We start from the raw sequence: 115,343 nt of genomic DNA, 5'->3' as shown, positions 1-115,343 counted from the left end.
ACCACGTGGTAGATGCCGTGATCGACTCCGGAGACTGCGGCGCCGAGCCGACGACGGTCATCGACTACTCGAGCGGCGTCGCGGAGATCGTACGGCGCGGTATGGGCGATCCGTCCCGGTTCGAATAGGACGCCCCCCATACGGGCGCCGGGGCCTAGGCCGGGGCGTCGTCCGGGGTCCGGTTGCGCAGCCAGCGGCGGATGAGATCGGTCGCTGCGAGCAGCCCCGCGATCGGTGACAGCACCGTGGCGGCATACACGAACAACAGCCAGCTGATCGTCGTCAGCAGCGTCTGGCCCGCGCTCAGCAGCGAGAGGCCACCCAAAAGCCCCAGGGTCCAGAAGAGGACCACGCCGAAAAGCACCGCGCCGGCCGGGAAGTACTCATTGCTGACGACTCGTTTTGCCGCAACGAAGTACTGGTGCGCTGCGACGTCTTTCAAGGTTTTCATGGACCCTCCTCAGGCCTGGCGGTGGGGTAAATGTGCCGGGGCTATTCCAAGTATGCGGCCGCCTGCGCCGGGACTTTCGCCGAAAACCGGACACGTGACCAAACTAACCTCCGGGCGCCTCGGTGCCGCTGGCTGGCGGAGCATCTACTCAGCGAATAGCTCTCCGAAATCGACGACAACTTCTGGACGCGCAGCCGGTTCCGAACCGCCCGGTGGTGGCATGATGGGCGCATGAGCCGCGTCACGTGCGACCTGACCATCTCCCTCGACGGCTTCGCTGCCGGCCCGAACCAGAGCCTGGCGGAGCCCCTGGGCGACGGCGGAGAACTCCTGCACAGGTGGCAGTTCGAAGAACCCGAATCCAACGCGGCCGCGCTCGAAGGCATCCTCGCGGCCGGCGCCTACATCATGGGACGGAACATGTTCGCGGGGACCGGGACGTGGGATGAGGCATGGCGGGGATGGTGGGGTGAGGAACCGCCCTATCACGCACCAGTGCTCGTGCTCACCCAGAATCCACGCGAGCCCCTGGAGATGCAGGGCGGCACCACTTTCAACTTCGTGGCCGACGGGATTGAATCGGCGCTGGCCCAGGCGCGGAAGGCTGCTGGCAGCAAGGACGTGGCCATAGCCGGAGGAGCGCAGACCGTCCGCCAATACCTTTCGGCGGGGCTGATCGACGAGTTGCGGCTCCACATCGCGCCCGTCGTCCTGGGAGCAGGCGAGCGGCTGCTCGACGGCGTCGCGAAACTCAAGCTTGAGCCGACGGAAGTGAGCGGCACCCGCCTCGTCACCCACGTGCGCTACCGGGTAATCCACTGAAACGCTGAGCCTCAATCGTCGGACGCCGCTCAGCGGACGTTGCCCGCGGCGCTGTCGACGGTTGTCCGCTGCCCGGTGCTGATCAGCGGCGTCGCATCAGGAACGCCGACGACGGCGGGGATGAAGGCACTCCCGTGTTGCTTCGCGGGTACGCCCGCACGGCGGAAGCTTGATCCAACGGGTATAGGCTCCGCAAACGTTGGAACCCTAATGGACGCCACCGGTTGGAGAAGGACATGCATGCGGCAGTAGCTGTTTGGGCCACTCTGGTCACTGCGCCGGGTCGACTTCATCATTATTGCCGCTGACGGAGTTTCAAAGATCCTTGGGATACTGCTTGATCCAGTTGGAGTCATCGGGTTCATCCAGGCCAAATGACGCCAGAATAGATAGGCTCACGTGCCGATGCCAGCACGCACGGCGCCCGCTATCGCCGATCACGACACCTCGCCTGGGCGACGGAGGCATGTTTCGTCAACGATCTGCAGCAGTCCCGACCCGATCGTGCCTCATGCCGCCGGCTGGTCCAATCCCGGACCCCCTGCCCGACCTTGGTGGCCGCGTCACGCCTGGATGCCGGTGTCGCTTTCGCCCACGCGGAGGACTACGCGGAGACCATCCCCGGGGCCGTGCTCGTCGAACTGTCAGCGCCCAGCCATCTGTTTTGGCTCGGACCGGCACGCGAAGAAGCCCAAGCAGCCGTCAGTGCCTTCATGGCATCCCGTGCCTGAATATCTCCTTTGACTTCGGAGCAGCAGGTGCTTTGATCCGGCGGTGGGAAATTTCGCACACGTTGAATTTCACCCGGTCAGGTCCCGCCGTTGGATGGAGTAGGCGGCCAGGCCGGCCAGGGCGGCCGCGGTAACGGCCAGGCCCAGCGCCCCGGCCGGGTCGAAGGGCTCAACGGGCATGGCTGAGGAGTGCCGGAACGGGCTCAGATCCTGGAGCCACTCCGGCAGGCCGAGCAGCTCGCCGAATTCGCCCAGGACAAGTCCGGCCGCCAGCATCCCCCACCCCAGCGGGATGCTGAGCCGCGGTGTGGCGGCGAAGACCACGGAGGCCGCGGCGAGGAAGACCAGGGCGGCGGGAACGTGCGCCATCGCTGCCGGCACCAAGGACCCTGCAGGTCCGTTAGAGGTGCCCGTGAGTCCCAGGCCGATGGCGGCAGCAGTGCCGGCCGTTCCGGAGACAACGACCGCGGAGACGGCGGCGATAACCAGGTTCGCGCCAAGCCACCGGGCCCGGGACACCGGCGCGGCCAGAAGGAGTTCGGCCCTGCCCTCGGCCTCTTCTGCGCGCATCCGCAGCACCGCCTGAATGCCTGCAGCCGCTGCGAACACCCCGGCCACGCCCAGCAGCGCCGTGATGAATACGTCGATCAGCCCGGCCTGGCCCCCCGGCACGAGCCGGGCAATGAGTTCCTTCAACGGCGCGACACTGGACACGGTCTGGCTAACCAGGGGGCCGAGAGCGCCGGCCACGGCGCCCAGGGCCGCGGCGCCGACGCACCATCCGGCCAGGGTGGAGCGTTGCAGGCGCCAGGCCAGGCCCACGAACGATGTGCCCCCGACTCCTGCGCGCTCCCTGCCCTCGCGCTGGGGCCAAAGGCTGGCGCCCACATCCCGCCGTTGCCGGATCAGCCGTGCAGCTGCTGCCAGGCCCAGCGCGGCAGCGAGAAGGACCACCAGCGCGAACAGGTCCGGGCTGGTGAACGGCCGTGCCCGCTGGCCCCAGCCGATGGGCGACAGCAGCGACGGCCACGCACTGGCCACGTGCAGGAGGTCCGTCGCCGGGGTGCCCAGGGCGTCCCCGACCCCCCGGAGCAGATACGCAACGCCGACCAGGCCTGCAGCGGCACCATTCGTGCTCCTGCCCGAGGGCAGAACCTGGGCAACGACCGCGCCGACACCCACAAAGAACGCACCGGCAGCACCAACGGCGGCCCCGGCCACCGCGGAGCCGGGAACCGGCAGCCCGGCCGCGACGAAACCGGCAGCAACGCACACGGCCAGGAGCAGGTTCGCGACAGCGCCCAGCAGGAGCGTCGCCGCCAGCGACGCTGCCCGCGGGAGCGGAACCGAGCCAAGGAGTTCAGCCCGTCCGAGCTCTTCATCGGTGCGGGTGTGTCGCACCACCAGGAAGGTGCTCATCAGTCCTGCCAGGACCGCCGTAAACGCGTAGCCCTGGAAGAACACGACCGCCCCGGCGCCGGTGCCGTCGGGCAGACCGCGAACGAAGAGGAAAGCCGGGTTCGATGCTGCCAGGGTCAGGATCGCGGTCTGCGCGGCCTCGTCACCGAACTGGGTGGCGACCGCGCTGGAGGTCGCGAAGCCGAGCAGAGCGATGCCCAAGATCCAGGCCGGCAGCGTCACCCGGTCCCTGCGGGCCTGGAACAGCGCCAGTTCCACCACGCCGGGCATCACTTCACCTCACTGCCGTTACGAGAACTGTAGTGGCGCAGGAACAAGGACTCCAGGGACGGCGGTGCGACCGTGAGTCCGCTGATCCCTGGCTCGGCGATGCCGGCCAGGACAGCACCGAGGTCGGCGGCATCGGCGTCGAACTCGGCGGCGGCGCCGTCGACGCTGATCCCGTGCGTGCCGGGCAACGCCGCCAGCCGTGCCGGCTCGGCCAGCCCGGTGACCCGAAAATGCGTGCGTTTCAGGTGCCGGAGTTCACCGAGGGTCCCGGTCTCGACGACGATTCCGGAACGGATGATGGTGATCCGGTCACAGAGCTGTTCGACCTCGCTGAGAATGTGGCTGGAGAGCAGGACGGTCGCCCCGTCCTTGCTGGCACGTTCGATTTGGCGGCGGAACACGGCATCCATCACCGGATCCAGGCCGGCGCTGGGTTCATCCAGCAGATACAGCCGGGCAGGGCGGGCGAACGCCGCGATCAGGGCGACTTTCTGCCGGTTGCCTTTCGAGTAGGTGCGGGCCTTCTTCCGCGGGTCGAACTCGAACTCTTCGATGAGCTCCCGGCGCAGATTCCCATCGGCGCCGCCGCGCAGGCCGGTGAGCAGATCGATGACTTCCCCGCCTGTAAGGTTCGGCCACAGGCTCACATCCCCCGGGACGTAAGCGATGTCCCGATGGGTGGCCACAGGATCGGCCCAAGGATCCAGGCCGAAGACCCGGGCCGTACCGGTGGTGGGGCGGATCAGCCCCAGAAGCACCCTCAGGGTGGTGGATTTGCCCGCACCGTTGGGGCCCAGAAAGCCGTGGATTTCACCGGCGGCGACGCTCAGGTTCAGACCGTCCAGTGCCCGTGTCCTGCCGAAATCCTTTACAAGACCTAGGGTCTCGATGACAGGTTGTAATGCTGCATTCATGAGCCGTCTGCTCCTCAGGTCATCACCCGAACGCCCGAGGCGGTCGCCGGGGCGTTCCGCGGGCATCGCCCACGGGCCGACCAGGCTTCCCGGCTCTCCGATCCACAGCATACAAGCACCCGAACGGGCCAGGAAGACCAGCACATTCTTCCCGTCCCGGAGGTATGCGCAACGCGTGAGGCAGAGCGGGCAAGGTGTGCAGCCCTCCGGGAAGCGGAGGCGTTAAGGATTCGTAAATACTGCCCCGCGGGACGCCGTGCGCCGGATTTCCGGTGTTACGCTCCGTGATGTTCTCGGCAGTCCCGCCGGGTCACGGACCGGTACAGACGGGGCGGGCCGACGAAGGGAAAGGACCATCCGATGCCGGCACCTCAGAGGGTTTACCCAGGGGGCGGACTCGCCGGAGCGCCCCGTTCCAGTGCCCTTTTCTCTCACCGGGACGACCGCCGCTGCTACCTCATGATGAATGTCGCGGGCGCTGCCGTAGTGGCGTTCACCCTGATCGCCAGGCTCTCCCGAGGCTGAAGATCCGCAATGCCGCCCCTCGAATGGCGGCCGGCGAATGCAGCCGCGGATCAAAGCCCAAGGCGACAGAATCGGGCGAGGGCTGCTGCACCCCGTCCGTTCGGTGCCCCTGGCGTTCCTCGCCGTGATCCTCCTGGGCTCCGGACTCCTGATGCTGCCCGCCGCGCGGACTACAGCGGAGGCAGACCCCGTACTCCCGGCACTGTTCACAGCCGTCTCGGCTGTCTGCGTCGCAGGCCTGATCACCGTCGACACCCCAACGTTCTGGACTCCTTTCGGACATGCCGTGATCCTCGGGCTGATTCAAGTCGGCGGATTCGGCATCATGTCATTGGCGACCTTGCTGGCGCTGCTCGTGCGCAAAAACATCGGGCTCCGGGGCCAGCTCGTCGCACAATCCGAAACACACACCCTGAACTTCGGCGACGTCCTAACGGTCCGCTTCTGGTTTGCCTACGACGACAATCCAGGTACAGCGCTCTGGCACGGGACGTTTCACGCTGTTTCAGCGTTCAACAACGCCGGCTTCGCCCTCTACACCGACAATCTGATCAGTTTCGCCGACGACCCTTGGATCATCGTCCTGGTCTGCCTGGCAGTGGTCGCCGGAGGCCTCGGTTTCCCCGTGCTCATCGCCCTGCTCAATGGCGGTGTCAGGATGAAAGACTGGACCGTCCACCTTCGCCTGACCATCTTCGGCACCATGCTGCTCCTCGCCGTCGGGTTCGCGCTCTTTGGCGCCTTTGAATGGAACCGGGATGAGACCCTGGGTCCCATGTCGTTGGGCGGGAAACTCCTCCCGACCTTGGCCGGGAGTGTCTTCCCGCGCACAGCTGGCTTCAACAGCATCGATTACGCCACTGCATCCCCTGAGACGCTCATGATCACCAATATTCTGATGTTCATCGGCGGTGGCAGCGCAGGCACCGCAGGCGGCATCAAGATCACCACGTTCCTGGTCCTTGGGTTTGCGATCTGGAACGAGATCCGTGGCCGCGACCACGTCACCATCGCCCACCGCTCCATCAGCTCCTCCGTGCAACGCCAAGCCCTTTCGGTGTCAGGAGCCGGCGGGTCCCCTCGATCCGGCCCACCGGATTGTCTTCGGTGTCACCAGGGCGCCCCTGGACCTGCGGCATCACGGCTACCCCTGTTTCGAAGCCGGACAGTCCCAGAGCCAGCTTGGGGAAGACCAGCAGGGCGATCCTGACCACCATGAACGGGTTCCCGTGCGAGGTGGTCAGTTCAAGCCACCAGTCCCTCGCGGCAACCGGGTGGGCGAACACCTCAAAGATGGTCGTGATCACTACTATGACATTCAGACTCAGGTAGATTCCGACAAGAACGACCGCAACACCGATGGCCTCCTTGAAGCCGCGCAGGAACACGGCGCCAAGCAGGCAAGCAGGAACAAGGTCACCAGGACGTTCTGGCCCTGCATCCAGCTCGGGGCAAAGGGGTTCTGGATGGCGTGGGCCGTGGCGGCTTTCCCCGGCTACACGGCGGTAGACCGGCAGGGCGCCCAGCAGGGTAACTGCCACCAGCACCAGCGTAGCCAACGGGGAGATCACGCCGGCGGCCAGGGCCGCGATAGCGGGCTGGTAGCCGATGGTGGAGAAGTAATCGACACCGGTCAGGCACATCACCTGCCACCATGGATGCTTCTTCAAGTGGGAGTCGCTCACCGCGCCGGGGCCCTGGTGGACCCCCTTGGCGTCCTGCAGGCCGAACAGCCCCTGATCCCGGCGCACGAATTCGAACCCGGCGGCCTGGCGAATGGCCGCGCCCTGGCGTTCCTGGCCCACGAATACCTGGGGGACGGCTTCGCCACCGTCTATGACCTAAGCACCATCGCGATCCTCTGGTTCGCCGGCGCCTCCGCGTTGGCCGCGCCCATCAGCCCGGCGGGAACGGATCCCTGACGAACCGACCGCCGGCATGTTGCGAAAGACGGCGGGACGGCAGCGAAAATCCACCCGGCTTCCGCGCACGTTAAGACGGCGTCAAGATCGGCCCTCCGGGCGTTAAGAAACCGTCAGGAACCGGCCTTTTCCCTCTGGAGGGGAGTTGACTTTCAGTAGCCCCGCAGACGGGGCGCGGATGAAAGGAACCTGCAATGGCCGACCTGGCTGTGCTCGGAATTCTCTTAGTGTCGATGGGGTTCGTGGTGTGGATCGGCCACGTCCTGGCCGGGATGGCCGCCGGTCCCGACGACCGGGCGGAGGGCGGACTATGAGCGCCGATGCTATCATGTGGCTCGTGTTGCTGATTGCCGGTTTGTGCCTCTTCGGCTACCTGCTGGCCGTCCTGATCCACCCGGAAAAGTGGTGAGCGGATCATGACCTTCAACTCCGCATCCTTTGTTGTCCAGGTGGCGGCACTTCTCATTATCCTGGCAGCCTTGCACAAGCCCTTCGGCGCCTACTTGGCCCGGGTCTTCGAGGGCACGACCTCCAGCCGGCCCGAGCGGCTGTTCTACCGGCTCGCCGGTATCGACGCCGGTACCGACCAGAGCTGGTCCGTGTACCTGCGCAGCGTCCTGGCGTTTGCCGTCGTCTCCATCCTGGCCGTGTTCGGCCTGCAGCGGGTCCAGGATCTCCTGCCCGGCGCCGGCTTGCTGACCGGAGTTGACCCGTGGGTGGCCATGAACACGGCTATTTCCTTTGTCACCAACACCAACTGGCAGACCTACGTACCGGAGACCACGGTCGGCATCTTCGTGCAGATGACGCTGCTGGCGGTTCAGAACTTCCTCTCCGCCGCCGTCGGCATCGTCGTCGCGATCGCCCTCATCCGTGGAATTGCGCGAACCAAGACGGAACGGCTCGGCAACTTCTGGGTCGACGTGACCCGCACGTCCTTCCGGGTGTTGTTGCCACTCGCTTTTGTCGGCGCCATCGTGATGGTCCTCGGCGGGGTGGTCCAGAACTTCTGGTCCGCTGACGTCGCGAACCACGCCTCGGGGGTCTCGCAGGTCATTCCCGGCGGCCCGGTCGCCTCCCAGGAGGCGATCAAGGTACTCGGCACCAACGGAGGCGGCTACTTCAATGCCAACTCCGCCCATCCATTTGAGAACCCGAACGCTTTCATCAGCCTCTTCCAGGTCTTCCTGATCCTGCTCATCCCCTCGGCCCTGCCCTACGCCTTCGGCCGGATGGTCGGCGACCAGAAGCAGGGCTACACAGTCGCCGCTGTCATGGGCACCCTGTGGCTGGCATCGGTTTCGCTGATGGGCTGGGCCGTGGCTTCTGGCCAGGGAACCGCGACGACCGCGGCCGGCGGCTTGGGCGAAGGCTTTGAGCAGCGCTTCGGACCCGCGTCAAGTGCGATCTTCGCCACGTCCACCACCCTGACCTCCACCGGCGCCGTCAACGTCGCCCACGATTCCCTGCCGCCGCTGGCGGGCGGGGTGGCCATGGTCAACATGATGCTCGGCGAAGTCGCACCCGGCGGAACCGGCTCAGGTCTCTACGGCATGCTCATCCTGTCCATCATTTCCGTCTTCATCGCCGGGCTCATGGTCGGGCGCACCCCCGAGTACCTGGGCAAGAAGATCGGCCCCACGGAAATGAAGCTCGCCGCCCTGTACATCCTGGTCACCCCGACCCTGGTCCTGGCCCTGGCCGGCATCACCGTCCTGCTCCCGGACGTCATGACCAACGCCCCGTCAACAGGGCCGCACCAATTCAGCGAAGTGCTGTACGCCTTCACTTCCGGGGCCAACAACAACGGCTCCGCGTTCGGCGGCATCACCACCTCGGGCCCATACCTCTCGGTCATGATGGGCCTGGCCATGCTGCTGGGCCGCTTCCTCCCCATTGCCCTGGTTCTAGCCCTCGCCGGCTCCCTCGCCCGGCAGGGCAAGATTCCCGCCTCCGCCGGCACCGTCCCCACCCACGGCCCGCTCTTCGGCGGGCTGCTGCTGGGCGTGACAGTAATCCTTACCGCCCTGAGCTACTTCCCGGCCCTTGCACTCGGCCCCCTCGCAGAAGGACTCCTCAAATGACCCCGTCCAGCACGGCATCAGCCTCGGACACCGCGGCCCAGACCTACGCCGACGGCAACCCCCTCGACACCCCCGGCGAGCACAAACACCACACCAAGGCCCCGGCAAAACTCACGCTCGCGTCCGTCATCGCCGCACTGCCCCTCGCGGTCCGGAAACTCTCCCCGCGGCAGATGATCCATTCCCCGGTCATGTTCACGGTGCTCGTCGGAGCAGCCCTGTGCACGGTGATCTCCGCCTACAAGCCGTCGGTGTTCGGCATCGCCGTCACCGCATGGCTCTGGCTCACCGTGCTGTTCGGTACCCTCTCCGAATCCATCGCCGAGGGCCGGGGCAAAGCCCAGGCCGACAGCCTCCGCGCCAGCCGCCAAGGGGTTCAGGCCCGGCTCCGGCAGCCCGACGGCACCACGAAAGACATGCCCGGAACGGAGCTGCGGCGGGGCGACGTCGTGATCTGCGAAGCCGGGGACGTCATTCCCTCGGACGGCGAAATCATCGAAGGCCTGGCCAGCGTCGACGAATCGACCATCACGGGCGAATCGGCCCCCGTCATCCGGGAATCCGGCGGCGACCGGTCCTCGGTCACCGGCGGCACCCGGGTCCTTTCGGACCGGATCGTCATCCGTATCACCGCCGAACCGGGACAGACGTTCATCGACCGGATGATCAAACTGGTCGAAGGCGCCGTGCGGCAGAAGACCCCCAACGAAATCGCGCTCCACGTATTGCTGGTGTCCCTGACCATCGTGTTCCTGGCCGTCACCATGTCCCTGGCCCCGTTCGCCGCCCTCGCCGGCGCCACACCGTCGCCGATCGTCCTGGTCGCCCTGCTGGTCTGCCTGATCCCCACCACCATCGGGGCACTGGTCCCCGCGATCGGCATCGCCGGCATGGACCGCCTGGTCCAGCACAACGTGCTCGCAACATCCGGCCGCGCCGTGGAAACCGCCGGGGACATCACCACCCTCCTGCTCGACAAGACCGGCACCATCACCTACGGCAACCGCCGCGCCGTCAACTTCTACCCCGCCAACCATGTGGAACGGACCGAACTCATCGAAGCGGCCCGGGTCTGCAGCCTGGCCGACGAAACGCCTGAGGGACGCTCCATCGTGGACCTCGCCGCGGACAGGGGCGTGACCGGATCCGATCTGACCACCCTCGAAGGCAACTCCGGTGACTTTGCCGTAATCCCCTTCAGCGCCAGCACGCGCATGAGCGGTCTGGACCTTGACGGGTGCATGATCCGCAAAGGCGCCGCCTCCACGGTCGCGGCCTTCGTCGCCGGCTACGGCGGCCACACCCCGGCGGAAGTCGACCACCGGGTCAAGGAAATCTCGGCCCAGGGCGGCACACCCCTGCTCGTAGCGCAGATTGACAGCGACGGCCGGGCGGACGTCCTGGGGACCATCCACCTCGCCGACGTCGTCAAACCCGGCATGCACGCCCGCTTCGCCGAACTGCGCAAGATGGGCATCCGAACCGTCATGATCACCGGCGACAACCCCATCACCGCCAAGGCCATCGCCGCCGAGGCCGGGGTCGACGACTTCCTGGCCGAGGCAACCCCGGAGGACAAACTCGCGGTCATCAAAAAGGAGCAGGCCGCAGGGCGGCTGGTGGCCATGACCGGGGACGGCACCAACGACGCCCCGGCGTTGGCCGCGGCAGACGTCGGCGTCGCGATGAACTCCGGCACCCCGGCGGCCAAGGACGCCGCGAACATGGTGGACCTTGACTCCGACCCCACCAAGCTCATCAACATCGTCGGCATCGGCAAGCAGCTGCTCATCACCCGAGGCGCACTGACCACCTTCTCGGTAGCCAACGACGTCGCCAAGTACTTCGCGATCGTCCCGGCCCTCTTCACCGCCGCCTTCCCGGGGCTGGGGCTGCTGAACATCATGGGGCTCGCCACCCCGTCCTCGGCCATCCTGTCCGCGGTGATCTTCAACGCCCTGATCATCATTGCCCTGGTGCCGCTCGCGCTCCGCGGCGTTAGATACCGTGCCGTCTCCGCCAACCAGGCCCTGGCGCGGAACCTGCTGATCTACGGTCTCGGCGGGCTCATCGCCCCCTTCATCGGCATCAAAATCATCGACCTCTTGATTTCCCTCATCCCCGGAATCGGCTAGGAACATCTCCATGAACACTCTCACCGGCTACTTCCGGCAGGCAGGCACCGCCGTCCGGTTCCTGCTCTTCGCCACCCTGGTCCTCGGCGTCGCCTATCCCCTGGCCGTCTTCGGCGTCGGGCAGCTCATCGCCCCCTACCAGGCCAACGGCTCCATCATCAAGGACGGTGCCGGCGCCCCGGCGGCCTCGGCCCTGATCGCCCAGGCCTCCGCCGACGAGGCCGGAGCCCAGGACCCGCTGTGGTTCCATGCCCGGCCCTCGGCAGTGAACTGGGACCCTGCGTCGTCCTCGGCCAGCAACCTAGGACCCAACGACCCGAAACTCCTCGACGCCGTCACCGCCAACCGGGCCGCCATCGCCGCCGCTGAAGGCATCGACGAGGCCAAGGTGCCAGCCGATGCTGTGACCGCCTCCGGATCCGGGCTGGACCCGGACATCTCGCCCGCCTATGCGCGGCTGCAGGTTCCCCGCATCGCCGAGGCACAGCAGCTCAGCGCCGACACCCTGATGTCCCTCGTCACCCGGCACACCAGCGGAGGCCTCGAGGCCTTCCTGGGCCAGCCGTCCGTCAACATCACGGCTCTGAACCTGGACGTGGCGGCCGCCGCCGAATCGTCGCGGTCCAAGTGAGAGGATGAGGCCATGGCACGTGGAACGCTACGGATCTTCCTGGGGGCCGCCCCCGGGGTCGGCAAGACCTACGAGATGCTCGAAGAGGCGCACCGGCTGGGCGAACGCGGCGAGGACGTCGTCGTCGCCTGGGCGCTGGACCACGGGCGCAACGATACCCGCGCCCTGCTGGAAGGGCTCGAAATCATCCCGCCCCGGCGTCTGCCCTACCGCGGGACCGAGTTCGAGGAAATGGACCTCGACGCTGTCCTGAACCGCGCCCCGGGCACCGCGATCGTGGACGAATACGCTCACTCCAACATCCCGGGCAGCCGGCACGCCAAACGCTGGGAGGACATCGACGAACTCCTCACCGCCGGCATCAGCGTCCTCTCCACCGTCAACATCCAGCATCTGGCGTCCCTGGGCGACGTCGTCAACGCCATCACCGACGTCCGCCAGATGGAGACCGTGCCTGACGAGATCGTGCGCCGGGCAGACCAGATCCATCTGGTCGACATTTCCCCCGAACTGCTCCGCCAGCGCCTGGGCGACGCTAAGATTTACGCGGCCGACAAGATCGACGCCGCCCTCACGAACTACTTCCGCTTCGGCAACCTCACCGCGCTGCGGGAACTGGCACTGCTCTGGCTCGCCGACAGGGTGGATGAAGGCCTGGCCCGGTACCGGGAAGAACAAGGAATCGAGCGAAGCTGGCCAGCCCGCGAACGCATCGTTGTCGGGCTGACCGGCGGCCCCGAAGGCCAGGTCCTCATCCGCCGCGGCGCCCGCATCCTCAACCGCGTCAACGGCGGTGACCTGCTGGCTGTCCACGTCCGGGCCGCTGACGGCGTGGCCGGCGAGTCACCACAGGCGCTCGAGGCCCAGCGCCGCCTGATCCTGGACCTTGGCGGCAGCTACCATGTGGTGACAGGCGAAGATCCGGCAGGCGCGCTCCTGGACTTCGCCCGCAGCGTCAATGCCACCCAGATCGTCGTCGGCATCTCCCGCCACCGAAAACTTGCCGGGCTCCTCGGCACGCTGCTCGGCGGCGGTATCGGCACCAGAGTGGTCCGCGACTCCGGAGACATCGACGTCCATATGGTCTCCCACCCGCTCGGCGGCCGCGGCACAGGCCCGCGGCGGCAACGGGACCTCGGACGAGTCCGGATCGGCGCCGGCTTCGTCATGGCCGTAGTGCTCCCGGTGTTGCTGCAGATGCTGATCTCCCTGAACCCGGACCAGAACATCGCCACCGCAGCGCTGGTCCAGCTCGCCGGGTCAGTCGCAGTCGCGCTTGTCGGAGGACTCTGGCCGGCCATGCTCGCAGCGCTCTGGAGCAGCCTCCTGGTCAACTACTTTTCCACGCCCCCGGTGGGCAGCCTGACCATCAACGACCCCCAGAATCTCCTCGCCCTGCTGGTCTTCGTCGGCGTCTCCGCGGCCGTCGCAGTCGTCGTCGACCTCTCCGCCCGCCGGTCCAAGGAAGCCGCCCGCGCCCGTGCCGAAGCCACCACTCTGGGGGACCTCACCCGCGGCGCCGCCGCGGCCGAGGACACCCTGAAAGGGCTCCTTGAACAAGCCCTCGACGTGTTCCAGGTCAGCGGTGCCGCGCTCTACGCCTCCTCAGGGTCCACCGGAGCGGGAACGGTCGGGAATACCGGCTGGCGACTCGTGGCCCAGTCCGGCGACATCCCAGCCGGCGCACCTGACGAAGCGGAGAACATCGAACAGATCGACCCCGCGACCCGGCTCATCCTCTCCGGCCGGACCCTGCCGGCCAGCGACAGGCGGCTTCTGGGCGCGTTCGGCGTCCACCTCGCAGCCCAACAGGAACGCCAGCAGCTGGCGGTCAGCCGGCGGGAACTCCTGCGGCTTGCCGAAAGCAACACCATGCGCACCTCCATCCTCCGCGCAGTGTCCCACGACCTGCGCACCCCGCTAGCAGGCATCAAACTGGCTGTCGGAGGCCTGAGGCAGACCGACGTCCACTACACCGACGAGGAACAACAGGAACTTCTCGCCACCATAGACGAATGCTCCGACCGGCTGGACGCGCTGGTCGGCAACCTACTGGATATGTCCCGGATCACCGCCGATTCGGTCAACCCGATAATCATGCCGGTGCGCTGGTACGAAGTGATCCCGGGAGCCCTGCACGGAACCCCTGCCGGCAGGGTCCGGGTCGAGCTGCCCGGGAATATGCCCGAAGTCGACGCCGACGCAGGAATGCTCGAACGGGTCATCGCGAACATCGTCGAAAACGCCGTAAAATATGCCCCGGACTCAGACGTCGTTCTCGTCGGAGCAGCAGGAGGGCTCAGCCACACAGCCCTGGCCGGCCGTCCCGCGGGAGAACTGCGCATCATCGATCACGGCCAGGGTGTCCCGGCCGAAAACGTCGTCCGGATGTTCCAACCTTTCCAGCGCCTCGATGACGTCCCGCAGACCACCGGCGTCGGGCTCGGCCTGGCAGTCGCCAAGGGCTTTACCGAGGCGATGGGTGGAAGCCTCACTGCCGAACAGACGCCAGCGGGAGGCCTGACCATGGTGATCCGTCTTCCGCTCTCCGCCGGCACCACATTCGCTCGGGCCCCCGCCCAAGCCCCGCTGGAGGCGCAGTCGGCCATCCTGCGGCAACACCACACGCAACCCGCATCCACGACAGAGGACATACTGTGAACGACGTGCTGGTGGTCGACGACGACCCGCATATCCTCAAAGCCCTCAAAATCACTCTTCACGCCCACGGATACACCGTCGCGACGGCCCCCGACGGCGAATCGGCCCTTAGAGCAGCAGCACGGCACCCGTTCGGCGTCATCGTCCTGGACCTGGGTCTGCCCGACATTGACGGAAGCACCGTCATCACCCGGCTCCGCCAGTGGAGCCACGTCCCCATCCTGGTCCTCTCCGCCCGGCACGGCTCCGACGACAAGGTCCGGGCCCTGGACGCCGGAGCCGACGACTACGTCACCAAACCCTTCGGGCTGGACGAACTGCTGGCCCGGCTCCGGGCAGTCCTTCGCCGGAGCATCCAAGCCGACGACTTACCCCTGGTGACGACTGCCTCGTTCACCATCGACCTGGCCCTGAGACGCGTGACCCGGAACGGGCAGGACGTGCGGCTGACCCCGACGGAATGGGGCATCCTAGAGCTCCTGGCCCGGAACCCCGAAAAGCTGATCACCCAGCAGCAACTCCTCACCGAAGTTTGGGGTGCAGCGTATGCCAAGGAAGCCAACTACCTCCGCGTCTACATGGCCCAACTCCGCCGCAAACTCGAACAAGAACCCGGCAACCCCCGCCATTTCCTGACCGAGGCCGGCATCGGGTACAGGTTTATACCCTGACCCGCCACCACGCCGGCGACGGATCAGGAACGCGGAAACTGATCCTTCGGAAAGTCGGCCCCTCAACGCCGCGACTCGTAGTTCCCGAGCATCATCCCGGCTAGTCGGTAGGGTTCAAAAGGCTGTCTAGCCGACCGAGAACTATGGGATGACAAGTCCATCGACAAAGTCCGGAACCAGTGCACGAGCATCCTGGGCGGATCGCCCGACCACAAGCTCATCTCCTCGGCCAAGGCGCGGTTCACCGGGGACCCGGTGAAGGCAGTTTCTGACGCCGAGGCGCAGAAGATTGTCGACGTCATCAAGGCCAACCGGTAGTGCAAGACCTGACCCGGCCGCGGCCTTATCCTTGGGCGGCGTCGTAGGCCTGTTTGATGACCTGGCGGATGCGTCCACGGGGTGGGGTTGTACCCGTACTCCCTGGCCCCAGTGTGTGGGCGCTCACCCGAGTATCTCGGCGCGTTCCTTGACAGCGCTGACGTGTCCAGCCATCGTTTCTGCCTCTGCCACACCGAGGGTGGCCCTGCCGGCCAGTGACCGGAGCGGACCTCTGGATTCCTCTGTGACGCGCAGGCGGGTCATCGCACCCACAGGCCTCAGGGTGAAAGTGAGGATGCCTTTGAACAGCCCGAGCGGCAGACCGGCTCAGGAGCTCCAGCGGCCCCGTCCAGGATCCGCCGCCGAACACCCCTGGCCTCCAAACCCTGGCCACGCGCGACAACCCTATGTGGAGAGCACTGGTAATCTGCCGCGACTGTTCATCAGGCGTTTACTGAGCAAATGGGATTCCTACCCGGAAGCCAAGGAGACCATGTTCCATGCCACGGACACCGGCTGGGCACCCTGGACCGTGGTCAAAAGCAACGACAAGAAGCGCGCCCGGCTTGAGGCCATGCGCCACGTCCTGCACATGTTCGACTACGAGGACAAGGACACCGGGCTCGTCGCCGCACCGGACAGCTTGATTGTCGGCCCGGCCTCAAGATTTTCGAGGACGGCGAGAGCCCCGAAGGCAGTTAGGCCTACTGCGGCGAGGCACCGACGTCCGGGAGACGCCCGACGCTGACGCAAGTTCTCCGGATCCAACGGGATCGCAAACCTGTCGGGCGATCACATGACACAAAGTCGCCTTTTGGCCTTGCCTTCCGGGCCGCCGGATAGCGTTGCAGACATGAAATCATCCGAGGCGGAAACCCTTATTCTTGCCGGAGCCGCCACGGTATGGGACATCATCACCGACGCTGGCAACTACCCGGTATGGGACTCCGGGATCACTGCTGCCAGCGGCGCCATCCGCCATCCGCCATGGGGGCAGGATACGGATCCGGACACGGGACGGCGGCAAGAGGACCTTCAGCCTGCGGGTCCAGCAGATCCCCGGCCGGCGCATGGACTGGCGCGGCGGCCTGCCGCTGGGACTGCTCAAAGTCGTGCGCACATTCATCATTTCCGACCACACAGGGATCACCCACCTGACCGTTCGGGACACCGCCAGCGGCCCGCTCCTGGGCCTGGTCCGAAAAACGATGCCCGGTACCGACCAGGCTCTTACCGGTTACGTCGCCGCAGTCAAATTCCGTGCCGAACTCATCAGTTTCCCCTCGAAGGAGAGATCTTTCCCGGCACGGTCTTCGCTGTCGCACCAGAATATGAGGGTAGTCCACAGGAGTTCCCAACTGACCACACGCAGGGTCCCCGGGGTTCACCCGAGGGAATGTCCACGGGAGGGAATGTCCACGGGAGTTGGTTCACGTCCGGGTCGGCGAGGAGGAGTTGGGCATCGGTATCGTCGATGAAGTGACCGCCGGCGGTGGGGATGCCGTCTGGATCTTCTTTCCTGGGGGCACGCCGCGCCGGCTCCCAACCCACCACGACTCGATCGAACTCATCGTGCTGTAGTCCGGCTCCGGTACGCGCAGCGCGGCCTCGCCAAGGGGCATGCAGCGGTATTGAAATAGAAGCTCTCAGCGTGTGCCGAGCCGGTCTGCATTGTTGCTCATGCGTTCCAGGACACTGACGGCCATGGCGTACTCGTCCGCTCCGATGCCTGCGGTCAGTTCGCGGCGGGCGGCATCCACCAGCCCGGATGCCTCGGAGTGCAGTGCGAAACCGGCCCCGGTCAGGCTGAGACGGCCGTCCAGCAGGATCACGAGCCTCCTTCGCACCAGGGCGGCCATGTCCCGCTCCTGTGCGTCGTCGCCGTCCGCTGCGTTGAAGGGCAGCAGGAGCTGCCCTGCTTCCTCGGGCGTGATGGGGCCCGCGCTGAGGGCGCTGAGCATGTGCCATTGTCTTCTGGTCAGGCGGAGGCGGGCGAGTGTGGAATCTAGTTGAGCCTCCAGCGACGCATCCAACCGCTTGACCCAGTATCCGATTGGCCTGTTCACCATGTCATGGTTGCAGGGGCCTGCGGCCGGGGCAAGGTCCGCCGCGTGGGACCCGGACTGTCCATAACGGACGGAGCCGAAGCGCAGCCTTGAGCCCACCGCCATTGCGGCCGGACAGAGCCTTCCGTGGGGATTTTCCGGATCGCCTGCGCTAGGTCTAAACCGCGCCGAGCCGCGGATTTGGACGCCTCCGAACGTCCGGGACGCAGCTGCCCCGGCACCACTGAGCGATTGACGGCCGCGAGGTCCGTGGCGACACTATTGCTGTGAGCGAAGACGAAAAGGAACCCACCATCCGGAAGGTCACCGACCGTCTGGCTGTTCGGTTTCCCGATGCCCCCAAGACACTTATCGCAGAAATCGTGGCGGAGGAATACGGCTCGCTGGACACCGGGCGGATCAGAATCTATATCCCGACCTTGATCGAAAACTCCGCCCGGAACCGGCTGCACCGCGAATTCGATACCGTCACGCCAGGCGACTAAAGGCACAGCGCATGCGTTAATCGGAGCGATCATCGGTGGCCGAAGACGTTGGACAGGCTCGGACGGTACCTGCGCCACCTGGCCACAATCGTCCATGACCTGACACCGGCCCACAGGAAGTCGGCTGTCCGACGCCAAGTCGCGCCGTTGTCGAGCCCTCTCCAACGAGTGGTTCCTTGTGTGGGCTGGATAGAGCATTCTCCGGCGAGGGTGCCGTTTCTGATTACCATGCCGCCCGCGGTGGTGCCGTTCTCGGACAGTTGGGCGAAGTACCGCACGGTCGTGCCTGCGCGGCGGTGCAGGAACATGATGACGGTTAGGTCCTCGCTGGTCTGCACGCCGGTGAAAGCCCCCGTTCCGGGTATTTGTCCGTCGAATTCGGGTCCTGTTGTGACGGTGTCGAACAAGTTGCTCGCGCCCCTGCGCGTCCACACGACGTCGGCCGAGGGAATGGTCGCTGCAATTCCGGAGGTTGGGCGCTCCTGAACTTGAAGTCCGGTGGCTTGCGAGGCAAAAGTGGCGAACCGGGGCAGGGCCGCGAGCTCTGCCATTGACTCGACAGGGATTCTCACTGAACCAATTTCGAAGCCCCTCAGCTTCGGGAGTGCCAACAATGGGTCCGCCGAGGAAACGGGGCTGCCGGTGAGTACGACCGAACGCAGATCGGGCAGGTCCGCCCGGGGTGACACATCCGTAATCTCTACGCCTGTAATCGATAGCTCCCGCAATTTCAGCAGATTCCTCAGTGGCGACAGGTCAAAGACGGGTCCTTCAAGGGTGATTTGGGGGTCGGGGACCAATGCGCGGGAAAGTAGCGGATGGGTCCGGGTAGTAGTGAAACGGGATCGTGCGCTGGGGTCGGTGCCAGATGGCGGGTGGCCACCACTTAGCGGCCGGCGTTGTAGTGGGTGGTGATCTGGGCCGGGGTGAGGGCGGTGGTGTAGGCGGCGGCGAAGCGCAGGCTGCCTTTGAAGAAGAAATTCGTGGGCTGGGTGGGGGCTAAGCCGGCGAGGTTGTCGTATCCGATGCGCCAGTACCCGTTGTAGGCCTGGGCAGTAGTCGTAGTCGGGTCGGCGGCTACTTTTTGCCCGTCGAGGTAGAGGTTCATCCCGGCCGCGGAGAGGGTCGCCACGGCGTGGTGCCAGGCCCCGTCGTTGTAGGGCAGGGGGCCGGTAATGGTTTTTACGGCACCGGCGTAGACGCCAAAGACGATCCGGCCCGTGTCGCTCATGTAGAGGTGGCGGTCATAGCTGGACGAGGGGCCGGTCTGGGCGTTGCCGAATCCGATGAGTTTCCCGCCCGCGGTGGTGGTCTTGAACCAGATTTCCACGCTGAAGGTGTTGGGTCCGGCTCGCAGGGTCGGGGTGGAGACGTAGCTGGTTGAGCCGTTGAGGGTGTAGGTGCCGCCTGGGTCTCGGGGGCAGGCCCGCGCTGTGGTGGTGTCGCTGGTCATGGAGCCGCGGTAGGTACCGTTTATGGGGGTGGGTGTGAAGTCGGCGGCGGTGGTGGAGCCTGTGGTTTCGGCGAGTTTGTAGCCGAAGACGGCGCTTGATGCGTCGGCCAGGACGGCGTCGTTGCAGGTGAAGTAGCTGGCAGTGCCGGTCTTGTTGACCGTGTTTTGTACGCTGGCCAGGAATCCTGCCGAACTCGATGGTGCCATGACGGCGCTCAGGCACAGCACGGCCGCGGCGGTCAGGACAAGGAGTGCAGTCACGGGGTCCCGGCGGTCCCCTGCCCGGGCGCCCGGTCGCCGGTACCGGGAAGGTTTCACGCCGGGACCTCGCCCCTCGCCTTGGCGTCCCGGGCCGTGGTGTCCGGGGGCAGCCCCACGATCAGGCACCACAGCAGCGGCAGCGCGCAGAGCAGCGCCAGGATGACCCAGCCGCCTGCCGAGAGGTTCAGGGCAGAGGAGAGCTGGTAATACCCGGTCTGGGCCATTGACGGGATGGACAGGTCCCCGACCTGACCGGCGGTGAGGTCGGAGTAGGACCCGCCGGCTGCCCGGACCCGGATGGGCAGGAGCCCGGTGGAGACAACTGCCGCCTGGGCCCCGCCCTGGTCCGTCCTGGCGGTCAGCAGGACGAATCCGGTAAAAGGGTGCCAGATGAAAGCGGCGGCGGAGAAGACCACGGACAAACCCGTCATGCGCAGCGGCGCCCTCCACCGGGAGGAGGCCCACCGGCGGGTCAGTACCCACAGGAAGATGGTCCCGAGCAGCAGCAGGGGTGCGGTACGGACCAGCCAGCCGAGTCCGGGCAGGACCGCCACGGACCGGCCGATGAGATCCTCCTGGTGCAGGGTCCAGGGGTCGTTGGCCCCGTTGATGTCCCCGCGGGTGGTTAGAGATCCGGGGTCGGTGAGGGCCTGGACCCGGTGCGTATACACCTCGCCCGGCGCGGTCGGGGGGTGGAAGGTAATCACATCCCCGGCACGGATGGTGGACACCGGTTCCGGGGAGGTGACTACGAGTGTTCCGACCGGGGCAGCCTCCCCCATGGACGGGGTGCTGATGATGAACCAGCGCCCGCCCGCCAAGTACAACACCACGGCGGCCACAACGAGGATCCCGACCACCACGGAAAGTACCCACGCCGACAGGACGCCGGTCCGGCGTGCCCGGTGGTGCGCACTCCGCTGACCGCCGGAGGGTGCGGCAGGAGCCGTGTGAACTCCGGAGGCCGGTGTCGGTTCAAGAGCCGGTTCTGGTGCGGGGTCCGGTGTAAGGGCCGGCACCGGCCGCATGGCCAGGTCCGTCATGATGAGACACGCCTAACTGTATGGTGGGCTGCCCTGCCGGGATCGGCGCCGCGGACAGGACGTCGCGGCACCGTTCCGGTGCCGGTGGGGGCTGTGGATCAGCTGGCGAAGGCCCAGGTCAGCGGCAGAGAGGCAGCCAGTCCCTGATAGGTGTTACCGGCGGATGGATCCAGTGACACGGCGATGTTGAAGGGGACGCTGACGCCGGCCGCGGGGGCGGGCGGCATCGTGATGGCCGACGCCGGGGCGGCGGCCAGGGACGCCGCGGTGCCGGAGAATACCGTGGTCGCGCCGGAGGTGATGACGACGTTGAGCTTCGCGCACAGATCCAGGGCGGTACCGTTCTGGGCGCCGTTGTTGGACTGGGTGCAGGTTGCGCCGTGGGTGAGGGTGAATGTGCCGGCCGCGACCGAGCCAATGTTTTTGATGGTGATGGGCGTATTCACCGCGGGACCACCGGGAACCATGGTCATGCTGCCGCCGAATTTATTGATCGTTGAACACGTTGCGGTATTGGTGGAGACCGTTCCGCCGTCGGTGCTCAGGCAGGTCACGGGGGTGCCGCCGGTGGTCTTTTCCTCCATCACCAGGGACCCGGAACCGGCGGTGTTGGTGTTGTTCGTGATGCTGGCCGCGAACCCGGACAGTGTTCCGGTCATCGACAGCGACAGCAGGACCGTCCCGAGGACTCCCGCGCCCAGCGCGATGGGGGTGAACCGGCGGCGGTTGGGGCGCGGACGTGCTTGGCTATCAGACATGGGGAGACCCTTCGGGGAAATGAAGATCGGGCAACAATGAAAGATTGCCCGTCCATGGGCCTAAAACTCCGGGAACACGGTGCGAGCAGCGACTTATCGTCGCCACCAACCGTCTTCCATGAAACTACCGATGCGGCCTCAAGAAAGGCCACCGGATTCCCTCAGGAACTAATCAAGCACTGATGAATAACACACCCCGGTATTCCGGGGACGAAATACCAGCGCCCTGAGGTCCTGAGCGCAGTCTAGCCCGGAAATTGCGCATGGCAGCAATTCCAACCATCCACGGGCACGTCGGCGCCCCGGTGGCCGGCTCAGTGCCACCATCGCGGCCCGATCCAATACGCTCCTGATACGTGCCGTCACGTCTGAAGCGAACCCTGATGGTCCGGTAGATCGTTGACCGGGCAACGGGGTCGCGGACCAATGCACGGGAACTGGCGCTAAGGCTGGTGGGTGGGGTGTCCGGTAACGATCGTCTGCGGTAGAGCCAGCATCAACTCGCAGCGTGGGCGTCAGAACTGTGTTTTTCCCTCACAAAAGCCACCACGAAATCAAACCAACGAAACACCTCAGGCCCTATGCGTTTTGTTAGGCGGTCCGAATGGGACACAAAATCGGGTATGCGCGAGTCAGTACCGCCGATCAGGATCCGCAGTTGCAGCTCGACGCGCTGAACGCCGAAGGCTGCCTGAAGATCTACAAAGACACCGCAACCGGGACCAAGGCCGACCGCCCCCAGTGGACCCTATGCCTGGATGATCTGCGCCCAGGAGATACCCTTGTGGTCTGGAAAATCGACCGTCTCGGGCGAAACCTGCGCGACCTCATCGACATTGTGGCTACCCTCGACGCGCTCGACGTTGGGGTGCAGACCAACGGGATCGTGGACACGACCACTGCGCACGGCAAGCTCATCTTTGGCATGTTCGCGCTGATGGCCGAATACGAAGCTGCGTTGATCCGTGAACGCACCCAGGCCGGACTGATCGCTGCACGGGCCCGGGGCCGCAGGGGCGGACGCAAACCAAAAATGACCGCCGAACTCATAAACAAAGCCCAGCGCATGTACGACGCAAGACGATTCACCATGGCCGAAATCGCCCAGTCCTGCGCCGTCACTCCCATGACCATCTACCGCAACATCCAGACCACCAAAACCGGCTGAAACATCCTTAGCGCTAACGGCTACACGGATCGAAACGACGCAGGACGGCGATCCGATGAAACCGAAAACAAGCCTCGGACCACGTGTACGTCCGGAGTCACTCTCTCATGGCTCTTTCAGGCAGTTTCGCTGCCGCGGATAAAAGCCTCGACCTTCTCGCGGGCGAGGTCGTCGTTGAACTGCTCCGGCGGGGACTTCATGAAGTAGCTCGACGCCGAGAGCAGCGGGCCGCCGATGCCGCGGTCCAGGCCGATCTTGGCGGCGCGGATGGCGTCGATGATCACGCCGGCGGAGTTGGGCGAGTCCCAGACTTCGAGCTTGTATTCCAGCGACACCGGGGCGTCGCCGAAGTTGCGGCCTTCGAGGCGCACGAACGCCCACTTGCGGTCATCGAGCCACTGGACGTAGTCCGACGGTCCGATGCGGACGTCCTTGGCGGCGAGCACGGCTCGCCGAACCGCATTCGCGCTCACTGTGGGACTTCTCGTCTTGCTGCTCTTGTCCGCGTTCGCCCAGGTATGGATTCTCCCCTCCGCAGTGGAGAGAGCGGTAGCCGTCTTCCCGGAGGTCAAGCCACTCACTGTGCCTGCCATCGTCTGGGGAATCTGCGCGATCGCCTGCTGGCAAGCTATTGCTGTCATTGGACTGCGGCTTGTCGTACGCGCCAGCGACCACAGATTCGACTCATCCGCTAACAAATGGCTGGGCGCGGTGGTCGATTGCCTCTTCGTCTTCATCGTGCTCGTTGTGGCAGCCTTTATCGCGCTGAACGTGCTGGGGTACACGACCCCAGGCGTGATGCTTGGACTACTCGCTGGAGGGCTCGTCGCTCTGATCGCGCGGGAGCTGTCGGAGTTTTCCTTGGGACCAAGCCCCCAATGCGGCAGTATTCGCGCACCTGACCGTTCCTTGATTGTCGGCTCCTTTCCTGGTCCCCTGCGTATGCTCGCCGATGCGGCCAATAAGACACCCATCATCAAGCCGGACCCTGCTCGACGTCGGAGCTCCGCCGTACCTCAAGTCCTTCCTGACTCCTCCGTCGATGCGTTCAGAGTTGGCAGATTCCCCGCGTAGCTTGCGGAGACGGCGGCGTTCCAGCGGACAGTCGTTGAGGGGCGAGGCCGGTGAAGCGTGCCAGAATCGGCGGAGGAAGCTGTTGGGCCAAGTGTCCGAGGGCCGCAGTCCGCGCCGCTCGGGCGTTTACGCCGATCGCTGCGAGTCGCTTTGAGAGAACCTGGGCGCCGATGGGGCGTCCGGCGCAGCGGATCGGGGCCGAAACGAATCCAGACGGCTTCCTCCGTCAGCGTGAGGTCTGCCAGGGACAGCCCTGTGATCTCGTGGTTCCTGACGCCGTAAATGAGAACCAGCCCTGCCGCGAGGCGCAGGCTTGGCTCGATGTCCTGCTGAGGATCGTGGACGCTGCCCAGAAGGAGGGTGCGCTCCTGCTCCGGGATGAGAAAGACGACCGGGAGCGGCGACACCGGTGGGGTTGGGACATTCAGGGCCCTGCCGGCCCCGTTGCCCGCGCAGAAGTGCAGGAACGGTTTCACCCGACAACGTTCGGAGGGCCCGTTGGCGAGCCAGACGTCCAAGGTTGTCTGGTCAGCTGAGCGAACCGTCATACCCTGTTCGTGCAGCATGTGCAGCAGGGCACGTACTCGGGCAATCTCGCGGCTCTGTCCCGCGAATTGGGCCTCGGTCCGGAGGAACGCATGAGCAGGGAGCAACTGATCTTCGGCCGCTCCTTCGCCGCCCCGGTCACCGGCCCGGCGGGGCTACGGCGGGTACCCGCGGTCTACGCCCAGCAGGCGTACGCCCTGCTCCCCCGGATCCAGGCCCCGCTACACGACGCACTGGGACGAGCTGCCGGTGGTCAAAGCCGCGTGACGGCCCGGAAGCAGCCGGTCAGAAGGCGGCGCGGACCCGCTGCAGGAAGGAGTCGAGGACCCTGCCGGCGTTCTCATGCATGCGCCGGGACTCCGCCGCCTGATGCGGCGGGCGCTTGGGTCCGTCGAGGCGTTCGCCGAGGTACAGCAGCGCCGCCAGGACTTCCGAAAGTTCGGCGTTCCCCTCCGCCCGCTGGCGGAGGAGCCTCAAGTGTGCCGCCTGCAGGCCGGGGCCCGGGGTGCACCCCAGATCGCGGTCAAAGAGCCGCCGGCACCGATCGTACGCGGCCAGGCCCTCGGCAGGCAGCCCGGCCCGTTCGTAGCTCGTCACGAGGACGGTCCACGCCTTCTCGTTCAGCGGCTCGGAGCGGATGGCGGCCTGGGCCCAGAGGATGGCGTCGTCGGGCCGTTCCAGGACGGCGGCCGTTTCTGCGGCGAAAATCTGTGCGGCGACCCTTTCGGCGCAATGGCGTGTCCTCGCATCGTCGGCCCAATCGGCCACGAGCTCGAAGCCCAGCAGCGGCTCGGCGGAGAGTTCGAGGGCCTGGACCAGTAACGGGTAGGCCTCAGCGGGCGGGGACTGGCCTGCGGAGCGCAACAGCTCCCGGAAATCCCAAAGATCGAGCTCGACGAGCTGCGGATCCAGCACGTAGCCGCCATTGGCTGTCCGCAGTGGCCCCGTCTTCGTATGCCCCGGCTGGATGGCCCGACGGATGCCGCTGATGTAGCTCTCCAGCGTGGCGACTGCACCTTCGCTGGCGCCGGCACCCCAGAGCATCTCGATCAGCCGCATCTTGGAGACCGGGGTGCCCAGGTTCAGCAGCAGTATTTCCAGAATGTGCCGGGGCTTGCATCCACCCAGGTCGGTGGCTGTGAGCGTCGCACCGTCGCGGCGTATTTCAAAGTTTCCGAATAGACGGACCGAAATTGATGGTGCCAGTACGGCTGTATTTTCCACGATGTGTCTCCGATTCCCCAGCTCTGAAGATCTCAACCACTCTTCGGAAAGATCGGAAAGTACGCGGAACAATGAACAATCGAGACTCTGTTCCTTCCGGTCTCCTAAAGAAACCGTGTCACGCACGACCTGCCACAACAAGCAACGAAACTACCCGACTTGGCGCCGGAAGAAAGTCGAGTACCGGGGCAAGTACCGCCGAGTAATCGGCTCAAGGTTTTTCCAAGTAGTAAGTGCGTAGTGCAAGTGTCCAAGATCCCGTGGGGGCAACTTTCCCGGCTCCGGGCGGATCGCAGCGGGAGGGCATCGTCGCTACTGTAGCGTCATCTCGTCGGGAACGGCCTCGACCTGCTTTTCAACACCGTCACGCAGCAGCGACACCTCCAATGGCGTCCCGATGGCCTCCGCGAACAGCAGCTTCTGCAGGCTCTCGGCGTTGGAAACAGGTTTCCGGCCGACGCTCAGGATGATATCGCCGGCCCGGAGTCCGGCGCGTTCGGCCGGCGACCCCGCAAGGACTTCGACAACGAGCAGGCCCTCCCGGCGTCCTGTCCGCACCACGGCGCTGGCCTGCAGCTGGACCGGGGTGTTCACCAGCCCCAGGTACGCGCGCCTGACGCGCCCGTCCCTGAGGAGCGAGGCGATGATCTTGCGCGAGGTCGTGTTGACGGGAACGGCCAGGCCCAGTCCGGTGCCGGCAACAGCGGTATTGATGCCGACGATCCGGCCGCGGGCGTCCGCGAGCGCGCCGCCGGAGCTGCCCGCATTCAACGCGGCGTCGGTCTGGATGACGTCCTCGATCATGCGCCGGTTGCGGCCGGACCACACCGGGATGGAGCGGCCCAGCCCGCTGACCACTCCGGCCGTCACCGAACCCGACAGCCCCAGGGGGTTGCCGACGGCGATCACGAGCTGCCCCACCCGGAGGGTCTCGGCGTCGCCCAATTCCGCCGGTGCCGCTGTTGGAGCTTTGCCGTGGAGGACGGCGAGATCGGACAGCGGGTCGGCCCCGACCACCTGCACGGACGTCCTAGTCCCGTCCGCAAAAACTGCGTGTCCGCTTTCGGTGCCGGCTACCACGTGCGCGTTCGTGACGAGATAGCCGTCGGAGGTGAACAGGACCGCGGAGCCAGCGCCCACCCGGAACCTGCCGTTGCGTCCACGGCCGGTCATTTCGATGGCTGCAACATGCGGAGTGACGGTCTCCGCCACCCGGACGACGGTCGCTGAATAGGAATCCAGCGGGTCCTCGGAGGCCTCGGGTCCGGGAGCCTTGTTGATCGCTGTTGCCACGGGGTGCCTCCCTTGACTGGTAGATATCTAAGTCAACCACCGCCGCTGGTCCCATAGTCCCGGGCACCGTACGCCGTCAGAGAAAAAGGGGCGGCGCACTACGCGGCGCGTCACGGGCGCAGCCCAGCAGGTTCATTCCGCCGGCTGTCCGCCGCTAGGCTCAGGAGTAGACCAGCCTTTCAGCCACAGGAGAACTTCGTGAGTCCAGCGACCGCCTCGCCCGACGCGCTGCCCCCGCCGGGCCTGACGTGGGGCATTAAGCGCAGCTTCATCGACTACCTCGCAGGCCTCCCCGACGGAGCCGTTTCGGCCGTCGACGGCGCCACCGTGGACGAAACCGGCCGGTTCCGCTTCGCCCCGGCCGCGGCGGACTACGACGCCGGCAGGGGTACCGGCGTCCTGCGGTTCAAGGGCGACGTCCGCATCGCGGGCCATCACGGCATGATGTTTGTCCGGCTGCTGGACCCGTGGATCGTCTTCACCGGCGGGCGCGGGATCCTCTCCATCAGCACCGGCGACGACGCCGGCCAGGACCGCACAGCGGTGGCGATCCTGCGCGCCGGGGCGCCAAGGGAAGTGGCCGGGTCGCTCGTCTGGGAACACGTCGATGTCGTGATCTCCGCCGAAGGATCGGAACTGTTCGACGGCCAGTACGCCGAAGGGCAGCCGATGGATCCGCTGTCCATCCGGGTCGCTGCCTTAAGCAGGCGCTGGGCAGCCGCCGGTTAGTCTGTAAGGATGGGGAGCTGACCGGCCCTTATGGCCCGCACCGTCAAAGGAGACCCTCCATGGTGGAAGCCGCGCGTGTAGAGCAAGCAGCCCGTGCTGCTCGGTGATGGAATCGAGCTCAAGCCGCAACAGTTTGTCCGGCTCCGGGTGACGCCGCTGCGCTGAGGCCGGGGGCTGTCCGGCCGGGCATCCCGGCACGCAGTAACCGGCCGCACGCCGGTTGAGGAGAGCATGCGGCCGGTAAGTTGTGGATCCCTTGACTTCGTATCCTGGATCCACTGTCGCGCAAAGCACCTGAGAGGACGCTGAGAGGGTGCCGCCGGTGGGAAATGCCGGAGGTAAAGCCCGCAGTATGTTGTCCGGGACGGCCGGTTGCCGCATTCTTGGAACATGCAACAGGTCACGTCCGATGCCAGGGCGGGCCGCTTCCGCGGCCGGTCCCGCTGGGGAGTGCGCAAGCGCTCCACCGCGGCCGCCGTCGCCGCGGTGGCCCTCGCGCAGCTCGTGGGCGGACTGGTCCTCCTGGCATTGCTGGGGACCGCCCTGACCGCCTCGACCGAGTCGGCGGCACGGCAGAAGGCGCAGGATATCATCGCGCAGCTGGCCGTGGACCAGGACTTCGATGACGCGACCGAATACGTCATTTCGACCGGACACGGCCAGTACGTCCAGCTGGTCAACGCCGCGGGCACCGTTATTGCCGGGTCGGAGCCCAAGGCCGCCGGCAAACCCCTGTCCACCCTGCGCCCGGCGCCGGGCGAGACGGCGATGCAGGATGTCACCGGCCTGCCGGGCATCGGCACCGACGACGACTTCCACGTGGTCGCCGCCGGTACGAAGGTGGGCATCGAGGACGTGGTGGTCCTCGTCGCTTCCTCAGTACAGCTCCAGGCCGAGACCGTCGCCACCGTGGCCTGGCTCATGCTGGGTGCGATGCCCCTCCTGCTGGCCGTCGTGGCAGTTTCCGTGTGGCTCCTGGTCGGACGCTCACTCCGGCAGGTCGAAGGCATCCGGGGCCAGGTGGCCCGGATCAACGCCGAACGCCTCGATGGGCGCGTCGATGTCCCGCCGACGAAGGACGAGCTCGAGGCCCTCGCGCTGACCATGAACACCATGCTTGACCGGCTGCAGGCCTCGGACCGCGAACAGCGGCAGTTTGTTTCGGACGCCAGCCACGAGCTCCGCAGCCCCCTCGCGACCCTGAGCGCCGGCGTGGAGATCGCAGCCTCGGATCCGTCCGGTGCGATGTGGCTTCAACTAAAGGATGACCTGGCCGGGGAAACAGCCCGGATGCGGTACCTGGTGGATGACCTGTTGACGCTGGCCAAAACGCACGACGGCGGGCTCACACTGGAGCACACCGATGTGGACCTCGACGATGTTGTGGACCAGGAGGTACGGCGTCTCCGGTCGGTCAGCGTGCACAACGTCACGGCCGATCTCAACCCGGCCCGGATCACCGGCGATCCCCGGCGGCTGGCACAGGTGCTGCGGAATGTCCTGGACAACGCGGACCGGCATGCGCTGTCCCGCATCCGGATCAGCCTGCGCACTGTCGACGGCCACGCTGTTGTCCATGTGGACAACGACGGCGAACCGGTGCCGCCGGCGGACCGGGAGCGGATCTTCGAGCGGTTCGTCCGGCTCGACGGGAGCCGGTCCCGGGAGCGCGGAGGCAGCGGCCTGGGCCTGGCCATCGCGGCCGGCATCATGACGGCCCACCAGGGTTCCATCCGGGCCATGGACAGCCCGGGCGGGGGGTGCCGGTTTGAAATGGTGTTCCCGCCCGCCGCCGCGCCGCCGCCGGCTCCGGTCACGCCCGGGGTCGCGGTCCAGCCGCGGTCCCAGAAATCCGGTCGGCGCTGAGCAGGTAGCCCATGCCGCGGACCGTGCGAAGGCTCTGGACGCCGAACGGGGCATCGATCTTTCGCCGCAGGTATCCGATGTAGACCTCCACCACGTTGTCCCCGCCTTCGAAGGCAGGATCCCAGACGTTGTCGAGGATGTCCGACTTCGGGACGATCTGGTCGTGCCGGCGCATGAGGTACTGCAGGAGCCCGTACTCCTTCGCCGTGAGGCTGATGGGCGTCTCACCCCGGCGGACACGGCGGTTGACCGGATCCATCGTCAGGTTCCCGAGGGTCAGGACGACCGGCCGCTCCGGCGCTCCGCGGCGGATCAGGGCCCTGATCCGGGCCACCAGCACCAGGAAACTGAACGGCTTGGTCAGGTAGTCATCGGCGCCCAGGTCAAAGGCATCGGTCTGGTCGTATTCCCCGTCCTTTGCCGTCAGCATCAGCACCGGAATCCAGATCCGGCGCCGGCGCAGCTCGCGCAGGACGTCATAGCCGTTCATGAGCGGAAGCATCAGATCCAGGAGGACCACATCGTAGGCGTGCTCCGTGGCCGCCGACAGTCCGCTGACGCCGTCGTGGGCTACGTCCACAACGAACCCCTCATTCGTCAGGCCCCGGCGCACGGTATCGGCCAGCACCGTCTCGTCCTCGACCAGCAGGATCCGCATTGCCCGACTCCTCTCTTCAGGGACAGTATGGCGCCCCGGGCAGCCGCAGAGGGAGTGTCTCAGGGTTTAGGACCACCTTGATGCAGCCGTCTTCCTTTTTCTGGAAGAGCTCATAGGCCGCAGCGGCGCCGTCGAGGGACACTTCGTGGGTCTTCAGGTCCATCACGCCCAACGGGTCCGCGGGGTCTTCCACATACGGGAGCAGCTCGTCGGTCCAGCGGCGGACGTTGCACTGTCCCATCCTGAACTGCAGCTGCTTGTCGAACATCTTCAACAGCGGCATCGGGCCCGCAGTGCCGCCGTACGCCCCGCTGAGGGACACGGTGCCGCCGCGCCGGACCGAATCGACGGCTGCGTGCAGCACCGACATCCGGTCCACCCCAGCGGTCTCCATGACCTTCCGTGCCAGCGCGTCGGGCAGCAGGCCCACCGCGTTCTGGGCACAACGCACCCACCGGCGAGTTATGCGTTTCCATCCCGGCGAACTGCCCCACCGGCCCAAGTCCGAACACGGCCAGGGTGACGCCCGCCGGGACGTCGGCATAGTTCACGCCCTGCCGGGCGGTGGGCAGGATGTCCGAAAGGTAGAGGTACCGCTCATCCGGGAGGTCTTCGCCGACCCTGACGGGGCCGCAGTCGGCGTGCGGGACCCGGAGCAACTCGGCCTGCCCGCCGGGCACCGGGCCGTACAGCTCGGAGAAACCGAACAGGCTCGCGCCGCTGTTGTGTGAGTGCACCTGGGTGGTCTCACACTGCGACTGCAGCCCCTATTTGCACATCCGGCAATGACCGCAGGAGATGTTGAACGGAATGACCACCCGGTCGCCGGCCTTGAGGTTCCGGACCTCGGGCCCGACTTCCTGCACGATCCCCATCGGCTCGTGGCCCAGGATGTCGCCGGCCTTCATGTACGGTCCCAGAACCTCGTACAGGTGAAGGTCGGAACCGCAGATCGCCGTGGACGTGGTCCTGACGAAGGCATCGGTAGCGTCCTGGATCACCGGATCAGGAAGGTTTTCGACCCGGACCGACCTCCCGCCGGGCCGCCGGCCCGGCGGGAGCTAGGCTTCCCGCTGCGGCAGCGGAAGCTGGGCCGTAGCACCGAACAGCCACCCGGAGACGTCGCTGCGCAACACCAGGTGGGGTCCGCCGGTGGGGCTGACACTGCCGCTGGGAACGTAGTATCCGCGTCCCGCGCCGGACCCGCCCGCCGCGCGGTCCAGGGCCTCGGTAAGGTCCCGCGTCAGGTGCCCCTGAGGGCCAAGGTTTCGGAGGCCGTCGAGTTCTTCGGGGGTCAGCCGCCCCAGTACTGCAGCAATATCGGCCATGATGGTTCCCTTCCGGCGGATGGTGCGCGAACAACCAGCCTAAGGCGCCACCATGAACGGCACGTGAAATCGGGACGACGATCAGCGAACAGCTCGGAAGGAGGGAACCGCGCCTCAGGCTTTCGTGGCGGCGCGCGCCGCGGTGGCGGGCACCGGCTCGTGCCGCAAGTAGCTCCGGCTGAAGCGGCCGCTGCCCGACGTCAGTGCCCGCAGCTCGATCGAGTACCGCAGCAGCTCCTGGTCCGGAACTTCGGCGCCGATTTCGGTGATGTCTCCCCCGGCGGACGTCGTCCCGGTCAGGCGGGCCCGGCGCGAGGACAAATCACTCATCACCGCACCAACGTGCGCGTCGGAAACACTGATGGTCACGGCGGAGACGGGTTCCAGCAACTGGATGCGCGTGGCCGCTGCGGCTTCCCGCAAGGCAAGCGCCCCAGCCGCCTGGAAGGCCGCATCCGAAGAATCCACGCTGTGGGCCTTGCCCCCGAGCAGTGTCACCTTGATGTCGACCACCGGGAAACCGGCAGACACGCCCTTCTGCATCTGGGTCCGGACGCCCTTTTCCACCGAGGTGATAAACGGCCCGGGGATCACCCCTCCCACGGTCTTGTCGACGAATTCGAAACCGGCTCCCCGTTCCAGCGGTTCGACGTCGATGTCGCAGACGGCGTACTGGCCGTGGCCGCCGGATTGCTTGACGTATCTGCCGTGGCCGGCCGCCGGAGCAGAGAACGTCTCCCGCAGCGGTGTCACGACGTCGACGCTCTGGAGGTTGACGCCCTGGTCCCGCAGCCTGCCGAGGACCACTTCCGCGTGCGCCTCGCCCATGCACCACAGGATCAGTTGATGCGTCTCGGCGTTCCGTTCCACCCGGAGTGCCGGATCGCCCGCCGCGACCTTGCCCAGGCTCCTGGCCAGCGCGTCCTCGTCGCCGTGCGAGGCCGCCTCGATGGCGACGGGGAGCAGCGGTTCGGGCATTTCCCACGGCTGGATCAGCAGCGGGGAGTCCTTGGCGGAAACAGTGTCCCCGGTCTCGGCGGCACCCAGCTTGGTGAGCGCGCAGATGTCACCGGCCACCGAGAACGGTACCGGCCGCAGGCTCGAACCGAGCGGGGCATACAGATGCGCCACGCGCTCGTCGCTGTCGTGGTCCTCATGGCCGCGGTCCGCCAGGCCGCGCCCGCCCACATGGACGGCCGAGTCCTCGTGCAGGGTGCCGGAGAAGAGCCGCACCAGGCAGACCCGCCCCAGGAACGGGTCGATGGTGGTGCGCACCACTTCCCCGGCCAGGGGGCCCGCAGGATCACAGCCCAGCGGCCCGGCCGGGGTCCCGGCCAGGTCGGTCGCTGCCGGCAGTTCGCGCCCCGCCGGAGACGGGAACGCCCGGGTCACGACCTCCAGCAGTTCGTTCAGTCCGATGCCGGCCTCCGCCGACGTCGCCAGCACCGGGTAGAAAGTCCCGCGCCCGACTGCCGTCTCGAGATCGCTGACCAGGATTTCGGGCGCGATCTCTTCGCCGCCGAGATAGCGGTCCATCAGAGCCTCGTCCTCGCTCTCGGCGATGATGCCTTCGATGAGCGCGCTCCGGGCTGGCTCCGACGCGCCGAGCTCGGCGTCGTCGGCGTTCCGGACCGCCGGCAGGGGGCTGTCCGGCACCTGCTCCGACACGGTGCCGGAGAGCAGCCCGAGCAGTCCGGTGACGGCCGCCCCCTTGCGGACGGGCAGGTGGAGGGGCAGCACCGAGTCCCCGAAAGCTGCCCGGCACTTTGCCAGCGCAGCGTCGAAGTCCGCGCGGGGATGGTCCAGCCGGCTGATCACCACGGCCCGCGGCATCCGGGCGCGGTGGCATTCTCCCCAGAGCGCGGTGGTGGTCGGGTCGATGTCGTCAACTGCCGAGACGACGAACAGTGCCGCATCGGCGGCCCGCAGCCCGGCGCGCAACTCGCCGATGAACTCCACGTACCCGGGGGTGTCGAGCAGGTTCACTTTGATGCCGTCGACGGCGAGCGGCAGCACCGAAAGTGCGACCGAGCGTTGCTGGTGGATCGCCGCCGGTTCCGAGTCGCTCACGGTGGTTCCCTCCGCGATCGAGCCTTTGCGCGGGATGGCACCGGCGGCTGCGAGGAGCGCCTCGGCCAGCATCGTCTTGCCTGCTCCGGAGTGGCCCACAAGCGCTACGTTCCGGATCTGGTCCGGCCGGTCGGGAGGATGGCCCTCGGCTGCATCCGCCCGCCGCAGATCGGCGCCGCGGCCAGGATTCTTCGCCGGGACCTTGGCGTCTCTCGTCGGCATGAGTTCCTCCTGGCGTCGTGTCCGCCGGCTGCATCCGCACGGCGTGGGGCCTGTCTTAAGGATTTGACACCCTGCGGGGCGCGGACAGCAAGATCCGGAGCCAATCTCCCGCACGGGCGGCCCGGCGCCCCTCGCCGTCGGCGCGGATCAGCCGGCGTCGTAGGCCTTCTGCAGCCCGGCGATGTCGAGCTTCTGCATTCCGAGCATGGCCTGCATGGCCCGCTGCGCGCCGGCCGGATCGGGGCCGCCGATGAGCTGGCCCAGAACGGACGGGATGACCTGCCACGAGACCCCGTACTTGTCCTTCAGCCAGCCGCACTGGCTTTGGGAGCCGCCTTCGCTCAACACCGACCAGTAGCGGTCCACTTCCTCCTGCGAGGAACAATCAATGACAAAGGACACCGCCTCGCTGAACGAGAACGACGGTCCTCCGTTCAGGGCCGTGAAGGTCCTGCCCTCGATCTCGAAGCGCACGGTGATCGCCTGGCCCGCCGGTCCCGGACCGCCCACGCCGTAGCGGGCCACGTCAAGGACCCTGCCGCCCTCGAAGACGGAAGCGTAGAACTCGGCGGCTTCTTCGGCCTGGTTGTCGAACCACAGGCACGTGGTGATCTTTTCGCCCACTGCAGGCCTTCTTCCGTTCGGCCCGTGCCGCGCGGCGGTGTCCGGCGGCACTGCGGGTGTGAGCCAGAGCCTAGTCCGGCGGATACGGCGGCACAACGCACCGGGCTAGGCTTGGAACCATGACGTCGCCAACGCCCCCGCTCCCCAGTCCGGCCAGGAACACCAGTTTCCGGCGGACCGCCGTGATCGCTGCCGCGGCAGACGCGGCCCTGATCCTCCTGTTTGCCGCCATCGGCCGGGACGCGCACCAGCGCGGCGAGATCATCACCGGGGTCCTTGCCACAGCGTGGCCGTTCCTCGCCGGTGCCGCCGCGGGCTGGCTCGCTTTGCGCGCCTGGCGCGCCCCGCTGGCACTCTGGCCGGCCGGCGTCGGCGTCTGGCTCGGAACCGTCGCCGTCGGGATGCTGCTGCGCGCCTTCACGGGCCAGACAGTGGTCCTGCCGTTCGTGATCGTGGCGCTGCTCGCGCTGGGTGTTTTCCTGCTCGGCTACCGGCTGCTGGCCGCCGCGGCACTCCGGTTCCGGGCACGCCGGCGCCGGGCCTGATGTACTAGGCTTGCAGGGACACGGCACGGGCCCGCAGGGGCACAAGATCAGCCAGCAACGGCGCAACAGATCCGGAAAGGTACAGACGTGGTCACCGCTTTCGTCCTGATCAAGACAGACGCTTCCCGCATCCCGGAAACCGCTGAGGAAATCTCCGCCATTGCGGGCATCAGCGAGGTGTATTCCGTGACCGGCGAATGGGACCTGATTGCCATCGCGAGGGTGGCCCGGCACGACGACCTCGCGGACGTCATTGCCGACAAGCTGTCCAAAGTCCGCGGCGTTGTACACACCACCACCCAGATTGCCTTCCGCGCCTACTCCCAGCACGACCTCGACGCGGCCTTCGCGCTCGGCTTCGAGCAGTAGCCGCCAGGACCGGTCCGTGCCCCGGCATCCGGGGCCGGTCAGCTGTGGGAGAGTGCCACCCAGCGATCCAGCACGGCCGCCGCAGCGCCGGATTCGATCGATTCCTCAGCCCGCTTCAGCGCGGCGCCCATCCGCTCCTTGAACGGACCCACGGCATCGAGGTCGAAGGCCACCAGCCCGGCGGCGGCATTCAGCAGCGCGGCGTCACGCGCCGGGCCCGGCGCTCCCGACAGCACGGCACGGACGACGGCGGCGTTGGCCGCCGCGTCGCCGCCGCGGAGTTCTTCGAGTGTCGCCTGGCGGATGCCCAGTTCCCGCGGATCAAACATTTCCTCTGACACCTCGCCGTTCCGGAATTCCCAGACCCGCGACGGCCCCGTGGTGGTCAGCTCATCCAGACCGTCACTGCCGCGGAACACCAGTCCACGGCTGCCGCGTTTGGCGAGCACCCCGGCCACGAGGGGTGCCATCCGTTCGTTGGCGACGCCGACGGCGGAGGCCTGGACGTGCGCGGGATTAATCATGGGGCCGAGGAAATTGAACGCCGTCGGCACGCCCAGTTCGCGACGGGCGACGGCTGCGTGCCGCATCGAGGGATGGAACACCTGGGCGAAGCAGAAGGTGATTCCGGCCTCGTCCGCATTGCGCGCCACGCGCGGAATCGGCAGGTCCAGCCGGACTCCGAGGGCCTCCAGGACATCGGCCGAGCCGGACGTCGAGGAAGCTGCGCGGTTGCCGTGCTTAACCACTTTGGCGCCGGCGCCGGCGGCCACCAGCGCAGCCATGGTGGAGATGTTGACGGTGTTCTGCTGGTCCCCTCCGGTGCCGACGATGTCCAGCTTCTCGCCGGCAATTTCAATCGGGCTGGCATTGGAGATCATCGCCTCGACGAGCCCGGCCAGCTCATCCACAGTCTCCCCCTTGGACCGCAGGGCAACCAGGAACCCGGCGACCTGCGCCGGCGTTGCTTCCCCGGACATGATGGAGTTCATCGCCCACTGCGTGCTGCCGGTCGTGAGATCGGTGCCGTTGATGAGTGCGCCGATGAGCCGCGGCCAGGTGTTGCCTGCCGCCTGTGCAGATGCCTGAGAAGTCACCTTCAGATGCTATCGAGGTGCGTGCCGCTATGACCAATGTGAACGGTGCCGGGAACTTTTCCGCGCGAATTCGCGTCTTTGTAGAAAAAGTCCTCCGAAAACGCGGTTTGCGTTGGGCAGGACGGACTTTTATAGACATAATGTCTATGTGACATCTGCGACCCATGCCCCCAGTACCCCGGCGCACCCGACGCTGAATCGCCCGAACATGGTTTCCGTTGGAACCGTAGTCTGGCTGTCCAGTGAGTTGATGTTCTTCGCCGGTCTCTTCGCCATGTACTTCACACTCCGTTCGACTTCCGGACAGATGTGGGCCGAAGAGACAGCCAAGCTCAACTTCCCCTTTGCGCTCGTAAACACGATCGTCCTCGTGGCAAGTTCCTTTACTTGCCAGATGGGCGTCTTCGCCGCTGAGCGGCTCCAGCCGCGCCGAAGCGGCGGACGCCTCAGCTTCACCCGGTGGGGAATGAACGGATGGTTCACCCTGACCTTCATCATGGGTGCCTTCTTCGTGGCCGGCCAGGCGACCGAGTACGCCATGCTCGTTTCCGAGCATGTCTCCCTCTCGTCGAACGCCTACGGCTCAGCCTTCTACATGACGACGGGCTTCCACGGCCTGCACGTCATCGGCGGCCTGGTTGCCTTCCTGCTCATCATCGGCCGCTCCTTCGCAGCGAAGAAGTTCGGCCACTTCGAGGCAACGTCCGCGATCGTCACCTCGTACTACTGGCACTTCGTTGACGTCGTGTGGATCGGCCTTTTCCTGGTCATCTACGTCCTCAAGTAGCTGTGACTTGACTCTTTTTCTACAAGAGGCAGAATTTCTAGAAGCGGCTCCCCGAGCCAACGCAGGATCGAATAAAGGAACCACCACGTGAAGGCACTCTCGCAGAAGCGACGTCACCCACTGGCAGCAATTGCACTGCTGCTGATGGGCCTCTTGGTCACCGGTGGGCTGTACGCCGTCGCCACCACCGTCAATCAGGCCAAGGCCGACACCACAAGCTTCAGCGCAAGCGATGCAGAAGAAGGCGGCAAGCTTTTCGCCGCCAACTGCGCCACCTGCCACGGCATGGGTGCCAGCGGCTCGCAAGCCGGACCGTCCCTGGTTGGTGTCGGCGCAGCCGCCGTTGACTTCCAGGTCGGCACCGGACGCATGCCCATGCAGATGAACGGCCCCCAGGCGTACCAGAAGCCCGCCCAGTTCAACGAAGAGCAGACCCGCCAGCTGGCTGCCTACGTTGCCACTCTCGGCCCCGGCCCGTCCATCCCCGAGGAGCACCTCCTCGACGGTCAGGGCGACGCCGCCAACGGTGGAGAACTGTTCCGCGTCAACTGCGCCATGTGCCACAACGCTGCCGCGGCCGGCGGTGCGCTGACCCGGGGCAAATTCGCCCCGGCCCTCGCCGGCGTCTCCGGCCAGCACATCTACGAAGCCATGGTCTCCGGCCCGCAGAACATGCCGGTCTTCAACGATGCGAACATCTCCCCCGAAGGCAAGCGCGACATCATTACCTTCCTGAAGCAGATCGAGGCCAACGGTTCACCCGGCGGCGCCGATCTCGGTGCACTGGGTCCGGTGTCGGAAGGTCTGTTTGTCTGGATCGCCGGCCTCGGCGTCATCATCGCCTTCACCATCTGGCTGACTTCCCGGACTTCCTAGGCAGCCTCCACAACTGTAAGAATTTTCTGCTGACCCGTCAGCAGTTTGAATTGAAAACTAACCTGGCAGACGCCGGGACGAGAGAAGGATGAGGCGAATTATGGGCAACCATAGTGACGGCAGTCCGAACCACTCGGGCACCGTAGCTACGGCTGGTCAGAATGAGGTGGAGAAGTTCCAGGATCCTGGAATTCCCCCGCATCGTTTGCGCCTGGCTGACACGGACCCGAGGGCCGCCAAGCGAGCAGAACGGCAGGTCGCCCTTCTGTTCGGCTCCTCGGTCGTTGGCACCCTGATATTCCTGGTGGCGTACTTCGCCATCGATCTGGGAGAAGACTCCTCGATCGCCACGATCCGGCTCCAGAACGCACTGCTGGGCATCGGCACGGCTTTCGCCATGCTCGGCATCGGCACCGGCATCGTGCACTGGGCCAAGGCCCTCATGCCGGACCACGAGGTCTCGGAAGAGCGCCACGCTGTCCGCACCGAGGATGATCGCCTGGCCGCTGTCCGGATCGTCGACGACATCGTCGAGGAAACCGGAATCAAGCGCCGCCCGCTGATCCGCAACACCCTCCTTGGCGCCGTCGCCCTGGCACCCCTGCCGGCTCTTGCCGTCTTCGGTGACCTTGGCCCGCGGCCCGACAACACGCTCGCCCACACCATGTGGGCGCCGCAGGACGGCAAGCTCAAGCGGCTTTCCCGCGACCCTGATGGAACCCCCATCAAGGCCTCGGACGTCACCATCGGCTCGGCCTTCCACGTCATCCCGGAAGGCCTGAACGAGCTCCACGAGGGCAAGCTGAACGAAAAGGCCAAGGCCGTCGTTCTGCTCATGCGCCTCAACCCGGAATCCCTCAACCCCTCCCCGGGGCGCGAGGACTGGAGCTACAACGGCATCGTCGCTTACTCCAAGATCTGCACCCACGTTGGTTGCCCTGTTGCCCTGTACGAGCAGCAGACCCACCACCTGCTGTGCCCGTGCCACCAGTCAACCTTCGATCTCACCCGGGAATGCAAGGTTATCTTCGGCCCGGCCAGCCGGCCCCTCCCCCAGCTGCCCATCGCAGTTGACTCCGAGGGCTACCTGGTCGCCACCAGCGACTTCAAAGAACCTGTAGGACCTAGCTATTGGGAGCGTGATGAGCATGAGCGCAACATCGACAGCTAATGCCCCCACCTTCGTCGCCAAGACCAAGGCCGGCCGCATCACTGACTTCGTCGACCAGCGCGTCGGCGGCTCGGGCATGCTGCGCGAATTCGGACGCAAGGTCTTCCCGGACCACTGGTCCTTCATGTTCGGTGAAGTGGCGCTGTACTCGTTCGTCATCCTGCTGCTTTCCGGCACCTTCCTGACGTTCTTCTTCGACCCGTCCATGGCGGAAACGCACTACACGGGCTCCTACACCCCGCTGAAGAACGTCGAAATGTCGGTTGCCTACAGCTCCTCTCTGGACATCTCCTTCGACGTCCGTGGCGGCCTGTTCATGCGCCAGGTGCACCACTGGGCGGCCCTGCTGTTCGTGGCCTCCGTGTCCGTGCACATGCTCCGCGTGTTCTTCACCGGCGCTTTCCGCAAGCCCCGCGAACTCAACTGGGTGGTGGGCGGCGTCCTGCTCATCCTCTCGATGGCTGCCGGCTTCACCGGCTACTCGCTCCCCGATGACCTGCTTTCCGGTAACGGCCTGCGCATCATCGACGGCGTGATCAAGTCCATCCCGGTGATCGGCACCTACACCTCGTTCTTCCTCTTCGGCGGCGAGTTCCCGGGAACGGTCATCATCAGCCGCCTGTACATGCTGCACATCCTGCTGGTGCCGGCGCTCATCCTCCTGATGATCGTGATGCACCTCTTTATGGTGGTCGTGCACAAGCACACCCAGTACCCGGGCCCGGGACGCAACGACGGCAACGTCGTCGGCTACCCCCTCGGCCCGGTCTACGCGGCCAAGGCCGGCGGCTTCTTCTTCATCGTGTTCGGTGTCGTTGCCCTGATGGCGGCATTCTTCACCATCAACCCGATCTGGAACTACGGCCCCTACGACCCCTCCCCCGTATCCGCAGGCACGCAGCCTGACTGGTACATCGGCTGGGTTGACGGTGCCCTGCGCCTGATGCCGGGCATCATCGGTGACTGGAAGGTCGAGCAGGTGTGGTTCGGCCACGTCTTCACCTTCAACGTGCTGCTCCCGGCCCTGGTTCCGGCCGGACTGGTATTCACGGCACTCTTCACCTACCCGTGGATTGAACGCTGGATCACCAAGGACGACCGTGAGCACCACGTCCTGGACCGTCCCCGCAACGCGCCCACCCGGACGGCAATCGGCATGGCCGGCTTCACGTTCTACTGCGTCATGTGGGCCGCGGCCAGCTCCGACCTCATCGCCACGCACTTCCACGTGTCCCTGAATGACGTCACCTACTGGCTCCGTGCACTGTTCTTCGTCGGCCCGGTCATCGCGTTCGCCGTGACCAAGCGCGTGGCCCTGGCCCTGCAGCGCAAAGACCGCGAGATTGCCCTGCACGGCCGTGAGACCGGCCGCATCGTCCGCTTGCCGCATGGTGAGTTCATCGAGGTGCACGCCCCGCTGGACGAGTACAAGCGGTACAAGCTGGTCGGTTTCGAATCGCCGTCCCCGCTCCCCGCTGAACCGAATGCCCACGGCATCGTCGACAGCAAGGAGAAGCGCCGCGCGAAGCTTTCCCAGTGGTTCTTCGAGGACCGGGTCGCCCCGGCCTCACCCGCTGAGCTTGAGGCGGCCCATGGCCACCACGGCGTGCACGAGGCAATCGAAGCGACCGAGTCGCAGAAGACCCTCAGCCACTAGTTCCACGGCATGACGCAGCAAGGCCCGGTCCACCAGGACCGGGCCTTGCTGCGTTCCCCCTCTTAGCGCCTACTGGCGGTACCCCGAGGCGTAGTTGCGTGTCGGGCGGACACCGGGGCGTTGCAGCGGCACCCAGAGCTTGTAACGGTCGGCGCGGTAATAGGACACCGAGTAGTCCACCATCGCCCGCGCCACGAAGGCATGGCGCTGGATCTTCAGCAGCGGTGAACCTACCTCGACGTTGAGCAGCCGCGCCGTTGACGGCGACGCAGCCGTCGCCTCGATCATGTCCTCGCCCCACTCCATCACGAGGCCGAAGCGCTCGCTCAGGACGTTGTAGAGGGAAGTGGGCGGTTCGCCGTCGAGCAGTCCGGGGACCCGGTGCGCCGGGATAAAGTTTTCGTCGACGCTCATGGGCTCGTTGTCGGCCAGGAGGAGGCGGCGGAACCGCACCAGCGGCGTCCCCTCCTCCAGCTGCAGCTCACGGGCCAGGAAGGCGCTGGCCCCGATCTGTTCAAAACTGAGGACCTTGGCGGCCGGGACCATGCCGCGGCGCTGCATCTCTTCGCTGTAGGACGTCAGCTTGACCTGCAGGTCAAGCTTGGGTTTCCGGACGAACGTGCCCAAGCCGACGACGCGCTCAATGACCTCTTCACCCACGAGGGCATCGATGGCCTGGCGTACCGTCATGCGGGCCAGTCCGAAGCGCAGGGCGAGGTCCCTCTCGGATGGCAGCGCCGATCCCGGCGGACAGGCTTTTACGATGTGGGCCCTGAGGATCTCCCGGAGCTGGACGTAGATTGGGGTGCCGTTCTGCCGGTCGATCTCGCCGGCCATCCGGGCCGCATCAGAAGATGCCATTGCACTGCCCGCCGCATTCGTTCATACCTCAAGCGTAGGTCACTCCGCCGACAGGTCTAGACCACTCCGGACGTGGTTCGTGGCCTGCCGCGCCCACGGCTACGCTTAATTCATCTCACCGAAGAATGAAGGAGTTCCGTTGCCAGTACGCAAGGCAATCGTCCAGGCCGCCGTCGGGCTGCACGCCCGGCCCGCAGCGGTGTTTGTCCGGGCGGTGACCGACACGGGGCTGCCCGTCACCATCAGCAAGGACGGCAAGCCGGGCGTCGATGCCCGCTCGCTGCTGGAGGTCATGACCGAGGACTTCTCCTGTGGCTGCGAAGTGGAACTCGCCGTCGCGGCGGACGCGATCTCCGGCCGGCACAGCCTCGTCGAGGCCGAGGACGCCCTCGAGAGCCTGCGGCGCCTGCTGGAGTCCGCACAGAGCCGCTGAACGCCCCCGGGAGCCCCTGCACGCGTTGTCCTGCCGGACGTTCCCCCGTGAATGCAGGCGCCAGCGTAAACGACGGCGGGCCCCACCAATTGGTGGGGCCCGCCGTCGTTGTATTGCTAACTTGCCTGGACGAGGCTAGTGCGCGTGGTCACCGCGGCTGTACTCGTACACCCAGCCGATGAGGGCCACAACCGCCATGCCGGCGGCGATGAAGACGATCCAGAATCCGATGGCCATGCCGAGGAACCCGGCGGCGCAGGACATGCCCAGAACGAGCGGCCACCAGCTCCAGGGGCTGAAGTGCCCCTGTTCGCCCGCACCCTCGTGGATCTCGGCGTCGTTGCGGTCCTCGGGACGCATGCCGACGCGCTTCCCGGTGAAGCCGAGGTACGCGCCGATCATGCCGGCGAGGCCGCCGACCAGCAGCACACCGAGGATGCCCACCCATTCAGACCAGTTCGTCAGGAAACCGTAAATCAGGGCCACCGGGACGAAGAAGAACACTCCGAGGCCAAAAATCCTTGATTCGATCTTCACTGGGCGGTGTCCTTCTGGTCGGCGTTACCGAGCGCGGCTGCCGCCGGGGCAGGAGACTCGACGGTGTATGACTGGGAGAGCTCGGGGTGGTGCAGGTCCAGGGCAGGACGTTCCGAGCGGATCCGCGGCAGCGACGTGAAGTTGTGACGCGGCGGCGGGCAGGAGGTTGCCCACTCCAGGGAGGCACCGAAGCCCCAGGGGTCATCCACCTGGACCTTTTCGTTGCTGCGCCAGGTGATGTAGACGTTCCAGAAGAACGGGATCAGCGAGGCGCCCAGCAGGAAGGAGGCGTAGGTGGAGAACTGGTTCATCCAGGTGAAGTTGTCCTGCGGCATGTAGTCCGCGTAGCGGCGCGGCATGCCCTCGACGCCCAGCCAGTGCTGGATGAGGAAGGTGCCGTGGAAGCCGAGGAACAGCATCCAGAAGTGGATCTTGCCGAGGCGCTCGTTGAGCATCTTGCCGGTCCACTTGGGCCACCAGAAGTAGAAGCCGGCGAACATGGCGAACACGACGGTGCCGAAGACCACGTAGTGGAAGTGCGCCACCACGAAGTACGAGTCCGAGACGTGGAAGTCCAGCGGCGGGGAGGCCAGGATGATGCCGGTCAAGCCACCGAAGAGGAACGTCGCCAGGAAGCCGATGCTCCAGAGCATGGGGGTTTCGAAGGTGATGGAACCGCGCCACATGGTGCCGATCCAGTTGAAGAACTTCACCCCGGTCGGAACCGCGATCAGCATCGTCATGAAGGAGAAGAACGGCAGCAGGACCGAGCCGGTGACGTACATGTGGTGGGCCCACACGGTCACGGACAGTGCGGCGATGGAGATCGTCGCGTACACCAGGCCCTTGTAGCCGAAGATCGGCTTGCGGCTGAAGACCGGGAAGATCTCGGACACGATGCCGAAGAACGGCAGCGCGATGATGTAGACCTCGGGGTGGCCGAAGAACCAGAACAGGTGCTGCCAGAGCACGGCACCGCCGTTTTCCGGGTCGAAGATGTGCGCACCGAACCGGCGGTCCGCGCCGAGGGCGAACAGGGCTGCGGCCAGCGGCGGGAACGCCATCAGGACGAGGATGGAGGTGACCAGGGCGTTCCAGGTGAAGATCGGCATGCGCCACATCGTCATGCCCGGTGCCCGCATGCAGATGATGGTAGTGATGAAGTTCACCGCGCCGAGGATGGTGCCGAAGCCGGAGAGCGCCAGGCCGAAGACCCAGAGGTCACCGCCCACGCCGGGGCTGAAGGTCGTGTTGGACAGCGGTGCGTAAGCGAACCAGCCGAACGACGCGGCACCCTGCGGGGTGATGAATCCGGACACCGCGATGGTGGAGCCGAAGAGGAAGAACCAGAACGCCAGGGCGTTGAGCCGCGGGAAGGCGACGTCCGGGGCGCCGATCTGGAGCGGCATGATGACGTTGGTGAAGCCGGCGAACAGCGGCGTCGCGAACATCAGCAGCATGACGGTGCCGTGCATGGTGAAGAGCTGGTTGTACTGCTCTTTGGTCTGCAGGATCTGCATGCCGGGCTCGAAAAGCTCGGCGCGGATGAGCAGCGCCATAACACCGCCGAAGCAGAAGAACACGAAGGACGCGATCAGGTACATGTACCCGATGGTCTTGTGGTCCGTGGAGGTGATCCAGTTGACGACGATGCGCCCCTTGGACTTGGGCACTACGGGAGCCTCAAGGGTCCCGGAGGGCTGACTGTAGGTGGTTGCCACGTCGCTTCCCTTACTTGGTCTCGGTCGGGGCCGGGTTGCGGTCGTACTCTTCACCGAGCAGGCCGGCGTTGCCGTCCTGGCGCAGCTGCCCGAGATGCGCCTGGAACTCCGAATCGGAGACAACCTTCACGCGGAACAGCATTTCGGAGTGGTATTCGCCACAGAGTTCGGCGCACTTGCCGTCGTAGGTCCCCTCCTTGGTGGGGGTGAACCTGATGTAGTTGGTCTTGCCGGGGATCATGTCCCGCTTCTGCAGGAACGCGGGAACCCAGAAGGAGTGGATGACGTCGCGTGAATTCAGCTCGAGGTCAACCGACTTGTTCACCGGAAGGTACAGCGTGGGCAGCTTTTCCTTGTCCACGGCATTGCCGGTGAGGTGCGCCTGGACGCCGGCCTCGTGGACGTCGTCGGTGACGACCTCGCCCTTTTTGTAGTTGAAGTCCCAGGCCCACTGCTTGCCGCGGACGTCCACTACGACGTCGGCGGGCTTTGAGCGGTCATCGATCGCCTGCTGGTCGCGGTCTGTGAAGTAGAAGAACACCAGGACCATGAACAGCGGGATCGTCAGGTAGAACACTTCAAGCGGCAGGTTGAAGCTGTTCTGGCGGGGGAAACCTACGGTGCCCTTGCGCCGCCGGTAAGCGACGATGCACCAGATCATCAAACCCCAGGTAATGATGCCGACGACCAGCGCGGCAATCCATGAGTTGACCCAGAGGTCCATGATGCGGTCAGTGTGGTTGGTGGTGCCACGCTCGGTGGGCAACCACCCTTTCTGTACCTCTGGTGAACATCCAGTCAAAGCCAACGCGCCGGCTAGTGCCAAGCCAGTGATCGTAGTGATCTGTTTGCGTCGGCTGCCGGTTCGGTTCTGCGAACTCACAGACGGCCCTTCCTACTTGTTGCTGTCTTGTTGCTGTCGCCCGGCCGCCGATGGCGCCCGGGCACACTAAAAGTTTTACTACTCGATGTAGAGCTTACCGCTCCCCCGGAGTTTTCGCCCACATGTCCGCGCCGTGGCTCGGGACCGTTTTTACCGCATCCCGCGAATGCCCCCCGGACGGCACAAAGGCCGGGCTGATTGCCCGGCCTTTAGACCTTAGTGGAAGGAATCCCCGCAGGCGCAGGAGCCGCCGGCATTCGGATTGTCGATGGTGAAGCCCTGCTTCGCGATGGTGTCCTCGAAGTCGATGCTGGCCCCGCTGAGATAGGGGACGCTCATCTTGTCAACGACAACTTCCACGCCGTCGTAGTCGCGGACGGCGTCTCCGTCGAGGAGCCGTTCGTCGAAGTAGAGCTGGTAGATCAGGCCGGAGCAACCGCCCGGCTGCACGGCAACACGGAGGCGCAGGTCGGTGCGGCCTTCCTGCTCGAGCAGGCTGCGGACCTTGCCGGCAGCAACATCGGTCAGCTGGACCTCGTGGGTGGCCAGCTCGCCAGCCGCGGCGACGGTCGTGTCGGCGCTGTTTTCATTGGTTGTAGTGCTCATGGCCTACCTTCTTACGACGGTGGTGGCGGCCCCGCTCCCGCGGTGCCCGCCCCTACTTAAACGGTATGGGCTATAGCTACATGCTACGTCGATCAGCCGTGTAGCTCTAACTTCTGACGTAACCGTGGCAGCAGGCTGGATGTTCCCCGGCGCCGCCGGATAACCCGGCAGCTCAGGCCAGTCCCTCTGCGTTCAGGCGGGCCAGCATGAACGCTTCGGCCACGATCGCGTTGCGGAAGTCCTCGAGGTGGAGGGATTCGTTGGCGCTGTGGGCGCGGGAATCGGGATCCTCCACGCCGGTGACCAGGATCTGAACGTCCGGGTAGAGGTCGGTCAGGTCGGCGATGAACGGAATGGAACCGCCGATCCCCATTTCGACCGCCGGAACGCCCCACGCTTCGCCGAGTGCCCACATGGCGACGCTGGCGGCCTTGGATGAGGTATCCGTCAGGAACGCGTTGCCGCTCTCCCCCGGCGTGAAAACCACGTGGGCACCGAAGGGTGCATTGGCCTCCACGTGCTTCCGCACGGCGTCCATGGCTTCCGCGGGGTCCTGGCCCGGGGCGAGCCGCAGGCTGAACTTGGCACGGGCCCGCGGCAGCAGGGTGTTGGACGCGACGTCCACGGCCGGGGCGTCGAACCCGATGATGGACAGTGCAGGTTTGGTCCACATCCGGGAGGCGATGCTCCCCGTGCCGGCAAGCTGGACGCCGTCGAGCACCGAGGCGTCTGCGCGGTATTCCGCTTCGCTGAGGTCGACGGTGACGTCGTCGCGGCTGACCAGCCCGGCCACTGCGACGCTGCCGTCGGCGTCATGCAGGGTGGCGATCAGGCGGGCGAGCAGGGTCGGGGCGTCGAGCACGGGGCCGCCGAACATGCCGGAGTGGACCGCGTGGTCCAGGACCTTGACCTCGATGGTGCCGTCGACCAGTCCGCGCAGGCTCGTAGTAAGGGCGGGAACACCGACTTTCCAGTTGCTGGAGTCGGCCACGACGATCACATCGGCGCGCAGCAGTTCCTGGTGCGTCTCCAGGAAGGAGCGGAACGTCGGGGAACCGGCTTCTTCCTCGCCCTCAAAGAAGAAGGTCACGCCCAGGCCCAGATCATCGCCCAGGACCCGGGTCACGGCCGAGTACGCGGCGATGTGGGCCAGGATCCCAGCTTTGTCGTCCGCGGCGCCCCGGCCGTACAGCCTGCCGTCACGTTCGACGGCGGTGAACGGCTCGGTCTCCCACAACGCCAGATCGCCGGTGGGCTGCACATCGTGGTGCGCGTAGAGCAGGATGGTCGGTTTGCCCTCGGCGGCGGGCCGGCGGGCGACGACGGCGGGGCCGCCGGGGGTGCCGTCCTCCTTGTCGCAGCGCAGGATCCGTACGTCGTCGAAGCCGCTGGCCCGGACCAGTTCGGCCACAGCGTCGGCGCTGGCATTCAGCGGGGCCGGATCAAAGCTGGGCCACGCGATGCCGGGGATAGCGACGAGTTCCTTCAACCGGGCGATCGTGGTGTCGAACGATTCGGTGACGGCGCGGCGGAGGGCCTCGACGTCGAAGTCTCCGGCCGGAAGGGCAGCGGTGTGCGGGTTCCCCGCAGCTGATGAAGTCATGGCGGAAACACTACCCGTGTCGCGGATCACCTCAAACAGGGCCTTAGCCGGGACGCTGCGGCACGCACCGGGTGTGGGCCGCGTCTCGCGGCCGCCGCCGCGGGGTATTCTGTAGGGGTGTTTGGACGTAAAAAAGAAGCGCCATCGGCGCAGGACCTAGTTGACCAGCAGGCGGCCGCGGCTTCAGCCCGGGACGCCACCACGGGCAAGGGCGCGCCCACGCCCAAGCGCAGTGCGCAGGTGGCTGCCCGCAAGCGGCCGCTCGTCCCGGAGGACCGCAAGGCCTCCAAGGCGGCCGAACGCGCAGCCATCCAGGACCAGCGGCTCAAGATGCGGCAGGCCATGGATACCGGCGACGAGAAGTTCCTGCCGTTTCGGGACAAGGGCCCGCAGAAGCGCTTTGCCCGCGACTATGTGGATGCGCGCTTCAGCCTCGGCGAGTACCTCATGTTCGGTGCCCTCATCTTCGTTGTCGTCTCACTCCTCGTGCCCGCGTCGAGCCCGCAGATGATTTACGTCCTGGGAGGTTTCTGGGTGATGTTCCTGGCCGTCTTCGTGGACGTGTTCATCCTCTCCAGGAAGCTCAAGAAGCGCCTGGAGCAGAAGTTCGGCGACGTCGAGCGCGGCACGGTCTGGTACGGCTCCATGCGCTCCCTCCAGTTCCGCCGCCTGCGGCTGCCCAAGCCGCAGGTCACGCGCGGCGAGTTCCCCGCCTGATTTTTCGTCAGCAACAAGAAGCCCCGGCAGTCGGACTGCCGGGGCTTCTGCGTGTCCGGGCCGGCTGGGCAATCCTGCCCGCCGGCACCGCGGCTGCCTACCGCCGCGAAGGGTGTTTGGCGAGCAGCCGGTTGATGTGGGCGGCCCAGAAGGGGCCTTCGTAGAGGAACGCCGTGTAGCCCTGCACAAGGGTGGCGCCGGCGTCGAGGCGCTGCTGGACGTCCTGCGCCGTTTCGACGCCGCCGACGGACACGAGCGTCAGCGCTCCTCCGGTGGCGGCCTTGAGCCTGGCCAGCACCTCAAGAGAGCGTTGCTTCAGCGGCGCGCCGGAGAGCCCGCCGGCCCCGCACGCGGCCACCTTGTCCGCGCCGGACGCCAGCCCGTCCCGTCCGATGGTCGTGTTGGTGGCGATGATGCCGTCCAGTTTCAGGTCCAGGGCCAGGCGCGCGACGTCGTCGATGTCGTCGTCGCTGAGATCCGGCGCAATCTTCACCAGAAGCGGGACGTGCCGGCCGGCCGCCTTGTCCGCTTCCTCCCCCACGGCCGTCAGCAGCGGGCGCAGCGTCGCGACGTCCTGCAGCAACCTGAGGCCGGGGGTGTTCGGGGAGCTGACGTTGACCACGAGGTAGTCCGCGGCGGGGGCCAGGCTGCGGGCACTGACGAGGTAGTCAGGCACCGCGTCCTCCAGCTCCACGACCTTGCTTTTGCCGATGTTGACGCCGATCACCGGGCGGACGCCGGGATAACTGCGCTGCAGGGCTGCGCGGGCGGACTTCAAACGCGGGGCCACCGCGGCGGCGCCGTCGTTGTTGAAGCCCATCCGGTTGATCACGGCCCTGTCCTCGATGAGGCGGAAGAGCCGCGGGGCCGGGTTGCCCGGCTGGGCCTGGCCCGTGATGGTGCCGACCTCCACATGGCCGAAGCCGAGCTCGGTAAGGGCCTCGATGCCGTGGCCCTCCTTGTCGAAGCCCGCCGCCAGCCCGAACGGCGAGGGGAAGGTCAGGCCGAACGCTTCGGTCCGGAGCGAGGCTGCCGGTGCGGTGAACTTCTGGAGCACCCGTCCGGCGCCACAGGAGTGGGCGAGCCTGATGGCTTGGAAGCCGATCCTGTGGGCGCGTTCGGCGTCCATCCATGAGAAGGCCAGCCGGAAGAAAGTCGGATATACGCGCATGGCTCTAGTTTTCCGGTTCCGGCGGTCCAGACCAAACCCGCGCGCCGTCGGGCGCTAGCATGAAGCCATGATCAGCGACGACGGGATTCAAATCGGCGGCTACACGGGGGCGGCAGGGACGCCCGTCAAGGCAGATGTGGTCGTCGTCGGCGCGGGGCTCGCGGGGCTCGTGGCCGCCGCACAGGCCTACGCCGCCGGCCGGCGCGTGGTGGTCCTGGACCAGGAGCCGGCCGCCTCCGTGGGCGGCCAGGCCCCTTGGTCCTTCGGCGGCCTCTTCCTGGTCAACTCGCCCGAACAACGCCGGCTCGGCGTCCGGGACAGCGAGGAGCTGGCCCTCGCCGACTGGCTCTCGTCCGCCGCGTTTGACCGGCCCGAGGACACACTCGCCAGGGACTGGGCGCAGGCTTATGTCCACTTCGCGGCCGGGGAGAAACGCTCCTGGCTCGCGTCCCTGGGAATCGGTTTGTTCCCGTTCGTGCAGTGGGCCGAGCGCGGCGGCTACGGCCCGGACGGGCACGGCAACACAGTGCCGCGCTTCCACGTCGTGTGGGGAACCGGTCCGGCGCTCGTGGCCCCGTTCCTCGCCAAGCTCCGCGAGGGCGAGGCTTCCGGCCGGGTCTCGTTCCTCTTCCGCCACCGCGCCACGGAGCTCGTGACCACGGCCGGGCGGGTGAGCGGGGTCCGCGGCGAGGTGCTCGAACCCAGTGCGGCGGCCCGCGGCGTCGCGTCCTCACGCCGGCAGAGCGGTGCTTTTGAAGTCTGGGCTGCCGCCGTCGTCGTGACAAGCGGCGGAATCGGCGGCAACCATTCCACCGTGCGCCGGCAATGGCCCGGCGGCCGCCCGCCCCTGGCGATGCTCAGCGGAGTGCCCGCCGCGGTGGACGGGGAATTCCTGCCTGCCGTGGCCCGGGCCGGCGGCCGGCTGATCAACGGCGACCGGATGTGGCACTACCCCGAGGGGATCCACAACTACGCGCCGGTCTGGCCGCAGCACGGAATCCGGATCCTGCCCGGTCCGTCCTCCCTGTGGCTGGACGCCACGGGCCGGAGGCTCCCTGCTCCCCTGTTCCCGGGGTTCGATTCCCTCGGCGCACTCCGCCACATCCTGTCCACGGGCCGCGACTATTCCTGGTTCGTGCTCAACAAGACGATCGCCCTGAAGGAATTTGCGCTGTCCGGCTCGGAGCAGAATCCCGACCTCACGGGCAAGGACGTGCGGCTCCTCGCCGCCCGGCTCAAGCCCGGCAGCGACGGCCCGGTGCAGCGGTTCCTGGACCACGGGGTGGACTTCCTGCAGGATGCCACACCCGCCGGGCTGGCGGCCAGGATGAACGCGCTGACGGGCGGGAAGCTGATTGACGGCGCGGAGCTCGACAGCCTGATCCGGTCCCGCGACCGGCAGTTCGCGAGCGGCCTCGGCAAGGACCCCCAGCTTGCCGCGATCCGCGCGGCCCGCCGGTTCACGACGGACAGGATCATGCGGGTGGCTCCGCCGCACCGCATGCTGGACGCCCGGCACGGGCCGCTGGTCGCCGTCCGGCTCTCAGTGCTGACGCGCAAGAGCCTCGGCGGTGTCCACACCGACCTGGATTCCCGCGTGCTCGACAGCGCCGGCCTGCCCGTCCCCGGGCTCTACGCTGCCGGCGAGGCTGCCGGTTTCGGCGGCGGGGGCATCCACGGCTACCGCGCACTGGAGGGGACCTTCCTCGGCGGCTGCCTCTTTTCCGGACGTTCGGCCGGCCGCGCCGCGGCGCAGGCCGTGTAACAGGCGGCGGCCATGGACTGGCAGAGCGATATCCTCGGCGGCGACTTCGAAGCCTGCGCCTTCCAGGCGGCCGGCCCGGACGGTGTGCAACGGACCGCCACGCTGGTGCGGCACGTCCCCCGCGGCGGCGAGGAAGCCGGAGCCTCGGCGGCCGACCAACGCCGGGCGGTGCTGTTCCTGCACGGCTGGAGCGACTACTTCTTCAACGAGGAACTCGCGGAATTCTGGACCGGCAAAGGCTTCCGGTTCTTCGCCCTGGACATGCACAACCACGGACGGAGCCTGCAGCCGGACACCCACGGCGGATATGTCGCCGATCTCGCCTCCTACGACGCCGAGATCACCGCCGCGATCGGCATCATCGGCTCGGCGCGCCCGGAAGGGGCGGTGCCGCCGGACCTGACGCTTATGGGCCACTCGACGGGAGGCCTGATTGCCGCGCTGTGGGCGAGCCGCCACCCGGGAGTCGCCTCGCAGCTGATCCTCGACAGTCCGTGGCTGGAGATGCACGGCAGCCCGGCGGTGCGGCGCGCAACCCGCACCATGCTGGGACCCCTGGCCTGGCTCTGGCCGGAGTCCGTGATCCGGCTCCCCGAACGGGCGTTCTACTGGCGCAGCATCAGCAGCTCAGCCGAGGGCGAATGGGCCCTTGACGACAGGTACCGGCCCCCGCACGCCTTTCCCGTCCGGGCCGGCTGGCTGAGCGCCGTGCTCGCCGGCCAGGCCCAGGTGGCGCGGGGGCTGAACATCCCCATCCCCATCCTTGTCCTGATCTCCGGGGCCAGCGCCAACGGAATGGTCTGGAAGGAGTCCATGCGCAGCACCGACGCGGTGCTGGATGTGAACATGATCGCCCTCAGGGCCCTGAGCCTGGGCCGCACCGTGACACTGGAGCGGATCGACGGGGCGCTCCACGATGTGTTCCTGTCCGCGCCGCGCGTCCGCAAGGACGCCTACGCCCGGCTGGCCCGCTGGATCCGGGCCTACATCCTCGACGAGGGCGGGGCCTAAGCCCCCGCAGTTATGCCCCCGGGACCTCCCCGGCCGGGGCGGCGGCGTCGACGGCCCCGCCGTAGCGGCGGTCCCGCTGGGCGTAGATCTCGACGGCGTCCCAGAGGGTGCGCCGGTCAACGTCAGGCCAGAGCGTGTCGAGGAAGACGAACTCCGCGTACGCCGACTGCCACAGCATGAAGTTGGACAGCCGCTGTTCGCCGGAGCTGCGCAGGAACAGGTCGACGTCGGGAAGATCGGGTTCATCGAGGTACTTCTGGATGGTCTTCTCGGTGATGGCGCCGGGCCGGAGGCGGCCGGCAGCCACCTCCTCGGCGATGGCCGACACGGCGTCGGCGATTTCCGCCCGGCCGCCGTAGTTAACACACATGTTCAAGGTGCAGGTGGTGTTGCCGCGGGTGTAGTCCTCCGCCTCCTCCAGTTCCCGGATGACCGAGCCCCAGAGCCGCGGACGCCGGCCGGACCAGCGGATCCGGACGCCCCATTCGTCCAGCTGGTTCCGCTGGCGACGCAGCACGTCCTTGTTAAATCCCATCAGGAAGCGGACTTCCTCCGGAGACCGGCGCCAGTTCTCCGTGGAAAACGCGTAGACGCTTACATGTTCGATGCCAAGCTCAATGGCTCCCGCCATCACATCGAGCAGGGCCGGCTCCCCCGCCTTGTGCCCCTCGATCCGCGGCAGTCCGCGCTGGTTTGCCCAGCGGCCGTTGCCGTCCATCACGATCGCGACGTGCCGGGGAATGAATTCCGCCGGAATTGCCGGAGGGACCACACCCGAGGGGTGCGCGTACGGGCTCACCACCGGCGCGCTCCGTTGCCGTGCCCGGTTCTTCGTCATTCCCGGATTCTTCTCCAGGTTCCTGCCGAGGTTTCTTCCCAAAGCCACAGTTAAGTTCGCTCCACATGTTTGAGGGATTTCAGGACACGTTCCAGATGCCATTGCAGATAGCCCGCCACCAGGCCGGCGGACTCACGGCGGTGCACGGACAAGGAGGCGTCCGCCGTCGTCCAGTCCCCGGTGAGCAGGGCGCCGAGGAGCACGACGGTTTCCGCCGCGGGTGCCGGTGAACCCGGCGGACGGCACTCGGCGCAGACCATGCCGCCGAGCGGGGCCGAGAACGCGGTGTGCGGCCCGGGAGCCCCGCACCGCGCGCAGTCGGTGAAACTTGGCGCCCAGCCGCCGGTGGACAGGGCCCGGAGCAGGTAGGAATCGAGGATCAGCTCCGGAGTATGGTCGCCTCGGCTCAGCGATGCGAGGGCGCCCACCAGCAGGTTGTACTGGGCTGTTCCGGACTCGCCGTCGACGTCGGTGAGCTTCTCCGCGGTTTCCGTCATCGCGGCGGCCACGGTGTAGCGCCCGTAGTCGGCGGCGATGTTGCTGCCGTAGGCGCCCTTCGCCACAGCCTGCGTCACGACGTCCAGGGTGCGGCCCGAGATCAGCTGCAGGTCCGCGACCATAAAGGGCTCAAGCCGGGCACCGAAGCGGCTGCTGGTGCGCCGCACGCCCTTGGCCACCGCCCGCACCTGGCCATGGTGCTTGGTCAGCAGGGTGATGATGCGGTCCGCTTCGCCCAGCTTGTGTGTGCGCAGCACAACGGCGTCGTCGCGGTAGGCGCGGGCTGCAAAGGAGGATGGGTGGGCCACGGTTAATCTTCGCACTCCATTCCGGTAACTGCCGACTTCGGCAGTGGCTGCTTCGGCACTGACTGCCTTGGCGGGGGCGGCCCGCGGACAGCACTGCGCCGCCGGTGTTCCGGCGGCGCAGTGTGGCGAGCTTAGGCGCGGGCGTCCCGGATAGCCCGGTTCACGGCCGAGATGACCGCCTTGAGCGAGGCCGTGCTGGTGTTCGCGTCGATCCCGACACCCCACAGCACCCGTTCCCCCACGGCGCATTCGACATAGGCCGCGGCCAGGGCGCTGCCGCCCTCGGACAGGGCGTGCTCGCTGTAGTCCAGCACACGGACGTCGACGCCGTCCTCGCGCAGGATGCTCAGCAGGGCGGCGATGGGGCCGTTGCCGGAGCCGGTGCGGCGGACCTGCGTGCCGTCGACCTTGAGCGCGGCCGTCAGGGTCATCGCCCCGTCCTCGTCCGTTTCGGTGCTGATGGCCCCGAGCGCGTAGCGCCCCCACTGGGTGTCGGCAGCCGTGGAAGGCAGGTATTCGTCCTGGAAGACCTGCCACAGCTGGGCGCCGCTGACCTCGCCGCCGACCGTGTCCGTCTGCTTCTGGATGACGCCGGAGAATTCGATCTGTGCCCGGCGGGGCAGGTCCAGGTTGTGCTCGTTCTTGAGCAGGTAGGCGACGCCGCCCTTGCCGGACTGGGAGTTGACCCGGATGACGGCCTCGTAGCTGCGGCCAAGGTCCTTCGGGTCGACCGGCAGGTACGGGACCTGCCAGGTGTAGTCCGCGACTTCGACGCCGGCGGCCGCGGCTTCCTTCTCCAGCGCTTCCAGGCCCTTCTTGATGGCGTCCTGGTGCGAGCCGGAGAAGGCGGTGAAGACGAGGTCGCCACCGTAGGGTGAGCGCTCGGCCACCGGCAGCTGGTTGCAGTACTCCACGGTGCGGCGGATGTCGTCAATGTCGGAGAAGTCGATCATCGGATCGACGCCCTGGACGAACATGTTCAGGCCCAAAGTCACCAGGTCCACGTTGCCGGTCCGCTCGCCGTTGCCGAAGAGGCAGCCTTCGATCCGGTCCGCACCGGCCAGGTACCCGAGCTCGGCGGCCGCGACACCCGTGCCGCGGTCGTTATGCGGGTGCAGGGACAGGATGATGCCTTCGCGCGGGTGCAGGTTCCGGCTCATCCACTCGATGGAATCGGCGTACACGTTGGGCGTGGCCATTTCGACGGTGGCCGGCAGGTTGATGATGACCTGGCTGTCGGCGGACGCCTCGAACACGTCGGCAATGGCGTTGCAGACCCGGACGGCGTATTCGAGTTCGGTCCCGGTGAAAGACTCCGGCGAGTACTCGTAGGTGATGTGCGTGTCCACGAGGGTTTCCTCGTACTTCTTGCACAGCCGGGCGCCCTGCAGGGCGATGTCCAGGATGCCGTCCTCGTCCTGGTTGAAGACGACCCGGCGCTGGAGGACCGACGTCGAGTTGTACAGGTGCACGATCGCCTGCTTGGCGCCGACGAGGGACTCGTAGGTCCGTTCGATCAGGTGCTCGCGGGCCTGGGTCAGCACCTGGATGGTGACGTCATCGGGGATGTGGTTTCCCTCGATCAGCTGCCGGACAAAGTCGAAGTCGGTCTGCGAGGCGGACGGGAACCCGACCTCGATCTCTTTGTAGCCCATCCGGACCAGCAGGTCGAACATCTTCATCTTGCGGGCCGGGCTCATGGGGTCAATCAACGCCTGGTTACCGTCACGCAGGTCAACCGCGCACCAGCGCGGGGCCTTCGTGATGACCTTGTCAGGCCAGGTGCGGTCCGGCAGATCGACCGTGATCATGTCCTGGAACGGGACGTAGCGGTGGACGGGCATTCCTGAGGGCTTCTGTGCGTTCTGCATTACTATCGGGGCCTTTTCTGTGAATCCTGGTGAAAGGGAGGCCGGGCAACACAAACTCCGCAGCGAGGGTAGGCCTTGCGCTAGATCGCGTCTGAAGCCTCGCCGCGGCAGCTAAGAAGGAGCAGTTCTGCGCGCACCATTTCACAGTAACACGCGTGCGTAAGATGAAGGAGCCTTACCTCCGCAACGTCCATCATGCAGACCCGTCACGGCGCCAGCTCCGGCACGGGCTGCCTCTCAAAGGAGCATCCGTGCCACTTTCGGGGATCGCCTTGCCCAATATCGACTCCACCGTACGGCCGCAGGACGACCTGTACCTGCACGTCAACGGGACCTGGCTGAAGAACACGCCGATTCCGGATGACCGGCCTCTGGAGGGGACGTTCACCGCCCTGCGTGACGACTCCGAGCTCGCCGTGAAGGAAATCATCGAGGACGCCGCGTCCCGCGGCGGCGAGGCCACCGGGATCGAGCGGAAAATCGGCGGGCTGTACAACAGCTTCATGGACGAGGCCGCAGTGGAGGCCAAGGGCCTGGACCCGATCCGGGGCCGGCTGGCCGAGGTGTTCGCCACGGAGTCCGTTGCCGGGCTGGTGGCACTGGCCGGGCGGCTGTTCCGCGCCGACGTGTCCGGGCTCTTCTACATCTACCCTGCCCCCGACGCCGGAAACCCGGACCGGATCCTGCTCTACACCGGCCAGGGCGGGCTGGGCCTGCCGGATGAGTCCTACTACCGCGAAGAGAAGTTCGCACCGATGGTCGAGGCCTACCGCGGGCATGTGCAGACCATGTTCGGCCTGGCCGGCCTCGCCCGCCCCGAGGCCGCCGCGGCCCGGGTGGTGGAGCTGGAAACCGCCCTCGCCTCGCACCACTGGGACAACGTCACGTTGCGGAACCCGCAGAAAACCTACAACCTGAAGTCCGCCGACGAGGCAGCGCAGCTTTTCCCGCTGCTTGCGGACTGGTTCGACGCCGCCGGCATCGAACCGGACAAGCGCGCCGAACTCGTGGTGAGCACCCCGGACTTCTTTGCCGGGGCGGCGTCGCTCCTGGACACGGTGCCGTTGGCCAGCTGGCAGGAGTGGCTCGCGATGCGGGTCATCAGCGCCGCCGCCCCGTACCTGTCCGCGGTGTTCGTGGACGCCAGCTTCGCCTTCTACGGCACCACCCTGAGCGGAACCCCGCGCAACAAGGACCGCTGGAAACGCGGCGTCGCCGTCGTCGAGGCTGCCCTCGGCGAGGCGGTCGGCCAGATCTACGTCGCCCGGCATTTCCCGGAACCGCATAAGGCCCGCATGCAGAGCCTCGTCGAGAACCTGATCGAGTCGTACCGGCAGTCCATCACCGGGCTGGACTGGATGGGGGCGGAGACCAAGCAGGAGGCGCTCAGGAAACTCGATTCCTTCCGGGCCAAGATCGGCTACCCGGAGAAGTGGATCGACTATTCGGCGGTGGAGATCGATCCGTCCGACCTGCTGGGCAACGTGGAGCGCGCGCACAACGCCGACGTCGACCGCCACCTCGACGAGGTGGGCAAGCCCGTGGACCGTGCAAAGTGGCTGATGACGCCGCAGACCATCAACGCCTACTACCACCCGCTGCTCAACGAGATTGTGTTCCCGGCCGCCATTCTGCAGCCGCCGTTCTTCACCGCCGACGCCGACGACGCCGTCAACTACGGCGGCATCGGCGCGGTGATCGGCCACGAGATCGGCCACGGTTTCGATGACCAGGGCTCCCAGTACGACGGCAGCGGACTGCTCCGGAACTGGTGGACCGAGGATGACCGCGCCGCATTCGAGGCGCAGACGTCGAAGCTCGTGGACCAGTTCGAGGCGCTCTCGCCGAGCGCGGCTCCGGGGCACAACGTCAACGGCAGGCTCACCCTCGGCGAGAACATCGGCGACCTCGGCGGCCTGACCATCGCCTACAAGGCGTACCTGATCAGCCTCGACGGCCAGGAGCCGCCGGTCCTCGACGGGCTGACCGGCCCGCAGCGGTTCTTTGCCTCGTGGGCGGCGGGCTGGCGGCAGGTCATGCGGTCCGAAGAAGCGGTCCGCCGCCTCGCCACGGACCCGCACTCCCCCAACGAGTTCCGCACCAACCAGATCGCCAGGAACCTCGACCCGTTCCACGAGGCCTTCGGCGTCGGGGAGCAGGACGGCATGTGGATGCCGACGGCGGAGCGGGTCCGCATCTGGTGATCGGCGGCTGGCATCACTCCCCGCAATGTCCAAGGGGCCGGCCACGGGGATCACCCGGGACCGGCCCCTTGGCCGCCTGACTCAGGTCAGCGTGTGATCAGCACCGGATTTGCCTGCTGGCACACCGTGTCCCCGGCCGTCTGGTTGACGATGTCGGAGGGCAGCTGCGCTGAGGCGCCGCCGCTGGGCGCGCCGGCCGCAAGATCGCTGCCAAGGTAGACCTGGACCCCGGTAACACCGGCGGCGGGCAGGACCTGGGTGGCGGGGATGCCGAGCAGCGCAGCAACATCCGCGGCCACGTCGGCGTACTCCGCGCCGTAGTACACGGCCGAAGTGGCGACGGGCCTGGCCGCCAGCTGCGCCAGCTGGGTGAAGCCGCCGCCGGTCAGTGCCTGCGTGATTTCCTCGGCGCGGGCCGGGACCCCCGAGCCGTTGGCCACGGTGACAGGCTGGGCAGCCTTGTCATAGGCCGGGGTGGTCTCGGTGGCGGTCGGTGCGGCGCTCGGGCTCGCGCTGGCGGAGGCGCTGGCCGATCCGGTCGGATCCGTGAGGTCCACGTCGTTGCGCATCGCGGTAAAGAGCTGGGATGCGGCCGGTTCCGCCATCTGGAGCCGGTTCGGATCGATCTCGGCCGGGACGGTCGGGACGGCAACAAACGCGACCTTCCCGACGTCGATGTTCTTCAGCCGGTTGCCCACGGTCACGAGGGTCGGGATCGAGGCCAGGCCGTTGTCGACCGTGAGGTTCTTGGTGATGACGTCGGCGATCTGCAACAACTTCGCCGGGTTGCCCAGCGTGCCGTCGTCCTTCAGCTTGCGCGTCATGGACGACAGGAAGCCCTGCTGGGCCTTGATCCGGCCAAGGTCGCCGCCGTCGGCGAAGGCGTGGCGGGTCCGCAGGAACGCCAGTGCCTGCTCACCCTGCACCGAGGAGGTGCCTTTGGGGAGCCTGAGCCTGGAGTCGGGGTCGTAGACCGCGTCGCTGATGCAGACCTCCACGCCGCCCACGGCATTGGAGAGTTCCTTGACCGCGTTGAAGTCGGCCATCATGAAGTGGTCGATCTCCAGTCCGGTGACCTTATTGATCGTGTCGACGGCACAGCCGATTCCGGCTTCGGACATCGCCGCGTTGATCATGACGTTCTTCTGCGCGGGATACTCGGTCTTGGTCTTTTCGTCCGTGCACTTCGGGATGTCGACCAGCAGGTCACGGGGGAAGCTGACCACATTCACCCGCTTGTTGTCGGCGGAGATGTCCATCAGCATCATCACGTCGGAGTGTCCGTAGCCCGTGGCGTCATCCGAGGTGCCGTACTGCGCGTTCTTACCGTCGCGTGTGTCCGAACCGAGAATCAGGATCTGCATCCTGTCATTGGATTCGTTTACGGCCTCGGTCTTGTTGCTGCCGGCCCCGAGCGAGGCCTTCGAGATGTTTCCCTGCAGCCGGACCACCCAGTAGGCCCCGAAGGCCAGGACACAGACCAGCAGCACCGAGACGACGGCGGTGCCGATTTTCAGCCAGGCAGGCAGCTTCCGGGGGGCACCCAGATGCCTGGCCGGACCGACGCCGGGGTCGTCCGAGTGCCGGGCAACACCGGATGACCGGACCGGCGGTGTGCTGCCGTGTGCACGGTCTGGGCGGGGTCGAGCCACTTGTTGAGCCTTCCTTCAAAACGGGATTCCGCCTATTTTAGTGTTCGAATCTGGGAAATCCCCGATGGCCGGTGCCGTGGGAGTGGCGGAAGCGTCCAGGAGCCCCTCCTTGGAGTCCGGCTCAGAAGCCGAGTTTCACGAGCTGCTTGGGGTCCCGCTGCCAGTCTTTTGCGACCTTGACGTGCAGGTCGAGGTAGATGCGGGTGCCCAGCAACGCCTCGATCGCCTTGCGCGAGGTGGTTCCCACGTCGCGCAGCCGGGCTCCGCCCTTGCCGATGATGATGGCCTTTTGGGAGGGCCGTTCGACGTACACGTTGACGCGGACATCCAGGAACGGGCTGTCCTCGGGCCGGCCCTCGCGGGGCACGATTTCGTCGACGACGACCGCCAGGGAATGCGGCAGTTCGTCGCGGACGCCTTCGAGCGCGGCTTCGCGGATGAGCTCGGCAATCATCACGGCTTCCGGTTCGTCCGTCAGGTGCCCGTCCGGATACAGCGGCGGTGACGCCGGCAGGTGGCTGATCAGCACGTCGGCCACGGTTTCGACCTGGAAGCCGTCGGTGGCGGAGACCGGGACGATGTCCTTCCAGCCCTCCTCGCCCAGGACGGAACGGCCCAGCGCCGCCACGGCCAGGAGCTGCTCGGTGAGGCCCTGGCGGTCCACGGTGTCGGCCTTGGTCACGATCGCGATGATCGGTTTGTTGCCCACGGCGGCAAGCTGCGCGGCGATGTACTTGTCGCCGGGGCCGATTTTCTCGTTGGCCGGGAGGCAGAAGCCAATCGCGTCGACCTCGGCCAGGGTGTCCGCGACGAGCTCGTTGAGGCGCTTGCCCAGCAGGGTGCGCGGACGGTGCAGGCCCGGGGTGTCCACGAGGATCAGCTGGGCGTCTTCCCGGTGGACGATGCCGCGGATGGTGTGGCGCGTCGTCTGCGGCTTGGCCGACGTGATGGCGACCTTCTTGCCGACGAGGGCGTTTGTGAGCGTGGATTTGCCGGCGTTGGGCCGGCCGACCAGCACCGAGAAACCGGCGCGATAGCCGCCGTAAGCCGCTTCGCCGTCGGACTTATTCTGCTTGGTCACGTGGTACTCCCTGTTGGTTTGGTGCGGCCTTGTCGAGAAGCTCGTCAAGGTCAGTTTCTTCCTTTGGAATGGCCGCCGCAATAATGTGGCTGACCCGGTTCCGGCGGCCCTCAAGCCGGTCCGCGCGGAGGGACAGGCCATGGACCTCGACGGTGCTGCCGACGATCGGCACCCGCCCGAGCGCCTTGGCGAGCAGCCCGCCCACGGTGTCCACCTCGTCGTCGTCGAGCTCGAGGTCGAACAGTTCGCCGAGGTCATCGATGCTCATGCGTGCGCTGACCCGGTACCTGCCGTCACCGAGCTCCACGGCCTCCGCGCTCTCGGTGTCGTACTCGTCCACGATCTCGCCCACGATTTCCTCGATGAGGTCCTCGAGCGTGACCAGTCCGGCGGTTCCGCCGTACTCGTCGATGACAATCGCGACGTGCGTCGATTCCTTCTGGAGTTCGCGCAGCAGCTCGCTGACCGGCTTGGAGTCGGGAACGTAGCGGACCTCGCGGGCCAGTTCGTCCACGACCGGTGGTTCCTCGCCCGGGCCGAGGTTATGCAGGACCGCGGCCACGTCCTTGAGGTACACGATGCCGAGGATCTGGTCCGTGTTCTCGCCGATCACCGGAATGCGCGAATACCCCGAGCGCAGGAACAGCGACATCGCCCGGTGCAGGCTTGAGCCCGAGTCGATGCAGAGGATATCGGTCCGCGGCACCATGACGGAGCGGACCAGGGTGTCACCGAAGTCGAACACCGACTGGATGAGTTCGGCCTCATTGTCCTCGATGACGTCGGACTCGGTGGCGCGGTCCACGAGTTCGCGGAATTCCTCTTCGCTGAAGAAGGCCTCGTTGTCCCCGGGCGCCCCGGGGGCCACCGCGCTGCCGAGTGTGACGAGCCAGCCCGGGATGGGCCCGAGGACCCCGCAGAGCCAGCGGATGAGCGGGGCCGTGAAGCGGACCAGCGCGGCTGAGTGGACCCGTCCGAGCTGCCGTGGGGACACCCCGACGATCACGAAGCCGATGAGCGCCATGATGAGGGTTGCCGCCAGCCCGGCGAGCCAGACGTTGTCCAGCATGCTGTGCAGCAGCACCGTCACGGCGACGGCGGAGGCCATTTCGAACCAGATGCGCCAGAACCGCAGGGCCCGCATGTGGGCCACGGGCTGCGCCATGATGCGCTTCAGCGCGGTGCCGCGGCTCTCCAGGATGGCCGCCTCGGCGTCGTGCCGCGGGAGGTAACTGAAGGCGGACTCGGCCGCAGTGAGCAGGGCGGCGAAACTGAGGAACACCAGCGCCATGCCGGCAAGGATCAGTGGGGTCACTGAATCGTCTCTGACGGGGCCTCTTTGCCGGTGAAAGCGGAGAGCAGTTCGCGCTGGAGGCCGAACATTTCTTCTTTCTCCTCCGATTCGGCGTGGTCGAATCCGAGCAGGTGCAGGATGCCGTGTGTGGTGAGCAGCAGCATTTCGTCCTGGGTGGAGTGCCCGGCGTTCTTCGCCTGGACTTCCGCCACCTGCGGGCAGATCGCGATGTCGCCGAGCATGCCCTGCGGCGTCGGCTTGTCCGGAGTGCCCGGCGTGAGCTCATCCATCGGCACGGACAGCACATCCGTGGAGCCGGGTTCGTCCATCAGCTCGATATGCAGCTTTTCCATGGCCGGCTCATCGACGAGCAGGATGGACAGCTCCGCCTGGGGGTGGATGAAGAGGCGTTCGAAGATGAACCTCGAGAGCGCCACCAGCCCGGCTTCGTCGACGGCCACGCCGGACTCGTTGTTGACTTCGATGCTCATGCGTTCTCTCCCCGCTTGTCCCGGGCGACGGACTGCTTGACCCGGTTCCTCTGGATGTCGTCCCAGATGCTGTACGCGTTGACGATGTCGCCGACGAGGCGGTGCCGGACGACGTCGGACGCGTCCAGGACCGTGAAGTTGACGTCTTCAATGCCCTGCAGGATCTCTTCCACGATCCGCAGGCCCGAGCGGGTGCCGAACGGCAGGTCAACCTGGGTGACGTCACCGGTGACCACCATCTTGGACCCGAAGCCAAGGCGGGTGAGGAACATCTTCATCTGTTCGGGCGTGGTGTTCTGCGCCTCGTCCAGGATGATGAAGGCGTCGTTGAGGGTGCGGCCGCGCATGTAGGCCAGCGGGGCGACTTCGATGGTGCCGGCGGCCATCAGCCGCGGGATGGACTCGGGGTCCATCATGTCGTGGAGGGCATCGTAGAGCGGGCGCAGATAGGGGTCGATCTTGTCGCTGAGCGTCCCGGGCAGGAAACCGAGCCGCTCCCCCGCCTCGACGGCCGGACGCGTCAGGATGATGCGGGAGACTTCCTTCTGCTGCAGCGCCTGGACGGCCTTGGCCATGGCAAGGAACGTCTTGCCCGTGCCTGCCGGGCCGATCCCGAAGATCACCGTGTTGGCGTCGATGGCGTCCACATAGTTCTTCTGGTTCAGCGTCTTCGGCCGGATGGTTTTTCCGCGGCTCGAGAGGATGTTGTGCGTGAGCACGTCCACCGGGTTCTGCAGCGACTGGCTCCGGAGCATCGAGACGAGCTGCTGCAGCACGGCAGGGGTGATGACGGTGCCCCGGGCGACGAGGCCGCGCACCTCATTGAGCAGGCGCATGATCCGGGGCACATCTGCGGCAGGGCCGCTGATTGAGAGTTCGTTGCCGCGGACATGGAAGTCCACGGACGGGAACTGGATCTCGATGAAACGCAACGCTTCGTCATGACTGCCGAGGGACTGGACCATCTGGTCGGAGTTGTCGAACAGGACCACCTCCGTCCTTAACCCTGGGAGGGAGTGTGGAAATTCACCTGCGGAGCGCTCTCCGGCGCTGATCCGGGCTTTGCCGTTCGTTGCTTCAGTCATGGTGTTAGCCCGCGGGCCTCTGGTCCCCTCCAGTTCGGAATTGGTCTGTCCCCCTGATCCGGCCCGACGGCGGTGCGTGCCTTCTGGTTCCGGTGTCAGCGGGTCCTTTCATCTTACGCCAGCACACGGGGCTGCACGCCGCGGGACGGCCGCGGTGGCGGGCCCCGGCCGGACAGCGGTCCGGCCCCGTTTGGCGACTTTAGGTATCAACTTTGTATCGGCCTCATATCGTTCCCGTTGCAGTTCCGCCGCCCCCGCCGAAACCCCGGTCCTGCGGCGGGACCGTATGCCATGCTGGGAACCGGCCGCCGTCTTCACGTCCCTGGAGCGGTGCTTCCGGCGGCAAGGAACACCAGGGCACGGGCCTCGTGGAGGTCACTGACGCCTTGGAGCAGGAAAGGAAAGCAGCCATCAGGCAGCGTGTATTCAGCCAGAGACCAGCAGCCGGGCGCGTGCGTCCGGGCCTGCTGCTGCTGGTGCTGCCCGCTGCGATCGTCCTCTCCGGCTGCGTGGCCACGCCCCAGCCCGTCATTACCAACTCGAACTCCCCCTCCCTGCTCCTGACCTCACCGGCCACCCCCGGCGCCCCGACCACGAGCGCGCCACTGGAAACGACCCAGGCCTCCAACAAGGCGCCGGTGTACTGGATCGGCCGCAGCGACGACAACATGTTCCTTTACCGCGAGTTCCGTGACGTTTCGGACCAGGACAACCCGGTCACCCGCGCCCTCCGGGTGATGATGTCCGAGAAGCCGCTGGATCCGGACTTCTTCACCCCCTGGCAGAACCCGAAGAAGCTGGCAACGTCCATTTCCGGGAAAAACGTCATCACGGTGGACCTCTCGGACGACGCCTTCAACAGCAACGTCGACGCCGCCATGGCCGAGCGCGCCATCCAGCAGCTCGTGTATACCGCGACGGCGGCCGGTGCCAGCGCGGGCCTGATCGATGCCGGGCAGCAGATCCAGGTAGTGGTGCTCGTCGACGGCCACACCGACTATGTCGCCTTCAACCATGTCCGTCTAGGTTCCCCGACGTCCCGCAGCGCCGGGATGGTCGCCCCGGTCTGGATCATCGATCCCCAGGAGGGCACCTCGGTGCAGGACGGCACGGTCAAGATCAACGGCCGGAGCACGGCCCCGGGCGGGATGCTCCGCTGGGAGATCCTGAGGATCGACGGCGGCGCCAAGACTGTCTACCTGAACGGGAACACCACCGCATCCGCCGACGCCGGCACGTCCGGGCTGTTCAGCCTCCCGGTGAACCTGGGCCCGGGAAGCTACGAGGTCAGGGTGTCCCAGGTCCAGGATGAGAATCCGTCCCATGACCTGAACGTCGACACCCGCGGCTTCACCGTCAAATAGGGCGCGTAGCTACCAGCGGCCGAGGATATCGCTGGCCAGCACGGTCGCGGCTGGACCCGCGGTTGAGGACCGCAGCACGTGGTGGCCGAGCAGGGCGGTGACGGCGCCGGCGTCGCACAGTCCTGTCACTTCACGGGGGCTGATGCCGCCTTCCGGGCCGACGATCAGCAACACTTCCCGGTCAGGGCCTGTCCGGTCTCCGTCCGTCCGTCCGTCCTGCATGTCCAGCGCCGCCTGCCAGGACTCCAGCACCTGCCGCAGGGGACGCACGGCGTCCTCGTGCAGGATGATGGCGAGCCCGGCCGCGGCGACAGCGGCCTGGAGCCCGGTGCCGTCGACGGCGGAGCGGACCTCCGGGATCCAGGCCCGCCGGGCCTGCTTGGCGGCTGCGGTCACGACGGACTGCCATTTGGCGTGGGCCTTCGCCGCCCGCTCGGCTTTCCAGCGCACGATCGATCGTTCCGCCTGCCAGGGGATCACCGCGTCGATCCCCAGCTCCGTGGCGGTCTCGGCCGCCAGTTCGTCCCGGTCGCCCTTGGCCAGGGCCTGCACCAGGACCAGCCGGAGGTCCGGCCGCGGTTCCGCGGCCAGTTCCACGCACTCCACTGTCAGTTCACCGGGCGCGACGGCGGCCACGGTCCCCGTGAGCCGCTTGCCGGCGCCGTCGGCGATGTCCACCGCCTCGCCCACGCCGAGGCGTTTCACCGTGACCGCGTGACGGGCCTCGGCGCCGTCGAGGACGAAGACGGAACCGGGGACCTGCTGGTCCAGGGTCCCCGGGGCAGTGAAGAAGACCGGGTTGCTCACCGCTACAGGTTACCGAACCGGTCCCGGAGCTTGGCGAAGACCCCGCCGCTCGCGGCGAGCTTGCCCTCCGTGAACTGCTCCCCGCGCAGCTTCGCGAGCTGGCGGAGCAGGTCCTCCTGGGCGGCGTCGAGCTTGCCCGGGGTCTCGACCTGCAGGTGGACTTTGAGGTCCCCGCGGCCGTAGCCGCGCAGATGGGTGACGCCGAGTCCGCGCAGTGTGATGATCTCGCCGGACTGGGTGCCGGCCTTGACGTCGATCTCCTGCTGCCCGTCAAAGGTATCGAGCGTGAGTTCGGTGCCGAGCGCAGCCGCGGTCATCGGGATGTTCAGGCTGGCGTGCAGGTCGTCGCCGTCGCGCACGTAGGTGGCGTCGTTGTTGACCCGGATCTCCACGTAGAGGTCACCGGCCGGCCCGCTGGCGGGTCCTGCCTCGCCCTGGCCGGAGAGCTGGATGCGGGTGCCGGTGGCAACGCCGGCGGGGACCTTGACGGTCAGCGTCCGGCGGCTGCGGATTCGGCCCTGCCCGGCGCACTCATTGCAGGGGTCCTTGATGACCGTGCCGAAGCCTTCGCAGCTGCCGCACGGGGCCGTGGTCATGACCTGGCCGAGGATGGAGCGGACGGCGCGCTGGACCTGGCCGCTGCCGCCGCAAATGTCGCAGCGTTCCGGGTGGCTGCCGTCGCGGCAGCAGGACCCGTCACATGTGGGGCACGTGACTGCCGTGTCCACCTCGAGCTTTTTGTTCACACCGAACACGGCGTCGCGGAGCTCGATCCGGACGCTGATCAGGGCGTCCTGGCCGCGTCGGATCCGCGACGCCGGACCGGCCTGGCCGCCGGCGCCGAAGAACGTGTCGAAGATGTCCTGGAACGCGAAGCCCTGGCCGGAGTAGCTGCCGCCGCCGAAGCCGTTGTCGGTGCCGTTCTCGTTGCCGGTGGTGTCGTAGACCCGGCGTTTCTGCGGGTCGGAGAGTACCTCGTAGGCGTGCGTGACGGCCTTGAAACGGTCTGACGCGTCCTCACCGGGGTTCACATCCGGGTGCAGGGTCCGCGCCAGTTTGCGGTAAGCCTTCTTGATCTCTTCCCCGGTTGCTTCGCGGGAGACTCCAAGAACGTCGTAGTGGCTGCTCAAAATTTGTATCTCTTCCTTTTTGTACTGCCGGTGGGGCACTGCCTGTTAGGGGCAAGAAGTCTGGTCCGCAGCGGCAGGTCCGCCGGCTGCGCGGGCGGTCAGGGTCCGAGGATCCTGGAAAGGTAGCGGGCCACCGCACGGACGGCGGCCATGGTGGTCGGATAGTCCATCCGGGTGGGGCCCAGGACGCCGACCTTGGCGGTGGCGTCCGGGCCGTAGCCGGTCGCGACTACCGATGCTTCGGCGAGGCCGTCGTACGGGTTCTCACGGCCGATGCTGACCGTCACGCCGCGCGGGTCCGCCGCCATGTCTCCGAGCAGGCGGAGCATGACCACCTGTTCCTCGAGAGCCTCCAGCACGGGGCCGATGCTCAGCGGGAAGTCCACGTTGGAGCGGGCAAGGTTGGCTGTTCCTGCCATCACCATGCGTTCCTCGCGGCTGCTGGTGGCCAGGGCTTCGAGTCCCCGGGCCAGCGCCTGCGCTGCGTTGTGCCGCGCCGGCGGGCAGCTGGCGACGACGGTCTGCAGCGTCTGCGGCAGCAGGTTCAACGAAGTCCCGGAGAGCCGGGCCAGGAACCGCGTGCGCAGTTCCGAGACGGCCTCGTCCGGGAGCTCCTGCAGGACATCGATCACCCGCTGCTCCACCTTGCCGGTGTCGGCGATCAGGACCACCAGCACCTTCCGGGGCGCCAGCAGGACAAATTCAAGATGCCGCACCTTGGCCCGGCTGAGGTGCGGGTACTGCACGACGGCGACCTGGTTGGTCAGTTGCGAGAGGAGCCGCACCGTCCGGTCCAGGACGTCGTCAAGGTCGTCGGATCCCTCCAGCAGGGCCTGGATGGCCCGGCGTTCCGCCGGGGACAGCGGTTTGACCGCGGAGATCTGGTCCACGAAGAGCCGGTAGCCCTTGTCCGTGGGTATCCGTCCGGCGCTCGTGTGCGGCGCCGTGATGAGGCCTTCGTCTTCCAGGGCCGCCATGTCATTGCGGATGGTGGCGCTGGACACGCCGAGGTGGTGCCGTTCCACGAGGGCTTTGGAGCCGACGGGTTCACGGGAATGGACGTAGTCCTCCACGATGGCGCGCAGCACTTCGAGCTTGCGTGGTTCGCTCACGCTCCACCTCCAATCGACTGTCCCGCATTCGGTGCCGCCCGGTCCGGGCGCGCCCGGCACGGGGTCCGCACAGGGCAGGGTTAGCACTCGACATGCCTAAGTGCTAACCAGTCTAATATGAGTCGCCGCGTTGTTAGCATTGGATTCGCTCCGGGCGTTCTTCCCGGGGCTGGTGTTTTCGGGCACAGCCCGCCGTAATATTCCGAACGCAAGGCAGTGTGTAACAGATGTCGTACCAGAACTGGGGCCCCCAGGACCTGTCCGCCCCCGCCAAGGCCGAGCTGCCCGAAGTCCCCGTGGAACGCGGGATGGTGCTCGAGGACGTGCAGTCGGGCTGGGTGGGCGCCGTCACCCGGGTGGAGAAGTCCGGCGGGATGTACGTCGTGGCCCTGGAGGACCGCCGGGGCAAGTCGCGGTCTTTCCGGCTCGGCTTCGGGTTCCTGCTGGAGGGCTCGCCGATCCGGCTGATGCCGCCGGCGCCGCGGCCCGCCCATACACCGGCGGGCGGCGGGCGCACGGCGTCCGGCTCGCTCCGCGTTGAGGGCCAGCGCGCGCAGGTCGCCAAGGCCAGCAGGATCTGGGTGGAAGGCAAGCACGACGCCGAGCTGGTGGAAAAGGTCTGGGGCGACGACCTCCGGGTCGAGGGCATCGTCGTCGAGCCGCTGCACGGCATCGATGACCTTACGGCGGCCGTCGCTGCGTTCCGGCCCGGTCCGGGCCGCCGGCTCGGGGTGCTGGTGGACCACCTGGTCCCCGATTCCAAGGAGTCCCGGATCGCCGACGCCGTGATGGCCTCCCCCGGCGCGGCCGGCAACGTCCTGATCGTCGGCCACCCGTACGTGGACGTCTGGCAGGCGATCCGTCCCGCAGTCCTGGGCATCGAGAAATGGCCCGTGATTCCGCGGGGCGTGGACTGGAAGACCGGCATCCTGACCGCTTTCGGCTGGCCGCACAGCACCAAGGAGGATATCGGCCTGGGCTGGCAGAAACTCCTCGGCGCCGTCCGCACCTACGCCGATCTGGAGGCGTCCCTGCTGGGCCGGGTCGAAGAAGTCATCGATTTCCTGACTGTTCCCTGAGGGCCCTATCCGCGTTTCCGGGTCGAAGCAAGTATTCTTGGATCGGCGGCTGCGCATCCTGTGCGGCCCTGGCACTTGCAGGCAACAACGCATCACAGCAATCCGAAGGACGAAAACCGTGGCAGATGACGCACGCGACCACACGGGCAACCAGGCCGGCCATGGCCAACCCCCGTACCATGGCGTTCCCGCCAATGCGCTGCCGCTGACGGCCAGCGAGGACCGGCGGTGGGCCACGCTGGCGCACTTTGGCGGTATCCTCGGCTGCGTACCCTCGCTGCTGATCTACCTGATCTTCAAGGACCGCGGCCCGTTCACGGCGCAGGAGTCCAAGGAAGCCCTCAGCTTCACGCTGCCCCCGACGATCGCCGCCGTGCTCGCGAACCTGCTGGTCTTCGTACCCGTCGTGGGCAACCTCTTCGCCGTCCTCGCCACCGTGATCTGGATTGCGGTCACGTGCTTCTCCGTCGCCGCGGGCATCCACGTCAACCGTGGCCAGCCGCACCGCTACGAGTTCAACCTCCGCTGGATCAAGTAGGGGGCGGGGCCGCCTTGCCCGCTAGTCGGGCAGGACGCGGCGGACCACGGCGTCGGCGAGCAGCCTGCCTTTAAGCGTGAGCACCAGCCGGCCCCTGAAGGCCGCGGCCGGATCCACCAGGCCGTCGGCGATCAGCCCGGCCACGGCGTGCCGCCCGGTGTCCCCCAGGCCGCCCAGGCTGGCGATCTCCAGCCCGGTGTTCAGCCGGGCCTCGAGCATGACGCGCTCCACGTTGCGGGTCTCCGGGTCCAGGGTCTCCCGCCCGGCGCCGGGTGACAGCCCGGAACCCAGCCGGTTCGCGTAGGCGGTGGGGTGCTTGACGTTCCACCAGCGCACGCCGCCCACATGGGAGTGCGCCCCCGGGCCGATCCCCCACCAGTCGTCACCGCGCCAGTAGGCGAGGTTGTGCCGGCAGGCCTGCTCCGGGGTGCGGGCCCAGTTGCTGACCTCGTACCAGCCGAGGCCGGCGGCGGAAATGAGTTCGTCGGCGAGTTCGTACTTGGCGGCGTGGTCGTCGTCGTCGATTCCGGGCACTTCGCCGCGCCGGATCTGGGCGGCGAGCTTGGTGCCGTCCTCGACGATGAGCGCGTAGGCGCTGATGTGGTCCGGGCCGTAGGACAAGGCGGTCTCCAGCGAGTACCGCCAGTCATCGAGCGACTCCCCCGGCGTCCCGTAGATCAGGTCGAGACTGACGGCGAGCCCGGCCTCCCGGGCCCACTGGACCACCTGCGGGACGCGGCTGGGTGTGTGGGTCCGGTCCAGGACCTTCAGCACGTGCGGGACCGCCGACTGCATCCCGAAGGAGACCCTGGTGAACCCGGCGTCGGCCAGCAGCTGCAAGGATTCGGGTGTAACGGAGTCCGGATTCGCTTCCGTGGTCACCTCGGCGCCGGGCGCCAGGCCCCACGCCCCGATGGCGGCAGCCAGAATGCGGGCCAGGTCCTCTGCCGGGAGCAGGGTGGGTGTGCCGCCGCCGAAGAAGACTGTGCTGAGCGGACGGTCCGGCAGCCCTGTTTCGTTCAGGACGCGGGCGGCGAACTCCACTTCCGCGACGGCGGTGCCGGCGTAAGCGTCCTGGGAGGCCCCGCCGCCGAGCTCCGTGGCGGTGTAGGTGTTGAAGTCGCAGTAGCCGCAGCGCACGGCGCAGAACGGGATGTGTACGTACAGGCCGAAGTCCCGGGCCGCGGCGCCCTCGAGCGCCTGGCCGGGCAGCAGCCCGTCCGGCGGTGCCGGGTCGCCCAGCGGAAGAACGCTAGGCACGGGCCGTGCCCGCCATCAGGGGGACAGTCATCACAAGCACCGCTACTTCTTGGCCTTGTCCTTGGACTCGTCCGTCGTGAGGGCGGCGATGAAGGCTTCCTGCGGGACCTCGACGCGGCCCACCATCTTCATGCGCTTCTTGCCTTCCTTCTGCTTTTCCAGCAGTTTGCGCTTTCGGGTGATGTCACCGCCGTAACACTTGGCGAGCACGTCCTTGCGGATGGCGCGGATGCTTTCACGGGCGATGATCCTGGAGCCGATGGCTGCCTGGATGGGCACCTCGAACTGCTGCCGCGGAATGAGTTCGCGCAGCTTGCCCGTCATCATCACGCCATAGGCGTAGGCCTTGTCACGGTGTGTGATGGCCGAGAAGGCGTCAACCTGCTCGCCCTGGAGCATGATGTCCACCTTGACGAGGTCGGCCACCTGCTCGCCGTCGGCCTTCCAGTCCAGCGACCCGTAGCCGCGGGTCTTGGACTTGAGGATGTCGAAGAAGTCGAAGACGATTTCGGCCAGCGGCAGGCGGTACCTGATCTCCACCCGGTCCTCGGAGAGGTAGTCCATGCCGCCCATCACGCCGCGCCGGCTCTGGCACAGTTCCATGATGGCGCCGACAAACTCGTTCGGCGCCAGGATGGTGGCGGAAACCATCGGCTCGCGGACTTCGGAGATCTTGCCGGTGGGGTATTCGCTGGGGTTCGTGACGTGGACGATATTCTTGTCCTCCAGCGTCACCTCGTATTCCACGTTGGGTGCGGTGGAAATCAGGTCCAGGTTGTATTCGCGTTCGAGCCGCTCGCGGGTGATTTCCAGGTGCAGCAAGCCCAGGAATCCCACCCTGAAGCCGAATCCCAGCGCTGCGGAGGTTTCGGGCTCGTACACCAGCGCGGCGTCGTTGAGCATCAGCTTCTCCAGCGCGTCGCGGAGCACGGGGTAGTCCGTGCCGTCCAGCGGATACAGGCCGGAGAACACCATCGGCTTGGCGTCTGCGTAGCCGGGAAGGGACTCGGTGGCGGGCTTGGCCAGATTTGTGACGGTGTCGCCCACCTTGGACAGGCGGACGTCCTTCACGCCGGTGATGAGGTAGCCCACTTCGCCGACGCCGAGGCCCTTGGAGGGGGTGGGCTCCGGGGAGCTGACACCGATCTCGAGGAGTTCGTGGGTGGCGCGGGTCGACATCATCTGGATGCGTTCGCGGGGATGCAGCATGCCGTCAACCACGCGGACGTAGGTGACCACACCGCGGTAGGTGTCGTAGACCGAGTCGAAGATCATGGCGCGGGCCGGGGCGTTCGGGTCGCCGATTGGCGCCGGCAGGTCGCGGACGATCTTGTCGAGCAGGACCTCGACGCCCATGCCGGTCTTGCCGGAGACGCGGAGGACGTCATCGGGGTCGCCGCCGATCAGGCTGGCGAGTTCCGCCGCGTACTTCTCGGGCTGTGCGGCCGGGAGGTCGATCTTGTTCAGGACCGGGATGATCGTGAGGTTGTTTTCCATCGCCAGGTAGAGGTTGGCGAGGGTCTGGGCCTCGATGCCCTGGGCCGCGTCCACGAGCAGCACAGCGCCTTCGCAGGCCGCGAGCGAGCGGGAGACCTCGTAGGTGAAGTCCACGTGGCCGGGGGTGTCGATCATGTTCAGTGCGTAACTGGTGCCGTCGAGTTCCCAGGGCATACGGACGGCCTGGGACTTGATGGTGATGCCGCGTTCGCGCTCAATGTCCATGCGGTCCAGGTACTGGGCCTTCATGTCACGGGACTGGACGACGCCGGTGTACTGGAGCATCCGGTCGGCCAGTGTGGACTTGCCGTGGTCAATGTGCGCAATGATGCAGAAGTTCCGGATGATGGCCGGATCTGTTGCCGCGGGCACCGGGGCGGTGCGGGCCATGGGAGACACGCAGGGTCCTTACTGTTGGCAATACTGTTGGCTTTTCCACAGATCGGCGCGGGGGCTGGTTTCCCAGCCTGCGACGCGCCGCAACTCTGAACCTATAGTCTCCCACGTCCGGGCGCCGGGGAGTGCATTGCGGCCAGCTGCACCCATGCCCGCCCGGCGGGGGCTGCCGGTAAAGTTTGGCCCATGGCTTTTAACCTTCGCTCAATCGGCAATGCGGTCCGTTCCACCCTGCGGCTCCTGGACAGGTTTTCCGGTCCGGCGCCGCGCAGCTCCGGCCCTGTCCGGGGAAAGGCCGCCACGCCCCGGAGCGGCGCAGCGAAGGCCCACGGAAAGGCTGCCGGCACCGGCGGAACGTCCGGAACCTACCCGGGGGATTTCCGGGCGACCGCGAAAGTCCGCTACGCGCCATCGCCCAACGGCCTCCCAGAACCGGGCGAGGTGGTCTGGACCTGGGTGCCCTATGAGGAGGACTACTCACAGGGCAAGGACCGGCCCGTCCTGCTGGTGGGCAGCAACGGGCGGTATCTGCTGGGGCTCATGCTGACCAGCAAGGACCACGACGGCGGCACGCGGCACGCGGATGACTACGTCGACATCGGCACCGGACCCTGGGACCGGCAATCGCGTCCCAGCGAGGCGAAACTGGACCGGATCCTGCAGATCAACCCGGCGGACGTCCGGCGTGAAGGGGCCATCCTCGACGCCAGGCGGTTCAACACAATCGCCGCGGCACTGCGGACACGGCACGGCTGGTCCTAGGCAGGGCTCCCGTCCCCCGGATCTGCGCTGCAGGATCGTCACGGCGGCGGCGTCTCTGCTATTATTGACAGCTGTGTGTCCGTGCAGGTCGACGGCCACATATGGTTGGTCGCCATAGGTATCCCCACGCCGCTCAGTCAATGGCCAATCTGAAAGCCCTCTAGACCATTTTCCGCATTGAAAAAGAGAGTTCACACGTGGCTAATATCAAGTCCCAGAAGAAGCGCATCCTCACCAACGAAAAGGCACGCCTGCGCAACAACGCAGTCAAGTCCGAGCTGAAGACGGCCATCCGCGCCGTCAACACTGCCGTTGAGTCCACTGACAAGGATGCTGCAGCTGTTGCACTGCTTTCCGCCAGCCGCAAGCTGGACAAGGCTGTCAGCAAGGGCGTTCTCCACAAGAACAACGCTGCAAACCGCAAGTCGGCCATCTCCAAGAAGGTCAACGCGCTGTAAGGTTTCCAGTTCAACTGAACTGATGATTGTGGCCGGCACCCCAGGGTGCCGGCCACTTCCAGTTAACGGGTCAGAACCAGAGCCAGAGCCAAGCCCGTCCGGGTCCGGGCGGCGGGAACGGTCCCGCCGGCCCCGGCCCTGCACCGGCCCGGTGTCGGCGCCGCTGGCCAGCGCCGGTGTCGGCGCCGGTGTCGGCGCCGTTCCAGTGTCAGCGCCCGGGTGTCAGCGCCGGACTGAAGTCGCGATCACGGTGACGGCGTGTTCCACGGCGTAGACCGGGTCGCGGGAGAGCCCCTTGACCTGCGCGTCCGCCTCGGCCGTCACCTGGATGGAGCGGACCAGTCCCTCCGGGGTCCAGCGCCTGACCTCGCGCTGCGCCTGTTCCACGAGCCACGGCTGCATCCCCAGCTGCTTGGCGATCTGCGCCGATGAGCCCTGCGCTCCAGCAACCTTGGCGAGGGTGCGCAGCTTCGCGGCCAGCGCGGCGACGAGCGGGACCGGGTCGGCGCCGGTGGCCAGGGCATGCCGGAGTGTGGAGAGGGCCAGCGGGCCGTTCCCGGCGAGGGCGGCATCGGCAACCTTGAACGCGGTGGCCTCCACGCGGCCGCCGTAGTAGCGGTCCACCATGGCAGCGTCCACTCCTGTGGCGGCATCCGCGATCAGCTGGCTGCACGCGGCCGCCAGCTCCGCCAGGTGCGCGCCGACCGCGTTGACCAGCGCGTGCACCGCGTCGGGGTCGATGCGCCGGGCCGCTGCCTTGAACTCTCCGTTGACAAAGGCGATCTTGTCGGCGTCCTTCTTCAACGGCTGACAGTCAACCACCGGCCAGCCGCCGGCTTTGATGGCGTCCAGGAGTTTCTTCCCTCGCACGCCGCCGCCGTGCCGCAGGACCAGCACGGCGTCAGGTTCGGGCCGGGCCAGGTACTTCAGCCCGTCCGCCAGAAAGGCATCGTTCATGGCCTCGAGCCCCTCGACCTCGATGAGCTTCTGCTCGCCGAACAGGGACGGGCTGACATTCATGGCCAGGGAGCCCGGCTCGTAGCTGCCGGCGTTGAGCCGGGTGACTTCGACGTCGGGCGCCGCGGCACGGACCTGGGTGCGGATGCGGTCCATGGCGCGCGAGCCAAGGTAATCCTCCGGACCGCCCACCAGCACTACGGCGGCCGGCATCACATCGCGCCAGGTGGCGGTGTTCGACGCGCCGCTCCTGGCGCGTTGGGTCTGGGCAGCAGCCACTCGTGATTCCTCCCGGAAGTTGGTTTGCAGACTCTAAGCGTGCCACGGCCCGACCGGTCAACCAAGCCGCGGCGGCGCCGCCCCCGAGCCCTCCTCCGAAAGAGCTGGCAGCCCCGGGACCGGGCGAGTATTTCGACAGTCCGCTCGTGGGAAGCCCGGGCCAGCGCGAGGGACCTCCCCGGATGCAGGACCAGCCAGACCACGGTGAGGATGGCCACGGAGAACATCACCATCGTCGACATCCCAAAGAATCCCTCGGGCCAGGGCAGGGCGGCTCCGGGGAGACCGGCGAAGAAGCGGGCTATGCCGGCGACCCCGGCGGCAAAGACAGCCGCAACCGCCAGGGGCGCGTCCGCGAGCCAGGGGGCGATCGGCACGAGCGGAACGGCGGCGGTACCCAGCAGGGTGACGGGTGCTACCAACGCGGCGGCTGCCACATTGGCGGCCAGGGCATACGTCGCAAACTGGGGCTGCAGCAGCACGATCACCGGGCCGCAGAAGGTCTGCGCCGATAGCGGCACGGCGAGGCCGGCCGCCGCCCAGCGCGGCACGGGCGGCTGCAGCCACGCCATGATGGGCCGGGCCGCCGTCACAATGCCGAGTGTTGCGAGCACGGAGAGCAGGAACCCGAAGCTGGTGGACAGCGCCGGGTCGACCAGCAACAGGCCGACAACGGCCAGGGACAGGAAGCTCAGGCCGCGCCCGGTCCGGCCGCCCGCCAGGGAGACGAGGCCTATGGCCCCCATCAGGGCGGCACGCAGGACACTGGCATCCGGCCCCACCATGAGCACGAACAGACCCAATCCGGCCAGGCACACGGCCGCCGCCCAGGCCCGGCCGAGGCGGAGGCTGCGGGCACCCAGCAGGAGCGCGCCCAGGACCAGGCTGCAGTTGGCTCCGCTGACGGCTGTCAGGTGGGTCATGCCCACCGTCTTCATAGCAAGGTCCAGCTCCGGGTCCAGCCTGCTGGTATCCCCGGTGACCATCCCGGGCAGCAGCCCGCGGGACTCACCGTCGAAGCGGCCGGCTGCGCGGGAGAATCCTGCGCGGAGCGAAGCGGCGCCCTGTTGCACGGCGCCCGGGTCCTCAAGCGTGCGCGGATCCGAGGACGCCGAAAGTACGGCTGCCTCCGTCCGGCCGGGTTCGGCGGCCTGGAGTTTTCCCGTCGTCCTAATCCGCTGGCCGGGCATGGCGAGTGCCCAGTCCGGGCCGCCCAGCACAAGGATTTTGGCGGTGCCCCGGATCCTTCGGGAATCGAAATCCATGGCGGTCAGCGTGGCCGGCACTGCCCATCGGTCGGCGAGCCCGGACCTTCCCGGCGTCCTGAGCGGCCGCGGTTCGCCTGCCACAACGAGTTCCGCGACGACGGCGCTGTGCGCGGCCGCTGCGGCGGCGAAGTCGGCGTCGTGCCGCTGGGCGGAGGCAACGGCTGAGTGGGAGCCCGCCACGGCCGACAGCAGGAGGGCCACAGCCGCCGTCGCGAGCAAACTGCGAGGCGCAGCCCGGTCCAGGCGGGCGGCCTGGGCGCGGCCGGCCTCGCGTCCGGAGCGGACCTTCATCAGGAGCAGCAACGCCCCGGAGGCCACGAGCAGGCCGGTGCACAGGGCCGCCAGCGCGCGCGGGTCCAGCCAGCCGCCCGCGGCGGCAGTGGCCCAGACCAGGAGCGCCGCGGGAACGAGGCGGAGGTCCGTGCGGCGGGCGGCTTTCCCGGAACGGTCCGCTCCGGCCCGGGGCGGGGCCGCAGCGCCGGTGTGCCGGTCCCGGAGCCGGAGCCGGATGCGGAGTTCCGTCTGCCGGCCGTTCCGTGCCCGCTCCGCCGGCCGGGACCCGGCCCCCTGGACAGGCGGGGGTGGTTTATGCCCGGCCTCCTGACGACCGCCGCGCCCTGCCGGATGCGGGCCGCCGACGGCAGCATCGACGTAGCGTTGCCAGCGGCTCTCCCCTGCCATCTCAGACCCTGCCATCTCAGACCCTGACCAGCGGCAGCAGGGCCTCAAGCAGCTTGGGTCCGACCCCGTCCACCGCATCGAGCTCTTCGACGGCCTGGAACCGGCCGTGCTGTTTGCGCCAATCCACGATGCGCTGGGCCAGTACCGGTCCGACCCGAGGGAGCGTCGCGAGCTCCTCGACACCTGCTGAGTTAAGGTTGATCTTCCCGCCCGCGGTCCCTCCCGTTGTCCCGCCGCTGGCGGCGCCGGCCGATTCCCCGGCGTCGCCCGGGTCCCCGGCGTCGCGCGGCGCGGCGTCCGGCTGCCCCTTTTCCGGGACGATGATCTTCTGGCCGTCGTCCAGGACAGCGGCCAGGTTGAGCCGGTCCGGGTCGCCGGTCCCCGTGGCGCCGCCCGCCGCGGCGATGGCTTCGTGCAGACGGCTTCCCGCCGGCAGCGCAACGATGCCGGGCCGCACCACCGCGCCGGCCACGTGGACCGTGATCCCGGCGGCCTCCGTGCCCGGACCAGCCCGGGACGGCGCGCTGTCGGTGTTCCCGTCGTTGTTCCCGTCGGTATTCGAGGCGGTGTTTCCGTCCGTGTCCGGCTCCTGGGCCCCGGCGGACGAGACCTCACTGAGCGGCACCACCTCGGGCGCTCCCGTGGCAGCGTGCCACCAGAACCAGGCTCCCAGCACGGCAGAGACGGCACCGAGCAGCGCGGCAGCCCTCAGCCCGGTGCGGCGCCGCGGCCCCGCTACCGCCGGACGCCGCCCGCCGCGGGGGTCCCCGGGGGTGCCGGCCGCCGTCGGAAGCTCCAACAGCCCGGACGATCGTCCGGCACCGGATGGCCCGCCGAGGGTCGCTGACAGCCGGTGCCGGGCAACGGCGGCGTCGGCGGGCGGTTCAGTTCCCTGATCCCGGCGAGCCTGGTTCCGGAGTGACATGGGATCAACGCTAGGGACTCCCCGGCCGGAAGCCCATGTACGGCCCGTGCTATGTGGAAAGCGCCGGCGGGACCGGCGCCGGAACCGCCGGGGTGCTGCTCTCCCCCACAATCACGGCGAGCACGCCGAGCCCGGCGTGGGCGGCCAGCACAGCCGGAAGGGCACTGGTCTGCGCGGCCGGACAATCCGGCAGCAGGACGGCGAGGCGTGCCGCGAGGCTTTCGGCCTCTGCCGGGTTGCCGAAATGGTGTACGGCGATGCGGGCCCGTCCGGCCGGCCTGGCGGCGGCATCGGCCGCGACGATTTCTTCCAGCCGGGCCACAGCCCTGGCTGCCGAGCGGACCTTTTCGAGCGGAACGATTTTCCCGTCCTCGACCCCCAGGATGGGTTTGATCGAGAACACGGTGCCCCAGAGCGAGGCAACGGCACCGATCCGTCCGCCGTGGCGCAGCTGCTCAAGGCTCGGCACATAGAAGTAGACCTTGGTGCGGGCCAGCCGTTCCTCGGCGAAAGCCCGGACGTCCGCGGCGTTCCTGCCGTCTGCCGCGGCGACAACGGCGCTCTGCACGCCCATCCCCAGGGCCATCCCGACGGTGCGCGAGTCCACGACCTCCACCGGTATGCCCACCCGTGCCGCGGCGAGACGGGCGGAGTCGGCCGTTCCGGACAGTTCACCGGAGATATGTACGGATACGACGGAGCTGAAACCCCGCTTTTGCGCGGCCAGGTATGCCTGCTCGAACTGTCCCGGCGAGGGACGGGAGGTCTTGACGGGCCGGCCGCAGGCGATGGCCAGGGCGATTGTGTCGGAGATGTCGTCCTCGCCCTCGCCGTAGATTTCGGCGCCCACCATAACGGGCATCGGCACCACCGTCAGGCGGCCGTCCGCAGTGAGGGCCCGCACCCAGTCGGTGGGCAGGGCGGCCGCCGAGTCGGTGACCACGGCGGTCCGCACCTCGGGGGCGGGGGCAGCGGGAACGGTTCCGGGCCGCGTGGCCTGGCGGAGCCGATTGACGCGCTCCCTCAGCCACGGCCATCCTGCTGGCTCGCGGTCGGGCACGGAGCACCTCCTGCAGTCCTGGTCAGTACTTTTGAGCCGGCCGCCGGCTTGCGCCGGCGGCCGGTATCGATTGGCCCGTCCGGGTTATGCCGGAACGATGTTGACCAGCTTAGGCGCCCGCACGATGACGGTGCGGATGCCGCGCCCGTCGAGGGCGCGCTGGACGTTTTCCGACGCAAGGGCCAGTTCGCGCAGTTCGTCCTCGCCGATCCCCGGCGAAACCTCCAGGCGGTCCCGCACCTTGCCCTGGACCTGGACGACGGCGGTGACCGTGTCCTGGACGAGGAGCGCCTCGTCGTGTGTGGGCCAGCCGGCGTTCGCTACGGAGGCCGGGTGTCCCAGCACGTTCCACAGGTCTTCGGCCGTGTACGGCGCAAACAGGCTCAGGATGACCGAGACGGCCTCGACGGCCTCGCGGACCGCCGGGTCCGCGCCGCCGGCGCCCGTGGCTGCGTCAATGGTTTTCCGGGTCGCGTTCACCAGCTCCATCAGCTTCGCCACGACGACGTTGAACTTGTTGTGGTCCAGCAAGGCTTCGGCGTCGGCGATGGTGCGGTGGGTGACGGTGCGCAGGGCACGATCGCCGGTGGAGAAGTCGACGCCGGGCGCGCTCGTGACGTCCTGCCCCAGCCGCCAGGCCCGTGCCAGGAATTTCGCCGAGCCCGACGGCGAGACATCCGCCCAGTCGACGTCGTCCTCCGGCGGGGAGGCGAAGATCATGGTCAGGCGGACCGCATCGACGCCGAACTTGTCGAGCTGCTCGCTGAGATCCACACCGTTGCCGAGCGACTTGCTCATGGCCTTGCCGCCGTTGAGCACCTGCCCCTGGTTCAGCAGGGCCCGGAAGGGCTCGTCGGCCTCGATCAGGCCCAGGTCGTGGATCACCTTGGTGAAGAACCGCGCGTAAAGCAGGTGCAGGATGGCGTGCTCGACGCCGCCGACGTACTGGCCGACCGGCATCCAGTCGTTGATCTTCGCGGGATCGAACGGGCCTTCGGTGTACTGCGGGGAGACGAACCGCAGGAAGTACCAGGACGAATCCACGAACGTGTCCATGGTGTCGGTATCCCGCTTGGCCGGCCCCTGACAAGTGGGGCACTCGACGTTGACCCAGCTCTCGGCCGCGGCCAGCGGTGACGTACCCTTCGGCGACAGGTCCTCGCCGCGCAGCCCGGCCGGCAGTTCAACCGGCAGCTGCTCGTCCGGGACGGGAACCTCGCCGCAGGCCGGGCAGTGGATGATCGGGATCGGCGTGCCCCAGAAACGCTGCCGGCTCAAGAGCCAGTCACGCAGCCGGAAGTTCACGAACTTCTCCCCCGTACCCTGCTGCTCCAGGAACGCGATGGCGGCCGGGATGGCGTCTGCCTTGGGCAGTCCGTCCAGCGCCCCGGAGTTGATCAGCATTCCCTCGCCCGAGGTCGCCACGCCGCTGACGGCGGGATCCTCGTCCCCGGTGTCCAGGACAGCCCGGACCGGCAGGTCGAAGGTCCTGGCAAAGTCGAGGTCGCGCTGGTCATGGGCCGGAACCGCCATGATCGCGCCCGTGCCGTAGTCGGCCAGGACGTAGTCTGCGGCCCAGACGGGCAGTTTTTCGCCCGTCAGCGGGTTCGTGGCGTAGCGGCCGGTGAACACACCGGTCTTCTCGCGCTCCGTGGACTGGCGCTCAATTTCCGAGAGCGCCTTGACCTGCTCGCGGTAGGCGGCCAGGGCCGCGGCGTGCTCCCCGGTCACCAGTTCGACGGCGATCGGCGCATCGGCAGCGACGACGAAGAACGTGGCTCCGTACAGGGTGTCCGGTCGCGTGGTGAAGACCGTGACCTCATTGGCGGGCTTGTCGCCGTCGGCCTCGATGACGAAGCGGACGTGCGCGCCCTCGGAGCGGCCGATCCAGTTTTTCTGCATGGCCAGGACGCGCTCGGGCCAGTGGCCGCGGAGATCGTCCATGTCATCGAGCAGGCGGTCTGCGTACTCGGTGATCTTGAAGTACCACTGGTTTAGGGACTTCTTCGTGACGGGCGTGCCGCAACGCTCGCACGCTCCGTTGACCACCTGTTCGTTGGCCAGCACGGTCTGGTCTTTGGGGCACCAGTTGACCGGTGAATTCTTGCGGTACGCCAGGCCGCGCTCGTAGAACCGCTTGAACAGCCACTGCGTCCAGCGGTAGTACTCCGGGTCGGAGGTGTGGATCCGGCGTGACCAGTCAGCCGAGATGGCGTAGCGCTTGAACGACGCCGCCTGGGTCTCGATATTGGCGTAGGTCCACTCGCTGGGGTGGGCGTTGCGCTTGATGGCGGCGTTTTCCGCCGGGAGCCCGAAGGAGTCCCAGCCGATCGGGTGCAGCACGTCGTAGCCCTGCTGACGCAGGTAACGGGCGACGACGTCGCCCATCGCGAACGCTTCGGCGTGGCCCATGTGGAGGTCGCCGGACGGGTAGGGAAACATGTCCAGCACGTAGCGGCGTTCCTTGGAACCGTCGTCGACGGGCGTGAAGACCTTGAGGTCCTCCCATACCTGCGGCCACTTGGCTTCCATCGCCGCGAAGCTGTAGGCACCCTCTTCGGGGCTTTCCGTTCCGACTCCTGCTGTTCCGGTCTCTGTCTCCGGCTGAACGCTCACTGCTGGCCTCTTCTGTTCTTCAAGCCTGATTACCGTCAAGTCCTTGCCGCCGGGGCCTGTACCGCTCTGGCCCCTGCTCCCCTGCTGCCGGCACTAAAGAGCGCCAGACACACAAAAGCCCCTCGACATGGAGGGGCTGCCGCTCGACATTCCGAGTTCCCTTCGGGATGCCGGGCGGCTAGCTAAGCAGAAGGAGCGCACGCATACAACTACTTTAGCGCCTCCGGCTGATTCGCGGGCAGGGCCCGGGCGGTCCCGCCGCAGGACCCGCCGGAGATCCCGTCACAGGCCCCCGTCGCGGGCGCCGTCGGGGGCTGCACACCGCAGATGGGCACCGACGTCGCTGCGATGGGATATCCGGACGTGGTATGCATTCAAATTGTTACAAATGAAATACGTGGAAGAATATTGCACTTACTCGAGTTTCCCGGAAACCGGTCGAGTAATGAAAATTGTCTCCCCAGTAGTTCTAATGAATTAGCGAGTAGAAATTATCCTCGGTCCGAGTATCCGCACGCGCTCCTTCAGGTAGCCCGCTCCCGGCCGAAACTAAACAACACTTTGTCCGTTTCGGTGGACCGAAACCCGGACGGAAAGGGTAATTTCGGGCATCTTGCCAAACACGTTGAATAGGAAGAATATTCTCCCAAGATCTCTGGGGGATTCGCAAAAGGGTCTCGGGTTGAGGAGCTTGAAATGTATCCATTGCGTAGTTCTGTCCTGCAACAAAAAACCACTGTGACCCGGCGCAATCATGCCGCCGGCAGCAGCCAGGAAAAGGGTTAGCCATGTTTGGCTGGGTGACCCGGTTCAGTCTGCAGTTCCGCATCCTGGTTCTCGCCCTCGCGGCCGGACTGATCGCATTCGGCGTTGTGAACGTTCCACGTATGGCCGTGGACACCATGCCCGAGTTCGCACCGGCTCAGGTCGAGATCCAGACCGAGGCCCTTGGCCTCTCGGCTGTCGAAGTTGAACAGCTCATTACCTCCCCGATGGAAGCCGATCTCCTCAACGGAGTGGCCTGGCTGGATGAGATCCGGTCAAAATCCGTACCGGGGCTGTCGTCCATCGAACTCGTTTTTGAGCCCGGCACGGATCTCCTGCGCGCCCGCCAACTGGTGGCGGAGAGGATGACCCAGGCCGTGGCCCTGCCGAATGTATCGGCCCCACCGCTGATCATGCAGCCCATGTCCTCCACCAGCCGTGTGCTGATGGTGAAAATGAATTCAAAGCAGCTCTCCGGCATCCAGATGTCCGTCCTGGCCCGCTGGAAGATCAAGCCCCGGCTGATCGGCATTGCGGGTGTGGCCAATGTGTCCATCTGGGGCCAGCGAGAACAGCAGCTCCAGGTTGAGGTCACCCCGACCCAATTGCGGGACCGGGGCATCACCCTCGATCAGATCATCAAGACGACCGGCAACGCCGTCTGGGTCTCGCCCTTGAGCTTCCTCGAGTCTTCCACGCCGGGAACCGGCGGTTTTGTCGAGTCTCCCAGCCAGCGGCTCGGCATCCAGCACGTCCTCCCGATCAGGACCCCCGCCGACCTTGCCAAAGTCAGTGTGGAAGACGCGCCCCAGCCGATGCTGCTGGGCGATATTGCCCAGGTAAAGGAAGACCATCAGCCCCTGATCGGCGACGCAATCGTCGGCCAGGACGCAGGACTCATGCTGGTCATCGAAAAGTTCCCCGGGACCAGCGCCGTGCAGGTCACCGAGGATATCGAGGCAGCCCTTAAGGAGATGGAACCCGGCCTCACAGGTGTCCAGTTGGACACGACAGTGTTCCGCCCCGCGACCGGCGTTCAGGAGTCGGTGACCGGTCTTGGCCTGGCGCTGTTGATCAGCCTGCTGATCGCTGTGGCACTGTTCTGGGTTCTCTTCCGCTCCTGGCGGGTAGCCGTTCTTGCCCTCGTGGCGATCGCGGCCACCGTCATAGCGGCAGTGGTGGTCCTTTACACCCAAAACGCCACCCTTAATGTCACGGTCCTGGTCGGCATTGTGCTGGGAATGTCCGTGATCGTGGGCGACGTCGTGGAAGACGTGCAGGCCCAGCGACGCCGGCCCCTGGTCACCGTGGCCACGGAAACCGAGGCTACCCTGAGGTCACGTATCACCCGCACCGTCCGGGGCATCCGCACACCGCTGTTTCATGCCTCACTGATCATGGTCGTCGCCCTCGTTCCGACACTGTTCGTGACCGGGATCGGAGGCTCCTTCTTCCAGCCGATCTTCTGGACCCTGGCACTGGCCCTTGCGGCCGGACTGCTCGTCGGACTCTCCGTCACCCCGGTGCTGGCAGAGATCCTGTTGCCGCGCGAAATTGCGCCCGTCAAGGAGTCTGCTTCCGCCGCACGTGCCCGGGCCTACTACGATCGCGCACTCCATGGTGCCCGTTCGCGCCGGACACTCGGCCTGGTCGCTGTTGCCGTCGTCGGGGTGCTTGGCATTGCCGCCGGATCCCAGTTGCTCGGCAACCGGCCTGTGGTTCCCACCCTGCCGGACAGGACCCTGCTGGTTCAGTGGGACTCTATGGCCGGCACATCCAATGACGAGGTAAGAAGGGTCGCGTCCAAGGCTTCAGACGAGCTGAAGGCCTTGCCGGGCGTATCCGGAGTCGGCGGGCACGTCGGTCGAGCCATCACCTCGGACCAGGTTGTCGGCAACAGTTCTGCCGAGTTGTGGGTATCCGTTTCCCCGGACGCCGACTTCAGTGGGACGGAGCAGGCGGTGCGGGATGTGGTCCAGGGCTACCCGGGTATCACGCACAACGTTGTGAACTACTCCCAGCAGAAGATCGGCGCTATGCACGACACCTTGGAGCCCGGCTTCGCGGTCCGCGTCTATGGCACGCAAATGCCGATCCTGCGGGAAAAGGCAGAAGAAGTCCGCAAAGCCCTGGAGAACATCAACGGCGTCAAGAACCCGACCATCAACGCCGCGACGATGACTCCGATGGTGGAGGTCGAGGTCAACCTCGAGGCTGCCCAGAAGTTCGGCATCAAGCCCGGTGACGCCAGGCGTGCAGCAGCGACCCTCATGCAGGGGATCGTCGTCGGCAACCTCTTTGAAGAACAGAAGGTCTTCGAAGTGGTCGTGCGCGGCGCGGTTGACGTCAGGGACGATCTGACCAGCATCCGGGAATTGCTCCTCGATACCCCCGACGGCGGCCACGTCCAGCTGGGCGAGATCGCCGCGGTCCGGATGGTCCCCAACGAAGTCGTCATCCTGCACGATGACACCTCGCGGCGGATCGACGTCCTGGCTGACGTCAGTGGGCGCCCGCTGGCAGACGTCCAGCGCGATATCCAGGCGGCCGTCAATCAGATCCAGTTCCCGCTCGAGTACCACGCGGAAATCCCCACGAAATACGGTGCGATCCAGGCTGCCGACACTCTCGTGCTCTGGCTCGCTGCAGGTGCCCTCATCGGCATACTGCTTCTGCTCCAGACCGCGGTGCGGAGCTGGACGCTGGCCATCGTCAACTTCCTGACCCTGCCGGCGGCGCTGGCCGGCGCGGCCGTGGCCGCCTGGATCGGCGTGGCCGCGCAGTCCTGGATGACGTTGACTGCCTTCGCGGTGGTCCTGGCGATCGCCGCCCGCAACGCGGCCCTGCTGTCCGCCCGTGTAGACGAACTATGGCGGTCCGGGCCCGAGACATCCCGTTCCAAGATCGTGCTGATGGCGGCGCGGGACCGGGTCTCGCCGACCCTCAAAGCGGCCCTCATCACGGTCCTGGTCCTGATACCGCCCGGTCTGTTCGGCGGTACCGTCGGCCAGAACGTCGTCGGCCCGATGCTGCTGATTATCGCCGGCGGCCTCGTGACCACGACGCTCGTGGGGCTGTTTGTACTCCCTCTCCTGGCACTTTGGTTCGGTCCCCGTACCGTCCCGGATGAGTGGTCGGAAGTCTACGAATCGGAAATCCCCGTACAGCCCGCTATGCAGGAAAAGGTGGAAGTAAAATGACCAGCCAAAAGCCCCAACGGCGCCTGCCCCTGGCGGCCGCTGTCTGCGCAGCCCTCTTGTTCTCCTTGCCGGCCTGCGCCCAGCCCACGGCGGCCCCCGCCGCGGCTGGGGCGGCCCCTGCCAAGGTGGAGAAGAACGCCACAACCGGCATCGCTAAGCTGACCCTGACCGAACCCGGCCTGGTTCGGATCGATCTGAAGACCGAACCCGCTGCCGCGGGTGCGGGAACAGATATCCTGCTGCCGTACGCCGCCCTGTTGTACGACTCAAGCGGCAAGACCTGGGTGTACACCAATCCCGCCCCGCGCGTGTACGAGCGCCAGGCCGTCACCGTCACAAAGGTGGAGGCCGGCGTGGTCACGGCCAGCGCGGGCCCCGCCGCGGGAACTGCGGTGGTAACAGTAGGCGCTGTTGAATTGTTCGGCGCCGAGTTCAATACGGGCAAATGACATGCGCCGGATAGTCGCAGCCAGTCTAAGGTTCAGATCGATCATCATCGCGATGGCGGCTGCGCTGATGATCGTGGGCGGCGCGCAGCTCAGCAGTGCCTCGGTGGACGTGTTCCCCGAGTTTGCCCCGCCGAAGGTCGAGGTCCAGACTGCCTGCCTGGGACTCACTGCCGCCGAAGTCGAGCAACTTGTGTCCGTTCCCATGGAAGAGGCCTTCAACGGCATCAACGGCCTCCATCAAATGCGGTCCAAGTCTGTATCCCAGCTCTCGTCCATCGTGCTGGAATTTGAAAACGGCACCGATCTGCTGACAGCCCGGCAATTGGTGTCCGAGCGGATGGCAACGGTCATACCGACCCTCCCGACGTGGGCAGCGCCGCCGCTGATGCTGCAGCCGCTGTCCTCAACCAGCCGTGTCATGAAGATCGGCCTGTCCTCGGACACCCGCTCCCTCATCGAGATGTCGATGATTTCCTACTGGAACATCAGGGCTCATCTGCTCCGCGTTCCGGGGGTGGCCAACGTCGCCATCTGGGGAGAACGCCTCCAGATGCTTCAGGTACAGGTTGATCCCGCCAAGCTGGCAGCGAACAACGTGACACTGGACAGTGTTATGAGCTCCACCTCCGACGCCCTGGACGCCGGGTTGCTCAAGTATTCGCCGGGTGCCCTGATCGGTACCGGCGGCGCCCTTGATACGCCCAGCCAGACCATGGGAATCCGCCACGTCCAGCCCATCACCTCGCCGGAAGAGCTGGCGAAGGTGGCGGTGGAGAACCGTGAGGGCCAGGCCCCGCTGCGGCTCTCCGACGTCGCCAACGTGGTGGAAGACCACCAGCAGCTCATTGGCGATGCTGTCATCAACGGCGGTCCGGGACTCATGCTGATCGTCGAGAAGCTGCCGTGGGGCAATACCCTCGAAGTGACGCGCGGAGTCGAAGAGGCCCTGAAACAGCTCGAGCCCGGGCTCACCGGGATCACCGTGGACACCACCTTGTTCCGGCCGGCGACCTTCATTGAGGAATCCCTCGGCAACCTGAGCGTGGCTCTTCTGCTGGGTTGCCTTTTGGTCATCCTGGTGTTGAGCGTCTTCCTCTTCCAGTGGCGCACAGCGTTGGTCAGCGTGACCGCCATCCCGTTGTCGCTGATGGCCGCGGCCCTCGTGTTGTACTGGACCGGAGGAACAATCAACACGATGGTCCTTGCCGGATTGGTGATTGCCGTCGGGGTGGTGGTGGACGATGCGATCATCGACGTCGAAAACATCGTCAGACGCCTCCGCCATCACCGGGCAAGTGGCAGCACTGACAGTACTGCCAGGGTGGTGGTCAATGCCTCGCTTGAGGTCCGCGGACCGATTGTGTACGCCACCCTGATCATCGTCGCAGCCACGGTGCCGATCTTCTTCCTGGACGGGCTAACCGGCGCGTTCTTCCGGCCCTTGGCCACCTCCTACACCCTTGCGGTCATGGCGTCCATGCTCGTCGCGCTCACGGTCACTCCGGCCATGGCCTATATCTTCCTTCGGAACGCCAAACTGGAGGACCGGGATCCGCCGGTGGTCAGGGTGCTCAAGCGCTGGTACGCCAGCGCGCTCGGGCCCATCGTCCGCCGGCCGGTCCCGGGATACCTTGCCCTCGCCACCCTCGGCGTCGTCGGCATCGTTGCGGCCCCGCTGCTGGGCCAGTCGTTGTTGCCGTCCTTCAAGGAACGGGACTTCCTGATGCACTGGGTCACCACGCCCGGCACGTCAAACTCCGAGGAAGTCCGCGTCAGCCAGTTGGCCTGCAAGGAACTCATGACGATCCCGGGCGTGAACAATTGCGGGTCCCACATCGGGCAGGCATTCAACGCCGATGAGGTGGTGGGCGTCAACTTCGGTGAGAACTGGATCAGCGTTGACCCCGCCGTTGACTACGACGAGACCCTGGCCTCCATCCAGAACGTAGTGGACGGCTACCCAGGAATTACGCGGGATGTCCAGACCTACCTCAAGGAACGCATCCGCGAGGTACTGACGGGAACGGGTTACGCCGTTGTCGTCCGCGTGTACGGCGACGACCTGGCCACCCTGCGCCAGGAGGCGGACAAGCTCAAAACCATCCTCGGCGGCATCGAGGGAGCAGTCGGCGCGAAGGTTGCGCTCCAGGCCAACATTCCGCAGATTGATGTGGAAGTGAACCTGGACGCCGCCAACCGTTACGGGCTGAAGCCGGGCGATGTCCGCCGCGCGGCGGCTACCCTGGTGTCTGGCGAAGAAGTGGGCGACGTCTACCGGGACGGCAAGGCCTACGACGTCCAGGTGTGGAGCCCGCCGGAGATCCGGACAAGTGTCACGAGCATCGAGAACCTCCCGCTCGATACGCCGTCCGGGCAAAAGATCCGGTTGGCGGACGTCGCCACGATATCGATCAAACCCACACCGAACGTGATTGAACGTTCGGAGGGATCCAGGCGCATCGATGTCAGTGCCAACGTCAAGGAAGGCGATCTGGCGAAGGTTGTCGAGAAGTTGAAGTCCGAGATGGAGTCGGTTGAGTTCCCGGTCGGCTACGAAGCAGTCGTCCTCGGCGAATACGCAGAACGCCAGGCCGCCTCACAACGCCTGCTGGTCTACTCGATTGGCGCCGTTATCGTCGTTTTCCTGTTGCTCCAGGCGGCGTTCCGAAGCTGGCGGCTGGCGATCCTCGCTATCCTCACGCTCCCGGCAGCCCTCGTGGGCGGAATTATCGCTGCCCACCTCAGCGGCGGGATCCTGTCCCTGGGTTCCTTGGTCGGATTCCTGACGCTGATGGGTATCGCTGCCCGCAACGGCATCCTGCTCATCAACCACTGCCAGCACCTCGAACAGTACGAGGGCATGCCCTTCGGCCGCGACCTGGTGCTGCGTGGAGCGGCCGAGCGGTTGTCACCGATCCTGATGACCACCCTCGCCACCGCCCTGGCCCTCGTTCCACTGGTGGTCATGGGCAATATCCCCGGTCATGAGATCGAGCACCCGATGGCGGTGGTGATTCTGGGCGGCCTCGTCACGTCGACGCTGGTCAACCTGTTCATCGTCCCGTCGCTCTATTTGCGGTTTGCGAAGAAGGGCCCGGCACGTGAGCGCCGGCCCCGCAAGCCCGAGCCGGCTCCGGCCGTCTGACCGCAACCACCCAACCACCAGAAGAGGCCAAGGAAATGTCCAAACAACAGACACGGTTCACGGCGTATGGCTCCGCGGTCCTTCTGGTGCTGGGTACGCTGACGGTGACGTCGGCAGCCACAGCGACGGCGACGGCGGCGCCCAATCCCCAGGACCTCTGCGGAACAGGCACGGCGATCAGATTAGACCGCTCAGCCTTCCCGCGCACCCCGGAGATTGAGAACAAGTGGTTCCCGCTCGAGCCCGGCATGCAGTTCACCACGACGGGGAAAGTCGTCTCCACGGCGGAGGGCGAGAAGAGCGAGCGCAAGCGAACGGTCATCTCGACCGTGACCGGGCTGACGAAGAAGATCGACGGGGTCAACACCCTGGTGGTGTGGGACCGGGACTTCACCGACGGTGAGCTGGTGGAATCAGAACTGGCCTTCTTCGCCGAGACGAAGAAAGGAACAGTGTGGCTGTTCGGCGAGTATCCCGAAGAGTATGAAAACGGGACGCTCGCGGGCGCGCCGAGCACCTTCATCAGTGGAATAGACAAGGCCCAGGCGGGAATCGCCATGCTGGACCACCCCCGCCCGAAGTCCCCCGCATATCCCCAGGCCTTCGCACCCAGCGTGGACTTCCTGGACTGCGCGAAGGTCCTGAACAAGGACCAACGCGTCTGCGTCCCGACAGGTTGCTACCACGATGTGGTGGAGATCGTTGAATCCAACCCGCGGGAGCCGCTAAGCCTCGCCGGCACCCAGCACAAGTTCTATTCACAGAAGACAGGTCTGATCCAGGTCAGGCCCGACGGCGGGGAGGAACAGGAGAGTATGGACCTCGTCAAGATCAAGAAACTCAGCAGTTCGGCGCTGAAGAGCATCAATGCGCAGGCATTGGAGCAGGACAAGCGCGGGTACACGGTCAGCAAGGACGTCTATGCCCAGACGCCCCGCGCCGTGGTTGCGCGGGAATGGGGCCGTTACAACTGATGCCCCTCCCCTGGCAGCAGGCAATAAAGAGCTCCGGCCGGGTTTTCCCGGCCGGAGCTCTTCTTGCGGACGGCCTTACTTCACGTCGTCGTCGACCCAGTCCATGGACTTGGTCACGGCCTTCTTCCAGAGCCGCATCTGGCGCTCCCGCTCCGCCTGCTCCATTTGCGGCTCCCAGCGCTTGTCCTCGGACCAGTTGGCCGAGAGCTCGCCGAGGTCCTTCCAGAAACCCACGGCGAGGCCGGCGGCGTAAGCAGCGCCGAGGGCGGTGGTCTCGACGACCTTGGGCCGGATCACCGCGACGCCGAGGATGTCCGCCTGGAACTGCATCAGGGCGTCGTTGGCGACCATGCCGCCATCGACCTTGAGCTCCGTCAGCGGCACACCGGAGTCTGCGTTGACGGCGTCGAGGACCTCACGGGTCTGGAAGGCGGTTGCCTCCAGCGCCGCACGGGCGATGTGGTTCTTGTTCACGAAGCGGGTCAGGCCGACGATCGCTCCGCGGGCGTCCGAGCGCCAGTACGGCGCGAAGAGGCCCGAGAAGGCCGGGACGATGTAGACGCCACCGTTGTCCTCCACCGACGCGGCGAGTTCCTCCACCTCCGGGGCGCTGCTGATCAGGCCAAGGTTGTCACGCAGCCACTGGATCAGCGAGCCGGTGACGGCGATTGCACCCTCCAGCGCGTAGTGCGGCGCGGCGTCCCCCAGCTTGTAGCCCACCGTGGTCAGCAGCCCGTTCTTGGAGTGGACGATCTCCTCACCCGTGTTGAAGATGAGGAAGCAGCCGGTGCCGTAGGTGTTCTTGGCTTCGCCCGCCTCGAACGCGGCCTGGCCGAACGTCGCCGCCTGCTGGTCGCCGAGGATACCCGCGACGGGTACCTCGCGCAGCAGCTGGGACGTGTGGACCGTGCCGTAGACCTCGGAAGAGGACTTGATGGCCGGCATCATGGACGCCGGGACCCCGAAGACGTCCAGGATCTCCTGGTCCCAGGACAGCGTCTCCAGATCCATGAACATGGTCCTGGAGGCGTTGGTCACGTCGGTGACGTGCACGCCGCCGTCGGTCCCGCCGGTAAGGTTCCACAACACCCAGCAGTCCGTGTTGCCGAAGACCAGGTCGCCGGCCTCGGCCTTGGCGCGGGCACCTTCGACGTTGTCCAGGATCCACTTGATCTTGGTGCCGGAGAAGTAAGTCGCCAGCGGCAGGCCGACTTTCTGCTTGAAACGCTCCGGTCCCCCGTCTTTGGCCAGTTCATCGACGATCGGCTGGGTGCGGGTGTCCTGCCAGACGATGGCGTTGTACACCGCCTTACCGGTTGTTTTGTCCCAGACGACGGCGGTTTCACGCTGGTTGGTGATACCGACGGCGGCGATGTCGTGGCGCGTCAGGTTCGCCTTGGACAGGGCCGAGGCGATGACCTCACGGGTGTTGTTCCAGATCTCGGCGGGATCGTGCTCCACCCAGCCGGCCTGCGGAAAGATCTGCTCGTGCTCCATCTGCCCGGAGGAGACGATGTGGCCGCTGTGGTCGAATACGATGGCGCGGGAGCTGGTGGTGCCCTGGTCGATGGCGATTACATACTGGTTCATGTTGACGTCCTTGTCTTTTTGGCCTGGCGTTTTGACTTGCGGGTTAGTTGTATTGGCAGGGGAAATCAGGCGGCGACACTGGCGATGATCGGTACGACTGCCGCCACGAGGCCGGCGAGTCCGCCGCCGACGAGGGGTCCTACAACCGGAATCCAGGAGTAGCTCCAGTCACTGGAACCCTTGCCCTTGATGGGGAGCAGGGCGTGCGCGATCCGGGGTCCGAGGTCACGGGCCGGGTTGATGGCGTAGCCGGTGGGGCCACCGAGGGAAACACCGATACCGACAACCAGCAGGGCCACTGACAGCGGGCCGAGTCCCGAAGGTGTCCCGCCGAAGGTCAGGATGACGAAGACGAGGACAAAGGTGCCGATGATTTCCGTGATCAGGTTCCACGGGGTCGAGCGGATGGCCGGACCGGTGGAGAACACGGCGAGTTTGCTGGCGGGCTCGGGCTCGACATCGAAGTGCTGCTTGTGGGCCAGCCACATGACGACGGCGCCCAGGAAAGCGCCCAGCAGTTCGCCGCCGAAGTAGGTCAGCGTCGAGACGAAGTCCACAGGAACACCGGGAGCGTACTCCTTCTTGCCGTTGAGCAGCAGACCGAAGGTCACGGCGGGGTTCAGGTGCGCCCCGGACTGGGCGGCGACGTACACACCGGAGAAGACGGCGATGCCCCATCCCCAGGTGACCATCAGGAACCCGCCGTTGTTGCCCTTGGTGCCTTTGAGCGCGACGTTCGCCACAACGCCGCAACCCAACAGGGTCAGCATTGCGGTGCCGAATACTTCGGACAGGAAAACTATTCCAAGAGACATCTTTGACTCCTCTATTTTCTGTTGTCAGCCCTTCGCGAGTTTGAAGGGCCGTTGGGCCGGCGCCGTGTTAGCGCCGCCGGCCGGCCACTGCGCCGGTCCCGAACACGGGACCCCGCAGTCCTTGCACCCGGACGTCCCCCGTCCGGGCGCCGAGGTCTTTCAGGAAACCAGGCTGTGGACCTGGACACCGTGGAATCGCTTGAGCACCTCCTGAGCGTGGCTGATCTCGGAGGCCCGGGCTGCCGTGTCCCAGCCCATCGGGCCGGAAAGAATGTCGGCAACCTCGTTGAGCAGCTCGCCGGTCACGAGGCCCCGGAAAGCCAGGGACGTGCGGCGGATCAGCACGTCGACCAGGTGGCCGATCTGCTCGTTCTGCGCCATGAATTCCAGTTCCCGGACGCTCAGTTCGCGGGTGGAGTGCAGCGCCCGGTCCGGGGCGTGGTCAGGGGATGCGTCCAGGAAGTTGATGACGTCCCCGGCGCGGGTTCCGTAGCGTGTCAGGAGGCCCGCGGTCCGGTCGGCGTCGCGGCCCGCGGACATGTGGGCCTTGATCCACCGCTGGACACCGTCCTCGCCGGCGGGGAAACCTGCGCCGCCGCCGATGGCGAGTTTCGCCGTCGACACCTTACGGTCCCGGCCGAGTTCGGCGAGGACGTCGTTGCTCAGGTGCTCCGCCAGGGCCCGGAAGGTGGTCCATTTGCCGCCGACCAGGCTGAGTACGACGGCGCCGCTGCCGCCGGCGGCCGGAGACGAGGCTGCGCGGCGTTCAATGCGGTAGTCGCGGCTGACAAAGCCGGGCTGGGTGGCGTCATGCCTGGGCAGCGGACGTACACCGGAATAGGTGTAGACGATCTGGTCCCGGTACACGGCAATGTCCGGGAACACATGGCCGATCAGGTCAAAGAAGTAGTCGATCTCGGAGTCGGTGCAGACGGCGTCCTCGGCCATGTCCGCGTCCACGTCCGTGGTGCCGACGAGGACCCGGTCCCCCATCGGGTAGATCAGCACGATCCGCCCGTCGGTGTGCTCAAAGAAGATCTCGCGGCCGTTGCAGGCCGCGAGCAGCTCCGGGTGGTCCAGGACGATGTGCGAACCCTTCGTCCCGCCCATAAACGACGACGCCGCACCCATCGCTTCGTTGGTCAGGTCGACCCACGCGCCGGTGGTGTTGACGATCACGTCCGCCGTGAAGTCGAAGAGTTCCCCGGTGAGTTCGTCGCGGAGCCGCACTGTACTCCCGGTTCCGGATCCGGCCGGCCCTTCCGTCGAGACCAGGGAGACGTAGTTGCTGGCGCGGGCCGTGCCGCCGGAAGCACCCGCCCGCTCACCGTCCTGCAGCACGTCGAGGGTGAGCCGCTCCGGGTTATGCACCGAGGCGTCGAAGTACGTGGCGGCATATTTGATGCCGGGATGCAGCCGCGGGAGTTCCGCCAGGGCGCGCTTGCGTCCGCGGAACTGGTGGCGGGGCACGGTCCCGCCGTCCCGCGAGAAGAAGTCGTACATGGTCAGGCCAAGCTTGATCAGGAACGCGCCGCGCTCCTTGGGGGCGCCCTGCTGCTTGTGCGTCAGGAAACGAAGCGGCGCCGCAAGGACGCCGGAGAAGGTACTGAAAATCGGAATGGTGGTCTGCAACGGTTTGACGTAGTGCGGAGCGATCCGCAGGAGGCGGTTGCGCTCCACTACGGACTCGCGGACCAGGCGGAATTCGCCGTTTTCGAGGTATCGGATGCCGCCGTGGATCATGTGCGAGGAAGCGCCGCTGGCGCCCTGGCAGTAGTCGCCGCGTTCCACGAGGGCAACGTCGATGCCCTGCAGTGCCAGGTCCCGGAATGTGCCCACCCCGTTGATTCCGCCGCCGATGATCAGCACTTGTGCGTGCCGCCGCGACCGCAGCTTTTGCACGGTCGTGCGGGTGCCGGCCGTCTCCTCGTTGCGGGCTGGATCCTTCTGTCCCAAAACTGCTCCCTGCGTTTGGATCTGTGCGTCGCGCCACGGGGCGCGAAGCCGTTCAAGACTATTGTTTGGAATAATGGAAAATGGAGTCAAGCACTATGCACAAACGTGCAGAACGGAAATTGCCAATTGTCTTCACGCCACTCCGACGCCCTCCGCGCGGCCCAGTTGTATTACCTCCAGGACCTGACCATGGACGCGATTGCGCGCGAACTCCGGACGTCCCGGTCCACCGTCTCGAGGCTGCTCTCGTCGGCCCGGGAATCCGGCCTGGTGCAGATCCAGATCCGCAGCCCGCTCGACACCGGCCCCGAACTGGAGGGCATGATCCGCGCCGAATACAAGGTGGACGTCCACGTCGTTCCAGTGCTGGACACGCTCAATGAGGCGGAAACACTGGACAGAGTGGCCATGCAGGCCGCCCGCACGATCGGCCCGCTGGTGGATTCCAACGCCATCATCGGCGTCGCGTGGGGTTCCACTTTGAGCGCCGTCAGCCGGCACCTGACCCGGAAGATCACCCATGACAGCGTGATCGTCCAGCTCAACGGGGCCGGGAACATGCAGACAACCGGCATCACCTACGCCTCGGACATCATGCGCCGCTTCGGCAGTGCCTACGGGGCGCGGGTGGAGCAGTTCCCGGTGCCCGCGTTTTTTGACCACGCCGCGACCAAGCAGGCCATGTGGAATGAACGCAGTGTGCAACGCATCCTCGAACTGCAATCCCGGATGAGCATCGCCATATTCGGCGTCGGATCGGTCGATGCCGACTACCCCAGCCATGTCTATGCCGGCGGCTACCTCGACGAGGACGACCTGAACATCCTGGCCAACTCCGACGTCGTCGGCGACGTGGCCACCGTCTTCTTCCGGGCCGACGGTTCCTCGGACGGAATCGTCCTCAACGAACGTTCCACCGGGCCGCAGCTTGCCCAGCTGCGCCAGGTCCGGCGTCGGATCTGTGTGGTGTCCGGGGCATCCAAGATCAACGGCCTGCGCGGCGCGCTCACCGCGGGCCTGGCCACGGACCTGATCCTCGACGAGGCCAGCGCCCGGCGGCTGGTTCGCTTCGACGGCCTCTCCTGAGGGGCCTGTCCTGAACGGATTGTCCCCGGGCGGGTGGCGGCGATGGGTAAAGTCGTTGCTATGAGACTCTCCCCCCGGATGACCCTGAACAACGGCGTGCTGATCGACCGGCTGGGATTCGGGTTGTACAAAGTCCCCCCCGAGGACGCCGCGGGGCTCGTGACCATGGCGCTGGAAGCCGGCTACCGCCACTTCGACACGGCAGCCATGTACGGGAACGAAACCGGCGTGGGCAAGGGCATCGGCGCCCTGGCCGGGTTCGCAGGCGCCGGCAGCGGGTCCGGGGAGCTGTGGCCCGCGCTGTCCCGCGAGGACCTCTTCGTCACAACCAAGGTCTGGAACGATGACCAGGGCTACGACGCAACGATCCGGGCGTTTCATACGTCAATGGCCAACCTCGGCCTGGAGTACATCGACCTCTACCTGATCCACTGGCCCTGCGCCCGGAGGGGGCTGTTCCCGGAGACTTACCGGGCCATGGAGACGCTGTACCGCGAAGGCAAAGTCCGGGCGATCGGCGTGTCGAACTTCCAGCCCGACCACCTGGACCGGCTGCTGCAGGCCGCCGAGGTGGTGCCCGCCGTCAACCAGGTTGAACTCCACCCCTGGCTGCAGCAGGCCGAGCTGCGGGCTAAACACGAGGCGCTGGGCATCCGCACGGAGGCATGGAGCCCGCTTGGCCGTGGACAGGTGCTCCGCGACCCGGTGATCCTTGCCCTGGCCGCCGAGCACGAACGTACTCCGGCCCAGATCATCCTCCGGTGGCAACTCCAGCTGGGCAACATCACCATCCCCAAGGCCAGTTCCTCGGACCGGATCCGGGAAAACCTGGCGGTGTTCGACTTCGAACTCTCCGCCACGGATCTTTCCGACATCGCGGCGCTGGACCGGGGTTTCCGCACAGGCTCCAACCCCGACAACGTCAACTAGGACCGACCGAATGGAACACGTGGACACCGAGTCCTCCCCCACGCCCCTGTTCAGCAACGAACTCGAGGCACGCACACTGCCCGCCGAGGTGATCCTGGACGGCGTGAAAGTTGCCTACTGGAGCTACGAACCGGTCCGCGCCACCCCGAAAACCCGCACGATCCTGGTGATCCACGGCTTCCGCGGCGACCACCACGGCCTGCTCCGGGTGGCCGACCAGCTCGCCGACATGCGCCTCATCATGCCGGATCTGCCCGGCTTCGGCAGTTCAGCGGCGTTCGAGCAGGGCGAACACAGCGTGGAACGCTACACACGGTTCGTCGCCGAGTTCATGGCCGCCCTGAAGCTGGGCCCGGACACGGTCCTGCTCGGCCACTCCTTCGGTTCGATTGTCGCGAGCCACTTCGTGGCGGCCAACCCGGGAACAGTTGCCGAGCTGATCCTCATCAACCCCATCGCCGCCCCGGCGCTCGAGGGCTCCAAGGGGCTCATGACAAAACTCGCCGTCCTGTACTACGAGGCTGCCGCCCGCCTCCCCCGCCGGATCGGGCAGGCCCTGCTCCGCAGCCAGCTGATCGTCCGCGTGATGAGCGAAGCCATGGCCAAGACCCCGGACAAGGCGCTGCGGCGGTTTGTCCACGCCCAGCACAGCGCCTATTTCTCCGCCTTCGCCGACCGCGACAGCCTGCTGCAGGCATTCAAAGCCTCCGTCGGGAACAACGTTTCCGAGGTGGCGCACGGGCTCACGCTCCCTGTCCTGCTCATCGCCGGCGAACAGGACGAAATCGCCGCCCTGGCGGACCAGCACAAACTCCTCGCCCTGCTGCCGGACGGACACCTGGACGTGATCCCCGGCGTCGGTCACCTGATCCACTACGAGACCCCGGAGCCCGCTGCGGGCTTCATCCGCCGCTTCCTGAAGGACCACACCGGATGAAAATCCTCATCGATGCCCGTTTCACCCGCCTGGACCACCACGACGGGATCAGCCGGTACGGCGCGAGCCTGATCGCGGCCACGGCCAGGATCGCCGACGTCTCGATGCTGATCAGCGACGTCCGGCAGCTGGCCCTGCTGCCTGATGTTCCGTACACCCTCATCAACAGCCCGCTGTCCCCGGCCGAGCTGTTTGTTGCCGCCAAAGTCAACAAGCTCGGCGCCGATGTTGTGGTGTGCCCCATGCAGACCATGGGCAGCTGGGGCCGGAAGTATCCGCTGGTACTGACCCTGCACGACCTCATCTACTACGAGCACCCTGCTCCGCCGGGCTTCCTCCCGGCCCCGGTCCGGATCCTCTGGCGCCTCTACCACAAGGCCTACTGGCCGCAGCGGCTCCTGCTGAACCGCGCAGACATCGTAGCGACCATCAGCTCCACGACGGCGGCGCTCATCGCCAAGTACCGGCTCACCAGACGCCCCGTGCGGATTGTGGGCAACGCCCCGCAACCCGGCCTCAGCCCCCGGGATCCCGGCGCCGGGGCGGACAAGACCCTGCTCTACATGGGGTCATTTATGCCCTACAAGAACGTGGAGACCATGATCCGGGGCATGGCCGAACTGCCGGACATGACCCTGCACCTGCTCAGCCGCATCACCGCGCAGCGCAGGGCCGAACTGGAGTCCCTGGCCCCGGCGGGCGCGGACATCGTCTTCCACAACGGGGTGACCGACGCCGAGTATGAGGCGCTCCTGGCCCGCACCACCGCCCTGGTCAGCCTGTCCCGCGCGGAGGGCTACGGCCTTCCACTCGTGGAGGCGATGTCCCACGGCACGCCGGTGATCGCGAGCGACATTCCGATTTTCCGCGAAGTCGGCTCCGACGCCGTCAGTTACGTCCACCCGGACTCGCCGGCCGAATTTGCCGGGGCCGTGCGGAGGCTCGAGGAACCGGACTTGTGGAGGGAACGCTCGCGCCGTTCGGTGGAGCGCGCAGCGGATTTCAGCTGGGAGGAGTCCGCCCGCAGGCTCCTGGAACTGGCCGAAGAGGCCGTCGCGCTCCGCGGACGCCGCCCTTAGTCAGTCCCGGGCAGGCCTATGGCAGCCCTGGGCGCGCCGGCTACAGGACGTCGACGCCGTCGAGCCTCAGCTGGACGGGGTCATCAGTGCGTTTCGCGGCGGCGGCAGCCTTGACGGCCCGCATCACCTTGGTGGCTTCCGTTGCCTGGCCGTACGGAATGAACAACAGGGTCCGGACGTCTTCGCCGCCGCCCCGGCCCGGCGTGGTCCCGGCCGGGGAGCCCGGTCCCGGGGCGCCGGCAGCGATCACGAGGGGCGCCGGCCCGGCGGTCCGCAGCACGATCCCCTGCGTTCCGAGCCGCTGTTCGACGGCCTGGGTGAAATGTCCGACGGCGGTCCGCCCGCCCGTGACGGAGGCGATCCGCACCGACGGCGGCAGCTGCAGTTCCTGCCTCAGTGCCAGCTCGCGGCGGGCGTAACCGGCCGGGTCCCAGCGCAGCAGGGCTCCCACCCCGGCTGTGTCGTCGGCCGTGATGACCACCAGGCCCCGGTCGTGGGCAGGGCGCACGAGGGCCGCGGCGTTGAACCAGCGGCGGACGGCGTCCTCCCCGGCCCGGAGGTTTTCGCGGCGCAGCAGCGAATCGCCATCGAGCAGCAGCGCGGCTGCGTAGCCGCCGGCGGCGACGGGTTCCGCCCCGACTGTCGCCACGACGAGCGCCTTCACATCCGGAACGGTGGCCAGCACCCGGTCGCCAGAGGACGTCATGACGGGTTTGCCGGGGAAGGCGCGGCCCAGTTCCTCTGCCGTGCGCAACACCCCCGTGGCGCCCCTCCGGAGCCGGACGCCGTTGCAGGTGCTGCAGCGCCAGGCCGGCGCCGGCGTCGAACACCAGCGGCACTGCGGTACCGCGGAAGTACCGGTGGCCCCGGCCACGGCCAGCGGACCGCTGCACACAGTACAGCGCGCCGGGTCACGGCAGTTTTCACACGCCAGGGACGGCGCGTAGCCGGCCCGGGCCACCTGGACGAGGACCGGACCACGTTCCAGGCCTTCCTTGGCGGCGCGCCAGGCGGCGCCGGGCAGCCGCGCGATCCGGGCCAGTGGATCATGCTCCAGCTCAAAGCTGTCGGCGGTGTTGAGCACCCGCGGGACGGTGCTGCGCACGACGGCGCGGTCCGCCTCCACGGGCCAGGCCCAGCCGGACTCGACCAGCCGTTGCGTTTCGGTACTGCGGGTGTGTCCCGCGAGCAGGCAGGCCGCGCCCTCCTGCCCGGCGCGGAGCAGGAGGACCTCACGGGAGTGGGCGTACGGGGACCGTTGCTCGATGTGAAGATCGTCCCCGTCATCCCAGCAGACCACGAGCCCTACGTTGTGGACCGGCGCGTACGCGGCGGACCTGGTGCCCACGGCGACGCCGGCGGCCCCGCTGAGGAGGCGCAGGAAGCTGCGGTAGCGCGGTGTCTGGCCGTCGTCCGCGGTAAGCCGGGCGACGTCCCCGGCGGGAAGGAGCTCAAGCAGGGCCGACTCGACCCGGTCCAGGTCCCGGTAGTCCGGCACCACCACGACGGCGCCGCGGCCGGACAGGCGGACGGCGGCCACGGCTTCGGCGAGCATCCGCGGCCAGCCCCCGGGACCGAATCCCTGGAGCGCGCTGAGCACGGCGCGGGGCGACTCCCCCGCGCCCAGATGCTGGAGGAAGGCCGGACCGTTGCGGTAACCGGACCAGCTGGAGGCTTCCAGGCCGGCCGGGATTGCCGGTCCTGCCCCGTGGTCGGACCCGGCTTCGGCAAACAGGGCCGGGTCCAGATGGCCGTCCGGGGCGAACTCCTTCTCCAGTTTGGCCATCCGGGGCGGCACCGCGACGCGCAGGACGTCGCTGACGGTCCCGGCGTAGCGGGCCGCCACGTGCCCGGCGAGCTCCGCGACGGCAGGGGTCAGCACGGGTACCGAAGACACCACTTTGTGCAGCGGCACGAGGGTGTGGCCGGCATCGGAGCCGGCCGCCCGCGCCACGAGGTAGCCGGGCAGTTCCTGTCCGTTGAACTTCACCTTGACCCGGACGCCGGGGCGCGCCTCGGCGTCGAGGTCGGCGGGGACGCTGTAGTCGAACGGCCGGTCAAGGTGCGGCAGGGACGATTCGAGCAGGACCCGCGCAACCGGCAGCTCCGCCGCGAGGGCAAGGCCCGATGTCGCCGACGCAGCGGAGGCGGGGAAGCCATGGAGCAGGGACAGCTGGAGGGGTTCATCCGGCGCCGGCGCGCCGCCACGGACCTGGGTCATGGTGTGTCCCTCCCTTCAGCTCAATCGAAAGTAGCCAGGCCCCGGAACGGCGGCCTGGCTACAGCACATCACACGGCAGTGACATTAACGCAGTGACAAAGAAGCGGTCAGGCGTTGAAGAATGCCTTCAGTTCATCGACCCGGTCCAGGCGTTCCCAGGTGAAGTCGGGATCCTCCCGGCCGAAGTGGCCGTGCGCGGCGGTCTTGGCGTAGATCGGGCGCTTCAGGTCGAGGGCATCGATGATCGCGCGGGGGCGCAGGTCGAAGATCTCCGCGATCGCGGCGCTGATCCGGGCGGGATCGACAGTTTCCGTGCCGAAGGTCTCGACGTAGGTGCCCACCGGGCGGGCCTGGCCGATCGCGTACGCGATCTGGATTTCGGCGCGCTTGGCGAGTCCCGCGGCGACGACGTTTTTCGCGACCCAGCGCATCGCGTAGGCGGCCGACCGGTCCACCTTAGACGGATCCTTGCCGGAGAAAGCGCCGCCGCCGTGGCGGGCCATGCCGCCGTAGGTGTCGACGATGATCTTGCGGCCCGTGAGGCCGGCATCGCCGACCGGGCCGCCGATGACGAAGGCGCCGGCCGGGTTCAGGATGTTCCGGGTCCGTGAGATGTCGAGGTTGGACATGGCAAGGACAGGATCAACCACATACGCGGCGAGGTCTGCCCGGAGCTGCTCGAGGCTGGCGCCCTCGGCGTGCTGGCTGGAGATGACCACAGTCTCGACCGAAACCGGGCGGTCGCCGTCGTAACCGACCGTCACCTGGGTCTTGCCGTCGGGGCGGAGGTAGGACAAGTCGCCGTTTTTCCGGACCTCGGTGAGGCGCTCGGAGAGGCGGTGCGCGATCCAGATCGGGACCGGCATGTAGGAGGGGGTCTCGTCGCTGGCGTAGCCGAACATCAGGCCCTGGTCACCTGCGCCCTGAAGGTCGTAGTCGTCCTCCTGGCGTCCTTCGCGGGCTTCGAGCGAGTTGAACACGCCGCCGGCAATGTCGTTGGACTGCTGGCCGATCGAGACGGACACACCGCAGCGGGCTCCATCGAAGCCGTTGGCCGAGGAGTCGTAGCCGATGCCCAGGATGGTCTCCCGGACGATCTGCGGGATTTCGACATAGGCGTCCGTGGTGACTTCACCGGCGACGTGGACCAGCCCGGTGGTGGCCAGTGTCTCCACGGCGACCCGGGACTCGGGGTCCTTGGCCAACAGGGCGTCGAGAATGGCATCGCTGATCTGGTCACAGATCTTGTCGGGATGCCCCTCAGTCACCGACTCGGACGTGAACAGCCGGAGCGAGGCGGGCGTGGACCCGTGGAAGTCAGGGATGTGCAGCGGTAAAGTCACTCAACTACCTTACTGGTTGGAAAACGGACGTCCGGCGGCGTGTGTCTCAGTGCTAAGGAGACATTCATTACGCCAGCGCTCAAGCTGGCGGGACAACCCGACTCAACTCGGCGCTGACGCGGTCAATGACGGCAGCCGCAACGTCGGATTTGGAACCCGACGCCTCTTGGGGTTCGGAGCCGGTGCGGGAAAGGATGACTACGGAATTGGTGTCCTCGCCGAATACGCGGTCCTTGCCCACCTGGTTGACCACGAGGAGATCGCAGGCCTTTCGGCGCAGCTTGGCTTCGGCGTACTCCAGCACTTCGCCGTCGCTGTCCCCGGTCTCGGCCGCGAAGCCGACGATCAGCTGGTTCCGGGACGCCGCGTCGCGGACCTCCACGAGCTCCTGCAGGATGTCAGGGTTGCGGACCAGGGAGATGACGGGATCGGCGACGTCGTCGCGTTTCTTGATTTTGGTGCCGGAGACGTCCGCCGGGCGGAAGTCGGCGACGGCGGCGGCCATGATGACGACGTCGGAATCGGCGGCCGCGTGCAGGGCCGCCTTGCGCAGCTCCAGGGCTGTCTCGACCTCGACGACCTCGACGCCGGCGGGGGCCGGGACTTCCATGTGGGCGGCCAGCAGCCTGACTTTCGCGCCGGCCTCGCGGGCGGCCACGGCCAGGGCCACGCCCTGCTTGCCGGAGGAACGGTTCCCGAGGAAACGGACGGGGTCCAGCGGTTCGCGGGTGCCGCCTGCGCTGATGGTGACGGTCAGTCCGGCCAGCGGCCGGGTGGGCGACGGCCGGGACACCAAGGCAGGATCGTCCGCGGGATCTGTTGCCGGTACGGCGTCCGGCGGCGTCAGGTACTCGGTGCCGGGGACGGCGGATGCACCGGCGAGGGCCATGGCGGCCTGGAAGATGGTCTCGGGTTCGGGCAGCCGGCCGGGCCCGGTGTCGGCGCCGGTCAGGCGTCCGGACGCGGGTTCGAGCACGGTGACGCCCCGGCTGCGCAGGGTCTCGACGTTGGCCTGGGTGGCGGGGTGCTGCCACATCTCGGTGTGCATGGCCGGGGCCATGAGCACCGGGGAGCCGCCGGCCATCAGAAGGGTGTTGGTGAGGAGGTCGTTGGCCTGTCCGGTGGCGGCGCGGGCCAGCAGATCGGCGGTCGCCGGTGCCACGACGATCAGCTCGGCCTCGTGGCCGAGGCGGACGTGGTTGACGGTGTGGACCTCGTCAAAGACACTGTTGGTGACCGGGTGCCCGGACAGCGCTTCCCACGTGGCCACGCCGACGAAACGGGTGGCGGCCTCGGTGGGGATGACCGTAACGTCATGGCCGGCTTCAGTAAAAAGCCGGAGGAGCGACGCCACCTTGTAGGCGGCTATCCCTCCCCCGACTCCGAGGACTATGCGCACGTGACCTCCGTCTACAGCTGCGTAATTACTCTGCAGGTTCGATCGGCGTGGAGACGAGCTTGCCCTCGTTGATTTCGCGCAGGGCGATCGAGAGCGACTTCTCATTCAGCTTGGTGTCGACCAGCGGGCCGACGTACTCGAACAGGCCCTCGTGCAGCTGGGCGTAGTAAGCGTTGATCTGGCGTGCGCGCTTGGCGCCGAAGATTACCAGTCCGTACTTCGAGTCGGCAGCCTTCAGCAGCTCGTCGATCGGCGGGTTGATGATGCCTTCAAGGTTCGTGGACACGAATTCTCCAAATTCTAACGGGCCGATACGTCCCGGCGCCTAGCGTGGGTTCGGGGTCAGCCCCATGAGTGAAACAAGCTCGTCCGCTGCCCGTCGAACGTCATCATTGATGACGGTGTGGTCAAACTCCGGTTCAGCGGCAAGTTCTAGTTTAGCGGTTTCCAGCCTCTGCTGTTGTTCTTCGGCTGTTTCCGTGCCGCGGCCCACCAGCCGGCGGACCATTTCGTCCCAGCTCGGCGGTGCCAGGAAGACGAACTGCGCGTCCGGCACGGCCTGCTTGACCTGCCGCGCGCCCTGCAGATCGATTTCCAGGAGGACGGAGCGGCCCTCCGCGATGGCGGCGTCCACGGTACTGCGGAGCGTGCCGTAGCGGTTGCGGCCATGGACCACGGCCCATTCCAGCAGGTCGCCGTTTTCGACCAGGGCATCGAAGTCCTCGGCGGACTTGAAGAAGTAATGCACGCCGTCGATCTCCCCCGGCCGCGCCGGCCGGGTGGTTGCCGACACGGAAAGCCAGACGCCGGGATAGTTGTCCCGGATGTAGGTGGACACGGTGCCTTTGCCAACAGCCGTCGGGCCGGCGAGGACTGTCAGTCCCGGTTTCTTGCTCACATATTCCTTCGGACAGTGTTTGGAATAGCTGGCGGACCGAGCTATTTATCGTCTATAAAATCTACCAGCGCCCGGCGCTGGTGAATTCCCAGGCCGCGGACCCGCCGCGAGGCGGCAATGCCGAGCTGTTCCATGATCGCCGCGGCGCGGACCCGCCCGATCCCCGGCAGGGCCTCGAGCAGCTCGACTATCCGCATCCGGGCGATGGCGTCATCAGTGTCGCCGGCGTCCAGGAGCTGCGCGATGCTCAGCTCCCCGGATTTCAGCCGCTCCTTGGCCGCGGCCCGGGTGGTCCTGGCGGCGGCCGCCTTGCCCAGGGCGTCGGCACGCTCTTGCGGAGTGAGGGGTCGCAAGCTCACTGAAGTCCTCCCTGCGTGCGCTGCCGGGCCTGTCAGACGGTAAGTAAGTCAACACTCCGGTGTGACGGGCCGGCCGGACAGCGCCCAGGCAGTTGCCGTGGGCGTGTCCTGAACCTACAGTCTGGACGCCGAAGAAATCAATGGATGATTGCCCCGGCCCCAGCTTGTCCGAAGGTCAGGCCGCGCGCAGCTTCTCGAGGGTGCGCCGGGCCGCGTCCTGGAGGTCCTGGATCCGTGGTCCGGCGCCGAGGATTTCACGGCTGGACGTGCCGAGCACCTGCCCGTAGGCGTTCCCGAAGGTACGCCGCAGATCCGCCGCCGTGGCGCCCTGCGCGCCCAGGCCAGGGGCCAGGATCGGGCCGCGGACTGCGGCCAGGTCCAGGCCCAGCCCGGTCAATGCGGAACCGACAGTGGCGCCCACAACGAGCCCCACCGAGCCCAGCGGCCCCGCATACCGCTGGTTTTCAGCGGCTGCGGCCAGCACGATGCGCCGCGCCACGGAATCCGCGCCGCCGACGTGTTGCACGGAGGCGCCCTCGGGATTGGAGGTCAGCGCCAAAACGAACACGCCGCGCCCGGTCCCGGCCGCGAGGTCCAGGGCCGGCCGGAGCGATTCGAAGCCCAGGTACGGGCTCAGCGTCACCGAGTCGGCGGCCAGGGCGGAGCCGTCGCGCAGCCAGGCGTCGGCGTAGGCGGCCATGGTGGAGCCGATGTCGCCGCGCTTGGCGTCCGCGATGGTCAGCACCGACGCGTCCGCGGCCGCGGCCAGGGTACGTTCCAGCACAGCTATCCCGGCGGAACCGTGCCGCTCATACAGCGCCACCTGCGGCTTCACCGCGGCAGCGAGGGACCCGACGGCCTCCAGCACGGTGAGCGAGAAGCGCTCCAGGGCGGCGACGTCGTCGTTCAGGCCCCAGCGCTGCAGCAGTGCGGGGTGCGGATCGATCCCGACGCACAGCTGACCGCGGTCGGCCATGGCCCGGCCCAGCCGGGAGCCGAAGGACTCCCGGCCGGCCGTATCAGCGGTGGCATCCTCAGGCATGCGAGTCCGCTTCCTGCGACACGCGTTCCTGCGAGGCAAACAGCGCGGCCGCGTGCTCCTGCAGGCTCGTCACGGACCATTCGTAGGTGCGCAGCGCCTCGATGGCCTGGACGGCGGCGTTGAACTCCGCCACTGTCGTGATGCACGGGATCCCGATCGAGGTCGCGGCGGCGCGCAGTTCGTAGCCGTCGCTGCGGGCTTCGCCACCGGAGGGGGTGTTGAAGACCATGTCGATCTCGCCGGCGATGATGAGGTCGGCGATGGTGCCTTCGCCTTCGGCGCTGGAGCCTTCCGCGACCTTCCGGACCGGGGTGGCCTGGATGCCGTTGCGGCGCAGCACATCGGCGGTGCCGCCGGTGGAGACGATCTCGAAGCCGAGGTCGGAGAGCCGCTTGACGCCCATGATGACCGAGCGCTTGTCCCGGTTGGCCACCGAGACGAAGATCTTGCCCTCGGTGGGCAGCGCGTTGTTGGCGGCCGCCTGGCTCTTGGCGAAGGCCGTATCGAAGTGCTTGTCGATGCCCATGACCTCGCCCGTGGAGCGCATCTCGGGGCCGAGCAGGGAGTCAACCACCTTGCCCTCCGGGGTGCGGAAGCGGCTGAACGGCAGCACGGCTTCCTTGACCGAAACCGGCGCATCGAGCGGCAGCGTGGAGCCGTCGCCGGTTTCCGGCAGCATCTTGTAGGCCGTGCGGAGCTGGTTGATGGTCACGCCGGTGCCGATCAGGGCGGCGGCCTTGGCCATCTGGACACCGGTCGCCTTGGAGACGAACGGCACGGTGCGGGAGGCCCGCGGGTTGGCTTCGAGGACGTAGAGCACGTCGGAGGCGAGGGCGAACTGGATGTTGATCAGGCCGCGGACGCCCACGCCCTCGGCGATGGCCAGCGTGGCGGTCCGGACCCGCTCCAGCACGTTGTTGCCCAGGGTGATCGGCGGCAGCACGCACGCCGAGTCGCCGGAGTGGATGCCGGCTTCCTCGATGTGCTCCATGATGCCGCCGAGGTACATCTCCGTGCCGTCGTAGAGTGCGTCGACGTCGATCTCGACGGCGTCCTCGAGGAACCGGTCGATCAGTACCGGGTGGTCCGGCGTGATTTCGGTCGCGTTGGCGATGTAGCGGGAGAGGTTGGGCTCGTCGTAGACGATTTCCATGCCGCGGCCGCCCAGGACGTAGGACGGGCGGACCAGGACCGGGTAGCCGATCTCGTCGGCGATCTTCTTGGCGTCCTCGAAGGACACGGCGGTGCCGTTCTTCGGCGAGATGAGCCCGGCCTTGTCGAGCACGCGCGAGAAGGCGCCGCGGTGTTCGGCGAGGTCGATCGCCTCCGGCGAGGTGCCGAGGATCGGCACGCCGGCGTCGGCGAGCTGCTGGGCGAGTTTGAGGGGGGTCTGGCCGCCGAGCTGGACGAAGACACCCATCACGCCGCCGGTGCGCTCTTCGGCCGCGATGACCTCGAGCACGTCTTCCAGGGTGAGCGGCTCGAAGTACAGCCGGGTGGAGACGTCGTAGTCGGTGGACACGGTTTCCGGGTTGCAGTTGACCATCACGGTCTCGTAGCCGGCCTTGCGCAACGCCATCGAGGCGTGCACGCAGGAGTAGTCGAACTCGATGCCCTGGCCGATCCGGTTGGGACCGGAACCGAGAATGATGATGGACGGCTTGGCGTGCAGCGCGACCTCGTCCTCCTCGTCGTAGGACGAGTAGTGGTACGGGGTGTAGGCGGCGAACTCGGCGGCGCAGGTGTCCACGGTCTTGTAGACGGGGCGGATGCCGAGGGCCTGCCGGACGCCGCGGACGACGTCCTCGGCGTTGTGCGTCAGGGCACCGATCTGCTCGTCGGAGAAGCCGTGGCGCTTGGCGCGTTTCAGCATCTCCGGGGTCAGGGCCGCCGCCTGGCGGATTTCGAGGGAGATCTCGTTCAGGAGCTGGAGCTGGTCCAGGTACCAGGGGTCGATCTTGGTGGCTTCGAAGAGCTGTTCCACAGTGGCGCCGCCAAGCAGGGCCCGCTGGACCTGGTGCAGGCGTTCCGTGGTGGGCCGCTTGGACTTCTCGATGAGTTCGGCCACTTCCCATTCCGGGACGTGGCTGAAGTCCAGCTGGGAGCCCTTCTGTTCGAGGGAGCGGAGCGCCTTCTGCAGGGCCTCGGCGAAGTTGCGGCCCATTGCCATGGCCTCGCCCACCGACTTCATGGTGGTGGTCAGGGTAGGGTCAGCGGCCGGGAACTTCTCGAAGGCGAACCGCGGGACCTTCACCACGACGTAGTCCAGGGTCGGCTCGAAAGAGGCCGGCGTCTTCTGGGTGATGTCGTTCGGGATCTCGTCCAGGGTGTAGCCGAGGGAGAGCTTGGTGGCGATCTTGGCGATCGCGAAGCCGGTCGCCTTGGAGGCGAGGGCCGAGGAGCGCGAGACGCGCGGGTTCATCTCGATCACTACGACGCGGCCGGTGTCCGGCTCGACGGCGAACTGGATGTTGCAGCCGCCGGTGTCGACGCCCACCTCGCGGATCACGGCAATGGAGATGTCGCGCAGGCGCTGGTATTCGCGGTCCGTCAGGGTCAGGGCCGGGGCGACGGTGATCGAGTCACCGGTGTGCACGCCGACCGGGTCGAAGTTCTCGATGGAGCAGACCACCACGACGTTGTCGTTCTTGTCGCGCATCATCTCCAGCTCGTATTCCTTCCAGCCGAGGATGCTCTCTTCGAGCAGCACCTCGCTGGTGGGGCTGTACTGCAGGCCCTGGCCGACGATCCGGCGAAGGTCGTTTTCGTCGTAGGCCAGGCCGGAGCCGAGGCCGCCCATGGTAAAGGAGGGCCGGACGACCATCGGGTAGCCGAGGTCTTCGGCCGCGGTGAGGGCCTCGTCAATGGTGTGGATGATGTGGCTGCGGGCCGATTCGGCGCCGCAACGTTCCACGACGCCCTTGAACTTCTCGCGGTCCTCGCCGAGCTCGATCGCGGCGATGTTGGCGCCGATCAGCTCCACGTTGTATTTCTCCAGGACGCCGTTCTTGTCCAGGGCGATGGCCGTGTTGAGCGCGGTCTGCCCGCCCAGCGTGGGCAGGATCGCGTCGGGGCGTTCCTTGGCGATGATTTTCTCGACCACCTCGGGGGTGATCGGCTCGATGTAGGTGGCGTCGGCGAACTCGGGGTCCGTCATGATGGTGGCCGGGTTGGAGTTGACGAGGATGACGCGCAGGCCTTCCTCCTTGAGGACGCGCAGTGCCTGGGTGCCGGAATAGTCGAATTCGGCGGCCTGGCCGATCACGATCGGACCGGAACCGATGACCAGGACGCTCTTAAGGTCAGTTCTCTTGGGCATTACTTCTTGTCCTCAGTCTTGGATGCGGTGGCAGTCTTTGTGTCTGTCTCTGTCTTTGAAGAAGCGTCAGCCATCAGCTGGATGAAGCGGTCGAAGAGGTAGGCGGCGTCGTGCGGGCCGGAGGCCGCCTCGGGGTGGTACTGCACGGAGAAGGCGGGGATGTCGAGGCAGGACAGGCCCTCGACGACGTCGTCGTTGAGGCTCACGTGGCTGACCTCGACCCGGCCGAAGCGCTCCTCGGGGGCCTGGGTAGCGCCGTTGAGCGGGGCGTCGACGGCGAAGCCGTGGTTCTGCGAGGTGATTTCCACCTTGCCGGTGCGGCGGTCCATGACGGGCTGGTTAATGCCGCGGTGTCCGTAGCGGAGCTTGTAGGTGCCGAAGCCCAGGGCGCGGCCCAGGATCTGGTTGCCGAAGCAGATGCCGAAGTACGGGATCTGCTCGTCCAGCACCGAGCGGAGCAGTTTGACCTGGTCGTCGGCCGTGGCGGGGTCGCCGGGGCCGTTGGACATAAAGAAGCCGTCGGGGTTGACCGCCTGGACATCCGCCAGGGTGGCGGTGGCCGGCAGCACGTGCACGCGGACGCCGCGCTCGGCGAAGCGGATAGGGGTCATCCGTTTGATCCCGAGGTCGATCGCGGCGATGCTGAAGCGCGGTTCGCCGTCCCAGCCCCAGTCCTTGGGTTCGACCGTGTAGGCCTTGTCGACGCTGACTTCCTCGGCGAGGCGTGCGCCTTCCATCGGGGCGCTGGCGAGGACGGTGTCCACGAGTTCCTTGTCCGTGGCGCGGACCGCGTCGCCGGAGAAGATCCCGGCGCGCATGGTCTTGTGTTCACGCAGGTGCCGGGTGATGGCGCGGGTGTCCACGCCCTGGATGCCGACGATGCCCTGGTCGATGAGCTCGGCGTCGAGGGACCGCTCGGAGCGCCAGTTGGAGGGGCGGCGGGCGGCGTCGCGGACAATGTAGCCGGCCACCCAGATCCGCCGGGACTCGGCGTCGTCCTGGTTCACGCCGGTGTTGCCGATGTGCGGTGCCGTCTGGACCACCAGCTGGCGGGCGTAGGAGGGATCGGTGATGGTCTCCTGGTAGCCGGTCATGCCGGTGGCGAATACGGCCTCGCCGAGGGCGGTGCCGGTGGCGCCGTAGCTGGTGCCGCGGAAGATGCGGCCGTCTTCAAGGACCAGGGCCGCGGGGGTGGATGCCGCTGCGGCAGCCGTTTCTGTCCCGGCAGAATCTGTGACTGCTGTTTCTGAAGCTGTTTTTTCTGACACTGCGTTGGGGTCCGTCACGTTGTTACTTTCCACTATCGGCGTTGGCCTGAGGGGCTGCGGAGATGAGATCTTGCAGGGCGTTGAGGAGGGTTGACTTGTCGGCGGCGTTCCGGGTGCGGAATCCGGAGTCCAGCTCGCGGGTGCCCAGCATCCAGCTGATGACCAGCAGTCCGTCCTTTTCGACGAACTTCCCGGCCATACCGCTTTCCTGCCGCACTCCGGTGAGGTTGGCGGCCGGGATGAAGACCGGGCCGGCGCCGGTCCGGTCGAAGAGCACACCGTCGGGGTGGACGCTGAGTTCGGCGTTGGTCCGGATGCCGAGGTTGTGGACAGCGATGCGGTCCAGCCAGTCACCGGCGGTGGTGGAGGCAACGTACTGGCCGTCGGCCGCTGCCAGCGCGGCACCCAGCTCCGCGGGGAGCACAGGCAGGGGGTCGACGTCGGCCTGGCGGCGCAGCCTGTTCCGCCAGCCGACCGCCAGCAGGGCGACGACGACCACGGCGAGGGAGAGCATGAACAGTCCGGGGAGCAGCCTGTCCATCAGTTACGGCCCGCCGTTGCGGCGTCGACGGCGTCGGCCGGCCACCGGTACGGGGTGTTGAGTTTGCCCTCGAGGACGGTGGGGTGGCCCTTGAAGAACGTCGCCACCACCTTGCCCGGGAGTTCCCGGCCGGCAAACGGAGAGTTACGGCCCATGGTTGCCATCTTAGAAGGGTCCACGGTCCAGCGCGCAGCCGGGTCCACGAGTGTGACGTTGGCGGGTTCGCCGGCGTCGAGCGGCCGTCCCTGGTCTTCCAGCCGGCCGATTGCTGCCGGGGCGGTCGAGGTGACCCGGGCGAAGTCCGCCCAGCCCATCAGGCCGGTTTCGATCATGGTGTGCTGCACCACGGACAGCGCGGTTTCCAGCCCGGTCATGCCCATCGCGGCCTGCGCCCACTCGCATTCCTTGTGTTCGCTCGGGTGCGGGGCGTGGTCCGTGCCGATGACGTCGATGGTTCCGTCGGCCAGGGCGGCACGGAGGGCCTGGACGTCCGCGTCGGTGCGCAGCGGCGGGTTGACCTTGTAGACGGGGTCGTAGCTGCGGGCGAGTTCGTCGGTCAGCCAGAGGTGGTGCGGTGTGACCTCGGCCGTGACGTTGACGCCGCGGGACTTGGCCCAGCGGATGATTTCGACGGATCCGGCGGTGGACACGTGGCAGACGTGCAGCCGGGAGCCGACGTGCTGGGCGAGCAGGACGTCGCGGGCAATGATGCTTTCCTCGGCGACCGCGGGCCAGCCGGTGAGGCCGAGGACGGCGGACACTTCGCCCTCGTTCATCTGGGCGCCGGCGGTGAGCCGGGGTTCCTGCGCGTGCTGGGCCACGACGCCGTCGAACGCCTTGACATATTCAAGGGCGCGGCGCATGAGGACCGGGTCGTGGACGCAGATGCCGTCGTCGGAGAAGACCCGGACCCGGGCGCGGGAATCGGCCATCGCACCGAGTTCGGCGAGCTGCTCCCCCGCCAGGCCGACTGTGACGGCGCCGACCGGGCGGACGTCCACCCAGCCGGCGGTGCGGCCCAGGGTGAGGACCTGTTCGACGACGCCGGCGGTGTCCGCCACCGGGGTGCTGTTGGCCATCGCGTGCACGGCCGTGTAGCCGCCCAGGGCCGCGGCGCGGGTGCCGGTCTCGACCGTTTCGGCGTCCTCGCGGCCGGGTTCGCGCAGGTGGGTGTGGATGTCCACCATGCCGGGCAGGGCCACGAGCCCGGCGGCCTCGATGACGGTGGCGCCCTCGGCGGAGAGGCCGTGGCCGCGTTCGGCGATGACGCCGTCGCGGATCAGGAGGTCTTCAGGGGCCCCGCCGAGGATGGCGGCTCCGCGGATCAGGTAGGCGCCGTTGGTGCCGGTGTCCTGTTGCTGTGATGCCATCAGTGGCTCTCCTTCGTGGAATTGGCGGCTGGTTCGCGGGTGTCCCCGGAGAGCAGCAGGTAGAGGGCGGCCATGCGGATGGAGACGCCGTTGCGGACCTGTGCGAGCACAGTGGAGCGGGGCGAGTCCGCCGCTGCGGAGGAAATTTCCAGCCCCCGGTTCATGGGGCCGGGGTGCATGATGATGGTGTCCTTCAGGCCCAGCCGGTCCAGGGCACGGAGCCGGTTGTCGTCGAAGCCCCAGCGGCGGGAGTATTCGCGCGTCGTGGGGAAGAACGAGGCGTTCATCCGTTCCCCCTGCACGCGGAGCATCATCATGGCGTCCACGCCGCGGGCGAGCGTCTCGTCGAGGTCGTAGCTGACCGCGCAGGGCCATTTTTCGACGCCGATGGGCAGCAGCGTGGGCGGGGCCACCAGCGTGACTTCGGCGCCCAGGGTGCGCAGGAGCCAGACGTTGGAGCGGGCCACCCTGGAGTGCAGCACGTCGCCGGCGATCGCGACGCGCATGCCCTTGAGATCGGCCCCGGCGGAGGGCGTCCCCGCCAGCTTCGACCAGTGCCGGCGCATCGTGAACGCGTCCAGCAGCGCCTGGGTGGGGTGTTCGTGGGTGCCGTCGCCGGCGTTGATGACGGCGGCGTCGATCCAGTCGGTGGCGGCGAGCCGGTGCGGGGCCCCCGAGGCCCAGTGCCGGATGACCACGGCGTCGGCGCCCATCGCCGCCAGGGTCTGGGCGGTGTCCTTGAGCGACTCGCCCTTGGAGACGGAGGAGCCCTTCGCGGCGAAGTTGATGACGTCCGCCGAGAGGCGCTTGGCCGCGGCTTCGAAGGAGATCCGGGTGCGGGTGGAGTCTTCGAAGAACAGGTTCACCACGGTGCGGCCGCGCAGTGCGGGGAGCTTCTTGACCTCGCGCTCCCCCACGGCCGCCATTTCCTCGGCAGTGTCCAGGATGCGGATGGCGTTGTGCAGGCTCAGGTCCTCGGTGGAGAGCAGGTGCCTCATGCGGTGGCCTCGATGACCACTTCATTGACGGGGACGCCGTCGACGGAGTCGGTCTCCTCGAGCCGTACGCGTACCTTCTCCGACGACGACGTGGGCAGGTTCTTGCCGACGTGGTCCGCGCGGATGGGCAGTTCCCGGTGGCCTCGGTCGATCAGCACGGCGAGGCGGACGATCCGGGGGCGGCCGAGGTCGATGATGGCGTCGAGCGCCGCCCGGATGGTGCGGCCGGAGTAGAGGACGTCGTCGATCAGCACAACAACTTTGTTGTCGATCCCGGTGCGGGGAAGCTGGGTGGGGTACGGCGGCCGCGTCGGCTGGTGTGAGAGGTCATCGCGGAACATGGTCACATCCAACTGGCCCACGATCGCGGCGGCGTCCACGGTGGGATCGGCGGCGGCAATCTTCTCGGCAAGCCGGACGGCGAGGGGGTAGCCCCTCCGAGGGATGCCCAGCAGGACCAGGTCCTGGGAGCCTTTGTTGGACTCGAGAATCTCATGGGCGATACGAGTGAGTGCACGGTCGATGTCCGCCTGGCCGAGTACCACTCGGGTAAGAACAACCTTGGCCGGAACCGGTGCTTCTGGAACAGAAGTCAACGCTCGTCTCCCCTTTCCCCGCCTCACGGGACGGAATTAAAAAAGGATCATTTGCCCTTTCAAATTACCACACGGGCCGCCGCGGACCTGCTCCGGGCCTGCTCCGGACGAGGCGTTGTGCGTCACAACAGGACCTGGTTCCTGCGGGTCAAGTGGCGCTCATTCATCGTGCCGAGCCGCCAACCGGCGCTGACCACAAGTTGCTGGTTGGCACCCCCTCAAATGTCGGTGCCTCCTGCGATGCTGTGGGTATGGAGAGCAGGGCGGCTTGGATGGCGGACAGCAGGGCGGCACTGGAGGCCGTTGCCGCGGCCTCGGCGGTGTTTGCTGCCTGCGCCGGCTCCGGGACGGACCTCCCTGATCCGTCCGGGCCCGCTCCGTTGCGAAGCGCCGATCCGTTGCGGGATCTGGCGGATGATTGCCTGGACGGTCTCGCCGATGTGGCCCGGATGGAAGCCAGGTTCGCTGCGCTGAAGGTCAGGCTGGCCGCCGGATACGTGGGGGCGGCCAGGGCCCTGAGACCACCGGCTGCGTCCCCGCCGGAACACACCGCCCGGGAGATGGCACTGGTGGCCGAGGTCGCCTGTGTCCTGACCGTCAGCGAACGGGCCTCCGCCGCCCTCCTGGGAGAATGCCAGGCACTGACGACGGCGTTGCCGCTGACCCTGAACGCCCTGGGGGCGGGGACGATCTCCTGGCAGCACGCCCGGATCATCGTCGACGAAACCACCGGCCTGGATCCCGCCGGCGCGGCCGCCCTCGAAGCGCACTTCCTGGACCCCGGCGCGCCCGACCCCGCCCGCGGGTGTCCGGCCGGAGACCTTGTCCCGTCCCGGTTCCGCGCCAAGGCACGCACCTGGCGCGAACGCCACCACTTGGCCAGCATCGAACAACGCCACAGCAGAAGCGCCGCGGACCGGCGGGTCGAATACGCCCCGGACCGGGACGGCATGGCCTGGCTTTCGGCGTACCTCCCGGCCGACACCGCCGCAGGGATCTGGGAGCGGACCACCGCCGCCGCCCGCGCCCTCCAAGGCCCCCGCGAGACCCGCACCCTGACCCAGCTCCGCGCCGACATCGCCGCCACGCGGCTCCTCACCAGCCACACCACCGGCACCGGCAGCACCGGCGGAACTGCCGACGGCGGCACCGGAATGCCCGGCGACGGCACCGGCACGGGCGGGAGCATGGGCGGCAGCGGAACCGCCACGGGCGGGGACACCGCCGGAGACGTCCCGTCCCCGCGGGCGCAGGTCCTGATCACCGTCCCGGTCCTGTCGCTGCTGGGCGCCACCGACGAACCCGCCACCCTGGACGGGT

The 115,343-nt window shown here is 67.0% G+C and carries 98 protein-coding genes and 4 pseudogenes (1 of these 102 running past the window's edge); 43 read left to right on the top strand and 59 right to left on the bottom strand.

Features of this window, described 5'->3' with window-relative positions; all coding sequences use genetic code 11:
• Nucleotides 1-128, top strand: the end of a protein-coding gene (locus tag ABIB51_RS05860; protein ID WP_354186386.1) for an L-threonylcarbamoyladenylate synthase. It extends 493 nt beyond the left edge of the window; only the last 128 of its 621 coding nucleotides appear in the window; the start codon falls outside the window, past its left edge; the stop codon is at nt 126-128.
• Nucleotides 129-154: 26 nt separating this feature from the next.
• On the opposite strand, the gene ABIB51_RS05855 is transcribed toward ABIB51_RS05860, so the two are convergent.
• Nucleotides 155-451, bottom strand: coding sequence for a hypothetical protein (locus ABIB51_RS05855; RefSeq protein WP_354186384.1), 297 nt, complete (start codon nt 449-451; stop codon nt 155-157).
• 231 nt (nt 452-682) lie between these two features.
• On the opposite strand from ABIB51_RS05855, the gene ABIB51_RS05850 reads away from it, so the two are divergent.
• Nucleotides 683-1,273, top strand: a complete 591-nt coding sequence (locus tag ABIB51_RS05850) for a dihydrofolate reductase family protein (protein ID WP_354186382.1) — start codon at nt 683-685, stop codon at nt 1,271-1,273.
• A 554-nt stretch (nt 1,274-1,827) separates the two neighbouring features.
• Complete coding sequence (locus ABIB51_RS05845) at nt 1,828-2,004, top strand: hypothetical protein (protein WP_354186380.1); 177 nt, start codon at nt 1,828-1,830, stop codon at nt 2,002-2,004.
• Between the two features lie 69 nt (nt 2,005-2,073).
• On the opposite strand, the gene ABIB51_RS05840 is transcribed toward ABIB51_RS05845, so the two are convergent.
• Nucleotides 2,074-3,693 carry an ABC transporter permease gene (locus tag ABIB51_RS05840; RefSeq protein ID WP_354186378.1) on the bottom strand — a complete coding sequence of 540 codons (1,620 nt, stop codon included), beginning with the start codon at nt 3,691-3,693 and terminating at the stop codon, nt 2,074-2,076.
• Nucleotides 3,693-4,607, bottom strand: a complete 915-nt coding sequence (locus ABIB51_RS05835; protein WP_354186376.1) for an ABC transporter ATP-binding protein — start codon at nt 4,605-4,607, stop codon at nt 3,693-3,695. The genes ABIB51_RS05840 and ABIB51_RS05835 overlap by 1 nt, the downstream gene beginning before the upstream one ends.
• A 562-nt stretch (nt 4,608-5,169) precedes the next feature.
• On the opposite strand from ABIB51_RS05835, the pseudogene ABIB51_RS05830 reads away from it, so the two are divergent.
• Nucleotides 5,170-6,120 (top strand): annotated as a pseudogene (locus ABIB51_RS05830) (potassium transporter TrkG); the annotation flags it as partial.
• Between the two features lie 70 nt (nt 6,121-6,190).
• On the opposite strand, the pseudogene ABIB51_RS05825 reads toward ABIB51_RS05830, so the two are convergent.
• Nucleotides 6,191-6,775: pseudogene (locus ABIB51_RS05825) on the bottom strand (amino acid transporter); the annotation flags it as partial.
• A 27-nt stretch (nt 6,776-6,802) separates the two neighbouring features.
• On the opposite strand from ABIB51_RS05825, the gene ABIB51_RS05820 reads away from it, so the two are divergent.
• From ABIB51_RS05820 to ABIB51_RS05780, 9 genes are all read left to right on the top strand, one after another.
• Entirely contained in the window at nt 6,803-7,054 is a 252-nt protein-coding gene (locus ABIB51_RS05820; RefSeq protein WP_354186711.1) for a hypothetical protein, read from the top strand.
• 310 nt (nt 7,055-7,364) lie between these two features.
• Nucleotides 7,365-7,463 (top strand): potassium-transporting ATPase subunit F, encoded by a 99-nt coding sequence (locus ABIB51_RS05815; protein ID WP_084475820.1) that lies wholly within the window; start codon nt 7,365-7,367, stop codon nt 7,461-7,463.
• Between the two features lie 7 nt (nt 7,464-7,470).
• Entirely contained in the window at nt 7,471-9,138 is a 1,668-nt protein-coding gene (gene kdpA, locus ABIB51_RS05810) for a potassium-transporting ATPase subunit KdpA (protein ID WP_354186374.1), read from the top strand.
• Entirely contained in the window at nt 9,135-11,273 is a 2,139-nt protein-coding gene (gene kdpB / locus ABIB51_RS05805; RefSeq protein ID WP_354186372.1) for a potassium-transporting ATPase subunit KdpB, read from the top strand. Before kdpA ends, kdpB begins: the two co-directional genes overlap by 4 nt.
• Nucleotides 11,274-11,283: 10 nt before the next feature.
• Nucleotides 11,284-11,904, top strand: coding sequence for a K(+)-transporting ATPase subunit C (gene kdpC, locus ABIB51_RS05800; RefSeq protein ID WP_354186370.1), 621 nt, complete (start codon nt 11,284-11,286; stop codon nt 11,902-11,904).
• Between the two features lie 12 nt (nt 11,905-11,916).
• Entirely contained in the window at nt 11,917-14,565 is a 2,649-nt protein-coding gene (locus ABIB51_RS05795; protein ID WP_354186368.1) for a DUF4118 domain-containing protein, read from the top strand.
• Nucleotides 14,562-15,236: a response regulator gene (locus ABIB51_RS05790; protein WP_354186366.1), complete on the top strand. Its 675-nt coding sequence runs from the start codon at nt 14,562-14,564 to the stop codon at nt 15,234-15,236. The genes ABIB51_RS05795 and ABIB51_RS05790 overlap by 4 nt, the downstream gene beginning before the upstream one ends.
• An 811-nt stretch (nt 15,237-16,047) precedes the next feature.
• Nucleotides 16,048-16,302: a hypothetical protein gene (locus ABIB51_RS05785; protein WP_502916076.1), complete on the top strand. Its 255-nt coding sequence runs from the start codon at nt 16,048-16,050 to the stop codon at nt 16,300-16,302.
• A 707-nt stretch (nt 16,303-17,009) separates the two neighbouring features.
• Complete coding sequence (locus tag ABIB51_RS05780; protein WP_354186364.1) at nt 17,010-17,135, top strand: hypothetical protein; 126 nt, start codon at nt 17,010-17,012, stop codon at nt 17,133-17,135.
• Between the two features lie 65 nt (nt 17,136-17,200).
• Here ABIB51_RS05780 and ABIB51_RS05775 read toward each other — a convergent pair whose 3' ends face one another.
• Nucleotides 17,201-17,515: a MarR family transcriptional regulator gene (locus ABIB51_RS05775; protein ID WP_354186362.1), complete on the bottom strand. Its 315-nt coding sequence runs from the start codon at nt 17,513-17,515 to the stop codon at nt 17,201-17,203.
• Nucleotides 17,516-17,886: 371 nt separating this feature from the next.
• Here ABIB51_RS05775 and ABIB51_RS05770 point away from each other — a divergent pair, with 371 nt between their 5' ends.
• Nucleotides 17,887-18,105 carry a three-helix bundle dimerization domain-containing protein gene (locus tag ABIB51_RS05770; protein ID WP_354186360.1) on the top strand — a complete coding sequence of 73 codons (219 nt, stop codon included), beginning with the start codon at nt 17,887-17,889 and terminating at the stop codon, nt 18,103-18,105.
• Nucleotides 18,106-18,134: 29 nt separating this feature from the next.
• On the opposite strand, the gene ABIB51_RS05765 is transcribed toward ABIB51_RS05770, so the two are convergent.
• From ABIB51_RS05765 to ABIB51_RS05750, 4 genes are all read right to left on the bottom strand, one after another.
• Nucleotides 18,135-18,656 carry a hypothetical protein gene (locus ABIB51_RS05765; protein WP_354186358.1) on the bottom strand — a complete coding sequence of 174 codons (522 nt, stop codon included), beginning with the start codon at nt 18,654-18,656 and terminating at the stop codon, nt 18,135-18,137.
• Nucleotides 18,657-18,991: 335 nt separating this feature from the next.
• Entirely contained in the window at nt 18,992-19,819 is an 828-nt protein-coding gene (locus ABIB51_RS05760) for a LamG domain-containing protein (RefSeq protein ID WP_354186356.1), read from the bottom strand.
• Between the two features lie 53 nt (nt 19,820-19,872).
• Nucleotides 19,873-20,862, bottom strand: coding sequence for a S26 family signal peptidase (locus ABIB51_RS05755; protein WP_354186354.1), 990 nt, complete (start codon nt 20,860-20,862; stop codon nt 19,873-19,875).
• Between the two features lie 98 nt (nt 20,863-20,960).
• A complete protein-coding gene (locus tag ABIB51_RS05750; RefSeq protein WP_354186352.1) occupies nt 20,961-21,620 on the bottom strand; it encodes a hypothetical protein in 660 nt (219 codons plus the stop codon).
• Nucleotides 21,621-22,224: 604 nt separating this feature from the next.
• Here ABIB51_RS05750 and ABIB51_RS05745 point away from each other — a divergent pair.
• The gene (locus ABIB51_RS05745; protein ID WP_354186350.1) at nt 22,225-22,788 is read left to right on the top strand and encodes a recombinase family protein; all 564 of its coding nucleotides are present in this window, start codon (nt 22,225-22,227) and stop codon (nt 22,786-22,788) included.
• A 116-nt stretch (nt 22,789-22,904) separates the two neighbouring features.
• On the opposite strand, the pseudogene ABIB51_RS05740 reads toward ABIB51_RS05745, so the two are convergent.
• A pseudogene (locus ABIB51_RS05740) lies at nt 22,905-23,237 on the bottom strand (inositol-3-phosphate synthase); the annotation flags it as partial.
• A 133-nt stretch (nt 23,238-23,370) separates the two neighbouring features.
• On the opposite strand from ABIB51_RS05740, the gene ABIB51_RS05735 reads away from it, so the two are divergent.
• Nucleotides 23,371-23,862 (top strand): DUF2975 domain-containing protein, encoded by a 492-nt coding sequence (locus tag ABIB51_RS05735; RefSeq protein ID WP_354186348.1) that lies wholly within the window; start codon nt 23,371-23,373, stop codon nt 23,860-23,862.
• A gap of 831 nt (nt 23,863-24,693) precedes the next feature.
• On the opposite strand, the gene ABIB51_RS05730 is transcribed toward ABIB51_RS05735, so the two are convergent.
• Entirely contained in the window at nt 24,694-25,632 is a 939-nt protein-coding gene (locus ABIB51_RS05730; RefSeq protein WP_354186346.1) for an AfsR/SARP family transcriptional regulator, read from the bottom strand.
• Nucleotides 25,633-25,944: 312 nt separating this feature from the next.
• Entirely contained in the window at nt 25,945-26,925 is a 981-nt protein-coding gene (locus ABIB51_RS05725; protein WP_354186344.1) for a S1C family serine protease, read from the bottom strand.
• 198 nt (nt 26,926-27,123) lie between these two features.
• Here ABIB51_RS05725 and ABIB51_RS05720 point away from each other — a divergent pair, with 198 nt between their 5' ends.
• Nucleotides 27,124-27,654 carry an HtaA domain-containing protein gene (locus tag ABIB51_RS05720; RefSeq protein WP_354186342.1) on the top strand — a complete coding sequence of 177 codons (531 nt, stop codon included), beginning with the start codon at nt 27,124-27,126 and terminating at the stop codon, nt 27,652-27,654.
• Between the two features lie 390 nt (nt 27,655-28,044).
• Nucleotides 28,045-29,520 carry a sensor histidine kinase gene (locus tag ABIB51_RS05715; protein WP_354186340.1) on the top strand — a complete coding sequence of 492 codons (1,476 nt, stop codon included), beginning with the start codon at nt 28,045-28,047 and terminating at the stop codon, nt 29,518-29,520.
• Here ABIB51_RS05715 and ABIB51_RS05710 read toward each other — a convergent pair.
• The 5 genes and pseudogenes from ABIB51_RS05710 to ABIB51_RS05690 form a co-directional block, all read right to left on the bottom strand.
• Nucleotides 29,468-30,178 (bottom strand): response regulator transcription factor, encoded by a 711-nt coding sequence (locus ABIB51_RS05710; protein WP_354186338.1) that lies wholly within the window; start codon nt 30,176-30,178, stop codon nt 29,468-29,470. The genes ABIB51_RS05715 and ABIB51_RS05710 overlap by 53 nt on opposite strands.
• Nucleotides 30,179-30,194: 16 nt before the next feature.
• Nucleotides 30,195-31,179 (bottom strand): annotated as a pseudogene (locus ABIB51_RS05705) (alcohol dehydrogenase catalytic domain-containing protein).
• Between the two features lie 60 nt (nt 31,180-31,239).
• Nucleotides 31,240-31,506: a hypothetical protein gene (locus ABIB51_RS05700; protein WP_354186336.1), complete on the bottom strand. Its 267-nt coding sequence runs from the start codon at nt 31,504-31,506 to the stop codon at nt 31,240-31,242.
• A gap of 114 nt (nt 31,507-31,620) precedes the next feature.
• Complete coding sequence (locus tag ABIB51_RS05695; RefSeq protein ID WP_354186334.1) at nt 31,621-33,798, bottom strand: elongation factor G-like protein EF-G2; 2,178 nt, start codon at nt 33,796-33,798, stop codon at nt 31,621-31,623.
• Nucleotides 33,799-33,945: 147 nt separating this feature from the next.
• Nucleotides 33,946-34,422, bottom strand: coding sequence for a VOC family protein (locus ABIB51_RS05690; RefSeq protein ID WP_354186333.1), 477 nt, complete (start codon nt 34,420-34,422; stop codon nt 33,946-33,948).
• 119 nt (nt 34,423-34,541) lie between these two features.
• Here ABIB51_RS05690 and ABIB51_RS05685 point away from each other — a divergent pair, with 119 nt between their 5' ends.
• Together ABIB51_RS05685 and ABIB51_RS05680 are read left to right on the top strand one after the other, a co-directional pair.
• Nucleotides 34,542-34,967: a DUF3054 domain-containing protein gene (locus tag ABIB51_RS05685; RefSeq protein ID WP_354186332.1), complete on the top strand. Its 426-nt coding sequence runs from the start codon at nt 34,542-34,544 to the stop codon at nt 34,965-34,967.
• 87 nt (nt 34,968-35,054) lie between these two features.
• Complete coding sequence (locus ABIB51_RS05680; RefSeq protein ID WP_354186331.1) at nt 35,055-35,336, top strand: Lrp/AsnC family transcriptional regulator; 282 nt, start codon at nt 35,055-35,057, stop codon at nt 35,334-35,336.
• Nucleotides 35,337-35,374: 38 nt separating this feature from the next.
• Here ABIB51_RS05680 and trpD read toward each other — a convergent pair whose 3' ends face one another.
• Entirely contained in the window at nt 35,375-36,433 is a 1,059-nt protein-coding gene (gene trpD / locus ABIB51_RS05675) for an anthranilate phosphoribosyltransferase (RefSeq protein ID WP_354186329.1), read from the bottom strand.
• A gap of 148 nt (nt 36,434-36,581) precedes the next feature.
• Between trpD and ctaE the strand changes: the two genes are divergently transcribed.
• The 4 genes from ctaE to qcrB all read left to right on the top strand — a co-directional run bounded on the left by ctaE (nt 36,582) and on the right by qcrB (nt 40,924).
• The gene (ctaE, locus tag ABIB51_RS05670; RefSeq protein WP_502916075.1) at nt 36,582-37,220 is read left to right on the top strand and encodes an aa3-type cytochrome oxidase subunit III; all 639 of its coding nucleotides are present in this window, start codon (nt 36,582-36,584) and stop codon (nt 37,218-37,220) included.
• Nucleotides 37,221-37,307: 87 nt separating this feature from the next.
• Nucleotides 37,308-38,096 carry a cytochrome bc1 complex diheme cytochrome c subunit gene (qcrC, locus tag ABIB51_RS05665; RefSeq protein ID WP_354186325.1) on the top strand — a complete coding sequence of 263 codons (789 nt, stop codon included), beginning with the start codon at nt 37,308-37,310 and terminating at the stop codon, nt 38,094-38,096.
• Nucleotides 38,097-38,196: 100 nt separating this feature from the next.
• Complete coding sequence (qcrA, locus tag ABIB51_RS05660; protein ID WP_354186323.1) at nt 38,197-39,267, top strand: cytochrome bc1 complex Rieske iron-sulfur subunit; 1,071 nt, start codon at nt 38,197-38,199, stop codon at nt 39,265-39,267.
• Nucleotides 39,245-40,924 carry a cytochrome bc1 complex cytochrome b subunit gene (gene qcrB / locus ABIB51_RS05655; protein ID WP_354186321.1) on the top strand — a complete coding sequence of 560 codons (1,680 nt, stop codon included), beginning with the start codon at nt 39,245-39,247 and terminating at the stop codon, nt 40,922-40,924. Before qcrA ends, qcrB begins: the two co-directional genes overlap by 23 nt.
• Before the next feature lie 69 nt (nt 40,925-40,993).
• Here qcrB and ABIB51_RS05650 read toward each other — a convergent pair whose 3' ends face one another.
• Nucleotides 40,994-41,785, bottom strand: a complete 792-nt coding sequence (locus tag ABIB51_RS05650) for a GntR family transcriptional regulator (RefSeq protein ID WP_354186319.1) — start codon at nt 41,783-41,785, stop codon at nt 40,994-40,996.
• Between the two features lie 139 nt (nt 41,786-41,924).
• Here ABIB51_RS05650 and ABIB51_RS05645 point away from each other — a divergent pair, with 139 nt between their 5' ends.
• Nucleotides 41,925-42,218, top strand: a complete 294-nt coding sequence (locus ABIB51_RS05645; RefSeq protein WP_354186317.1) for an HPr family phosphocarrier protein — start codon at nt 41,925-41,927, stop codon at nt 42,216-42,218.
• A gap of 135 nt (nt 42,219-42,353) precedes the next feature.
• Here the strand turns inward: ABIB51_RS05645 and ABIB51_RS05640 are convergent, their stop codons facing one another.
• The 5 genes from ABIB51_RS05640 to ABIB51_RS05620 form a co-directional block, all read right to left on the bottom strand.
• Nucleotides 42,354-42,755, bottom strand: coding sequence for a cytochrome c oxidase subunit 4 (locus ABIB51_RS05640; protein ID WP_354186315.1), 402 nt, complete (start codon nt 42,753-42,755; stop codon nt 42,354-42,356).
• A complete protein-coding gene (gene ctaD, locus ABIB51_RS05635; protein WP_354186313.1) occupies nt 42,752-44,476 on the bottom strand; it encodes an aa3-type cytochrome oxidase subunit I in 1,725 nt (574 codons plus the stop codon). Before ctaD ends, ABIB51_RS05640 begins: the two co-directional genes overlap by 4 nt.
• A gap of 10 nt (nt 44,477-44,486) precedes the next feature.
• Nucleotides 44,487-45,359 carry an aa3-type cytochrome oxidase subunit II gene (gene ctaC / locus ABIB51_RS05630; protein WP_354186311.1) on the bottom strand — a complete coding sequence of 291 codons (873 nt, stop codon included), beginning with the start codon at nt 45,357-45,359 and terminating at the stop codon, nt 44,487-44,489.
• A gap of 216 nt (nt 45,360-45,575) precedes the next feature.
• The gene (locus tag ABIB51_RS05625) at nt 45,576-45,965 is read right to left on the bottom strand and encodes a HesB/IscA family protein (RefSeq protein ID WP_354186309.1); all 390 of its coding nucleotides are present in this window, start codon (nt 45,963-45,965) and stop codon (nt 45,576-45,578) included.
• Between the two features lie 172 nt (nt 45,966-46,137).
• On the bottom strand, nt 46,138-47,568 hold the full coding sequence (locus ABIB51_RS05620; protein WP_354186307.1) for a dipeptidase: 1,431 nt from the start codon (nt 47,566-47,568) through the stop codon (nt 46,138-46,140).
• A 117-nt stretch (nt 47,569-47,685) separates the two neighbouring features.
• Here ABIB51_RS05620 and ABIB51_RS05615 point away from each other — a divergent pair, with 117 nt between their 5' ends.
• Nucleotides 47,686-48,285, top strand: coding sequence for a DUF3043 domain-containing protein (locus tag ABIB51_RS05615; RefSeq protein ID WP_354186305.1), 600 nt, complete (start codon nt 47,686-47,688; stop codon nt 48,283-48,285).
• 97 nt (nt 48,286-48,382) lie between these two features.
• On the opposite strand, the gene ABIB51_RS05610 is transcribed toward ABIB51_RS05615, so the two are convergent.
• Nucleotides 48,383-49,456, bottom strand: a complete 1,074-nt coding sequence (locus ABIB51_RS05610; RefSeq protein WP_354186303.1) for a quinone-dependent dihydroorotate dehydrogenase — start codon at nt 49,454-49,456, stop codon at nt 48,383-48,385.
• 67 nt (nt 49,457-49,523) lie between these two features.
• Between ABIB51_RS05610 and ABIB51_RS05605 the strand changes: the two genes are divergently transcribed.
• Entirely contained in the window at nt 49,524-51,221 is a 1,698-nt protein-coding gene (locus tag ABIB51_RS05605) for an FAD-binding dehydrogenase (RefSeq protein WP_354186301.1), read from the top strand.
• A gap of 12 nt (nt 51,222-51,233) precedes the next feature.
• The gene (locus ABIB51_RS05600) at nt 51,234-52,232 is read left to right on the top strand and encodes an alpha/beta hydrolase (protein WP_354186299.1); all 999 of its coding nucleotides are present in this window, start codon (nt 51,234-51,236) and stop codon (nt 52,230-52,232) included.
• A 10-nt stretch (nt 52,233-52,242) separates the two neighbouring features.
• On the opposite strand, the gene ABIB51_RS05595 is transcribed toward ABIB51_RS05600, so the two are convergent.
• The 3 genes from ABIB51_RS05595 to leuA form a co-directional block, all read right to left on the bottom strand.
• The gene (locus ABIB51_RS05595) at nt 52,243-53,070 is read right to left on the bottom strand and encodes an isoprenyl transferase (protein WP_354186297.1); all 828 of its coding nucleotides are present in this window, start codon (nt 53,068-53,070) and stop codon (nt 52,243-52,245) included.
• Between the two features lie 50 nt (nt 53,071-53,120).
• Nucleotides 53,121-53,876, bottom strand: a complete 756-nt coding sequence (gene recO, locus ABIB51_RS05590) for a DNA repair protein RecO (protein WP_354186295.1) — start codon at nt 53,874-53,876, stop codon at nt 53,121-53,123.
• Nucleotides 53,877-54,007: 131 nt separating this feature from the next.
• Complete coding sequence (leuA, locus tag ABIB51_RS05585) at nt 54,008-55,747, bottom strand: 2-isopropylmalate synthase (RefSeq protein WP_354186293.1); 1,740 nt, start codon at nt 55,745-55,747, stop codon at nt 54,008-54,010.
• A gap of 251 nt (nt 55,748-55,998) precedes the next feature.
• Between leuA and ABIB51_RS05580 the strand changes: the two genes are divergently transcribed.
• Complete coding sequence (locus tag ABIB51_RS05580; protein WP_354186291.1) at nt 55,999-57,951, top strand: M13 family metallopeptidase; 1,953 nt, start codon at nt 55,999-56,001, stop codon at nt 57,949-57,951.
• A gap of 86 nt (nt 57,952-58,037) precedes the next feature.
• Here the strand turns inward: ABIB51_RS05580 and ABIB51_RS05575 are convergent, their stop codons facing one another.
• The 5 genes from ABIB51_RS05575 to ABIB51_RS05555 all read right to left on the bottom strand — a co-directional run bounded on the left by ABIB51_RS05575 (nt 58,038) and on the right by ABIB51_RS05555 (nt 63,554).
• On the bottom strand, nt 58,038-59,603 hold the full coding sequence (locus tag ABIB51_RS05575) for an LCP family protein (protein WP_354186289.1): 1,566 nt from the start codon (nt 59,601-59,603) through the stop codon (nt 58,038-58,040).
• Nucleotides 59,604-59,724: 121 nt separating this feature from the next.
• Entirely contained in the window at nt 59,725-60,684 is a 960-nt protein-coding gene (gene era, locus ABIB51_RS05570; protein ID WP_354186287.1) for a GTPase Era, read from the bottom strand.
• Nucleotides 60,668-61,999 (bottom strand): hemolysin family protein, encoded by a 1,332-nt coding sequence (locus tag ABIB51_RS05565; protein ID WP_354186285.1) that lies wholly within the window; start codon nt 61,997-61,999, stop codon nt 60,668-60,670. The genes era and ABIB51_RS05565 overlap by 17 nt, the downstream gene beginning before the upstream one ends.
• Nucleotides 61,996-62,469, bottom strand: a complete 474-nt coding sequence (gene ybeY, locus ABIB51_RS05560; RefSeq protein WP_354186283.1) for an rRNA maturation RNase YbeY — start codon at nt 62,467-62,469, stop codon at nt 61,996-61,998. Before ybeY ends, ABIB51_RS05565 begins: the two co-directional genes overlap by 4 nt.
• Nucleotides 62,466-63,554: a PhoH family protein gene (locus tag ABIB51_RS05555; RefSeq protein WP_354186281.1), complete on the bottom strand. Its 1,089-nt coding sequence runs from the start codon at nt 63,552-63,554 to the stop codon at nt 62,466-62,468. Before ABIB51_RS05555 ends, ybeY begins: the two co-directional genes overlap by 4 nt.
• A gap of 452 nt (nt 63,555-64,006) precedes the next feature.
• Here ABIB51_RS05555 and ABIB51_RS05550 point away from each other — a divergent pair, with 452 nt between their 5' ends.
• On the top strand, nt 64,007-64,918 hold the full coding sequence (locus tag ABIB51_RS05550; RefSeq protein WP_354186685.1) for a GerMN domain-containing protein: 912 nt from the start codon (nt 64,007-64,009) through the stop codon (nt 64,916-64,918).
• Between the two features lie 9 nt (nt 64,919-64,927).
• Here ABIB51_RS05550 and ABIB51_RS05545 read toward each other — a convergent pair whose 3' ends face one another.
• The 3 genes from ABIB51_RS05545 to hrcA all read right to left on the bottom strand — a co-directional run bounded on the left by ABIB51_RS05545 (nt 64,928) and on the right by hrcA (nt 67,967).
• The gene (locus tag ABIB51_RS05545) at nt 64,928-65,725 is read right to left on the bottom strand and encodes a 16S rRNA (uracil(1498)-N(3))-methyltransferase (protein WP_354186279.1); all 798 of its coding nucleotides are present in this window, start codon (nt 65,723-65,725) and stop codon (nt 64,928-64,930) included.
• 2 nt (nt 65,726-65,727) lie between these two features.
• The gene (dnaJ, locus tag ABIB51_RS05540; RefSeq protein ID WP_354186277.1) at nt 65,728-66,855 is read right to left on the bottom strand and encodes a molecular chaperone DnaJ; all 1,128 of its coding nucleotides are present in this window, start codon (nt 66,853-66,855) and stop codon (nt 65,728-65,730) included.
• Nucleotides 66,856-66,953: 98 nt separating this feature from the next.
• Complete coding sequence (gene hrcA, locus ABIB51_RS05535; RefSeq protein WP_354186275.1) at nt 66,954-67,967, bottom strand: heat-inducible transcriptional repressor HrcA; 1,014 nt, start codon at nt 67,965-67,967, stop codon at nt 66,954-66,956.
• Between the two features lie 227 nt (nt 67,968-68,194).
• On the opposite strand from hrcA, the gene ABIB51_RS05530 reads away from it, so the two are divergent.
• Both ABIB51_RS05530 and ABIB51_RS05525 read left to right on the top strand, forming a co-directional pair.
• Nucleotides 68,195-69,046 carry a DUF3097 domain-containing protein gene (locus tag ABIB51_RS05530; RefSeq protein WP_354186273.1) on the top strand — a complete coding sequence of 284 codons (852 nt, stop codon included), beginning with the start codon at nt 68,195-68,197 and terminating at the stop codon, nt 69,044-69,046.
• Nucleotides 69,047-69,164: 118 nt separating this feature from the next.
• Nucleotides 69,165-69,584 carry a DUF4870 domain-containing protein gene (locus ABIB51_RS05525; RefSeq protein WP_354186271.1) on the top strand — a complete coding sequence of 140 codons (420 nt, stop codon included), beginning with the start codon at nt 69,165-69,167 and terminating at the stop codon, nt 69,582-69,584.
• 21 nt (nt 69,585-69,605) lie between these two features.
• Here the strand turns inward: ABIB51_RS05525 and hemW are convergent, their stop codons facing one another.
• Together hemW and lepA are read right to left on the bottom strand one after the other, a co-directional pair.
• Nucleotides 69,606-70,844 (bottom strand): radical SAM family heme chaperone HemW, encoded by a 1,239-nt coding sequence (gene hemW / locus ABIB51_RS05520; RefSeq protein ID WP_354186269.1) that lies wholly within the window; start codon nt 70,842-70,844, stop codon nt 69,606-69,608.
• Between the two features lie 42 nt (nt 70,845-70,886).
• Entirely contained in the window at nt 70,887-72,740 is a 1,854-nt protein-coding gene (lepA, locus tag ABIB51_RS05515) for a translation elongation factor 4 (protein ID WP_354186267.1), read from the bottom strand.
• A gap of 183 nt (nt 72,741-72,923) precedes the next feature.
• On the opposite strand from lepA, the gene ABIB51_RS05510 reads away from it, so the two are divergent.
• Entirely contained in the window at nt 72,924-73,499 is a 576-nt protein-coding gene (locus ABIB51_RS05510; protein ID WP_354186265.1) for a type II toxin-antitoxin system PemK/MazF family toxin, read from the top strand.
• A gap of 197 nt (nt 73,500-73,696) precedes the next feature.
• Nucleotides 73,697-73,957: a 30S ribosomal protein S20 gene (rpsT, locus tag ABIB51_RS05505; RefSeq protein WP_018773112.1), complete on the top strand. Its 261-nt coding sequence runs from the start codon at nt 73,697-73,699 to the stop codon at nt 73,955-73,957.
• Between the two features lie 222 nt (nt 73,958-74,179).
• Here the strand turns inward: rpsT and holA are convergent, their stop codons facing one another.
• The 5 genes from holA to leuS form a co-directional block, all read right to left on the bottom strand.
• Nucleotides 74,180-75,193 (bottom strand): DNA polymerase III subunit delta, encoded by a 1,014-nt coding sequence (gene holA / locus ABIB51_RS05500; protein WP_354186263.1) that lies wholly within the window; start codon nt 75,191-75,193, stop codon nt 74,180-74,182.
• Complete coding sequence (locus ABIB51_RS05495; RefSeq protein ID WP_354186261.1) at nt 75,127-77,157, bottom strand: ComEC/Rec2 family competence protein; 2,031 nt, start codon at nt 77,155-77,157, stop codon at nt 75,127-75,129. The genes holA and ABIB51_RS05495 overlap by 67 nt, the downstream gene beginning before the upstream one ends.
• 1 nt (nt 77,158) lies before the next feature.
• On the bottom strand, nt 77,159-78,067 hold the full coding sequence (locus ABIB51_RS05490; protein ID WP_354186259.1) for a ComEA family DNA-binding protein: 909 nt from the start codon (nt 78,065-78,067) through the stop codon (nt 77,159-77,161).
• Between the two features lie 49 nt (nt 78,068-78,116).
• On the bottom strand, nt 78,117-79,127 hold the full coding sequence (locus tag ABIB51_RS05485; protein WP_354186257.1) for a DegV family protein: 1,011 nt from the start codon (nt 79,125-79,127) through the stop codon (nt 78,117-78,119).
• Between the two features lie 84 nt (nt 79,128-79,211).
• On the bottom strand, nt 79,212-81,743 hold the full coding sequence (gene leuS, locus ABIB51_RS05480) for a leucine--tRNA ligase (RefSeq protein ID WP_354186255.1): 2,532 nt from the start codon (nt 81,741-81,743) through the stop codon (nt 79,212-79,214).
• 800 nt (nt 81,744-82,543) lie between these two features.
• Between leuS and ABIB51_RS05475 the strand changes: the two genes are divergently transcribed.
• The 4 genes from ABIB51_RS05475 to ABIB51_RS05460 are packed head-to-tail and all read left to right on the top strand — an operon-like array spanning nt 82,544 to nt 90,276.
• Nucleotides 82,544-85,708 (top strand): efflux RND transporter permease subunit, encoded by a 3,165-nt coding sequence (locus ABIB51_RS05475; RefSeq protein WP_354186253.1) that lies wholly within the window; start codon nt 82,544-82,546, stop codon nt 85,706-85,708.
• Nucleotides 85,705-86,157 (top strand): hypothetical protein, encoded by a 453-nt coding sequence (locus ABIB51_RS05470; protein ID WP_354186251.1) that lies wholly within the window; start codon nt 85,705-85,707, stop codon nt 86,155-86,157. Before ABIB51_RS05475 ends, ABIB51_RS05470 begins: the two co-directional genes overlap by 4 nt.
• Nucleotide 86,158: 1 nt before the next feature.
• On the top strand, nt 86,159-89,302 hold the full coding sequence (locus ABIB51_RS05465; RefSeq protein WP_354186249.1) for an efflux RND transporter permease subunit: 3,144 nt from the start codon (nt 86,159-86,161) through the stop codon (nt 89,300-89,302).
• A 35-nt stretch (nt 89,303-89,337) separates the two neighbouring features.
• The gene (locus ABIB51_RS05460) at nt 89,338-90,276 is read left to right on the top strand and encodes a hypothetical protein (RefSeq protein ID WP_354186247.1); all 939 of its coding nucleotides are present in this window, start codon (nt 89,338-89,340) and stop codon (nt 90,274-90,276) included.
• A gap of 75 nt (nt 90,277-90,351) precedes the next feature.
• Here ABIB51_RS05460 and glpK read toward each other — a convergent pair whose 3' ends face one another.
• The 3 genes from glpK to ABIB51_RS05445 all read right to left on the bottom strand — a co-directional run bounded on the left by glpK (nt 90,352) and on the right by ABIB51_RS05445 (nt 94,583).
• The gene (gene glpK / locus ABIB51_RS05455; RefSeq protein WP_354186245.1) at nt 90,352-91,866 is read right to left on the bottom strand and encodes a glycerol kinase GlpK; all 1,515 of its coding nucleotides are present in this window, start codon (nt 91,864-91,866) and stop codon (nt 90,352-90,354) included.
• 65 nt (nt 91,867-91,931) lie between these two features.
• Nucleotides 91,932-92,681 carry an MIP/aquaporin family protein gene (locus ABIB51_RS05450; protein ID WP_354186243.1) on the bottom strand — a complete coding sequence of 250 codons (750 nt, stop codon included), beginning with the start codon at nt 92,679-92,681 and terminating at the stop codon, nt 91,932-91,934.
• Between the two features lie 159 nt (nt 92,682-92,840).
• On the bottom strand, nt 92,841-94,583 hold the full coding sequence (locus tag ABIB51_RS05445) for a glycerol-3-phosphate dehydrogenase/oxidase (protein WP_354186683.1): 1,743 nt from the start codon (nt 94,581-94,583) through the stop codon (nt 92,841-92,843).
• A 180-nt stretch (nt 94,584-94,763) separates the two neighbouring features.
• Between ABIB51_RS05445 and ABIB51_RS05440 the strand changes: the two genes are divergently transcribed.
• The 4 genes from ABIB51_RS05440 to ABIB51_RS05425 are packed head-to-tail and all read left to right on the top strand — an operon-like array spanning nt 94,764 to nt 98,669.
• Nucleotides 94,764-95,723 carry a sugar-binding transcriptional regulator gene (locus ABIB51_RS05440; RefSeq protein ID WP_354186241.1) on the top strand — a complete coding sequence of 320 codons (960 nt, stop codon included), beginning with the start codon at nt 94,764-94,766 and terminating at the stop codon, nt 95,721-95,723.
• 60 nt (nt 95,724-95,783) lie between these two features.
• Entirely contained in the window at nt 95,784-96,653 is an 870-nt protein-coding gene (locus ABIB51_RS05435) for an aldo/keto reductase (protein ID WP_354186239.1), read from the top strand.
• 10 nt (nt 96,654-96,663) lie between these two features.
• Nucleotides 96,664-97,590 (top strand): alpha/beta fold hydrolase, encoded by a 927-nt coding sequence (locus ABIB51_RS05430; RefSeq protein ID WP_354186237.1) that lies wholly within the window; start codon nt 96,664-96,666, stop codon nt 97,588-97,590.
• A complete protein-coding gene (locus ABIB51_RS05425; RefSeq protein WP_354186235.1) occupies nt 97,587-98,669 on the top strand; it encodes a glycosyltransferase family 4 protein in 1,083 nt (360 codons plus the stop codon). The genes ABIB51_RS05430 and ABIB51_RS05425 overlap by 4 nt, the downstream gene beginning before the upstream one ends.
• A 40-nt stretch (nt 98,670-98,709) precedes the next feature.
• Here the strand turns inward: ABIB51_RS05425 and ABIB51_RS05420 are convergent, their stop codons facing one another.
• The 13 genes from ABIB51_RS05420 to pyrR all read right to left on the bottom strand — a co-directional run bounded on the left by ABIB51_RS05420 (nt 98,710) and on the right by pyrR (nt 114,023).
• Nucleotides 98,710-100,890 carry a primosomal protein N' gene (locus ABIB51_RS05420; protein WP_354186233.1) on the bottom strand — a complete coding sequence of 727 codons (2,181 nt, stop codon included), beginning with the start codon at nt 100,888-100,890 and terminating at the stop codon, nt 98,710-98,712.
• Between the two features lie 107 nt (nt 100,891-100,997).
• Nucleotides 100,998-102,233, bottom strand: coding sequence for a methionine adenosyltransferase (gene metK, locus ABIB51_RS05415; protein WP_354186231.1), 1,236 nt, complete (start codon nt 102,231-102,233; stop codon nt 100,998-101,000).
• 79 nt (nt 102,234-102,312) lie between these two features.
• The gene (locus ABIB51_RS05410; RefSeq protein WP_354186229.1) at nt 102,313-103,632 is read right to left on the bottom strand and encodes a bifunctional phosphopantothenoylcysteine decarboxylase/phosphopantothenate synthase; all 1,320 of its coding nucleotides are present in this window, start codon (nt 103,630-103,632) and stop codon (nt 102,313-102,315) included.
• A gap of 25 nt (nt 103,633-103,657) precedes the next feature.
• Nucleotides 103,658-103,918, bottom strand: coding sequence for a DNA-directed RNA polymerase subunit omega (rpoZ, locus tag ABIB51_RS05405; RefSeq protein WP_011692102.1), 261 nt, complete (start codon nt 103,916-103,918; stop codon nt 103,658-103,660).
• Between the two features lie 39 nt (nt 103,919-103,957).
• Nucleotides 103,958-104,530, bottom strand: a complete 573-nt coding sequence (gene gmk, locus ABIB51_RS05400; RefSeq protein WP_354186227.1) for a guanylate kinase — start codon at nt 104,528-104,530, stop codon at nt 103,958-103,960.
• Nucleotides 104,531-104,571: 41 nt separating this feature from the next.
• Nucleotides 104,572-104,889, bottom strand: a complete 318-nt coding sequence (gene mihF / locus ABIB51_RS05395) for an integration host factor, actinobacterial type (protein WP_354186225.1) — start codon at nt 104,887-104,889, stop codon at nt 104,572-104,574.
• Nucleotides 104,890-105,064: 175 nt separating this feature from the next.
• A complete protein-coding gene (gene pyrF / locus ABIB51_RS05390) occupies nt 105,065-105,931 on the bottom strand; it encodes an orotidine-5'-phosphate decarboxylase (RefSeq protein WP_354186223.1) in 867 nt (288 codons plus the stop codon).
• The gene (gene carB, locus ABIB51_RS05385) at nt 105,924-109,250 is read right to left on the bottom strand and encodes a carbamoyl-phosphate synthase large subunit (protein ID WP_354186221.1); all 3,327 of its coding nucleotides are present in this window, start codon (nt 109,248-109,250) and stop codon (nt 105,924-105,926) included. The genes pyrF and carB overlap by 8 nt, the downstream gene beginning before the upstream one ends.
• Nucleotides 109,250-110,536, bottom strand: coding sequence for a glutamine-hydrolyzing carbamoyl-phosphate synthase small subunit (gene carA, locus ABIB51_RS05380; protein ID WP_502916074.1), 1,287 nt, complete (start codon nt 110,534-110,536; stop codon nt 109,250-109,252). Before carA ends, carB begins: the two co-directional genes overlap by 1 nt.
• 4 nt (nt 110,537-110,540) lie before the next feature.
• On the bottom strand, nt 110,541-111,059 hold the full coding sequence (locus ABIB51_RS05375; RefSeq protein ID WP_354186219.1) for a PH-like domain-containing protein: 519 nt from the start codon (nt 111,057-111,059) through the stop codon (nt 110,541-110,543).
• Entirely contained in the window at nt 111,059-112,429 is a 1,371-nt protein-coding gene (locus tag ABIB51_RS05370; protein WP_354186218.1) for a dihydroorotase, read from the bottom strand. The genes ABIB51_RS05375 and ABIB51_RS05370 overlap by 1 nt, the downstream gene beginning before the upstream one ends.
• Nucleotides 112,429-113,427: an aspartate carbamoyltransferase catalytic subunit gene (locus ABIB51_RS05365; RefSeq protein WP_354186216.1), complete on the bottom strand. Its 999-nt coding sequence runs from the start codon at nt 113,425-113,427 to the stop codon at nt 112,429-112,431. The genes ABIB51_RS05370 and ABIB51_RS05365 overlap by 1 nt, the downstream gene beginning before the upstream one ends.
• Nucleotides 113,424-114,023, bottom strand: coding sequence for a bifunctional pyr operon transcriptional regulator/uracil phosphoribosyltransferase PyrR (gene pyrR / locus ABIB51_RS05360; RefSeq protein WP_354186214.1), 600 nt, complete (start codon nt 114,021-114,023; stop codon nt 113,424-113,426). Before pyrR ends, ABIB51_RS05365 begins: the two co-directional genes overlap by 4 nt.
• Nucleotides 114,024-114,295: 272 nt before the next feature.
• Here pyrR and ABIB51_RS05355 point away from each other — a divergent pair.
• Nucleotides 114,296-115,343: DUF222 domain-containing protein (locus ABIB51_RS05355; protein ID WP_354186212.1), on the top strand; the 1,048-nt coding region annotated here is incomplete at its 3' end.

The organism is Arthrobacter sp. UYCu712 (assembly GCF_040547005.1).
Lineage (GTDB): Bacteria > Actinomycetota > Actinomycetes > Actinomycetales > Micrococcaceae > Arthrobacter.
Note: the sequence above shows the minus strand (reverse complement) of the source record. Positions and strands in the feature narration are given on the sequence as shown.

What these genes read in the sequence shown, in the direction of transcription:
- ABIB51_RS05855 (WP_354186384.1), bottom strand. Translation starts at nt 451, where the DNA reads ATGAAAACCTTGAAAGACGTCGCAGCGCACCAGTACTTCGTTGCGGCA.
- ABIB51_RS05850 (WP_354186382.1), top strand. Translation starts at nt 683, where the DNA reads ATGAGCCGCGTCACGTGCGACCTGACCATCTCCCTCGACGGCTTCGCT.
- ABIB51_RS05840 (WP_354186378.1), bottom strand. Translation starts at nt 3,693, where the DNA reads ATGCCCGGCGTGGTGGAACTGGCGCTGTTCCAGGCCCGCAGGGACCGG.
- ABIB51_RS05835 (WP_354186376.1), bottom strand. Translation starts at nt 4,607, where the DNA reads ATGAATGCAGCATTACAACCTGTCATCGAGACCCTAGGTCTTGTAAAG.
- ABIB51_RS05815 (WP_084475820.1), top strand. Translation starts at nt 7,365, where the DNA reads ATGAGCGCCGATGCTATCATGTGGCTCGTGTTGCTGATTGCCGGTTTG.
- kdpA (WP_354186374.1), top strand. Translation starts at nt 7,471, where the DNA reads ATGACCTTCAACTCCGCATCCTTTGTTGTCCAGGTGGCGGCACTTCTC.
- kdpB (WP_354186372.1), top strand. Translation starts at nt 9,135, where the DNA reads ATGACCCCGTCCAGCACGGCATCAGCCTCGGACACCGCGGCCCAGACC.
- kdpC (WP_354186370.1), top strand. Translation starts at nt 11,284, where the DNA reads ATGAACACTCTCACCGGCTACTTCCGGCAGGCAGGCACCGCCGTCCGG.
- ABIB51_RS05795 (WP_354186368.1), top strand. Translation starts at nt 11,917, where the DNA reads ATGGCACGTGGAACGCTACGGATCTTCCTGGGGGCCGCCCCCGGGGTC.
- ABIB51_RS05785 (WP_502916076.1), top strand. Translation starts at nt 16,048, where the DNA reads ATGTTCCATGCCACGGACACCGGCTGGGCACCCTGGACCGTGGTCAAA.
- ABIB51_RS05775 (WP_354186362.1), bottom strand. Translation starts at nt 17,515, where the DNA reads ATGCTCAGCGCCCTCAGCGCGGGCCCCATCACGCCCGAGGAAGCAGGG.
- ABIB51_RS05765 (WP_354186358.1), bottom strand. Translation starts at nt 18,656, where the DNA reads ATGGCAGAGCTCGCGGCCCTGCCCCGGTTCGCCACTTTTGCCTCGCAA.
- ABIB51_RS05755 (WP_354186354.1), bottom strand. Translation starts at nt 20,862, where the DNA reads ATGACGGACCTGGCCATGCGGCCGGTGCCGGCCCTTACACCGGACCCC.
- ABIB51_RS05750 (WP_354186352.1), bottom strand. Translation starts at nt 21,620, where the DNA reads ATGTCTGATAGCCAAGCACGTCCGCGCCCCAACCGCCGCCGGTTCACC.
- ABIB51_RS05745 (WP_354186350.1), top strand. Translation starts at nt 22,225, where the DNA reads ATGGGACACAAAATCGGGTATGCGCGAGTCAGTACCGCCGATCAGGAT.
- ABIB51_RS05715 (WP_354186340.1), top strand. Translation starts at nt 28,045, where the DNA reads ATGCAACAGGTCACGTCCGATGCCAGGGCGGGCCGCTTCCGCGGCCGG.
- ABIB51_RS05710 (WP_354186338.1), bottom strand. Translation starts at nt 30,178, where the DNA reads ATGCGGATCCTGCTGGTCGAGGACGAGACGGTGCTGGCCGATACCGTG.
- ABIB51_RS05700 (WP_354186336.1), bottom strand. Translation starts at nt 31,506, where the DNA reads ATGGCCGATATTGCTGCAGTACTGGGGCGGCTGACCCCCGAAGAACTC.
- ABIB51_RS05695 (WP_354186334.1), bottom strand. Translation starts at nt 33,798, where the DNA reads ATGCCGACGAGAGACGCCAAGGTCCCGGCGAAGAATCCTGGCCGCGGC.
- ABIB51_RS05685 (WP_354186332.1), top strand. Translation starts at nt 34,542, where the DNA reads ATGACGTCGCCAACGCCCCCGCTCCCCAGTCCGGCCAGGAACACCAGT.
- qcrA (WP_354186323.1), top strand. Translation starts at nt 38,197, where the DNA reads ATGGGCAACCATAGTGACGGCAGTCCGAACCACTCGGGCACCGTAGCT.
- qcrB (WP_354186321.1), top strand. Translation starts at nt 39,245, where the DNA reads ATGAGCGCAACATCGACAGCTAATGCCCCCACCTTCGTCGCCAAGACC.
- ABIB51_RS05650 (WP_354186319.1), bottom strand. Translation starts at nt 41,785, where the DNA reads ATGGCATCTTCTGATGCGGCCCGGATGGCCGGCGAGATCGACCGGCAG.
- ABIB51_RS05625 (WP_354186309.1), bottom strand. Translation starts at nt 45,965, where the DNA reads ATGAGCACTACAACCAATGAAAACAGCGCCGACACGACCGTCGCCGCG.
- ABIB51_RS05620 (WP_354186307.1), bottom strand. Translation starts at nt 47,568, where the DNA reads ATGACTTCATCAGCTGCGGGGAACCCGCACACCGCTGCCCTTCCGGCC.
- ABIB51_RS05610 (WP_354186303.1), bottom strand. Translation starts at nt 49,456, where the DNA reads ATGCGCGTATATCCGACTTTCTTCCGGCTGGCCTTCTCATGGATGGAC.
- ABIB51_RS05605 (WP_354186301.1), top strand. Translation starts at nt 49,524, where the DNA reads ATGATCAGCGACGACGGGATTCAAATCGGCGGCTACACGGGGGCGGCA.
- ABIB51_RS05600 (WP_354186299.1), top strand. Translation starts at nt 51,234, where the DNA reads ATGGACTGGCAGAGCGATATCCTCGGCGGCGACTTCGAAGCCTGCGCC.
- ABIB51_RS05595 (WP_354186297.1), bottom strand. Translation starts at nt 53,070, where the DNA reads ATGACGAAGAACCGGGCACGGCAACGGAGCGCGCCGGTGGTGAGCCCG.
- leuA (WP_354186293.1), bottom strand. Translation starts at nt 55,747, where the DNA reads ATGCAGAACGCACAGAAGCCCTCAGGAATGCCCGTCCACCGCTACGTC.
- ybeY (WP_354186283.1), bottom strand. Translation starts at nt 62,469, where the DNA reads ATGAGCATCGAAGTCAACAACGAGTCCGGCGTGGCCGTCGACGAAGCC.
- ABIB51_RS05555 (WP_354186281.1), bottom strand. Translation starts at nt 63,554, where the DNA reads ATGACTGAAGCAACGAACGGCAAAGCCCGGATCAGCGCCGGAGAGCGC.
- ABIB51_RS05530 (WP_354186273.1), top strand. Translation starts at nt 68,195, where the DNA reads ATGTCGTACCAGAACTGGGGCCCCCAGGACCTGTCCGCCCCCGCCAAG.
- ABIB51_RS05510 (WP_354186265.1), top strand. Translation starts at nt 72,924, where the DNA reads ATGGCTTTTAACCTTCGCTCAATCGGCAATGCGGTCCGTTCCACCCTG.
- ABIB51_RS05495 (WP_354186261.1), bottom strand. Translation starts at nt 77,157, where the DNA reads ATGGCAGGGTCTGAGATGGCAGGGGAGAGCCGCTGGCAACGCTACGTC.
- ABIB51_RS05490 (WP_354186259.1), bottom strand. Translation starts at nt 78,067, where the DNA reads ATGTCACTCCGGAACCAGGCTCGCCGGGATCAGGGAACTGAACCGCCC.
- ABIB51_RS05470 (WP_354186251.1), top strand. Translation starts at nt 85,705, where the DNA reads ATGACCAGCCAAAAGCCCCAACGGCGCCTGCCCCTGGCGGCCGCTGTC.
- ABIB51_RS05465 (WP_354186249.1), top strand. Translation starts at nt 86,159, where the DNA reads ATGCGCCGGATAGTCGCAGCCAGTCTAAGGTTCAGATCGATCATCATC.
- ABIB51_RS05460 (WP_354186247.1), top strand. Translation starts at nt 89,338, where the DNA reads ATGTCCAAACAACAGACACGGTTCACGGCGTATGGCTCCGCGGTCCTT.
- glpK (WP_354186245.1), bottom strand. Translation starts at nt 91,866, where the DNA reads ATGAACCAGTATGTAATCGCCATCGACCAGGGCACCACCAGCTCCCGC.
- ABIB51_RS05450 (WP_354186243.1), bottom strand. Translation starts at nt 92,681, where the DNA reads ATGTCTCTTGGAATAGTTTTCCTGTCCGAAGTATTCGGCACCGCAATG.
- ABIB51_RS05435 (WP_354186239.1), top strand. Translation starts at nt 95,784, where the DNA reads ATGAGACTCTCCCCCCGGATGACCCTGAACAACGGCGTGCTGATCGAC.
- ABIB51_RS05430 (WP_354186237.1), top strand. Translation starts at nt 96,664, where the DNA reads ATGGAACACGTGGACACCGAGTCCTCCCCCACGCCCCTGTTCAGCAAC.
- ABIB51_RS05425 (WP_354186235.1), top strand. Translation starts at nt 97,587, where the DNA reads ATGAAAATCCTCATCGATGCCCGTTTCACCCGCCTGGACCACCACGAC.
- ABIB51_RS05420 (WP_354186233.1), bottom strand. Translation starts at nt 100,890, where the DNA reads ATGACCCAGGTCCGTGGCGGCGCGCCGGCGCCGGATGAACCCCTCCAG.
- pyrF (WP_354186223.1), bottom strand. Translation starts at nt 105,931, where the DNA reads ATGCCTGAGGATGCCACCGCTGATACGGCCGGCCGGGAGTCCTTCGGC.
- carB (WP_354186221.1), bottom strand. Translation starts at nt 109,250, where the DNA reads ATGCCCAAGAGAACTGACCTTAAGAGCGTCCTGGTCATCGGTTCCGGT.
- ABIB51_RS05375 (WP_354186219.1), bottom strand. Translation starts at nt 111,059, where the DNA reads ATGGACAGGCTGCTCCCCGGACTGTTCATGCTCTCCCTCGCCGTGGTC.
- ABIB51_RS05370 (WP_354186218.1), bottom strand. Translation starts at nt 112,429, where the DNA reads ATGGCATCACAGCAACAGGACACCGGCACCAACGGCGCCTACCTGATC.
- ABIB51_RS05365 (WP_354186216.1), bottom strand. Translation starts at nt 113,427, where the DNA reads ATGAGGCACCTGCTCTCCACCGAGGACCTGAGCCTGCACAACGCCATC.